Genomic DNA, 111,895 nt, shown 5'->3' with positions numbered 1-111,895 from the left:
GGCGACGCGAACCGGATCCTGTCGGACGATTACGACGACCACCCGAAGGACTGAGCGCGCCCCGCATCGACATCCCTGCATCCGCCCGTTTGGGGCCGGTTACGGCCCGAATGTCTCGCAGGCCAGGTGTCGGGCCGACAACCGGGCGCAGGCGCGCGCGGCCTGATCCTCGGTCATGCCGGCAAACCGGGCCTCGTAGCCGCCTGAGCGTTGCACCACGCGGCGCAAGGCGTCGTCGAAGGTGCCAAGCTCGGCCAAGGCGGTGCGCAGCAGGAGGCGCTCGGCTGCGTGATGAGACGGCTGACGCCCCAGCGACACGCCATAAAGGCGGCTGCCGGTCGAGGAGGCGCGCGTGACGACCTCGGGCGCGATCGGTTCGGGGCGGGGCGGCACGATGGCGGTCGCCTGCGGCTCGGGGCGCGGGGTCGGGGGCACGCCGGGCGGGGCGGTTCCCGCCGCCGTTTCGATCTCGGTCAATGCTTCTCCCACGGCCTCTCCAATCGCCGCGAGCAATTCCGGCGAGGGTTCGGGGGCCGGGGCGACAGGGGCAGGCCGGGGAATTGGCCGCAGGCTGCGCGCGACGGCGCCCGAGGCGCGAACGCCGCCGCTGCTTGGCGCATCGGGATAGCTGGGGAGGGGGGGCACGCGCACCGTGGCACGGCTGGGCGCCCGCTCGAACCCCATGTCGAGAAGCTCCATGATCCGCTGGTTGCGCCATGCGGCCGAGCGACCGCCGAACACCGTCGCGATGATCCGTTCCTGCCCGCGCTGCGCCGATGCCACGAGGTTGAAGCCCGCCGCGCGCGTGTAGCCGGTCTTGATCCCGTCCGCGCCGGCATAGGCGTTGAGCACAGCGCGGTTGGTGTTGCGCACGGTGGCGATCCCGGCGTCATCCTCGCGGCGGGAGAAGATATTGTAATACTGCGGATAGTCGTAAACCAGCCGCCGCCCCAGAATCGTCATGTCCCGCGCGGTCGACAGGTGGCCGTCGCTGGTCAGGCCGTGGGCGTTTCGAAACGTGGTGCGCGTCATGCCCAGGGCCCGGGCGGTGCGGTTCATGCGGCGTGCGAAGGCGGCCTCGGACCCTTCCAACGCTTCCGCGATGGCGGTCGCGGCATCGTTGGCGGAACGGATGGCTGCCGCGCGGATCAGGTAGCGAAACCGGATCGTCGTGCCTGCGCGCAGGCCAAGATGCGAGGGCGGTTCGGCATCGGCATTGGCCGAAATCAACACCTCGGTATCAAGGCCGATCTCGCCCAGGCGCACCGCTTCGAACGCGATGTAGAGCGTCATCATCTTGGTCAGAGAGGCGGGGTGCAGGCGCGTGTCGGCATTGCGGGAATGCAGCACCTCGCCGGTGCGGGCATCCATCACCATGGCGGCATAAGGCGCGGCGCGTGCGGGCGCGGTCAGCCCCAGCACGACACAAAGGATCAGCCCCATGAGGGCGGTCGCTAATCTAACAGTTTTCACGAAGCCTGCTCATTCTGCCTCGGGGTGCCGTCTGATGCGGCGTTTCGTTGATCCTACGCCAAGATCGCCCGGAAATCCATGATGAAATAGGCCGCGAAGCCTGCGTGTTCCGGGAATGCGGTTTGCCGGATGACAGGGGCTTGGCCTGAGTGCTAAGCAGGCCGGACGGATTTCAGACCATCCGGGGAGGGCACCAGATGAAAGACACGTTCGACGACCGCAAGACCCGCGCATCGGAGTGGTTCCGCGCGCTGCGCGACGAGATCGTGGCCGCCTTCGAGGCGTTGGAGGATGCGCAAGGGGGCGATCAGCCTGCCGGACGGTTCGAAGTGACCCAGACCAAGCGTCAGTCCGAAGACGGATCGGACGCGGGCGGCGGTTTGATGAGCGTCATGCGCGGCGGACGAGTATTCGAGAAAGTCGGCGTGAACGTGTCGACCGTGCATGGCCAGCTGGGCGACCGGGCCGTGGCCGCGATGGCCGCGCGCAAGGACCTGTCGGGGCTGAAGGACGATCCGACCTTCTGGGCCTCGGGGATAAGCCTTGTGGCGCATATGCAGAACCCGCATGTGCCGGCCGTTCACATGAACACGCGCATGTTCTGGACGCCGGTGGCGTGGTGGTTCGGCGGCGGATCGGACCTGAACCCGGCGATCGAGTATCCCGAGGATACCGAGCATTTCCACACCGTGTTGAAGGAACATTGCGACCCGCATGGTGCGGAGCTTTATCCGCGGTTCAAGGCTTGGGCCGACGAATATTTCTACGTCCCGCACCGCCATCGTGCGCGGGGCGTCGGGGGCATCTTCTACGACGATCTGAATACCGGCGACTGGGAGGCCGATTTCGCCTTCACGCAGGATGTCGGCCGCGCGTTCCTGCCTGCGTTCCTGGGATGTGTCGAACGGCGCAAGCACATGCCCTTCACCAAAGAAGACCGCGAGAAGCAGTTGGTGCATCGCGGGCTTTATGCCGAATACAACCTCGTCTACGACCGGGGCACGAAATTCGGGCTGGAGACGGGGCATGACGCGAACGCCGTGCTGATGAGCCTGCCGCCCATCGCCAAGTGGACGTGATCCTTCAGACGAACACCGCCTTGAAATCGGTCTCGTAGCCTTCGCCGGACAGGTCTCCGCCGGTGGCCGTGATCGCGCCGAGGCGCCCGATCTCGTCGCAGGATTTGGCGGCGGCGCCATTGCCGCCCGTCAGGATGGTCAGCCGGTCGGTCAGCCGCTCGATATAGGGATAGCCGGTTTCGGTGAAGCTGACGACGCAGGTGGCCCGGTGCAGGCTGGTGGCGCGCAACTCGGGCATCAGCGCGCGCAGGTGGCGGGTCAGCATCTCACCCGCCTCGGCGCTGCCGTCGGACTGGAACCACGCGGTCATCTCGGCATCCGTCTCGAGGCTGGCCGAGAACGGTTCGCCGCCGATCTTGATGTAGGTCTTGCCATCCGGGTAGCGGATCGGGGGCAGGAGGTAGAGGTCCTCGTCCATCCTCCCGCCTTCGGGCATGGCGATAAGCGAGGGCATACCGCTCAGCCGCGCGGCCTCTGCCGAGTCGACCTCGGCCAGCACCACGGTGCGGGCATAGACGCCCATCGCCGGGCAACCGGGCAGAAGGCCCGAGGTGCGGGCGTAGCCGCCCGTTGCCATGACGACATGGCCTGCGGTGACGATGTCGCCACTGCCAAGGGTGAGTGCAGCACCGGCCAGCCCGACGGCGGTGTCGCGGATCACGGTTGCGCCCGCGCGGGTGGCGCAGACCTCTTCCGCGCGGCGCAGGGCGCGCGGGTCGATCCAGCCGCCCATCGCCTCCCATGCGGCGACAGTATCGGCGGGAAAGCGGAAATAGGGGAAACGGTCGTTCAGCGCGTCGCCTTCGATCCGCTCGTGCGGCAGGGCGAGGCGCTTGGCCGCCCCGAGGAAACCGTGTGTGAACTCGGCCCCCGGTCCGTCCAGCGGACCGGCCATCATGACGCCGCAGGGGGTGTAGAAGGACTCGCCCAGTGCCTCTTCCAGCATCGCGTAACGGTCGATTGACCGAAGGGCGAGGCGCGACCAATCCGCCTTTTCGGCAAGTCCGCGCGTGATGCGGCCTGCATCGTGATGGCTGGCGAAGGGGCCGTCGAACCGGGACGGACCCTCCGGTTCGTCGGGGCCGATCAGTGCGACGGTATGCCCGGCCTCGACCAGGTGCCGGGCGCAGGCGGTGCCCATCAGGCCCCGCCCCACGACCGCGAAGTCTGGCCGCCCGGTCACGTCACCCTAGCCGCGAATGGCGTCGAGCAGGACATGCACGTTTTCCGGGTCGGCATCCGGCGTGATGCCGTGACCCAGATTGAAGATATGCGGCCCGCCCTTCAGCGCGTCGACGATATGTCGCGCCTCGTCCACCAGGCGCTGGCCGCCTTCGACCATGAGCTTGGGGTCGAGGTTGCCTTGCACGCAACTGTCGGGTTGCAGATGTTCGGCGGCCCATTCGGGTGCGACCTTGGTATCGATGGCGACGCAATCGGCACCGACGGCCTTGGCGAAGCCGATGTATTTCTCGCCCGCCTCGCGCGGGAAGGCGATGACCGGCAGGCCAGGGTTGCGGCGTTTCATCTCGGCGGTGATGCGTTTGGCGGGTTCGAGCGCGAACTTGTCGAACGCCTCGCCCTTCAGCGACCCGGCCCAGCTGTCGAAGATCTTGACCACTTCGGCCCCGGCTTTGACCTGCATGTCGAGATATTCGATGGTCGCATCGGTCAGCAGGTCGATCAGCGCGCCGAAGGTCTCGGGGTCACTTTCGCGCAGCGCATGGGCCGGCCCCTGATCGGGCGTGCCACGCCCGGCGATCATGTAGGTTGCCACCGTCCAGGGCGCGCCGGCAAAGCCGATCAGCGTGGTTTCCTTGGGCAATTCCCGCGACAGGATGCGCACTGTCTCGTAGACGGGGGCAAGGTGGTCGTGGATGTCGTCCTTGCCCTTGAGCGGCTTCAGCCCCTCGGGCCCGGTGATGGTGGACAGCCGCGGCCCCTCGCCGGTGACGAACCACAGATCGGCCCCCAGCGCGTCGGGGATCAGCAGGATGTCGGCGAACAGAATCGCCGCGTCGAACCCGTAGCGGCGGATCGGTTGCAGCGTGACCTCGGCCGCGAGCTCCGAATTGTAGCACAGCGACAAGAAGTCCCCCGCCTGCGCGCGCGTTTCGCGATATTCGGGCAGGTATCGCCCCGCCTGGCGCATCAGCCATACTGGCGGCACATCCATCGCCTCGCCCGCGAGGCTGCGCAGGAGTTTCTTCTTGTCTGTCATCGGGTAATCCTCGGGTCGTTAGGGGGCACCGTTTCGCCCCGCGCCAAAACTGTCAAGCCGAACCCGATTGTCAAGCAAAGTTGACACATATACAACCCGCGCTGACACTAGTAGAGAAGTGACATGACGACCGACCTGCCCACCCCCGCTTCGCCCCTGAAAATCGGAACCCGCGGCTCGCTGCTTGCCTTGGCGCAGGCCTACGAGACACGCTCGCGCCTGATGGCTGCCTTCGACCTGCCGGAAGAGGCATTCGAGATCGTGGTCATCAAGACGACCGGCGACGACCGCAGCCTGATCGACGCCGACAAGCCGTTGAAGGAACTGGGCGGCAAGGGCCTCTTCACCAAGGAAATCGAAGAGGACATGCTGACCGGCAAGATCGACATCGCGGTCCATTCGATGAAGGACATGCCGGTGGAACAGCCGCCCGGGCTGGTCCTCGACACCTACCTGCCGCGCGAGGATGTGCGCGACGCCTTCGTGTCGCTGAACCACGACTCGCTGGCCTCGCTGCCCGAGGGCGCGCGTGTCGGGTCCTCGTCGCTGCGCCGCCGGGCGCAGCTCAAGGCGCGCCGGCCGGACCTGCAAGTGGTCGAATTCCGGGGCAACGTGCAGACGCGGATGAAAAAGCTGGGCGACGGGGTGGCGGATGCGACCTTCCTGGCCATGGCGGGTCTGCGCCGGTTGGGCATGACCGAAGTCGTGAAATCCGCCATTGAAGTCGAAGATGTGCTGCCCGCCGTCGCGCAGGGCGCCATCGGGATCGAACGGCGTAGCGATGACAGCCGCGCGGCCGAGATGCTGGCGGCGATTCACGATGTGCAGACGGGCCAGCGCCTGGCGGCTGAACGCGCGTTTCTTGCCGGTCTCGACGGGTCCTGCGAGACGCCGATCGCGGGGCTGGCCGAACTGGACGGCACCATGCTGCGTCTGCGCGGCGAGATCCTGCGCCCCGACGGCTCCGAGGTTCTGACCGCCGACCGCACCGCGCCGATCGAGGATGGCGCCAAGCTGGGCGCCGAGATGGCCGCCGATTTGCGCGCCGAGGCGGGCGAAGGGTTCTTCGACTGGATCACCGGCTAGGGGCAGCGGAAAACTCGAGTTTTCCGGGTCGGAAAAGCTGGCGTTTCCGACCTGCGCATGTCGGTTCCGGGCTTTCTCGATCCCGAGGGGGCAGGCTAGGGTTTCGCCGACCAGCGGAGGCCTGACATGCACGACGATCCCCTATTGCAGCCCTTTCAACTCAAGCACCTGACGTTGAAAAACCGGCTCATGTCCACCGCGCATGAGCCGAACTACTCGGACGGCGGGCTGCCGTTGGAACAGTATCGGCTGTACCATGTCGAGAAGGCCAAGGGGGGCATCGCGCTGACCATGACGGCGGGGTCAGCCGTCGTGTCGGCCGACAGCCCCGAGGCTTTCGGCAACCTCCATGCCTACCGCGACGAGATCGTGCAGCCCCTGCGCGACCTGACGGATAGCTGCCATGACCATGGCTGCGCGGTGATGATCCAGTTGACCCATCTCGGGTGGCGGACGAACTGGAACAAGGGCGATTGGCTGCCCGTCGTGGCCCCCTCATCGGTGCGGGAACCTGCGCATCGCGCATTTCCGAAAGAAATGGAACAGTGGGACATCGACCGTATCGTGGCCGATTACGCCGCCGCGGCACAGCGGATGCAGGCCGCGGGCCTCGACGGGATCGAGATCGAGGCTTACGGGCATCTTCTCGATGCGTTCTGGTCGCCCTACCAGAACCGGCGCGAGGATGAGTATGGCGGCAGCCTCGACAACCGGATGTTGTTCGCATGGCGCGTGATCGACGCGATCCGCGACGCTGTCGGCCCCGACTTCATCATGGGCCTGCGCCTGGTGGCCGATGAGCAGTTCGAGCACGGTCTCAGCCGGGAAGAGGGCGTCGAGATCGCCCGTCGGTTCGCGCAGTCAGGCAAGGTCGATTTCCTCAACCTGATCCGGGGGCGTGTGGCCTCGGATGCCGCCCTGACCAATGTCATCCCGATCCAGGGCATGGCGTCCTCCCCGCATCTCGATTTCGCAGGCGAGGTGCGGGAGGCTGTGAAGTTCCCCATCTTCCACGCCGCCAAGATCGCCGATGTGGCCACGGCCCGGCATGCGGTGGCCAGTGGCAAGCTGGACATGGTGGGCATGACGCGTGCCCATATCGCCGATCCCCATATCGTCGAAAAGATCGCGCGGGGCGAGGAAGACCGTATTCGGCCTTGCGTCGGGGCCACCTACTGCCTCGATCGGATTTACGAGGGCGGGCAGGCGCTGTGCATCCACAACGCCGCGACCGGACGCGAGGCGCGCATCCCGCACGATATTCCATTGGTTTCCGTGGAGCGGAAGGTGGTGGTGGTCGGGGCCGGTCCCGCCGGGCTGGAGGCCGCGCGGGTCGCGGCGGAACGCGGACATGCCGTGACGGTCCTTGAGGCCTCGGACCGGGCGGGCGGTCAGATCAACCTGTTGGTCGCCAACCCGCGGCGGCGCGACCTTGTCGGGATCACGGATTGGCGCTTGTCCGAGTTGGAGCGTCTCGGCGTCGAGATCCGCTACAACACCTTCGCCGAGGTGGAGGATGTCACCGCCCTGTCACCCGACATCGTGGTCGTCGCGACGGGCGGCCTGCCGCAAGCCCCCGAGATGGCGGGGGATGACCTGACGGTGTCGAGTTGGGACATCCTGTCGGGCGAGGTGAAGCCCGCCGCCGAGGTTCTGGTTTATGACGACAATGGCGGGCACCAGGGCATGAGTGCCGCCGAGGTGATCGCGCGCGCAGGGTCGCGCCTCGAACTGGTCAGCCCCGAGCGGTTCTTCGCGCCCGAGATGGGGGGCATGAACCACGTGCCTTACATGCAGGCCTTCCACGAGACAGGCACGCGCGTAACGATCAACACGCGGGTGTCCTCGGTCGTGAAAGAGGGCAACCGGCTGCGCGTGACGTTGGGCTCGGACTATGCGCCGGGGTGGGCCGAGGACCGGGTGGTCGACCAGGTGGTGGTCGAGCACGGCACCCTGGCCAATGACGAGCTTTACCATGCGCTCAAACCGCTTTCGAAAAACGCGGGTGCGGTGGATTACGGGGCCTTGATCGCGGGTGACGATGACCCGTTTGCGGCGGAGCAGGATGGGCAGTTCATCCTCTACAGGATCGGTGATGCTGTGGCCTCACGCAACATCCATGCCGGGATCTATGACGCGCTTCGGATGGGCCTTCGGCATTGAACCTGTCCCAGGGCGTTACAAACCGGCCAAGGGCGTTCTTGGTAGGGGCTGGCCACTTGTGGTCATAGGTTGCGGCTGGCATGGTCCGTCCCTATGTCGATGGCCTTGATCGACATGGTTCTGGTGTCGATGGCGAAACACATGCACGTAGAAGAAACCGGCATTCCCGATCTGCTTGTTCTGATCCCGCCGCGCTTCGGTGATGCGCGGGGCTTCTTTTGCGAGACGTACAATCGCGACCGGCTGGCCGAACACGGCATCACGGTCGACTTCGTGCAGGACAATCATTCGCTCTCGGCGCAGTTCGGCACGGTGCGTGGCCTTCATTTCCAGGCACCGCCGCACGCGCAGGCCAAGCTGGTGCGCTGCGGGCGCGGTGCGCTGTTCGACGTGGCCGTGGATCTCCGGCGCGGCTCTCCGAGCTATGGGCGCTGGTTTGGGGTCGAATTGAGTTTCGAGAATGGCAAGCAACTGCTGATCCCGGCCGGGTTCGCGCATGGCTTTGTCACCCGCGTGCCGGATACCGAGATCATCTACAAGTGCTCGGATTTCTATGCCCCGCAAACCGAGGGCGCGCTGCGTTTTGACGACCCCGATATCGGGATCGATTGGCAGATGGAGGGGGTTGATCCGATCCTGTCGGACAAGGATGCGGCAGCCGGGGCCTTTGCCGGCTTTGAAAGCCCGTTCATTTACGAGGAGCGCCGCTGATGAAACTCCTCGTGACCGGCGGGGCCGGGTTCATCGGCTCTGCGGTGGTTCGCCTTGCGATTTCTCGCGGACATCACGTGGTCAATGTGGATGCGCTGACCTACGCGGCCTGCCTCGACAACGTGGCCAGCGTCGCGGAGTCGCCGCTCTATACCTTCGAGAAGGCGGATATCCGGGACCGCGCCGCCATGGACCGGATCCTTGCCGCCCACGAGCCCGATGCCATCATGCATCTTGCGGCCGAAAGCCACGTGGATCGGTCGATCGACGGCCCGGGCACTTTCATCGACACCAACGTGACGGGCACCTACACGCTGCTTGAGGCGGCGCGCAGCTACTGGGTGGGCAAAGGCCGCCCCGCTGGCTTCCGCTTCCACCATATCTCGACCGACGAGGTCTATGGCACGCTGGGCGAAACGGGCCTTTTCACCGAAGAGACACCTTATGCCCCGAACAGCCCCTATTCGGCCTCCAAGGCGGCGTCGGACCATCTGGTGCGCGCTTGGCACGAAACCTACGGGCTGCCGGTTGTCCTGACCAATTGTTCTAACAACTACGGGCCTTTTCATTTTCCCGAGAAGCTGATCCCGGTCGTGATCCTGAACGCCTTGGCGGGGCGGCCCATCCCGGTCTACGGCAAGGGCGAAAACGTGCGCGATTGGCTGTTCGTCGAGGATCACGCCGATGCGCTTCTTCTGGTCTGCGAGAAGGGCGAACTGGGCCGGAGCTACAACATCGGCGGCAACAACGAGCGGCGAAACATCGACCTGGTGCGCACGATCTGCGCCCTGCTGGATGAGCGCCGCCCCGATGGTGCGCCGCATGACCGTCTGATCGAGTTCGTCACGGATCGCCCCGGTCATGACCTGCGCTATGCCATCGACGCGACCCGCATCACCGAAGAACTGGGCTGGTCGCCCTCCGTCACTGTCGAGGAGGGGCTGGCCAAGACCGTCGACTGGTATCTCGAAAACGAGGACTGGTGGCGCGCCCTTCAGGCCCGCGACGGGGTGGGCGAGCGGTTGGGCAAGGCAGGATAAGGCGATGCCGGTTGCGCAGGGTGCGGGAAAGCTCGGGCCGTTCGTTCATGTGCCGGGCACTGGGGGCGGTGTCGTGCGGGAATTCCTGTTCGCGTGGTTCGGGCCCCTTACCGATCCGGAAAAGGAGGGCGGGCGCCCATGACGCTTCTGGTCTTTGGAACAACGGGCCAGGTGGCGACAGAACTCCGAGCGCGGGCGCAGGGCGCCATTTTCCTGGGCCGCGACGCCGCCGACCTCGGCGATCCCGCAGGCTGTGCGGCAGCGATCCGGGCACATGCGCCCACCGCCGTCATCAACGCGGCCGCCTACACCGCCGTCGACAAGGCGGAGGAGGAAGAGGCCCTCGCCACATTGGTCAATGGGGCCGCGCCGACCGCGATGGCCGAGGCCTGTGCCGATCTGGGCATCCCCTTCGTCCATATCTCGACCGACTACGTCTTCGCGGGCGATGGAGACGCACCGTGGTCTCCGGACGATCCGACAGGGCCGCTTGGCGCCTACGGGCGATCCAAGCTGATCGGAGAAGAGGGCGTTCGGTCAGCTGGCGGGACCCACGCGATCTTGCGCACCTCCTGGGTGTTTTCCCCGCATGGCGCGAATTTCGTGAAGACCATGCTGAGACTCGGGGCAGAGCGTGAGAAGCTGACGATCATCGCGGACCAGATCGGTGGACCGACTGCCGCCGGCAGGATTGCCGTCGCCTGCCTCGCGATCGCCGAGCAATTGACGCAGGATCCGGACAAGAGGGGCACCTACCATTTCTCGGGCGCGCCGGATGCCAGTTGGGCGGATTTCGCGCGAGAGATCTTTGCCCAGGCGGGGTTGCCCTGTGTGGTCGAGGACATTCCGACCTCGGCCTATCCGACGCCGGCCAAGCGGCCTTCCAATTCGCGTCTGGATTGTGCCGCCACGCAGGCCACGTTCGGGATAGACCGTCCGGATTGGAAATCCGATCTCACCGAGACCCTCCAGATTCTCTCACGGAACAAGGGAATTGATCGATGACCACGCGCAAAGGTATCATCCTGGCCGGGGGGTCCGGCACGCGGCTCTACCCGATCACACTCGGCGTGTCGAAACAGCTTTTGCCGATCTACGACAAGCCGATGATCTACTATCCGATCAGCACCTTGATGCTGGCCGGTATCCGCGACATCGCGATCATCACCACGCCGGAAGACCAGTCGCAATTCCAGCGCACCCTTGGCGATGGCAGCCAATGGGGCCTCAACCTGACCTACGTCGTGCAGGAGAGCCCCGATGGCCTGGCGCAGGCTTATCTCCTGACGCGCGAGTTTCTGGCCGGCAGCCCCTCGGCGATGGTTCTCGGCGACAACATCTTTTTCGGGCACGGCCTGCCGAACCTGCTGATTGCTGCGGATGAGCGCAAGACGGGCGGCACCGTCTTTGGCTATCGCGTGGCGGACCCGGAACGCTACGGGGTGGTCGATTTCGACGATGACGGCAGCGTGAAATCCATCATCGAAAAGCCCGCCGTTCCGCCGTCGAATTTCGCTGTCACCGGGCTCTATTTCCTGGACGGGTCCGCGCCCGACCGCGCGGCGGAGGTCAAACCGTCAGCCCGCGGTGAACTCGAGATCACGACACTTCTGGAAAGCTACCTGGCAGACGCGGCCCTGCACGTGGAACGGATGGGGCGCGGGTTTGCCTGGCTCGACACGGGGACCCATACAAGCCTGATCGACGCCGGGAATTTCGTTCGCACCCTCGAACAGCGGCAGGGGATGCAAACCGGTTCACCGGATGAAATCGCCTATGTCCGAGGCTGGATCAGCGCAGATCAGCTTGAGGAACGGATCGAACTGTTCGCCAAGAACGCCTATGGACGCTATTTGCAGTCCTTGCTCTAAGGCATTTCCGTCTGGCCGCCTGAGGCGTGTTTGGCGTTTGCATCTTTTGGGATAGCTGCACGTTATGCTCTATCGGCTCTATGCCTTGTACCTCCGCTATGCTGCGCATCACGCAGACCGCCTTGCAGGGTTTTCGCTGCTACGCGACGGGCGGCGGCCCCTTGGGCATGTCGAACGGGTTTTCCGGGCCAATGGGCAGTTCTTCATCGTTGGTTGGACCGCCGCGTCCGAGCTTTCGGTCGTCTGGCCCGATGGCAGCGTCACGGTCAGCCCCTCGATCCAGAGGGCGGACGTGGCCCGCAAAACCGGGTTGCCGCTTGAAAGCGGTTTCGAAATCGCGGTGCCCGAAACTGCGCGGCCTCTGACGCTGGAGGTGAAATGCCTGTCTGGCGCCGTGCGCCGGTTCCCGGTCAGGCATCCGTCGGACCCGCCGTCTGCCGCGGCGAAACGCCGGATGCGGCGTGCCTTCCTGCGTGATCTGGCGCGGGCGCTGCCCGCGGGGATGAGGTGGATCATGCGCCGCGACCACGCCAGTCGGACCGCCGTGAAGCGCGCGCTCGGCCTCGAGGCCGTCCATCCGAGCCTCCCGCTCGATCGCCGCTATCTGGGATTGCCCCCGGCGGGCCTTCTGCGCGATGCAGCCAATTCTGCGAGGGGCGATTTCAAGCCCCAACGCTTGGCGCCACCGCCCCCCACGACACCGATCACGATCATCCTGCCGGTTCACAACGCGTTCGATCTTTTGCCCGAGGCCCTGTCGCGGGTTGCACGGAACACCGATCTCGACTGGCATCTTATCCTGATCGACGACGCGTCGACGGATGCGCGTGTTCGGCCTTTCTTGCGAAGCTGGGCGTCCGAACAGCCAGACGAACGGGTGACGCTGTTCGAACTCGACACGAATCTCGGCTTTGTCGGGGCGGTCAACAAGGGCTTCGCCGAAGCCGAACACCGGGCGGGCCACGTGGTGATCCTGAACTCGGATGCCATGGTGCCGGACGGTTGGGCGTCGCGGCTGATCGCGCCCTTCGCTGCGGATTCACGCATTGCGTCCGTCACGCCGATGTCGAATGACGCCGAGATCTTTTCCGTTCCGGTGATCGTGCGGTCGCAGGATCTGCCGCCGGGTATGGTTGATCGGCTCGACGCGGTCGCGCGCACGCTGACACATGGGCAACGGTTGCCCTCCGCGCCGACCGGCGTGGGATTTTGCATGGCTCTGTCATCCCACTGGTTCGGACGACACCCCCGGTTCGACCCGGCCTTCGGACGCGGCTATGGCGAGGAAGTGGATTGGTGCCAGAAGGTCCGCGCAATGGGTGCGCGCCACGTCGCCATCCCCAACCTGTTCGTGGAGCATCGGGGCGGACAGAGCTTTGGTTCGGATGCGAAGCTGGAACTGGTGTTGCGGGCCAACGCCATGATCGCGCGCCGCTATCCCGGCTACGATCTGGAAGTGCAGAGCTATATTGCCAGCGATCCCCTGAGGACGCCGCGCTTGGCGCTGGCTGCGGCCTTGGCGGGGTTCTCGGCGTCCGGGCCGCTGTCTCTCTTCGTGGCGCATTCCCTGGGCGGCGGGGCAGAGCACGCCCTGCAAGACGAAATCGAGGGTCTCATCGCCGAGGGCCAATCTGCGATGGTCCTTCGGGTTGGCGGTGCGCACCCTTTCCAACTCGAGGTGCATGGCGCCAGCGGTGTCGTGGCCGGCACGACGGATGCGCTCGATGTCGTGCAGAGCATTCTCGCGCCCGTGCCGGCCCTGCGGATCGTCTATTCCTGCGGTGTCGGGTACCCGGATCCGGCAAGCCTGCCCGATGTGATGCTGTCTCTGAAACGTCACGGGCACGATGATCGTGTCGCGGCGCGTGTGCATGACTTCTTCATGCTGTCGCCCTCGTACAACCTGCTGAATTCCGATGGCAGCTACCGCGGATTGCCGGAAACGGACAGCACGGACCCGATACATGTCGCTGTTTCAAAGACGGGTGAGGCCACGTCATTGGCCGAATGGCGCAGGCGCTGGGGCAGGTTCCTGGCCCAATGTGACGAAGTCAGGGCGTTCTCGGAAAGCAGCGCCGACTTGGTCCGACAAGTGTATCCTGAATTGCGCGGCGATACGCTGCGTGTGCGCCCTCACAGGCTGTCGGCGGACTTGCGCAACGTTGCGCCCCCGGTCCACGGGTCCAGCCATGTGATCGGCATCCTGGGCAACATCAACCGGGCCAAGGGCGGTCAATTGCTGTGCGACCTAGCCGAGCGGATTGAAATGAACGGGGCAGGCTACCGCATGGTCGTGATCGGAAATGTCGATCCGGCGTTCTCGATGCGGCCCTCGGTGACGCTGCATGGCAGCTACGAACGCGACGAGATTGCGCATCTGGCCGAACGCTACCACGTCGCGACATGGCTTGTGCCATCCGTCTGGCCGGAAACGTTTTCCTATGTCACCCACGAGGTCCTGCAAACGGGATTGCCCGTGATCGGGTTCGACATCGGCGCGCAGGGAGAGGCGCTGCGTCAGTCTGCCCATGGCATCCCGTTGCGGTTCGACCCCGATGCGGATTTGGCTGGCATGGTTCTGTCGGCGCTGGATTCCCTGCAACGCCCCAGCGCGGCGTAGATCGAGCCCGATCTTCAGATATCCTGAAGCTGGTCGAGCATGTATCGCCGCTCGTCATCCACGTCTTTCAGGAAAGCGGCACGCTCTGCCCGGAACCGCTCGGCATATTCCGCGTTCTGCGGGGTGCCTAGCTTGGCGTGTTTCAGTTCCAGATCGGGCCAATCCGCATCACGGACGCGCGCCACGTTCGCCAGCAAGCTGCGTGTGCGTTCGGACCCGGCCTCCATCATGTCCTCGTAACAGAAGCGATAGGGTTCGATACCATAGAGGTCGAACAGGTATTCGCTGCGCCGTTCGGCACTGAGGATGTGCTTGAGCCACCGTTCGATGTTCTCGGCGTCATAGGGAAAGGACGCCTCCGCCCGCGCGCGATCTTCCGGCGTTGCATGCGGGGTGTGGGCGACCTTCGTGCGCACCATTTTCGCGAGGCTCACGGCCTGCGCCACGATATCTTTCCGGATCAGCCACATGGCCCTGCAATCGGGCTGATTGAAATGGGTCATGAAGGTATCCGGATCTGGAAACAGGCGATCCAGTTGATGGGCCGTGATCTCGAAGCTGAACACCCCGTTCGGGCTGCTGAACCTTTTCTGGGCTTGCATGATGTAATCTTCACGCCCGAGCGCCTGAATGCCGTTGGCAATGTTCGGCACGAAATTCGGGTTGAACAGCTCGTTACCGGCCCCGAGGCGATGGCTTTGGGCGATCAGGTCTGTCAGCCACGAACTGCCGGAGCGGGGTGTGAAATAGATGACGAGGCGGCGACGGGGCAACGGCTTTGCCTCCAGTTTCGCGCGCCGGTCCGGGTTCTCGGAACTCCGGGTGAAATATTCGTCGATGACGTCTTCCATGCCTGCCTCTCGGCGTCTTTTGCGCTTTGCAATGGATATTCCATATCGGCGCCTCAGATGCCAGATACCGTCGTTACATCAGCCCTTGACCCTCCAGTTACTGGAACGTCTAAGTGAGCTGTGTCAGTCGAGGAAGACCAATGTCAGACACAGCCCAAGCACTCACATTGCGGTATTCAGTCGCCAACCTGAACTGCGGATCCTGCGCGGCCCGCGCCGAAGCGGCGCTTGCCAAGCTGCCCGGCGTCAGGGAGGCGCGTGTGAACCTTGCCACGCGACGCGCGGAACTCAGCACCGAAGATGGGTTCGATGCGCGATCCGTGGAGCCGGCGATGGAAACGGCGGGCTACCCGGTGACCCCGCTGGCGACGCCGCGCCTGCATCGTTTCGAGGTCGGGAACCTGTCCTGTGCGGGATGCGTCGCGCGGGCCGAGGCCGCCCTGGCCGAGGTCGATGGTGTCGAGCAGGCCCACGTGAACCTCGCAACGCGGCGTGCAGAGGTGCAGGGCGCCCCCGATCTCGATATCGGCGCGCTGCGCGACCGACTTGACCGGGCCGGTTACCCCTTAATCCCGATCGCCGAGGATACCGCCCCCGAAAACGATCCGCACAAGGACGAAAGCCGTCAATACAAGACGGCGTTCCTCATGGCGCTTGCGCTGACCTTGCCCGTTTTCCTTCTCGAGATGGGCGGTCACGTCATCCCCGGATTTCGCGGCTGGCAGATCGAGACCTTTGGCGAAAGCGCGCTGCGCCTGTTCCAGTTCGCCCTGACCAGCCTTGTCCTTGCCGGTCCGGGGCGCGTGTTTTTCCGCCTTGGCGTCCCGGCCTTGCTGCGCGGCGCGCCCGAGATGAACAGCCTCGTTGTGCTGGGCGCGGGCGCGGCCTGGGCCTGGTCGACCGTGGTCACATTCGCGCCGCAGCTTATCCCGGAAACCGGCCGGTTCGTGTATTTCGAGGCCGCTGCCGTGATCGTGACCCTGATCCTGCTGGGCCGGTGGCTGGAGGCGCGGGCGCGGGGATCGGCCGGGGCCGCGATCGAAGGGTTGCTGGACCTGTCGCCGGACACCGCCCTGAAAGTGCAGCCCGACGGGTCAGAAACCGAGGTTGCGCTGGCCGATATCCATCTGGGCGACGTGGTGCGCCTGCGCCCCGGCGCGCGCGTAGCCGTCGATGGCGTGATCCTGACCGGGGCGACCCATGTCGACGAGTCCATGCTGACCGGGGAGCCGGTTCCGGTGGAGAAGGGGCCGGGCGATCCGGTCTCGGCGGGAACGGTGAACGCGAACGGCACCGTCGATTTCCGAGCCACCGCCATCAGCAATGACACGGTCCTCGCCCGGATCGTGACCATGGTCGAAAACGCGCAGGCCGCGCGGTTGCCGATCCAGTCGCTGATCAATCGCGTGACGGCGGTCTTCGTACCCGTCGTGCTGGCGATTGCCGTTCTGTCGGCGGCGGCCTGGGCGTTCCTGAGCAGTGATCCGGCGCAGGCGCTGGTTGTCGCGGTGTCGGTCCTGATCATCGCCTGCCCCTGCGCCATGGGCCTGGCCACGCCGATCTCGGTCCTGGTCGGCACGGGGCGCGCGGCCGAGCTTGGCGTCCTGTTCCGGCGTGGGGATGCCCTGCAGGCCCTGTCCAGCGTCGACCTTGTCGCGTTCGACAAGACCGGCACGCTGACCCGAGGGGCCCCTGCGGTCACCGGCATCCACGCGGCAGAGGCAACCTCGGAAGAAACCTTGCTGGCCCTCGCCGCCGCAGTCGAGCAAGCCTCCGAGCATCCCTTGGCGCGCGCCATCCTTGCCGAGGCCGAAGCGCGCAGCCTGACCCTGCCCGTGGTCGATGGTTTCCAGAACCACCCGGGCGCGGGCGTCACCGCGCAGGTCGAGGGCGACACGGTGCGCATCGGGTCGCGGGCGTTTCTTGCCAAGGAAGGCGTCGCGCTGCCCGATCGGGAACCGGGCAGCAGCACCGAGGTGCATGTCGCCCGCGGCGCCCTCTACCTTGGTCATCTCGACCTCAGCGATCCGGTCAAGGATGACGCAGCCGACGCCATCGCAGCGCTGACGCGGCGCGGTCTGCAGGTGGCCGTCCTGTCCGGCGACTCCGCCGGCCCGGTCGATGCGGTCGCCCGACACCTCGGGATTGGCCTTGCGCGGGCCGGCCTGTCGCCCGAGGGCAAGCAAAAGGCGCTCGAGGATTGGCAGGCCCAGGGGTTGAAGGTCGCCTTTGTCGGGGACGGGATCAATGACGCACCGGTTCTGGCGGCGGCGGATGTCGGCATCGCGCTGGGCACGGGAACCGATATCGCCATCGAGGCCGCCGACGTGGTTCTGGTCTCCGGCTCGCCGGTTGGCGTGACCTCCGCCGTCGAGGTCAGCCGCCGCACGCTCCGCAACATCGCGCAGAACCTTTTCTGGGCCTTCGGCTACAATGTCGCCCTCATCCCCGTGGCCGCCGGGGCGCTGGCCCTGTTCGGTGGCCCGTTCTTGAACCCGATGCTGGCGGCGGGCGCCATGGCGGCCAGTTCCGTTCTGGTCGTGACGAACGCCCTGCGCCTGCGTCGTCTGAAGGTGAAATGACATGAATATCGGAGATGTCGCCGCCCGCGCCGGGCTGCCGGCCAAAACGATCCGCTACTACGAAGAGATCGGCCTGATCGCGCCGGACCGGTCCAGCAATGGCTACCGCAAGTTTTCCGAGGCGCATGTTCACCAACTCGCCTTTCTCGGTCGGGCGCGCAGCCTCGGCTTTTCCATCGAGGATTGTCGGATCCTCCTCGGCCTCTGGGGCGACCGGGACCGCGCCAGCGCGGATGTGAAGGCCGTCGCGCGCAAGCACCTGGCCGAGATCGACGCCAAGATGGAGGAACTCGCCCAGATGCGCCGCACGCTGGCAGATCTGGTGGACCGCTGCGCGGGGGATCAGCGGCCAGACTGCCCTATCCTGAACGATCTTGCGGCAGAAGGCGGGCCTGTCACCTCTTGATCCATCACCGTTCTGCCCAACCTGAATGGGGCATGCTATGGAATGGATGAGATGAGCGCAGAAAGCAGATATGCCGACTGGATCGCGGTGCACGCGGGCCAAAGTGACCTCAGGGCCTGGGCGCTGGCCGCCGATGGTTCCGTCCGGGCGGAGCTGACGCTTCCGTCGGATAGCGCGATGCCCGAGGCGCCCGCGTTCGAGGCCAAGCTTCTTGATACGATCGCGCCATGGCTGGGCCAGGGCAGCACATCCGTTCTGGCGTGCGGTTTGACGGGCTTGGCCGACCTGCCCGAAGCAATCACCCCGGTTCCGGCAAAACCGGCCGAACGGCTGCCCATTCGGGTGTCTGCCAACGACCCGCGCCTGGATCTTCTTGCCTTGCCGGGGCTGAGCCAAGCCAACCCACCCGACCTGTTGCTGGGCGAGGAAACCGAGGTGGCGGGTTTTCTGGCCGGGAACCCGGGGTTTGACGGCGTGCTTTGCCTTGTCGGGCCGCGCACGGTCTGGGTGCAGATCTCGGCCGAGGAGATCGTGAGTTTCCAGACCGCGATGACGGGTGAGTTCTTCGACCTCCTCGCCGGGCACAGCACGATCAGCGCGGCTGTCGCGTCCACCGGCATGGATGCCGAGGCCTTCGTCGACGCCGTGTCCGACACCCTGTCGCGGCCCGAGCGGTTGAGCCAGCGTCTGGCCGCGCTTCGGGGGCAGCACGTGTTGCAGCAGCTCGACCCGTCCGTGGCCCGGTCGCGCCTCTTCGGCGCGTTGATCGGGGCGGAACTGGCGGCCATGCGGCCCTATTGGCTGGGCCAGCAAGTGGCCCTCGCCGGCCCGTCAGACATGGTTGATCTCTACGCTCGCGCGCTCGACACGCAGGGCGTCTCCGCCCCCCGTCACGCGTCGGACGGTCTGGCCCTTGCCGGTCTGGCCCGTGCGTGGTTCGCAATGCAGGAGCACGCGAAATGAGCCGTCCGATCATCGCCATTCTTCGCGGCATCACCCCGACCGAGGCCGTCCCGGTCGCCGAGGCGCTGGTCGAGGCCGGGATCGACCGGATCGAAGTGCCGCTGAATTCATCGCACCCGTTGCACAGCATGTCCGCCATCGCCACGGCGCTGGGTGACCACGCGCTGATCGGGGCCGGCACGGTGACCGCCCCCGACGAGGTGCGCGAAGTGGCCGATGCGGGCGGCAAGCTGATCCTGTCGCCCAATTTCGACCCGGACGTGGTCGTGGAAACCAAGCGGCTGCTTTTGCAAAGCTGGCCCGGCGTTTTCACCCCGACCGAAGCTTTCGCGGCGCTCAAATCCGGCGTGGATGGGCTCAAGCTGTTCCCTGCCGATCGCGTCGGGTTCGAGGGGTTGGCGGCGTTACGCGCGGTGCTTCCGCAAGACGCAAAGGTGTTCGCCTTCGGCGGTGCCCGCCCCGAAAACTTCGCAGACTGGCTGGCCGCCGGGGCCGACGGGTTCGGGCTGGGAACCGCGCTCTATGCTCCGGGTATCTCCGCAGCCGAGGTCGGCAAACGGGCGCGCCGGGTGGTCGAGGTTTTCGACACGGCGACCAAGGGGGCGCTGGTCTGACGCGGAGCGCGCCGCGCGTTAAGCGGCGTAAGTCGCATCCAGCCTTTGACGCAGATATTCGGCCCCCGTCACCGTCGGGTATTTCGGCGCTCCGGTGCCGGGCAGGGCGGCGATAATCGCGTCCGGGTTCGGGTCGAGGAAAAAGGCCACCGATTGGCGCGGCTTTGCCGGGGGCAGCACCCTGTGCGGGTTCGACACGTAGATATCGTTCGACCAGCGCATCAGGCAGTCGCCGATATTGACCACGAAGGCCCCCGGCACATGGGGCACGTCGATCCAGTCGCCGCCGCGCGGTTTGACTTGCAGCCCCGCCACCCCGTCGGTCAGCAGAAGCGTCAGCGCCCCGTAATCCGTATGCGCCCCGGCCCCGATCCCGCCTGGGTCGCTCGCCGGGTAGGACAGCAGGCGCAGCGTCGCCATCGGTTCGTCGAAATCGCGCTGGAACCGCGTCTCGGACAGGCCGAGATCCATCGCCACGGCCCGCATCAGGCCGACACCAAGCGCCTGCACCGTCGCGAAATAATCCAGTATCGTCTCGCGAAAGCCGGGCACCTCCGGCCACAGGTTCACCCCGCGAAACGGCTCGGACGCGATCACGCGCGGGTCATCGGCAGCCAGGTCGTAGCCGATGTTGAAGGCTTCCTTCTGATCCACCTGTCCTGAATGTTCGTCCAGGCTTTCGGTTCCGGTCGCGGCCCATCCCCTGTTATGCGGGTTGGTCGAGATCGACAGCGGCGCTTTCACCTCGGACGGCAGCGCGAAGAATGCGGCCGCCTGGTCGAACACCCGCGCGATCAGGCCCTCGTCCACGCCATGCCCCGAGACCAGGAAGAACCCGGGCCCGCGCGCCGCCGCGCCAAGATCGGACACGAACCCAGCCCGGTCGGCCCCGCTGGAAAATCGCGCGAAATCGAGGACCGGGATCATGCCGTCGCCTCCGTATCGCTGGCCTCGTTTTTCTGGGCCCGCCCGCCGCTGAGCAGGCGATTCATCTTCGCCGCCACGCGCTTCAGATGCTTGTCGCGGCTTGCAGCGGTCGACCTGTCCATCAGGTAATGCGCTGCGAAGGCCACCTTGCGATGCCGTGCGCACAGGTGCCCGACCCCGCGCAGCAATGTCCGCCGCCCGGGCGCGCCCACGTAGCGCGTCAGCGCCCAGCTGGCCCCGCAGGTGGTGAAGACGCCCAAGCGCGTGATGTGCCGCAGGCCCGGGCGGATATTCGGGTTCTCGTCATCGGGCATCAGAAAGGCCACGCCGGGCACCATCGTCCGGTCCAGCCAGCCTTTCAGCATCGCGGGCAGGCCATACCACCAGGTCGGATAGACGAAGATCAGCGTGTCGCACCACATCAGGTCATCCACGTCGCGCGCCACCGCCGCCTTGTTGCGGCTTTCATCCTCGTAGAGCTCAAGCTCGGTGGCGGTCAGGGCCGGGGCGAATCCCTCTGCATACAGGTCGCGCAGCCGGATCTCGGCGCCCGCCTTGCGCAGCTTTTCCAGAACAAGATCACGGATGGCGGCGGTGAAACTCTCCGCCCGTGGGTGACAATAAACAACCAGCGCCCGCATCAGAAACTCTCCATCTCTCGGCCTACTCGTGACAGGAAATTCGCGCGTTTTGCGTCGCTGGCCCGGTTCATGTCGTAGAGCGCAAGGTACCGCATCTTCTCGGGCCGGCAGACATGCCAGACCGCCCGCGTCACGCATTTCCGGGGCGGGTCGCCGACCAAGAGCGCCCGCGTCCGCGCGCCGCCATAGGTCGTCACCGCCGCCAGCTTGCGGATATGGGTGAGGTTCGGTTTCACCTTGCCATCGACCAGCTTGAAGGACACGCCGGGCAGGAACACCCGGTCGAGAAAGCCTTTCAGGATCGCCGGGTAGCCGAAATTCCAGACCGGGAAGACCATGACCATCGCGTCCGCGGCCCGCAGGCGTTCGACATACTCGGCCACCGGTCCAAGATTGTCCGGCTCGTCATGGTAGCCGCGCCGCTCGGCCTCGGTCAGGACGGGGTTGAACCCCTCGGCATTCAGGTCGCAATCATCGACCTCCCAGCCGCTTGCCGCCAGTTTCTCCACGACCGTGCCGTGCAGCGCGGCCGAGAAACTCTCGGGGCAGGGGTGTGCGAACAATACAAGCGCCCTGCTCACCCGGTTTCCCCTTCATCTTGGCAATTAAAACTCCGGGGGGTGCGGGGGGCAGCGCCCCCCGCCGGGTCGGCGCCGAAGGCGTCGATCCAGACCAGGAAATGGTCGGCTCCCGACAGCGCAGAGATCTCTCTCACTCCGCGGCCTCCGGTTTCGGGGTCATCGCCGGATAGTCATACATCGTCGCATAGTCGAAATCGGGATCGTCCCAGGCGATCATCTTGCCGGGGTTCAGCAATCCCTTCGGATCCGCCTCGCGCTTGAAGTTCAACTGCCGCGCGTCGGTCGATTGCCGCCCGCCTTCCTCCAGCGTGTAGCGATGCGGGTTGAAGATCATGCACCCCATCTCTTCGTGGATGCGGATGATCTCTTCCAGCCGCTCCGGCGTGGAAAAGGCCACGATGGGCAGGCCCGCGAACATCACCTTGCCGTTCTCGCGCATCACTTCGAGGTGCTGGAGAACCTCGGCCCCGAATTCGGCGCGCACCTTTTCCACCAGCTCCATGTGGTCGGGATAGCGGTAGCGCACCTGCAAATAGGTGATCGACGGATCGACCTTCAGGGCGCGCAGCGTGGTATGGTTCCACGTGTATTCCGCCAGCGCGCCGGGCGTCCTTGGCCAGTCATTGTCGGTGGAGTCGTAGATGATCGCGCCCGGCACCTCTTCGGCCTCCATGAAGGTCTTGAGCCCTTCGACCGAATGCGGCGCGACCAGCAGGATCACGAGATTGGTGCCCTCCTCGACATGCGGCGCGATGCGCTGGAAATAACTTTTTCCGATGGGCGCCTCGATCACGGTGGCCAGCTTGATCAGGATGCCGTCCTGGTTGGCCACGCCCTCGGCGAATTTCGCGGCGTCGGGGAAATCGTCGAAGGCCACCAGCAGTTCCGTCCAGTCATAGGCCGGGGCCAGCGGCATCTCGATTTCCGTGATGATGCCGTTGGTGCCGAAGGCATGGCTCACACGCGGGAGTTCATCGCCCGTCAGTTCGACCACGCGCGGCTCTTCCTCCATCGTGACCACGCGCAGCCGGATAATGTTGCCGAAATCGCGCAGCGCGCCCCAGGTGCAGGAGCCGATCCCGCCCGATCCGCCCGCAACGAACCCGCCGATCGTCGCCGTCGCGAAGGTCGAGGGCATCATGCGCAATTCCTGCCCCGAATGGGCACGGGTTTGCGCGTCGAGCTCTTTCACCACGATACCGGGTTCTGTCACCACGCGGCCCGGCGCGATTTCCTTCACGCTGGCCATGTTCTTCATATGCATGACGCAGCCGCCACGCATCGGCATGGCCTGTCCGTAATTGCCGGTGCCCGCGCCGCGCGTCGTCACCGGCACGTCATGGGCGTAGCAGACCCGCAGGATCTCGATCACCTCCTCCTCGGATTTCGGGTTCACCACGAAATCCGCCTCGAGGTGGTCCATCTTTTCCTTCAGCACCGGCGAGTACCAGAAGAAGTCCCGGCTTTTCGACCGGATGGTCGCGGGGTTCTCGTCCTGCTCGATATGGGACAGGGCGGCCTTGGCTGCGGCGATGTTCGGCGTGCTCATGCGGACTCCATCAAATCATCCAACTCGGAATAGTCGGGAAGCGTGCGGTCGATCTGGCGCCCCTCGCGCAGGACGATGCGGTCGGCCTGCGGGCGGGCGAAAAGCTCGGTCCAGCTGCGGGCGCGGCAGATCACCAGGTCGGCGGGGGCGCCCACCTCCAGCGATGGCGCGTCGAAGCCGCAGGTGGCCGCCGGGTCGGTCAGGAAGCTGGTGACCCAATCGGCGCGGGAGTGGTCGAGATGGCCAATGCGGGTCGCCTCGCGCATCACCTCGATCATGTCCATGTCGCCATAGGCGTAGAAGGGATCGCGCGTGTTGTCGCTGGAGAAACTGACCCGGATGCCGCGCGCCCGCATTTCGTGGACGAGGGTAACCCCCCGGCGGCGCGGCGTGCGAACCGTGCCCTCGGGCGTGCGGTCCTGCAAATACAGGTTGCACATCGGCAGGCTGACCACGTCGATACCGGCCTTGGCGACCAGGTCCAGCGTGTCCATGGCGCGGGCCTCGTCCTGCACGCTCAGCGAGCAGCAATGGCCGACGACGACCCCGCCCTGGAACCCCGTTTCGATCACCACCTCGGCGATGGTGCGCAGGGTCTCGACGCTGGCATCCATCGTCTCGTCGACGTGGAAATCGGTCGGCACGCCGTGTTTCTCGGCCAGCGAGAAGAAGTCGCGCAGCACATCCGCCAGGTCATCCGACGGGTTGGTGACAAGGCCGAGGACACCGCCACGGGTCTTGCCCACCTCTGCGGCGATCTCGGGCAGGGGGCCGTCCAGCCCGCCCAGACCCGAATGGATCAGGTTCGCCGCCTGCAACTCGATCCGCCCGGCCCAATCCGCCTGCAACTCGCGGAAGATGGGGAAGCTGATGGAATATTGCGGTGGGCTCGAGTCGAGATGCGTGCGGATCGCCCGCGTGCCATGCGCATGGGCGCAGCGCAGCGAAAACTCCATCCGACGGCGCACATCCTCGGCCGACCAGTTGGCGGCGCGGTCCGCGCCCACGGTTTCCAGCGCCCCCATGAAAGACCCGTCCGGGTTCGGCGCGCGCCCCCAGATATGGCCCTTGTCCAGATGGGTGTGCATGTCGACGAAGGCCGGGAACACCATCGCGCCTTTCATGTCCACGGCGATGGCGCCGGGCGCTGCGATCATCCCGTCCTTCACGCCCAGATCGGTGCGCAGAAGATCGCCCTCCTGCCCGATCAGGCAGGCAGGGACCGTGACATTGGCCAGCGTGAAATCGCCCTTGGGAAGTGCCGTGAAATCCACCTAATGCTCCCGTGTCAGCGCGCTTTCGTGCCATTTCCTGAGCAGCAGATGCGACAGGATCGACAGCGCGGCAAAGATGAAGACGCCCATCGCGGCCACCATGGCGAGGGCCGCGAACATGCGCGCGATATTGAGGCGGTAGCCCGCCTCCTGGATGCGGAAGGCAAGGCCCGACCCGATCCCGCCGGTGCCTGCGACCAGTTCGGCCACCACCGCCCCGATCAGAGACAGGCCGCCGGCGATCTTCAGACCGCCGAGGAAATAGGGCAGGGCCGAAGGCAGTTGCAGGTAGCGCAGCTTTTGCCAGCGCGTGGCGCCGTAGATCCGGAACAGGTCGCGCAGGTTGTGATCGACGCTGTTCAGACCCAGCGTGGTCGAGCTTAGCACCGGGAAGAACGCCACGATCCATGCGCAGAGCAGCATTCCCGCCACCTTGCTGTCGACATAGATGAAGATCAGCGGCGCGATCGAGACAACGGGCGTGACCTGCAGGATCACGGCATAGGGGTAAAAGCTGAGTTCCAGCATCTTCGACTGGTTGAACAGGATGGCAAGGCCCGCCCCCCCGATCACGGCCAGGATCAGCGCCAGCAGCGTGATCCACCCTGTCAGGTAGGCGGCTTCGATCAGCATGCCCCAGTCACCCGTCAGGCTGGCCCAGACACGGTCCGGCCCCGGCAGGATGTAATGCGGGATCTCGTTGGCGGTGACGACCCAGCCCCATCCGAAGATGGACAACGCCATGATGATGACCGGCAGGGTCCATTTCGCGATGCGCTCGATCCGGGCAGCGCGCTGGCGCCGCGCCTCGTCGGCATCCACCGTTTCGGGCGTGGCCGTGGCCCGCGCCGGGCTGTTCTCGGCAAGGCTCATGCGGGTTCTCCCATCGCTTCCTTCAACGCGGCCGAGGCTTCGCGGGCATGGGCCGCGTATTCCGGCGATGTGCGGAAATCCTCGCCGCGCGGGTAGGGGGTGTCGACCTCCAACTCGGCCATGACCCGCCCCGGGCGCGCGGCCATCACGACGATCCGGTCCGACAGGAAGACGGACTCGAAGACCGAGTGCGTGACGAAGATGACGGTGCAGCCGATCTTGGCCTTCAACTCCAGCAGATCGTTGTTCAGCTTGTGGCGCGTGATCTCGTCCAGCGCGGCAAAGGGTTCGTCCATCAGGATCAGGCGCGGGTTCGTCACGATGGCCCGCGCGATCGAGACGCGCATCTTCATCCCGCCCGACAATTCGCGCGGATAGGAATTGAGGAATTTCTCAAGGCCGACGAGGCGCAGCACCTCCAGCACGTCGTCCTTCACCTCGGCATAGCTTTTCCCGGCAAGGCGGAAGGGCAGCCAGACATTCTGCGCCACGGTCGCCCAGGGCATGAGCGTGGGTTCCTGGAACACCACGCCAAGGTCCCCGCGCCCGTGATCGCCTTCCCACTCCACCTTGCCGCGCGTGGGGTGCATCAGGTCCGAGATGATGCGCAGGGCCGTCGATTTTCCGCAGCCCGAGGGACCAAGCAGCGAGATGAAATCGCCCTGGTTCACCGTCAGGTTCATGTCCTTCAGCGCCACAACATCGCCGCTGAACACCTTGTCCACATGGCTCAGGCGCAGCAGCGGCGGACGCTGCCCAAGCGGCAGGGTGTCGGAATGTCGGACGGCCATCGCGGTTTCCTGTACAAGACGTGACCCGGACCGCAGAACGGTCCGGGCGCTGGTTTTTCAGATCACTGCGGACGCAGGTCGAGGCCGAGACCCTGGTTCACGAATTGCGTGGTGTAGGAGGCCTGCCAATCGACGCCTTCATCCAGCACGCCGGCTTCGACCATGTCCTCGTAGAAGCCGCCGATCACCTCGTCCGTCATCGCGCCGATGCCCAACTCCAGCGTGTCGCCCGAGTCGACGATGCCGTTATCGATCATCGCCGCGATGGCGTAATCGATCTTGTCCTGCGTCATGTCGGGGTTGTCGGCCAGGATCAGTTCGTTGGCCGCGGCATTGTCGCCGTAAAGGTAGTTGTACCAACCCAGGATCGAGCCGTTGACGAAGCAAGCCACGACCTCGGGGCTTTCATCGATCGTCTGTTGCATGGTTTCGATCGTGGTCGCGTAGCTGGCATAACCCGCGTCCGCGATCAGGAAGATCTCGGGCGTGAAGCCGGCCTCGCGTTCCACCAGATACGGCTCAGAAGACAGGTAGCCCTGCATGCCCACGGTGTCGTCGGCAAGGAAGGGGGCCGGGTTGAACGTGTAGGGCACACGCTGCTCGGCGGTGAAGCCGTAAGCCGCGATCATCCACTGGTAGTAGCTGGCAAACCCGTTATCCCCGATCAGCAGGGTCAGGTCACGCAGGTCTTCGAAGCTTTCGGCCGCGCCGGGGTGCGCGATGATGACCTGCGGGTGTTTCTGGAAAATGGCGGCCACGGCGACGACCGGGATGTCTTCGCTCACGGCGTTGAAGGCCTGCAGCATGTCGCCGCCCATGTGGAATTGCAGGCGGCCGGCAAGCATCAGCGCGCGGTTGTTTACCTGTGGGCCGCCCGGCACGATCTCGACCTCGAGGCCGCATTCCGCGTAGGTGCCATCGGCCACGGCCTGGTAGAACCCGCCATGCTCGGCTTGCGCCAGCCAGTTGGTCCCGAAGGTGACCTGGGTCAGGTCCTGCGCGACGGCGGTGCTTGCCATAAGCCCGGCGGTCAGCGCGAAAAGAGAAGTGCGAAGCATGATCAAGATCTCCCCGAGGTGGTTATGGGTCTGGTGGAACCGGCCCGAGCCTATGATCGCCGCGCGGGCAGGGAAGCCCGACACACAGGGCGACCCGAAGAACTTCCGCCGTGCTGCATGTTTTTCCGGCGGCGCCATTTGGAATGCCTCTAAATTGTGCATCGTGACGAGGCGTATTGCAACGAATCTGGAAGATCGCGGTCGGGACGGGAACGGTCGGCCCCGAACAGCCCTACACGTGAAGACAGGAAAGATGACCGACATGCCCCTGCGCGCCCTGACCCCATCCGCCATCCGCCCGCCCTTTGCCGCCTACGCGCATGGAACGTATGTGCCGAAGGATGCCGAGTGGGTCTTCACCTCGGGTCAGTTGGGCATCTCGCCCGATGACGTGATCCCCGAAAGCCCCGAGGCGCAGGCCGAGCTTTGCTTCGCGGCGATCGACGCGATCCTGTCCGAGGCCGGGTTCGCCCGGTCCGACACGGTTCGCATCAATGCCTTCGTCACCGACCGGGCGTTCATGGCGGGCTACATGTCGGTGCGGGATCGCTGGTGCGCCGGTCTGTCCCGCCTGCCGGCCTCGACGCTGGTAATCGTCTCGGGCTTTACCCGCCCCGAGTTCAAGGTCGAGGTCGAGGTCACGGCGGCCCGTGTTTCGACCCGCTGAGACGTGCGATTTTGCGGTTGACGGGCGGAAGAGGTTGGCATACCTCCCTCCCCGGCTTCGGCGGAGTAGCTCAGTTGGTTAGAGCAGCGGAATCATAATCCGCGTGTCGGGGGTTCAAGTCCCTCCTCCGCTACCAAACCTTCCCTCAGTGTAATGCAATCGCAGCCGAGCCAATGGCCGGGTCGATGTTGGATCAGTCCGGGACAGGGCCCGAAAAGGCCCAGTAGAAAAACAGGTCGAGGTTGCGGTCCGGCATGAAGTTTTCCGCCTGGAACTCCGCGCGCGACTGGGACACGTATTCGACCCCGGGCAGGCAGATGGCTGGGGCGACAGGGGCCGCGCATACGGCACGAAAAGAACAGGGTGACGGCAAGATGACGTTTGATCTTTTGATCCGCGGGGCAAACCTGCCGGACGGGCGGGTGAACCAGGATATCGCGATCCGCGGCGCGCGGATCGAAGCGGTCGAACCGGGAATCACCGCCGAGGCCCGCGAGGTCATCGAGGCAGAGGGCCATCTCCTCTCCCCGCCTTTCGTCGATCCGCATTTCCACATGGATGCGACCCTGTCGCTGGGCCTGCCGCGCATGAATGTCTCGGGCACCTTGCTGGAAGGCATCGCGCTGTGGGGCGAGTTGCGCCCGACCCTGACGCGCGAGGCGGTCGTCGAGCGCGCGCTGCGGTATTGCGACCTTGCCGTCAGCAAGGGCCTTTTGGCGGTGCGCAGCCATGTCGACGTGTCCGACCCGAAACTGGTCACCGTCGAGGCGTTGCTCGAAGTACGCGAGCGCGTGGCAGACTACCTCGACCTGCAACTGGTCGCCTTTCCGCAGGACGGGTTTTATCGCTGCCCCGAGGCCGAAGAGGCGTTGGTGCGCGCGCTCGACATGGGCGTCGAAGTCGTGGGCGGCATTCCCCATTTCGAGCGCACCATGGAGGATGGGCGTGCCTCGGTCGAGGCGCTGTGTCGGATCGCCGCCGACCGTGGGCTGCGCGTCGACATGCATTGCGACGAGACGGACGACCCGATGTCGCGCCATGTCGAAACGCTGGCCGCGCAGACGGTGCGCTTCGGCTTGCAGGGGCGGGTGGCGGGCTCGCACCTGACCTCGATGCATTCGATGGACAATTACTATGTGTCCAAGCTGCTGCCGCTGATGGCCGAGGCCGAGATGGCGGCCATCCCGAACCCGCTGATCAACATGATGCTGCAAGGGCGGCACGACACCTACCCCAAGCGCCGGGGCCTGACCCGCATCCCCGAGATGCTGGCCCATGGCATCCCCGTCGCCCTCGGGCAGGATTGCGTGCTCGATCCCTGGTATTCCATGGGCACGGGCGACCTTCTGGACGTGGCGCATATGGCCGTGCACGCCACGCAGATGGGATCGGCGGTCGACAAGACGGTTCTGTTCGACGCCGTGACCGAGGTACCCGCCCGCGTGATGGGGCTGGAGGGCTACGGGCTTGCGCCGGGCTGTCATGCCGACATGGTCTTGTTGCAGGGCCGCGACCCGGCCGAGGCGATCCGCCTGCGGCCCAACCGGTTGAAGGTCATTCGCCGCGGCAAGGTCATCGCCGAGACCGCGCCGGAACGCTCCCGCCTGGGGCTGGCGGGGCGGCCCGACACGGTCGACCCGGCCAGCTATGCGCCGAACGCTGCGTCCTGAGCGCCAGATTTGGTCATGCTTTGAGCAGAAGGCCCTTTCTTGCACATGAATTGTGCGGGTAGTCTGGTAAAATGCGCTTCGCCGCTCGACGGCGCCCGCAATTCTGAGAAGGGTTGGGCACCAACAGAAAACCGCTTCTGCGCGGTCTGCCAACAAGGAGACGTACCTTGAGTCGCTTTCACATCAATCGCCGCCATCTGCTGACCACCGGTGCCGCCATCGGCGCCGCCACCCTCGCCGCGCCCTCGATCCTTCGTGCCCAGACCGCCGTGAAGGTGGCCGGCATCCATGCCTCCCCGGTCGAGAATGCGTGGAACTCCGTCCTGCATGCCGCCATGGTCGCGGCCGATGCCGAAGGCGTCATCGACTATACCTTCTCCGAAGGCGTCTCGGGCACCGACTATCCCCGCGCCATGCGCGAATATGCCGAGGCCGGCAATGTCCTGATCGTAGGCGAATCCTACGCCGTCGAACGCGAGGCGCGCGAGGTTGCGGGCGACTATCCCGACACGGCCTTCCTCATGGGGTCGTCGGGCGAGGCAGCGGGCGACAATTTCGGCGTCTTCGGCACCTGGAACTGGGAAGCGGCCTATCTGGCCGGCATGCTCGCCGGTCGCATGACCCAAAGCGGCATCGTCGGCTCGGTCGGGGCGATCCCGATCCCCGAGGTCAACATGCTGATCAACGGCTTTGCCGACGGTGTGGCGCGCACCAACCCCGACGCCACGCATCTGGTCAGCTTCATCGGCACCTTCTTCGATCCGCCGCGCGCCCGCGAAGCCGGGCTCGCCCAGATCGACGCGGGCGCCGACATCCTGTTCGGCGAACGCATTGGCACGGCGGATGCCGCGCAGGAACGGGGCATCCCGGCCATCGGCTCGCTCATCGACTACACGCCGCGCTACCCGGGCACCGTCTTTGCGAACGCGCTGTGGTCGTTCCGCCCGCTGCTGGACACGGCGCTGGCCGATGCCGTCGCGGGCAGCCCGGTCGGCAAGAATTACACGCCGCTCAGCCTGATGGCGGATGGCGGTAACGACATCTCCTACGTGGCCGACATGGTTCCCGCCGACGCCGCCGCCGAGATGGAAGAGGTGCGCGCCGCCATCATGGCCGGGGAATTCGAAGTGCCGCGCAACTTCGACGAACCCGCCTGACATGTCGCACGGCTGTCTGAATAGGTCCGTCCCCTGCGGGGGGCGGACGTGACGCGCGTTCTCGAACTCGACGGCATCACCAAGCGGTTCGGCACGACATTGGCCAATGACGATGTCTCGCTGCACCTCGAAAAGGGCGAGGTGGTCGCGCTTCTGGGGGAAAACGGCGCGGGCAAGACGACGCTGATGTCGATCCTCTTCGGCCATTACACCGCCGATGAGGGGTCGGTCCGCGTGAACGGGGAAACCCTGCCGCCCGGCAAGTCCCGCGCCGCGATCGACGCGGGCGTGGGCATGGTGCATCAGCATTTCGCGCTCGCGGCCAACCTGACCGTGCTCGATAACGTGATGACCGGGACGGAACCGCTCTGGCGGCTGCGCTCGGACAGGGCGGCGGCGCGGGCGCGCCTGACGCGGCTGTCCGAGCGTTTCGGCCTGCCGGTCGATCCCGACGCCCATGTGTCCGACCTGTCCGTCGGCGAACGCCAGCGGGTCGAGATTCTCAAGGCGCTCTACAACGACGCGCGCATCCTGATCCTCGACGAACCCACCGCCGTTCTGACGACGCAGCAATCCGAACGCCTGTTCGCGACCTTGCGCGAGATGACGGCGCAAGGCCTGTCGATCATCTTCATTTCCCACAAGCTGAACGAGGTCATGGCCGCGTCTGACCGGGTCGTCGTGCTGCGCGGCGGGCGGGTCGTGGCCGAACGCGCCACGCGTGAGACGACGAAAGAAGAACTGGCCGAACTGATGGTCGGCCGCGCCGTCGAACGCCCGAAACGCCCCCCTGCACAGCCCGGCGCGGTGCGGCTGGAGGTGTCGGACCTGCACCTGTCCGGCAAGGGCGGCGCGGCGCTCAACGGGGTCAGCCTGATGCTGCGCGGCGGTGAGACGCTGGGCATCATCGGCGTGTCGGGCAACGGGCAGACGACGCTGGCCGGGGTGGTCTCGGGCCTCTACCCGCCGGATCGCGGGACGGTGAAGATCGACGGCGCCGCGCTGCGCCGCCATGACGTGCCCCATGCCATTGCCGCCGGGATCGGGCGCATCCCCGAGGATCGCCATGCCGAGGGCGTGCTGGGCGACATGACCACATGGGAGAACGTGGCGCTCGAACGCCTCTGGGCGCCCGAGTTCTCGCGTCGCGGCATCGTGCGGCGCAGCGCGGCCCGTGCGGCGGCGCGCCATATCCTCGCCACCTATGACGTGCGCGGGGCGCATCTGGACGGCCGCGTGGGCCTTCTGTCGGGTGGCAACATGCAAAAGCTCATCCTCGGACGCGTGCTCGAAGCCGACCCCTCGATCATCGTCGCCGCTCAACCCAGTCGCGGCCTCGACGAAGGCGCGATCGCGGGCGTTCATCGCCGCCTGATCGCCGCGCGCGACCGGGGGGCAGGGGTGCTGCTGATTTCCGAGGATCTCGACGAAGTGATCGCGCTGTCCGACCGCATCCGCGCCATCGTGAATGGCCGGGTTTCGCCCGCCATTCCTGCCGAGCGTGCCGATGCGCGCCTTCTGGGGTTGATGATGGCCGGCGATTGGGACGCCGCCCGCGAGATCGAAGCCGCCGCCGACAAGATGCCGGAGGCCCAGGATGCGCTTTGAACGCCGCGAACAGACGCCCGCCGCGCTGACCGTTCTTGCGCCGCTGGCCGCGATCCTGACGGCGCTGCTCATGGCGGGCATCTTGATCGCCATCGCGGGCGCGAACCCGGTCCAGGCCTATTGGCTGATCCTTGACGGGGCCTTCGGGTCCCGGCTCGGCATCACCGAAACGCTTACGCGTGCAACACCCCTGATCCTGACCGGCCTCGCCGCCGCCGTCGCGTTCCGGGCGAAGCTGTGGAACATTGGCGGCGAGGGGCAATTCTATCTGGGCGCGCTGGCCGTCAGCGCCTTCGGCCTGATCCCGGCCATAGCCGGGGCGCCCGCCATTGTCACGATTATCGCCTGTCTCATCGCCGGGGCCGTGGCGGGGGCCATGCTGCTGCTGGTGCCCGTGGCGCTCAAGCTGCGCTTCGGCGTGGACGAGGTCGTCACCACGCTTCTGCTGAACTTCATCGTGATCCTGTTTGTCTCGATGATGATCGAAGGCCCGTTGCGCGACCCGCTCGCCTTTGGCTGGCCGCAATCGGTCCCGATCCCCGACAGCGCCAGCCTGCCCCGGCTGCTGGAGCGGTCGCGCCTGCATGCGGGCCTGCTGATCGCCGTGGCGCTGGCCGTGGCCATCTGGTGGATCCAGACGCGCACCGTCTTCGGCCTGCGCGCACGGGCGACCGGTCTCAACGCCCGCGCCGCGGCTTTCGCCGGGGTGCCGCTGGGCCGGACCCTGATGCTGGTGGCTGCCATGTCCGGCGGTCTGGCGGGGCTGGCCGGCGCGATCGAGGTTATGGGGGTCAAGGGCTACGTCACAACCGACCTGTCCCCGAATTACGGCTATTCGGGCATCGTGATCGCCATGCTCGCCAATCGCCACCCCATCGGCGTGATCGCCGCCGCGCTGTTTACTGCCGTCATGTTCGTCGGCGCGGATTCGATGAGCCGCGCACTCGGCATCCCGTCCTACATCGCCGATGTCACCGTCGCGCTGTCGCTCCTGACGATGCTGGTCGCGATTTTCCTGACACAATACCGGGTGCGGCCATGAGCGTGGTTCTCGATATCCTCAGTTCCGTCGGCATGTGGGAGGCCATCCTGCGCATCGCCACGCCCTTCATCCTTGGTACTTTGGGCGTCCTGCTATGCGAGCGGGTGGGCGTGCTGAACCTCGGGATCGAGGGGATCATGACCTTCGGCGCGATGATCGGCTGGCTGACTGTCTACATGGGTGCGGGGCTGTGGGCGGGCTTGCTTGTCGCGGCGCTGTGCGGGGCGATGTTCGGGCTGCTACATGCGCTGTTGACCGTGCCCCTTGGTCTCAACCAGCACGTCACCGGGCTTGGCATCACCCTCTTCGCCTCCAGTTTTTCCTACTACATCTTCCGCCTCGCCGTGCCGACGGCGACCTCTCCGCCGACGGTCGAGCCGTTTCGCGCGCTTGAAGTCCCCGTTCTGTCCGACATCCCCTTCCTCGGCCCGGTCCTCTTCAACCAGACCGCACCCACCTACCTCGCGCTCGGGCTGGTGCTTGTCATCGCCTGGGTGCTCTACCGGACGCCGCTGGGCCTCGCGATCCGGATGACGGGCGAAAACCCGCACGCGGTGGATGCACAGGGCATCGACCCGATCTGGCTGCGCATCGGCACCATCATGGCAGGCTCGGCGATGATGGGGCTGGCCGGGGCATTCCTGACGCTGGCCGCCTTCAACTCCTTCTTCCCGACCATGGTGCAGGGCCGCGGCTGGATCTGTATCGCGCTTGTCGTCTTCGCGCTCTGGCGGCCGGGGCGGGCGCTTCTGGGGGCGGTCCTCTTCGCGTTCTTCGACGCGTTCCAGCTGCGCTTGCAGACGATCGTCGATGGCGTGCCCTACCAGTTGTTCCTGATGCTGCCCTACGTCCTGTCCATCCTCGCGCTGGTCGTCATGGCCCGCCGGGCAAGGGTGCCGCAGGCCCTCATGGTCCCCTATCGCAGGGGAGAGCGCTAGGTTCGACAAGTCCCGCGCGGCGGTGTAAGCCACGCCCCAGCCGACCGACCCCCGCAGCAGAGTGAGCGCGCGCCCGTGATCTACCTCTCCGATCCCAAGATCCTGTTCCTCAAGCCGCGCAAGGTGGCCGGCACATCCTTCGAGATCGCCCTGTCGCGCTTTGCCGGGTCGAACGACATCATCACGCCGATCACCCGCACGGATGAGGCCGCCCGGCGCGAACGTGGATTTCGCGGGGCCCAGAACTTCAAAGGCGGGCTGTCCGAGTTCCTGAACGACCGGAAGTCCCGCCGCCGGTTCGCGAAAAAACTGGAATGGCCGCGGCGCTACCGTAACCACATTCCCGCCGCCGATGTCCGCCGCCACCTCGGCGCCGAGGCGTTTGACGCCGCGTTCAAGATTTCCATCGTCCGAAACCCGTTCGATACCGTCGTGTCCAAGTTTTATTGGTCCAACCGCAACAAGCCCGAGGGTGCCGATTTCTCGGCGTGGATTTCCGGCCCCGAGATTTTCCGGGTGCTGGAACATAACGAGGAACAATATTTCATCGACGGGCGCGACATCATCGATTTCTACATCCGTTACGAGCATTTCGCCGAGGATATCGCGGCGCTTGAAGCCGCCCGCCCCGAGCTGTCAGGGCTGGCCGAGACCTTCGCCGGCACGCGCGCCAAGGGTGGCCATCGCCCGAAAAAGGCCAGCCCCGCCGAGATGTTCGCCCCCCATCCCGACCGCGTCGCCGCGATCCGCGACCGCTTCGCCTGGATGTTCGAAAAATTCGGCTATCCCGACACGCCCTGACCGACGGTGTCACGGCCCCTTGCGGTGCCCGAGGCTCCGGGGCAGGGTGCGCGCGACAAGGCAGACGAGGGGATATCGGCCATGACCATCCGGGTGGCGATCAACGGATTTGGGCGTATCGGGCGGTCTGTTCTGCGCGCCTGGGCCGGCGCGCGCGCGACCTGGCCCGAGATCGAGATCGTCGCGATCAACGATATCGCGCCGCTCGACACCTGCGCCTACCTCTTTGAATACGACAGCGTTTTCGGCCCCTGGCGCGGCAGTGTCGAGACCCGCGACGGCGCGCTCGTCGTCGATGGTCATGCCTTGCCGCTCAGCGGCGAACGTGACCCGGCGCGGCTGGACCTGTCCGGGATCGACATCCTGATGGATTGCACCGGGCGCGCCAGCGACCGCGCCTTCGCCGAGGCCGGGCTTGCCGCCGGGGCCGGGCGCGTCCTCGTGTCCGGGCCGTCGCCGCAGGCCGACCTGACCGTGGTGCTGGGCGCCAATGACGAGCGTCTCGCACCCGCGCACCGGATCGTGTCCAACGCGTCCTGCACGACGAACGCGATCGCCCCGCTGATCCGCCTGATCGACGAGGCTTGGGGCCTCGACTCGGCCCTGATGACGACGGTGCATTGCTACACCGGCAGCCAGCCCACCGTGGACATGCCCATGGCCAACGCCGCGCGGTCCCGCGCCGCCGCACTCTCCATGGTGCCCACCACCACCAGCGCCGAGAAGCTGGTCGATGTGGTGCTGCCGCATCTGGCGGGCCGCGTCACCGGATCGGCCGTGCGGGTGCCGACGGCCAGCGTGTCCTGCGTCGATCTGGCCGTCATGACGCGCGACCGCCCCTCGGTCGAGGAGGCCCGCGCCCATCTCGGGGAACAGGCGGGCCCGGTCATCGGTTGGACGGACAAGCCGCTGGTCAGCAGCGACCTGCGCGCCCGGTCCGAAAGCCTCGTCATCGCGGGGCCCGAGATCAAGCGGTCGAAAGGCGGCATGCTCCGCGTCTTCGGCTGGTATGACAACGAATGGGGATTTTCCTGCCGCATGCTCGACGTGGCGACACGCATGGGCCGGCAGATGACAGGGGAGGGAACGATATGAGCGACTGGACAACATGGATGCGCGAGGCGAATTTCGTCGGCGGCGCGTGGATCGGCGCCGATAGCGGCGAGACGATCGAGGTCACCAACCCCGCCACCGAGGAGGTGATCGGCACCGTCCCCGCGTCGGGCGAGGCCGAGACGATGCGCGCCATCGATGCCGCCGCCGCCGCCTTCCCCGGTTTCGCCGCGATGGACCTGATGAGCCGCGTGGGCCTGTTGTGGAAACTCCACGATGCGCTGATGGACAACCAGCAGGCCCTGGCCGAGTTGCTGACCATCGAGATGGGCAAACCCATCACCGAGGCCAAGGGCGAGATCGCCATCGGCGCGCAATATGTGCGCTGGTTCGCCGAAGAAGCCCGCCGCGCCAAGGGCGAGATCGTCCCCGCCGGGGTCAATGGCCGCCGCATCCTGGTCACGAAACACCCCGTGGGCGTCGTCGGCATGATCACGCCATGGAACTTCCCGTCCTCGATGCTCGCGCGCAAACTCGCGCCCGCGCTGGCCGTGGGCTGCCCCATCGTCGCCAAGCCCGCCACCGCCACCCCTTATTCGGGCCTCGCCTGGGCCGCGCTGGCCGAAGAGGTGGGCTATCCCAAGGGCACGGTGAACGTCGTGACCGGCTCGGCCCGTAAGATCGCGGGCGCCATGATGGCGCGCGAGGAAGTGCGCAAGATCACCTTCACCGGCTCGACCGAAGTCGGCAAGGAGCTGATCCGGCAATCCGCCGACACGGTCAAGAAAGTCTCGATGGAACTGGGCGGCAACGCGCCCTTCATCGTTTTCGACGATGCCGATCTCGACAAGGCCGCCGAGGGTGCCATCGTCTCGAAATACCGCAATTCCGGCCAGACCTGCGTCTGCGCCAACCGCATCTACGTGCAGGCCGGGGTCTATGATGCCTTCGTCGAAAAACTGGTCGAAAAGACCCGCGAGTTGAAGGTCGGCGATGGCCGGAACGAGGACGTGGCGCAAGGCCCGCTGATCGACAAGGACGCCGTGAAGAAGGTCGAGGACCTGCTCGACGACGCCAAGGGCAAGGGGGCCGAGGTCGCGCTCGGCGGCGCGCGCCACCAACTTGGTGGCACCTTCTTCCAGCCCACCGTTCTGACCGGCGCGACGCAGGACATGGCCTTCGCGAAGGAGGAAATCTTCGGCCCGCTCGCCCCCGTCTTCAGGTTCGAAACCGAGGAAGAGGCCGTGCGCATGGCCAATGACACCGTGTTCGGCCTGGCCTCCTACGTCTACACGCAGGACCTCTCCCGCGCCTTCCGCCTGAACGAGGCGCTGAATTACGGCATGATCGGCATCAATTCGGGCCTGATCACCACGGTCGAGGCGCCCTTCGGCGGCGTCAAGGAATCCGGCCTCGGGAAAGAGGGCGGCAGCCAGGGGCTCGAAGATTACCTCGACACCAAATACGTGTGCATCGACGGGATCTGAACGCGCCGGGCGGGGCCATGACGGACCCGCCCCCATCTTTATCCCTCAAATATGTAGCTGCGACAGCAGCCGCTTTGACGGGGGCTCGATGCCCCCGGCAAAGCCCCGCCGGGCGACGGCAAAGCCGGCGCAACCCCTCGGGCTCTCACCCTCCCGGCCGGTATTCGAGGTCCGGATCGGCCACGCGCAACACCTGACGCCCGATCACGGCCCCGTCGGCCCCGCGCGCGACGCGGGTCAGGACCAGCAAGGGCGTATAGCGGTCGCAGGACAGCGTCACCGACTCGCCCATCGTCGTGATCGAGGCGCAAAGCGTATCCTCCAGCGTGACGGGCGACAGCCCGTGTGCTGACAGGAAATCATGCAGATCGACCGGCGCGTCCTCGTCCAGCGCCGGGGCCAGCGCCTCGGGCACCGCGATCTCGTCCAGCGCCGCGCGCACGCCGCCCAGTTTCAACACCCGTTCCGAAACCGACAGGCGCCCGGACCCGAACAGGGCGGCCTGGTCCCCATCCGCCCCGCGGGTCAGGGCCTTGGCGCGATGGATCTCGAATTGCGGGGCGTCGCCCTCCGGTGTCACCAGCCCGCCCGCACCGCCGCCGCCGGTCGTCATGACCGGGGCAGGCGCGGCCACGAGGGTCCCGCGCCCCGGCTTGCGGCTCAACAGGCCCATCGCTTCCAGCGTCATCAGCGCGCGCCGCATCGTTCCCTGGCTCACGCCGAACTCCTCGGCCAGCTGGAACTCGTTGCCCAGCCGCATGCCCACGGGCCAGTCGCCCGCCTCGATCCGGCGGATCATCTCGGTCTCGGCGGCCTTGTAAAGCGGCGTGCGGGGCATGGAAGTCATCCTTTCTTGTAGAAGGGTCCGCCCTCGCGGGCCGCGCGTCAATTCAGATGTTCGATCAGCCGCTTGTGCCGGTCGAAAGCGGTGATCAGTGCCCCCAGATTGGGCAGGTCTGCCGCTTCCAGCATCGGGATCATCTTGCGAAACGCCTCGCCGGTGCCGATGGCGTCCCCGATGGCTGTGTGGCGGTCCGCCTCGGGGATGGCGATGCCAAGCCGGTCGCACAGCGCATCCAGCGTATGCTCGGCCGACTGGCCGTAGAGGATCGCGGAACACAGCACCGTGTCGAGGATCGGCTGATCGAAGCGCTTGCCGATCTCACGCTCGCGGCGGCGCAGGAAACTCATGTCGAAGGGCGCGTTATGGGCGACCAGCACCGCGCCATCGGCAAAGGCATGGAACCGCCTGAGCGCCTCGGGCACGTCCACGGCATCGGCCACCATCTCGTTCGTGATTTGGTGCACGGCGGTCGAGGCGGCGGGAATGGCCTGCCCCGGGTTGACCAGCATGTCGAAGCGTTCGCCCTCGACGATCCGGCCATTGACCACGCGCACCGCCGCGATCTGGCAGATCTCGTCCACCTGCGGGTTCAGGCCCGTCGTCTCGGTGTCGAAGATCACATAGGCCAGGTCGCGCAAGCCTGCGGCGGCCAGATCCTCGGGCAGGGCGGCGTTGAGCAGTTCGAAATCGTAGAGCACGCTGCGCGTCGGCCCGGCGGGTCGTGCCTCGGCCAGCGGCAGGCGCAGGCGCAACGCGGCCCGGCCCGGCCCCGCGGGTTCGGCCGTGATCCCGGTGCCGTGGCAGGTCAGCACGTCCCGCCCCGCGAACCCGGTCAGGCCCGGCGACAGCGGCGTCTCCAGCCAGCCCGAGACCGCCTCCTCCTCCGGAACGTCGCCGCGCGCTTCAAGGCTCAGCACCACGTGGTCGGAGGCCTCGGCCACGATCCGCAGATCGGCCTGCGGCACGCCCCAATCCAGCGCCAGCCGCTCCAGCAGCCGCGTGATGGCGAACCCGTCGCAGCGCAGGCCCGTCTCGCCCAAGTCGCTTTCCAGCGAGACGCCCTTGCGCCGCAGCCGTTCGGTCAGCGCCGCGCCCAGGTCGCGAGCGGCCAGCGCCTCCATCGGCCACCATTCCGTGTCGGTCGGGGCCTTGCGCGCCCGCGTCTCGGCCACCAGCACCGCAAGGCGGTCGGCCTCCTGCGCAGGCATGCTGGCGGCGGCAGCCTCGACCTCCCGCAACAGCTCCTCGAACAGGTGCGCCCGCTCGGCATGCACCCGCAGCCCCTCGGTCAGATCGCGCAGGGTCAGGACATAGCCGGGCGTCTCGGTTTCCTGCCCTTCCAGCCACAAGAGCCGCATCCGCGCCTCCAACAGGCGCGCGCCCGTCCGTGTCGTCACCAGAAGGTCGGTGCCTTCCTCCGCCTCGCCTTCCACCAGTCGCGCATACGCCTGTTCGATCGGCCCCATGCGCAGCAGCGCCCTGATCGGGCGGCCAAGGCCAACCGCCTCGCTTTCGCCAAGGATTTCGCGACAATGCCCGTTGTAAAGCGCGATCCGGTGATCCGGCGTGCAGAACATCACCCCGTCCGGCATCTCGGCCAAAAGGGTTTCCAGCCGCGTCTTCTCGGTGGTCAGCCGCGCGGTCTCGCGCCCCACGGCCAGCGCCATCGCGTTGCGCGTCTCGGTCAGGTTCGAGGCGACGGCGGCGGCGGCCGAGCCCAGATCGCCCAGGAACTTCGCCTTGCCATGGTCGATCTCGCCATCCACGTCGGCATGGGCGCGGGCGCGCATCTCGGCGGCCAGACGCTCCACCGGTTTGGCCACGTTCTCGTCGAACAGGACCCAGACCCATGTCGTCAGGGCAAAGATCGCGAAGACGGCGATCACGCCCGCGATCACGAAGGCCGACAGCGCATGCGCTTCGCCCAATCGCGAATAGCCAAGCGCCAGCCCCGCGATCGCCAGGGCAGAGCTGGCCAGGGCGAGTAAGGCGAATAACAGGAATATGCGCAAACGCAGGGACAATCTGGTCAACATCTCTTGGGGGCCTCCTCCTTGCCCCGTTTTCGGTCCCGGCGCGTCGGGGCGGTCGCGCATCGCCCCGTCACCCGGATTTAGCTGCCGGTCGCGGCCTCCCCGCCGCAGACGGCATTCAGGATCGGGTCGTCTCCCGCGACCGTCAGCCACTCGGCGCCAGTGATGGTGCCATCCTCGGCGAACTCCACCTCTTCGGTGATCTCGGCCCGCGCGCCTGCCCCGCAATCGACCAGCACGGGCAGCACGATGGCGGGTTGCCAGCGCTCCATCACCTGAATCTGGACAACCGACACGCCCGAGCCTTCGCCGATCTCGACCGTCTCCGACGGGTCATAGGCCACGAAGCCGCGGGTGAAGGGGCGCAGGTAGGTCCAGGGCTGCCACCAGGCCTGCTGCTCGCGGGTCTGGATGACGGTCACGTCACCCAGCGTGGCGCGGGCATTGTCGTACCAGCCGTATTCCTGCCCGATGGTCGCGGCCAGCATGAAGCCCCCCGCGAAGATCGGCGTGATCCATTTCGGCAGGCGGCGGCCCGTCGCGCGGTTGAGCAGCATCGCGATGCCGGCCCCGGCAAGGCCGGCAAGAAGGGTTGCGATCAGCGACCAGAACATGGGTCGTCGGTTCCTTTCAGCTCAGGATGCCGCGGCCCGAGCCGGCGGCGTTCTGCATGGTTTTGATCACGACGAAGGCGTCGCGCAAATGGCTGCGTTCGAAATCGCTCAGGTCGGTGGGCGCCATGAAATTGTCCGGCGCCTCGCCCTTGCGGATCTGCGCGGCCTGGTGCGCCAGCCGGGTTTCCGCGATCATGTCATAGGCGTCGAGCAGGTCGCGCCCGCCGGTTGTCGACACGGCCCCGCCCTCGATCGCGGCTTGCAGGCGGGCGCGGGTGTTCACCTCGCTCAGGCCGCCTTGCAGCGCGTAGATGCGGCCCAGATCGACCACCGGAACGACGCCGTTCATCTTCAGGTCGATCTGGTTCTTGTGCTCGCCCGACCGCACGGTCGCAAAGCCCCGGAACAGCCCCAGCGGCGGGTGATGCTTCAGCGAATTGGCGACCATATGCGCCACGAAGATCGAGTTCTTGCCCGCCGCCTCCAGCGTCTCGGCCTGCAGGTCGGAGAACAGGCTGAAATTGCCGCCGATGGGCCGCAGGTCGAACATGACACTGGCCAGCATCTGCGCCTCGGGGTTGGGCGTGTTGATCCAGCCGCGGAAATAGTCGCGCCAGACGCGCAGGGGTTGGCGCCACTTGATGTTGGTCGCCATCATGTCGCCGGGGCAGTAGAAATACCCCGCCTCATTCAGCCCGTCCGAGACGAATTTCGCCAGTTCCGCGAAATAGGCGTCGTCGGGCGGTGTCACCGCATCGTCGAGGATCAGGCAGTTGTCCTGGTCGCTGACGCCGGTCTGTTCCTGCCGCCCCTGGCTGCCGCAGGCGAGCCACAGGTACGGCACCGGCGGCGGGCCCAGTTTTTCCTCGGCCAGCACCAGCAACCGGCGCGTCGCGGCGTCGGCGATATCGGTGATCAGCCGCGTGACGACCTGGTGCGCGTTCTGCTGCGCGACCAGTTGCACCAGCAACTCCGGGATGCGCTTCACGTAGCCTGCCAGCGCCGCGCTGTCGGGGGCGCGCGCGATATCCTGGATCAGCGCCGCGGAGGAGGTCGCCTGGAACCGGATCAGGTCGGTCTGCGTCAGGATGCCGGTCAGCTTCCCGGCATCGACCACCGGCATATGGGTGATCCCGCGCTCCATCATCGTGTTCAGCACATCGGCCACCAGCGCGCTGGAGGGCAGGGTGACCGGCCCGCGGGTCATCACCTCGTGCACCGGGGTTTCGTAGGCGATGCCCTCGGCCAGGACCCGGTTCGTCAGGTCGCGCGCGGTCAGGATGCCCGCGACCGCCCCCGCCTCGGTCACGATGATGCAGGAGACCTTCAGGTCGCGCATCTTGCGCGCGGCCTCGATCAGCGGTGTGTCGGGCGGGCAGGTCAGCGGCCCCGGCGTCATCAACTCGGCCAGCGCCATGGTCGTCACGTCCTTGCGGCGCGGACGGGTGGGGCGGGTGCGGTCGAAGAAGCGGTTGATCTCGGGATGCTCTTTCACCAGCCGGTGAAAGGTGGCGGCCGGGATGGTCAGCAGGCGGCTGTCCTCGGCGGCCTTGGCGGTGACGGCGGCGATGCCGTCGCGCATCAGCCCCCGTTCGCCGAAGGAATTGCGCGGCCCGAGGATCGACAGGACCTCGCCGCCCGCATCGGTGATATCGACGCGGCCCGACAGGATCAGGAAAAGCTCGGTCTGGGGGGCGCCCTGTTCGTAGATCGTCTGCCCGGCGGCGATCTCTTCCAGCCCGACCTCATCGGTCAGCGCGGCGCGCTCGGCCGGGGTCAGCACGTCATACGGGTGCGTATGGGCAAGAAGGCTCTCGATATCCAGTGCCATGGCGGCAACCCCCGAAAGTGAAACGGCGCACCCCGAAGGTGTCGGGATGCGCCGGTGTCATGAACAGGGCCTGCAATGTCGCAGGCCCTGTCTTTGCCAGGTCTCAGTGACCGGTGGCGGCACCGGCGCCGCGCGGGACGCGGATCGATTCCACCAGTTCCTGGATTTCCTGCGGCGGTTCGGCGGTCATCTTCGACACGATGTAGGCGACGGCGAAGTTGGCCAGCGCGCCGATCGGGCCGAAGGATGCCGGCGGGATGCCGAACAGGTAGTTCGAGGCGGTGTTCTCCAGCATGTTGGTGCCGGGGATGAAGAACCAGCCAAGGTAGATGAAGAGATACAGGCAGGTCGTCAACAGACCGGCCAACATCCCCCAGGTCGCCCCGGCCGAGTTCATCCGCTTCGAGAAGATGCCCATCATCAGCGTCGGGAAGAGCGAGGCCGCCGCAAGGCCAAAGGCCAGTGCCACGGTCTGCGCCGCGAAGCCCGGCGGGTTCAGACCCAGCCAGGTCGCCACCGCGATGGCCCCGATCATCGAGATCCGGGCGGCCAGAAGTTCGCCCTTTTCCGAGATGTTGGGGTTCAGCGTCGACTTGATGAGGTCGTGGCTGATGGCCGACGAGATGGCCAGCAACAGGCCCGCCGCGGTAGACAAGGCCGCCGCGATACCACCGGCTGCGATCAGCGCGATCACCCAGCCCGGAAGCTGTGCAATCTCGGGGTTGGCCAGAACGAGGATGTCACGGTTGAAGGTGACAAGCTCGTTGCCTTCCCAGCCACGCTCGGCGGCCAGGGCCTGCATCTCTTCCGAGTTCTCGTTGTAGTACTGGATGCGGCCGTCGCCGTTCTTGTCCTCGACCGCCAGAAGGCCGGTCACGGACCAGGTTTCGAACCAGTCGGGCAGGTCTTCCTGTGCCACGGCTTCGCCTTCCACGCCCTGGGGCCACATCGTCGTCATGATGTTCAGACGGGCCATGGCGCCCACGGCGGGGGCCGTGAGGTAGAGCAGCGCGATGAAGACCAGCGCCCAACCGGCGGACCAGCGTGCGTCGGCCACTTTCGGCACGGTGAAGAAGCGGATGATCACGTGCGGCAGACCGGCGGTACCGATCATCAGCGACAGCGTGAACAGCGCCATGTTCACCGGGCTGGTGCCCTCGGTGTACTGGTTGAAGCCCAGGTCGGTCAGCAGGCCGTCCAGCGTCACCAGCAGCGGCTGGCCAGCGCCGGCGGTGCCTTCGGACATGTTCGAGAACAGGCCCAGGCCCGGGATCGGGTTGCCGGTCAGTTGCAGCGAGATGAAGATCGCCGGGATGGTGTAGGCCACGATCAGGACGCAGTACTGCGCCACCTGCGTGTAGGTGATGCCCTTCATGCCGCCCAGCACCGCGTAGACCAGCACGACGCCGGCAGCGATGTAGAGGCCGAGGTCCCGGTCCACTTCGAGAAAGCGGGCGAACGCCACGCCTGCGCCCGACATCTGGCCGATCACGTAGGTGATCGAGATGACGATCAGGCAGACGACCGCCACGATGCGCGCGGTGGTCGAATAGTAGCGATCCCCGATGAACTCGGGCACCGTGAACTTGCCGAACTTCCGCAGGTAGGGGGCAAGCAGCAGCGCCATCAGCACGTAGCCGCCGGTCCAGCCCATCAGGAAGGACGAGTTGTTGTAGCCGACAAAGGCAATCAGGCCCGCCATCGAGATGAACGAGGCTGCCGACATCCAGTCGGCCGCCGTGGCCATGCCGTTGACGACAGGGTTCACGCCGCGACCGGCGGCGTAGAATTCACTGGTCGAGCCTGCGCGCGCCCAGATCGCGATACCGAAGTAGAGCGCAAACGACAGCCCCACGACGATGATATTGAGTGTTGTCTGATCCATTTCCGATGGTCCCCTCTTACTCGTCCACGCCGTGTTCGCGGTCGATCTTGTTCATGCGCCAGGCGTAGAAAAAGATCAGGACCAGGAAGACGAGGATCGACCCTTGCTGGGCAAACCAGAAGCCCAGGTCGGTGCCGCCGACCGAAATGCCCGAAAGCATCGGCCGCAGCAGGATCGCAAAGCCGTACGAAACAAGCGCCCAGATCACCAGACAGTAGGTGACGAGGCGGATGTTCGCAGACCAATACGCGTTGTTGTTCGGCTGTTCTGCCATTTGCTTCTCCCTTCGAAAGGCCCGGCCCGGTGTGTTCACCGCCGGGAATGACCCGCCGCCGCCCGATCCCTCCGAACGGACGGCGGCGAATTTCGTGTCACGCGTCCGTCGTCTGACCCGTCTGCGCGCCGACAATGGCGGCAAGCTGGGTGGCGATCTGGCCGATCTCGCCCATGGCGGGCACCTCGGTCAGGGCGCCCCGGGCGCGGTAGTAATCGATCAGCGGCGCGGTTTGCGCGTGGTAGGCCTCCAGCCGCGTGCGCACTGTCTCGGCGTTGTCGTCGGGGCGGCGCTTCATCTCGGTGCCGCCGCACTTGTCGCAAACGCCCTCGGCCTTCGGTTGCTTGAACTGGTCGTGATACCCCTCGCCGCAGGCCGCGCAGGTATAGCGGCCCGAGACGCGGGCGATCATGGCGTCGTCCTCGACCTCGAGGCTGATGGCGGCGTCGATCGTCTGCCCCCGCTCGGCCAGCAGCGCGTCCAGCGCCTCGGCCTGCGCGGCGGTGCGCGGGAACCCGTCAAGGATGGTGCCCGCGGCCACGTCCGGCGCGTCCAGCCGATCCTTCAGCACGGCCAGCACGATCTCGTCCGAGACCAGCTCCCCCGCTTCCATCACGGCCTTGGCGGCCTTCCCGGCTTCGGTGCCCGCGGCCACCGCGCCGCGCAGCAGGTCGCCCGTGGACAGCTGGACGAGGCCAAAGCGCTCTTCCAGCATGCGGGCCTGCGTGCCCTTGCCGGCCCCCGGAGGGCCCAGCAGGATCAGGTTCACGGCGCGTGTCTCGGTCATGTCCTTCACGGCCCCGCTCACTTGTTCGCGCGGTTGGCGATGAGGTCATCGACGACCGAGGGATCGGCCAGCGTCGAGGTGTCGCCGAGGCTGCCGAAATCGTTCTCGGCGATCTTGCGCAGGATGCGGCGCATGATCTTGCCGGACCGCGTCTTGGGCAGGCCGGGGGCGAACTGGATGACATCGGGCTTGGCGATCGGGCCGATCTCCTTGCGGACCCAGGTCTGAAGCTCTTTCACCAGCTCGTCCGAGGGCGTCTCGTCCGACATCAGCGTGACGTAGCAGTAGATGCCCTGGCCCTTCAGCTCGTGCGGGTAGCCGACCACGGCGGCCTCGGAAACCGCATCATGCGCGACCAGCGCGGATTCGACTTCCGCCGTGCCCATCCGGTGACCGGAGACGTTGATCACGTCATCGACGCGGCCGGTGATCCAGTAATACCCATCGGCATCGCGGCGGCAGCCGTCACCGGTGAAGTAATAGCCCTTGTAATCGCTGAAATAGGCCTGGACGAAGCGGTCCGGGTCGCCCCAGAGCGTGCGCATCTGGCCCGGCCAGCTGTCCTTCATGCACAGCACGCCCTCGGCCTCGGTCTCGTGGATTTCCTCGCCGCTGGTCGCATCCAGCAGAACCGGCTGCACGCCGAAGAAGGGCTTGGTGGCCGAGCCGGGTTTCAGGGCGGTCGCACCGGGCAGCGGCGTGATCAGGTGGCCGCCGGTTTCCGTCTGCCACCACGTGTCGACGATCGGGCATTTCCCCTTGCCGACAACCTCGTTGTACCAGTTCCAGGCCTCGGGGTTAATCGGCTCGCCGACCGAGCCCAGCAGTTTCAGGCTGGAGAGGTCATACTTGGTCACGAACTCGTCCGACTGGCCCATCAACAGGCGAATGGCGGTCGGTGCGGTGTAAAACTGGGTGACCTTGTGCTTTTCGCAGACGGCCCAGAACCGGCCCGCATCGGGGTAGGTCGGCACGCCTTCGAACATCAGCGTGGTCGCGCCATTGGCCAGCGGGCCATAGACGATGTAGCTGTGGCCGGTGACCCAGCCCACGTCCGCCGTGCACCAGAACACGTCGCCGTCGTGATAGTCGAACGTGTACTGATGGGTCATCGCGGCATAGGCGAGGTAGCCGCCCGAGCTGTGCACCACGCCCTTCGGCTTCCCGGTCGAGCCCGAGGTGTAAAGGATGAACAGCGGGTCTTCCGCGCCCACTTCCGCCGCGTGGCAGAAGGTCGACACGTTCGCGGCGATGTCGTCATACCACACATCGCGGTCCGCAACCCAGGCGACCTGCTGGCCGGTACGCTTCACGACAAGGCACTTCACGTGGTCGTCGCAATGCAGCAGCGCCTTGTTCACGTTGTCCTTCAACTCGGTGATGCGGCCGCCGCGCGGCGCGCCGTCCGAGGTCACGACGACCTTGGCCTGCGAATCGTTCACCCGGCTGGCCAGCGCGTCGGGGCTGAAACCCGCGAAGACGACCGAGTGGATCGCGCCAAGCCGGGCACAGGCCAGCATCGCGTAGGCCGCCTCGGGGATCATCGGCAGGTACAGAACGACGCGGTCGCCCTTTTGAACGCCCAGTTCCTTCAGGACGTTGGCAAAGCGGCCCACTTCCTCGTGCAGCTGCTTGTAGGTGATGTGCTGCGCCTCTTCCTCGGGGCTGTCGGGCTCGAAGATGATCGCGGTCTGGTCGGCCTTGGTGGCAAGATGGCGGTCGATGCAGTTCTCGGCCACGTTCAGCGTGCCGTCCTCGAACCAGCGCACATGCACGTCGTCATGGGCAAAGGACGTGTCCTTGACCTTGGTGAAGGGCTTGATCCAGTCGATGCGCTTGCCGTGCTCGGCCCAGAACGCCTCGGGGTTCTCGATCGACTCGGCATACATCCGGTCGTAGGCGGCCGCGTCCACATGCGCGCCGGCCAGAAGATCGGGGTGGTTCGTGGTGTCCTTGGGCAAGTTCTTCCCTCCGCGTGGGACGGCCCTGATGCCATCGGCCTGGACGCACCGAGCCGTCCGTGGGGCCACGATAGCCCCGCGCGTCCTGCCTGAACTGAACCCTCGCGCGCGGTCGTTCACCCGCTTGGGCCGTCGAGTCGCCCCGAAGGGGCGTATGATGTCGGGTCAGCCTCCCCCAACCTTGGGCCGCTCGCCTCTGGCGTGTGTGACGGGGTGCACTCCTGTTCCCTTCGCATCCCGATCCGCCAGCGGCATGGCCGCATGGTGTGCGCACGGTGTTTTGACGATTCACGCAACACCCCGCACGCCATGGCAAGATGACAGGAATATTCAAGACTCAGAACATTTTCCGCTTGCCGTACCGTCATTCTGTAACGGGTTTTCTAAACATCGCCGCCGTGCAGTAAAAAAGTTTACCAACCACAGTTAGGATCATGATAATGCGAAAGAAAAAATTGAGATATTCGTGTCAATTCCCGCCGGGTCGGGTGCCGCGCCTGCAAAGTCCGGCGCTAACGGTCCGTCGGGGGGCGATCTCAGGCGCCGCCAAGGATTGCAAATCGCGTTCCCAGCCACGGCATGCGCTCGGCGGCGGGTGCAACGAAATGGGTCTCGATCAACTCCCGCGCGAGTGCCGCGATCTGGCCCGGAATCTCGTCGGACCAATCGCCGTTGACCATCAGGACGATCTCGCGCGCGATTTCCTCGCCGGGCAGGGGGTGGGCGTCGATTTCTCCGGCGAAGCGTCCGGCCCGCAGCAGGCTCAGCGGCGTGGTGATGGTCCAGCCGGTGCCGCTGGCCACCAGCGCGCTGATCGACTGGTTCGAGTCCATCTCGAAGCGCTGCGGCAGGTCGAGGCCCGCGCGCCGCAGATACGCCTCGATCTGGCGCCCCATCACCTGGTCGAGGTCGCGGCGCAGGAAGGCCAGTTCGGACAGGCTCGCCAGCCCGCCGCCGATATCGGTGCCACGCGGCACGGCCAGGATGTAGGGATCGGACAGGATCGGGTAGCGTCGCGCCTCCGCCGGGCCGCTGCCCGTGTCGGCGCAGATCGCCATGTCCAGCTCGCGCGCGGCGATGCGCGCCACCAGGCGGTGACTGGCCCCGGTGCGCAGGCGAAAGGCGCATTGGCTCATCCCCTCGGCCAGCCGGGCGGCCAGGCTGGGGGTGACCTCGTTCTCGAAATCCTCGATCACGCCCAGCGACAGGGCGCTCAGCCCGCTCAGGTCCAGCGCCGTCAGGTCGCGCTGCCCGCTGCGCAACGCGGCCAGCGCAGCCTCGGCGCGGGGCAGGAACAGGCGCCCGGCGGGGGTCAGGACCATGGGGCGGCGCGAATGGTCCACCAGGTCCACGCCCAGCACCTGCGCAAGGTTCTTCATCTGCTGCGACACGGCGGGGGCGGACATGCCCAGTTCATGGGCCGTCGCGGCGACGGAGCCGGTGCGGGCGAGGGTCTCGAACACCTCCAGCCCGCGCAGGGTCAGGCCTTTGAGCATGGGCGCGGGCATGGCGCGGCGGCGTCCTCAGCTGGTCACGATCTGGGCGAGAAGGTCGGTCGGCAACGCCACCCGGCGCGCGGGCGGCTCAAGGCTGTCGGTCGGCAAGTCGCCCACCAACTCCATCAGCCCGGTACAGAGCGGATCGGCGGCGAGGATCCAGCCGCGATGGGCGACCGGTGCGCCAAGGGGGCTGTCGGCGGGGTCGTCCTCGTCCTCGACGACGCCCAGCAGGGCCGCCAGCGCCGGACGGGCCGGCGTCAGCAGCGGGCGCGGCATGGGATGGTCCGGGCTGGCCATGCGGGCCGCGCCTTTGCCGGTGATGGTCAGGGCGACAAGACCGGCTTCGGCCAGGGTCACCAGGGCCCCGAACAGGCCCGCCGGGTCGCTGGCGCGGTCAAGCCGCAGCACGGCCAGCCCTTTCTGGCGCGCCATGTCGATCAGCCCGGGCAAAGCGGCGTCGACGGCGACAGCGGCAAACCCGTGCCCGGCATCGACCTGCAACACCGCCGCCTTGGCCGTGGCGATCTCGGGCCGCGCGCCGGCGTGCAGCCGGCCATAGCGGATCAGGCGCAGGTCACGCAGCAGCGCATCCAGACCGTTGGCCCGGTCGCCCCGCGCCTCGGCGGCGACGGTGTCACGGGCCACGGTCAGCGCCCGCGCGCGCGACACGCCGGCACGCGTCAGGCAATCGCCGGCCAGCGCTTCGAGGTCTTCAAGGCTCAGGGCTTCGGTCATGCACGCCAGTTTTGACAGGCGTCACGCAGGCGTCAATGCGCAAAGGGCCGGCGCGACACGCCCATCAGCCCTCGATCACCAGTTCGGGAAAGCGCCGGGCGGTCGACCGGATGGCCTCGGCCAGCCGGTCATAGGCCGGACCCGCGCCCGAACTGGCCCGCCACACCAGCCCGATCGAGCGGGAAAAGCGCCGCCCCCGGAACGGTCGGACGACAACGTCGCGCGCGCGGCCCTCGATCTCGGACCGCACGTAGAGCGCGGGCAGAAAGGTCAGCCCCATGTCCATCGCCACCATCTGCCGCAACGCATCGAGCGACGTGCCCTCGTAATCGCGCGAGACATCGGCCCCCATGTTGCTGCACATCGCGGCGATCTGGTCGTGCAGCGCGTAGGCGGGCGACAGCGACAGGATGGTTTGCTGCGCAAGGTCCGGCGCGTCGAGTTCGGTTTTCGCGATCAGATCATGATCGGCAGGCAGCGCCACGGCCAGCGGTTCGCGGAACAGCCGCGCCACCGACAGCGTCGCGCCCGGCACCGGCAGTTGCGTCAGGATCAGGTCATGCACGCCGTCCTGCAGCTCGCGCATCAGGTCGCGCGGGGCGGCCTCGCGGATATAGAGGCGCAGATCGGGATGGGTGCGGTGCAGGTCGCCCACCACATGCGGCATCAGGTAGGGCCCCAGCGTGGCCGAGGTGCCCAGCCGGATCGTGCCGCCCAGGCCCGATTTCAGCGTCACGGACAGATCGAGGATGCCTTGCGCGGCATCCAGCATCTCGCGCCCGCGCCGCGCCACCTCGCGTCCGGCGACGGTCAGTTGCACCGGTCCGCGCCCGCGTTCGACCAGCGTCAGGCCAAGCGCCTCTTCCAGCGTCTTGATCTGTACCGACAGCGAGGGTTGCGAAATGCCGCAGCTTTCCGCAGCCTCGCGGAAATGGGCGGTTTCCTCAAGCGCGACGAGATAGCGGAGCTGGCGCAGCGTGAAGGGCGGAATGGCGTTGTGCATGGGACGGTCCAGATATTGCCTCGGCTGCATGATAGTTTCTTCCAATGGATAATTAAAGAGGTTTACCATTTATCCTATGGTGGTGCCGCCCTACCTCCTGTCGTGACCGAGGGCAAAAGTATCGGCGCTCCGTGGGCACGCATGGAGCTCGATGGAGGTCTTGCCGCGCCGGGTACAGTCCCTTCCGGCGCTCACGGACCGGCAAGACTTTCCTCCCGGGCGGTGTCGTGGCGGCCTCAGCCGTCAACCGCGACGGCATCGTCCGGGCCCTCGGTCATTTTCTGTGCGCAGCCCATCCCGTCGTGCCCAGTGAAAGCTGGACCTTCGGCTTGGCTGCCGCAGGTCGAAGAAATAACACGGGCGAAACGCCCGAGTGGCGCCGGGCGAAGCCGCCGGTGCGAAGGACGAAGGGTGATGGAGCGTGGCGAGTAACACGGCAAAGGTTCCGCGCAAGGCGGGTGGTCCGGCAGGTTGGATATCGGTCGCGGTGCCCGCGGCCTTGTTCGCGTGGTTCCTGCAATATGTCGGCCCGGTCTCGGAGGGGGAGCAAATCCTTCTCGGCATCGACTGGGTGCCGTCGATGGATATTCGCCTGTCTGTCATGATCGACGGGCTGTCGCTGACCTTTGCCCTGCTTATCGCCGGGATCGGCACGCTGGTGACGCTGTTTTCCACTGCTTACCTGGGCAAGCACCCCGATTACCCGCGTTTCGTCCTGTTCCTCATGGCCTTCATGGTGGGGATGCTGGGCCTTGTGCTGTCCGACAACCTGATCGCGCTGTTCGTCTTCTGGGAGGTCACGACGATTTCCTCCTACCTGCTGATCGGCTTCGACAATGCCAGTGCCAAGTCGCGGCGCTCGGCGCTTCAGGCGCTGTTGCTGACGGGCGCGGGGGGGCTTGCCCTGCTGGCCGGGATGATCCTGCTGGGGCATGTCGCGGGCACGTTCGAGCTGTCCGAGATCCTGACGCAGGGCGAGGCGATCCGCGCCCATCCGCTTTACGTGCCCATCGTCATCCTGTTCCTGCTGGGCGCCTTCACCAAGTCGGCGCAGTTTCCGTTCCATTTCTGGCTGCCCAACGCGATGGCCGCCCCCACGCCGGTTTCGGCCTACCTGCATTCGGCGACGATGGTGAAGGGCGGCGTCTACCTGCTGGCGCGGGTCAACCCGGCGCTGGGCGACAGCGAGCTGTGGTTCTGGACGCTGATCCTTGCGGGCGGGTTCACCACCGTTTTCGCCAGCCTGCTGGCGATCCGGCAGACCGACATCAAGCAGGTGCTGGCCTATACCACGCTGATGGCGCTGGGCGCGCTGACGCTGTTCATCGGCACAGGCTCGCCCGACGCGATCAAGGGCATGATGGTGTTCCTGGTCGTCCATTCGCTCTACAAGGCGGCGCTGTTCCTGATGATCGGCATTGTCGATCACGAGACCGGCACGCGCGAGGTGGACCGCCTGCGCGGGCTGGGCCGCAAGATGCCCCTGACCTTCCTCGGCGGGGCGCTGGCCGCGATCTCGATGGCGGGCATCCCGCCCTTCGTGGGCTTCATCGGGAAAGAGTTCCTCTACAAGGCGGGCCTCGGGCACGAGCAGGCGACCGTCTGGATCACCGGCACGATCTTCGCGGCCTCCGCGCTGATGTTCGTGGCCGCGGGCATCGCCGTTCTGCGCCCCTTCACCGGCAAGCTGTCCGACACGCCGCGCCCCGCCCATGAGGGGCCGTGGGTGATGTGGATCGGGCCGCTGATCCTGGGCGCGCTGTCGCTGGGCTTTGGCCTGTTCCCCGACACGGTGGAGCGGTTCCTCGTCGCGCCGGGCACCTGGGCCGTCTATGGTGATTATGATTACACGGTGGACCTCTACCTGTTCCGCGAGGTGAATGCCGCCTTCCTGCTGTCGCTGGCAACCTTCGCCACGGGCATCGTGCTCTACCTCGTGCACGCCCGCCTGCGCGCGGCGCTGGCGCGGATCATCGCCGCCAACCCGATCAAGTTCGACCCGGGCTGGGATCGGCTGATCGACGGGATCAAGGCGCTGGCCGCCTGGCAGACGCGGCACCTGCAATCGGGCGTGCTGCAACGCTACATGCTGATCGTGTTCGCGACGCTGACCGTGGCGCTGGGGGGCACGATCTGGGCGCAGGGCGCGCTGGATTTCCGCATCGACTTCGCGGCCGAGTTCGACGGCCTGCTGTTCAAGCATTGGGCGGTCCTGATCTTCATCACCGCCGGCGCGCTTCTGACCGCCTATAGCGGCAGCCGCATGACCGCCATCGCGGCGCTAGGGGTCGTGGGCATCGGGGTCGCGCTGATCTTCATCATGTTCAGCGCGCCGGACGTGGCGATCACGCAGCTTCTGGTGGAAACGCTGGTCGTCGTGCTGGTGGCCGTGGCGATGCTGAAGCTGCCGAACCTGAACCTCGGGGACGAGCCGCGCCGCCCGGGCCATGCGGTCCTGTCCATTGCGACGGGGGCCGTGGTCAGCGCGGTCCTGATCGCCGTCCTTCAGGGCGACCTCGACCGGCGCATCACCGGTTACTTCGAGGCGGCCAGCTGGCCCGACGCCTACGGCCGCAACATCGTCAACGTGATCCTCGTGGATTTCCGCGCGCTGGATACCTTCGGCGAGATCGCGGTGGTCGTGATCGCGGCGCTGGCGGCCTACGCGCTGTTGCGCGGCACGCGCTACAGCGGCGATGCCGCCGACAAGGACGGGGGGCGCTGAGATGGTGAATTCGATCATCCTGAACGCGGCGACGCGGCTTCTGGTGGCGCTGCTCCTTCTGTTCTCGGTCTTCATGCTGCTGCGCGGGCACAACCTGCCGGGCGGCGGGTTCATCGGCGGGCTGATCGGGGCGACCGGCTTCATCCTCTACGCCATTGCCCAGGGGGCCGAGGCGACGCGCGCCGCGCTCAGGGTCGAGCCGCAGAACATCGCCATGGTGGGCCTTGGCATCGCCCTTTGCGCCGGGGGCTTCGCGGCGTTTTTCGGCGAGGCGTTCTTCACCGGGCAGTGGTTGTTCATCGGCGAAACCGAGGAGGAGAAGGGCCTGCCGATCAGCAGCGTCTTGGTCTTCGACATCGGCGTTTACCTCGTCGTGTTCGGGTCGATCCTGACCCTTGTTCTGGCCCTCGAGGAGGAAGTCTGAATGGAGTTGATGGTGGCCATCATGGTCGGCGTTCTCGTGGCGGCAGCGGTGCACCTGATGCTGGCCCGCAACGTGCTGCGCTTCATCTTCGGGCTGATCCTGATCTCGAACGCGGCCAACCTGACGATCTTCGTCTCGGGCCGTCTGACCGCGCAAAGCCCGCCGCTGATCCCCGAGGGGGCGGATGCGCCGCTGGGTGACGTGGCCAATGCCCTGCCGCAGGCGCTGGTGCTGACGGCCATCGTGATCGGCTTCGGCCTCTTCGCCTTTGCGCTGACACTGGTCTATCGCACCTACCAGAACCTCGGCACGCTCGATTCCGACGAGATGCGCCTCGCCGAGCCGCGCGAAGGGGAGGACCACGCATGAGCTGGGTTCTCGCCCTTCCCATCATCATCCCTTTTGCGACGGCGGTTCTGTCCTTCCTGTTCCGCAAGGGCCCCGAGGGGCGCTGGCTGTCGGTCGTGGGCTCGGCCGGCCTGCTGATCGCATCGGGCGTCCTGATGGCCGAGGTGCTGGCCGAGGGTGTCATCGCCGCGCAGATGGGCCAGTGGGCGGCGCCTTTCGGCATCACGCTGGTGGCCGACCTTTTGAGTGCCGTGATGGTCGTCATCACCGGCATCACCGGGCTGGCCGTGTCGGTCTATGCGCTGGCCGATATCGACGAGCGGAAAGAGGCCTTGGGCTATCACGCCCTGTTCCAGGTGCTGCTGGCGGGTGTCGTGGGGGCGTTCCTGACGGGCGACCTGTTCAACCTCTATGTCTGGTTCGAGGTCATGCTGATCTCCAGCTTCGGCCTGCTGATCCTCGGCGGGCAGCGGGTGCAACTGGATGGCGGTATCAAATACGTGACGCTGAACCTCGTCTCGACGATCCTGTTCCTGGCGGGCGTCGGCCTGCTCTATGGCATGACCGGCACGCTGAACATGGCCGACCTGCACGGCGCGGTGCAGCAGGTGGAAAACCAGGGCCTTCTGGTCGTCGTGGCGATGATGTTCATGGTGGCCTTCGGGGTGAAGGCCGCGGTCTTTCCGCTGTTTTTCTGGCTGCCGGCCAGCTACCACACGCCCGCCTTCAGCGTCTCGGCCATCTTTGCGGGGCTGCTGACCAAGGTGGGGGTCTATGCCCTGATCCGGACCTTCACGCTGATCTTCACCAGCGACATTGCGTTCACGCACACGATCCTGCTGTGGGTGGCCGGGTTCACCATGGTGACGGGTGTTCTGGGGGCTGCGGCGATGAACGATTTCCGGCGCATCCTGTCGTTCCACATCGTCAGCCAGATCGGCTACATGATCCTTGGCCTCGCGCTGTTCACGCCCTTGGCGATTGTCGGCGCGGTGTTCTACCTCGTGCACCATATCATCGTGAAGGCGAACCTGTTCCTCGTGGCAGGCGTGGCCCGGCGCATCGCGGGCTCGACCGAGCTGTCGTCGATTGGCGGGCTCTACAAATCAGCGCCGGTCCTGGCGGTGCTGTTCCTTGTCCCGGCCTTTTCGCTGGCGGGCTTTCCGCCGCTCTCGGGGTTCTGGGCGAAATACGTGCTGGTCAAGGCCTCTCTCGATACCGAGGCCTACTGGATCGCGGGTATCGCGCTGGCCGTGGGGCTGATGACGATCTTCTCGATGACCAAGATCTGGGGCGCGGCCTTCTGGACGCCGCATCCTTCGGGGCTTGAGCCGTCGCTGAGCACCCTGCCATCCCGCGACCGGGCGGCCCTGCTGTTGCCCATCGCGTCGCTGGCGGTGCTGACCTGCATCATCGGGTTCTTCCCCGAACCGTTCGTGGCCTTTGCCGAACGCTCGGCCGAGCAGTTGCTGGACCCGACGGCCTATGTGGCGGCCGTGCTGGGTGACGTGCCGATGGAGGCGACCGGGCTGGCGCAGGCGGAGGTGCTGCCATGAATATCTTCATCCTCAACATCGCCCTGGCCGTGGCCTGGGCCGCGCTGACCGGGGATATCACGCTGACCGGGCTGGCCGTGGGCTTCGCGCTGGGATCGGCGGCGCTTTTCGTGACCAAGCCGCTCTTTCCCGGCTGCGACCGCTATTTCAAACGCGTCTGGCGTTGGGTGAAGCTGGGGGTCCTGTTCCTGTATGAACTGGTCGTCAGCTCCGTGCAGGTGGTCTGGGACGTGCTGACGCCCGCGCACAAGGCGCGGCCGGGCATCATCTCGGTCCCGCTGGAGGCCGATGACGAGATGGAGATCCTGCTGGTCACCAACCTGATCTCGCTGACGCCCGGCACGCTCAGCCTCGATGTGACCGAGGACCGCAAGACGCTGTATATTCACGCGATGTTCGCCGACGACCCGGATGCGATCCGGGCGCAGATCCGCACCGGCATGGCCCGCTGGGTCCGCGAAGCGATGGAGTGACAGGGATGGATATTCTTTCAATCGCCGTGGACGTGGCTTTTGTCATGGTGATGCTGGGCGTGGCGCTGGCCTTCATCCGGCTCATCAAGGGGCCGAGCCTGCCCGACCGGATCGTGGCGCTGGACATGATGACGGTTCAGATCGTCAGCTTCTGCGGCCTTTACGCGATCCTGTCGGGGGACACGGCCTTCGTCGACGTGGCCATCGTTCTGGCGCTGGTCGGCTTTCTCGCCACCGTGGCGCTGGCGCGGTTCGTGGACCGCCGCCGCGCCGGGATCGGAGAGGCGGGCCCGACCATGACCCAACCGCACAGGGAGCAGCGCAAATGATCCTCGACTGGATAATGGCCATCATGATCCTGCTGGGCGGATTTTTCTGCCTCGTTGCGGGGTTGGGCGTGTTGCGCCTGCCCGACGTTCTGATCCGCATGCATGCCTCGACCAAGGCGGGCACGCTGGGCGCGGGCCTGATCCTTGGCGCGGTGGCGATCTATTTCGCCGAAACCGGTGTCGTGACACGGGCGCTGGCGACGATCCTGTTCTTGCTGATCACGGCCCCCGTGGCGGCCCACATGATCGGGCGCGCGGCGTTCCGCTCGCGCGTTGCGCTCTGGAAGACGAAGATCGAGGACGGGGCCGAGGAGCGGTTGCACCGCTAGGACGCCCGGCTCAGGTTTGCAGGAAATCGTGCCGCCCGTCGGGGCGGATCGCGCAGGCGGTCAGGCGGCCCGTGGACCACGCCGCGGTGTCGGTCGCGATGCGCCCGTCGCCCGCGAAGGGCAGCTCCGCTTCGATATGACCATGCGCGATCCAGAGGCCATCGCCGCGCGGCTCGCTCTCGAATTCCGGATGCCCCCAGAGCAGGACGCGCCCGGTCTGATCCTCCATCCGGTGGGCGGGGTCGGCGCCCGCATGCACGACCCAGAGATTGCCGGAATGCCACGAGAGCGGCAGGCCCGTCATCCAGCCCTCAAGCCCGTCGGGCATGGCCGATTTCAGATGGCGCGCGACCTCGCGGAAGGCGTCGGGGGAGGCGGGCGACGCAAGCGGCTCGGGGTCGATCCCGAAACTGGACAGCGTCGCGTTGCCGCCCGCGCGCATCCAGCGGGGGCCGCGCGTCGCCGGGTCGGCCAGGAAATCGAGCATCATGCGTTCATGGTTGCCCATGAGGCAGGTGACGTTGTCGGGAAAGTCGCGGGTCAGCTCGCGCAGGCGGGCCAGGACCTCGGCGCTGCCACGGCCCCGGTCGACATAGTCGCCCACGAAGACCAGCCGGGGATCGCTGGCCTCGGTCCCGCCGATATGGGCGTCGATCAGTTCCAGCATCAGTTCCAACAGATCGGCGCGCCCGTGGATATCGCCCACGACATAGGTCGCTTGCGCGGGGCGCGGCATGTCTTCGGGGCGGGCCTCGGCCCCGGCGCGGGGGGCGGTGTCGGGGCGGTCCTTGCGGCCCAGAAGCGTGCGGACGGAACGAAGCATGAGAGTCAGGTGCGCGCTGCGGCGGCGCTTGGCAAGGGGCAAGGGGGCATTGCGGTGCGCGTCACCGACGGCGCGAGGCGTTTCTGCCTCATTCGCGGGCGCGCAGCACGCGCGCGGGGCGCGTGGCGAGCGGACGCCACGCAAAAGCCAGCCCGGCCAGCAGCGTCGTCACCGCGCCGCCGATGACGATGGCCAGCGCCGAGACGGGTTCGAACCGGTAGCTGCCATCCATCACGAAGGTCATCACGGCCCACCCGCCCAGCACGCCCGCCAGAAGCGCAACACCGCCCGCCGCCGCGCCAAGCAGCGCCGAGCGCAGGGCGAAACTGACAAGGATCGTTCGCCGCGACGCGCCCACGGTCTTCAGGACGGCGGCTTCGTAGACGCGGCCGCGTTCACCCGCCGCCGCGGCCCCGATCAGGACGACGAAGCCCGTCACCAGTGTGGCCGCCGCCCCGTAGGAGGTCGCGGCGGCAAGGCTGCGCAGTGCGTCGGCCACGCGGTCGAGCGCATCGCGCACCCGGATCGCGGTGATATTGGGCGCATCGCCCGCCACGTCGCGCAGGATCGCCGCCTCGGCCTCGGGCGCGGCATAGACGGTGGCGATATGGGTATGCGGGGCACCGCGCAGGGCGTTGGGCGACATGGTCAGGACAAAGCCGATGCCCGCATTCTCGAACTCCACCTGCCGAAAGGCCGTGACCTCGGCGGTCACGTCGCGGCCAAGGATGCTGACGGTGATCGTGTCGCCGAGGCTCAGGCCGATTTCCAGCGCCTCTTCGGTGGCGAAGGCGACTTGCGGCGGGCCGTCATAGCCTTCGGGCCACCATTCGCCTGCCGTGATCTCGCCCTCGGGCGGTGCGGTGTCGAGATAGGTCACGCCCCGGTCGCCGCGGATGACCCAGTGATCGCCCGCGACCTCGGCGGCGGGGCGGTCGTTGATGCGGGTGATGACGCCGCGCAGCATGGGCGCGGTGTCGACCCGGCTGACGGCGGGATCGTTCTGCACCCGATCGAGAAAGGGCTGGAGCTGGTCCGGCTGGATATCGACGAAGAAATAGGTTGGCGCGACCTCGGGCAGGTCACGCTGGATCGCGGCGCGCAGGTTGGCGTCGATCTGGCCCACGGCGGCCAGAACGGCAAGGCCGAGGCCGAGGGAAAGCACCACGCTTGTCGCCTCGGACCCCGGACCGCCGACCGAGCCGAGCGCGGTGCGCAGCGCGGTGCGCCCGCGCAGCGCGCGGGACCGGGCGATGCGGCGCGACAGGGCGCGGATGCCCAGGGCCGCCAGCGCCAGAAGGCCGAGCGCGCCAAGGATGCCCGCCGCCGTGCCAAGGGCCATGCGCGGGATGCCCGACAACCAGACGGCGGTCGCGATCAGCGCCCCGACAAGGCCCGCGATCACGATCAGGTAGCGCAGGCGCGGCGAGGCGCGCGGCCCGCCGGCGTCGCGGAACAGCGATGCCGCGCGGACCTGTTCGGTGCGCGCCAAGGGCCAAAGGGTGAAGATCACGGCGGTCAGCAATCCATAGGCCGCGGCCTCGGCCAGTGGGCCGGGATAGACCGAGATGGCCACCGGCACAGGCAGTTGCGCCTGGATCAGCGGGGCGAAGGCCAGCGGCAGAAGCGCACCGAGGACCAGCCCGAGCGCGAGGCCCAACAGGGTCAGCGCCCCCACCTGAGCGAAATAGGCGGTAAAGATCGTGCGGCTTTCGGCGCCGAGCGTCTTGAGCGTCGCAATCGTGGCGACCTTGCCCTCGAGATAGGCGCGCACGGCGGCAGAGACGCCGACGCCGCCCACGGCAAGCCCCGCCAGTCCAACCAGCACCAGGAACGCGCCGATCCGCTCGACGAAGGTCTGCACGCCGGGCGCGCCGTTGCGCGCATCGCGCCAGCGCATGCCCTGTTCGGCGAACAGCGCCTCGGCCTCGGCCTCGAGCGCGGCAAGGTCCGCGCCCTCGGGCAGGGCAAGGCGGAAATCGCTGTCGTAGAGCGTGCCGGGCTGCACGAGGCCGGACCCGGACAGCCCCTCAAGCGAGACGATGGTGCGCGGCCCGAGGTTGAAGCCGCCGCCCGCGCCATCGGGTTCCAGCGTCAGTTCGGCGCGCAACTCGAAGTCCTGTGTGCCGAGGCGGAAGGTGTCGCCGATCTCCAGCGCCAGCCGGTCGATCAGGAGGCGCTGCATCACCGCGCCGGGCAGGTCGCGGGTTTCCAGCGCCTCGGCAATGGGCATCTCGGGGGACAGGCCGACCGTGCCGTAAAGCGGGTAGGCATCATCGACGCCGCGCACTTGCGTCAGGGCGCGTTCGGTCTCGCCGTCGCGGTCCACCACGACCATGGAGCGGAAATCGACGGTCTCGGACACGCGGGTGGCGGTGTCCGCCATCCAGGCGCGTTCTTCCTCGGACGCGCGGCGGAAGGGAAAGGCCATCTGCGCGTCGCCGCCAAGGATCACCGCGCCTTCGCTCACCAGCCCTTGCTGAATGGACGTGCGCACCGATCCCACGGCTGCGATGGCCGCGACGCCAAGCGCGAGACAGGCGAGGAAGATGCGGAACCCTTTCAGCCCGCCGCGCAACTCGCGCCGGGCGATGCGCAGTGCGACGCTCACTCGGCGGCCTCCCGCGCGGCGGGGGTGTCGAGTTGCCCGTCGCGCAGCCGGATCTCACGGTCGCAGCGATGGGCCAGTTCGGGCGCGTGGGTGACGAGGACCAGGGTCGCGTCGTGCTTGGCCGACAGGTCCATCAGCATGTCCATGATGACCGCGCCGTTGGCCCCGTCGAGATTGCCGGTGGGTTCATCGGCCAACAGGATCTCGGGGCGCGGGGCCAGGGCGCGGGCCAGTGCAACGCGCTGCTGTTCGCCGCCCGACATCTGGCTGGGGTAGTGGCCCGCGCGATGGCCAAGGCCCACGGCGGCAAGTTCCGCCTCGGCCCGGTCGAAGGCGTCGGCATGGCCGGCCAGTTCCAGCGGCGTCGCGACGTTTTCCAGTGCGGTCATCGTCGGGATCAGGTGGAAGGATTGGAACACCACCCCCATATGTTCCCGGCGAAACCGGGCCAGCTGGTCCTCGTTCATCGCGGTCAGGTCGCGGCCAAGCGCCATGACCGAGCCGCCGGTGGCACGCTCCAGCCCGCCCATCAGCATGAGGAGAGACGACTTGCCCGATCCGGACGGACCCGTCAGCGCCACCGCCTCGCCCCGGTTCACGCTTAGCGTGATGCCGTGGAGGATATCGACCGGCCCGGCATTGCCGGACAGCGACAGCCGGGCATCGGACAGGGACAGGACGGGATCGGACATGGCTGAACGCCTCGGTTCACTTTTCTACAGGGCATATGGGGCCATGCGCATGTGGGGCAAGGCCGCCCTGCTGGCGCTTGCGGTCGCAGGGCCGGTGGCGGCGCAGGAGGGCCCCGTCAGCATCGTGGCGCTGGGCGACAGCCTGACGCAAGGGTACGGGCTGATGGATGGCGACGGCTTCGTGCCGCAGTTGCAGGCGTGGCTGACCGAGCGGGGACATGCCGTGCGGATCGAGAACCACGGCGTATCGGGCGACACCACGGCGGGCGGTCTGGCGCGGATCGGCTGGGCGCTGGGCACCGGGGTGGATGCCATGATCGTGGCGCTTGGCGGCAACGACCTGCTGCGTGGCATCCCGCCCGAGGCAAGCCGCGCGAACCTTGCCGGGATCCTCGACGAGGCAGAGGCGCAGGGGATCGAGGTGCTGCTGGTCGGCCTGCGCGCGCCGGGCAATTATGGCCCTGACTACCAGGCCGCGTTCAACGCCATGTATCCCGACCTGGCCGAGGAATACGGCACGCTTTACGCCGAAAGCTTCCTTGCGCCCTTGAGCGCCGCGGCCGCGGCCGACCCCGAGGCGGCGTATTCCACTTACATGCAGTCCGATGGCATGCACCCGAATGCGCAGGGCGTGGCCCTGATCGTCGAGGCGCTGGGGCCGCAGGTCGAGGATCTGATCGCGCGGGTCAGCCCGCAATCGTGATCTCTGTCTCGCTTTCGGCGCAAAGGTCTTGCAACGCCTCGGGGGGCGGGGCGTTGGTTATCCAGCGATCGAAACCGGTGAGGCTGGCGATCTTGACGGGCGCGTTGCGCTCCAGCTTGCTGTCGTCGGCGACAAGGATCGCGCTGCGCGCTTTCGACAGGAAGGCCTTGGTGACGCGGACCTCCTCGGGGTCGAAATCCAGCAGGTCGCCTTCGAGGTCGACGGCCGAGCAGCCGAGAATGGCGAAATCGGCCTTGAACTGATTAATCGTAGCCGTCGCCCGCTCGCCCACCAGGCCGTTATCGGCCCGGCGCAGCCGCCCACCGGTCACCATCACCTCGGCGGAGGGATGGCCCGAAAGGATCTGCGCCACGTTCATGTTGTTGGTCACCACCATCAGGTTCGCCGTATCGCGCAAGACGCGTGCGACCGCCTCGGTCGTGGTGCCGATGTTCAAGAACACCGATGCACCCGGCGGGATCAGCGCGGCCGCGGCCCGTGCAATGACCTCTTTCGCACCGGCCGCTGTGCGGCGACGTTCCTCGTAACCGATATTCGTGACCCCCGACGGCAGGACCGCGCCGCCATGGACGCGGTCGAGCAACCCGGCTTCGCACAGCTCGGTCAGATCGCGGCGGATGGTCTGCACCGTGACATCGAACTGGGCGGCGAGATCATCGACGCCGACCCGCCCGATTTCGCGGGCTACGCGCAGGATATCGTCTTGGCGGGGTGTGATCGGCATGGTTTCGATCTATATCGAAAACAAACGCGTTTGAAAATTGACAAAACGAACATGGAATGAAAAAAAACGACCAAACGGGACCCGGCGCGCGAGGCCACCCATGAACGACCGGACCTACGACATTTTCGTGATCGGCGGCGGCATCAACGGCTGTGGCATCGCCCGCGACGCGGCGGGGCGGGGCCTGTCCGTCTGTCTTGCCGAGATGGGGGATCTGGCGGGCGCGACCAGTTCGGCCTCGACCAAGCTGTTCCATGGCGGGCTGCGTTACCTGGAGTTTTTCGAGTTCAGCCTCGTGCGCCATGCGCTGGCCGAGCGGGAAACGCTGCTGCGCGCGATGCCCCATATCTCGTGGCCGATGCGCTTCGTCCTGCCGCTGTCGAAGGACATGCGGTTCGACTCCGAGACGCCCACCTCGCGCGTGTTGACCGCGGTCATGCCCTGGATGAAGGGGCGGCGGCCCGACTGGCTGATCCGGGCGGGGCTGTTCCTTTATGACCATCTGGGGGGGCGCAAGATCCTGCCCGCGACCAGGACCCTGCGGCTGAAGGGGTCGGTCGAGGGCAAAGGCCTCAAGCCCAAGTTCGAGAAGGCGTTCGAATATTCCGATTGCTGGGTCGAGGATGCGCGGCTTGTGGTGCTGAATGCCCGTGACGCCGAGGCGCGGGGTGCGACGATCCTCACGGGCAGCCGCGTCGTGTCAGCAACGCGCGAGGGCGATCTTTGGCGCGTGACGGTCGAGCGGGACGGTGTGCGGTCCGATCATCTGGCCCGCGCGCTGGTCAATGCCGGGGGGCCGTGGGTCGCCGATATTGTGCAGAACGTGGCGCGGCAGAACTCCAGCGAAAGCGTGCGCCTTGTGCGCGGCAGCCATATCGTGACGCGTCGCCTGTTCGAGCATGACAAATGCTATTTCTTCCAGGGCTCGGACGGGCGCATCATCTTTGCCATTCCCTACGAGACGGATTTCACCCTGATCGGCACCACGGATCAGGAGCATCACGGCGACGCGTCCGAGGCTGTCTGCACGCCAGAGGAACGCGATTACCTGATCCGCTTCGTCAACGGATACCTCGCAGACCCGATCAGCGCCGAGGATGTCGTCTGGACCTATTCCGGGGTGCGGCCCCTCTATGACGACGGGGCCAAAAGCGCCACGGCGGCGACGCGCGACTACGTGCTGTCGCTGGACGATGCGGGCGCGCCGATGCTGAACGTCTTTGGCGGCAAGATCACCACCTATCGCAAGCTGGCCGAGGATGCGCTGGCCAAGATCGCGCCCTTCTTTCCCGAGGCGGGCGGTGTCTGGACGGCGGGTGTGCCGCTGCCCGGCGGGGATTTCCCGGTGGATGGGGTGGCGCGGCTGGTGGCCGATCTGCGCGCGGCGCATCCGTTTCTGACCGAGCGGTGGGCGCTGCGCCTGGTGCGCGCCTATGGGACCGAAGCGGCGCAGATCATGGGCGATGCGCAGAGTGCCGAGGACCTCGGGCGCGATTTCGGTGCGACCCTGACCGAGGCCGAATTGCGCTGGTTGATGACGCGCGAATATGCCGAAGCGTCCGAGGACGTGGTCTGGCGGCGCTCGAAGCTGGGCCTGAGGTTGAGCGCGGAGCAGATCGCGGCCATCGACGACTGGATGCGGGCCGAGCGGCAGGCCCGCGCCGCCGAATGACTTGCAGCCCGGCGCGTGGCCGGTAGGCTTCGACAACAGCGAGACGAGAGGGGAGGCACGGCATGACGCAGGTTCTGGCCATCGACCAGGGAACGACTTCGACGCGGGCCATCGTCTTCGGCGCCGATCACCGGCCCGTCGCCTCGGCGCAGCAGGAATTCACGCAGCATTTCCCGGCCTCGGGTTGGGTCGAACATGACGCGATGGAGATCTGGAACACGGTGCTGGCCACCGTGCGCGGTGCCTTGGAAAAGGCCGGGACGAGCGCCGAAAAGATCGCCGCCATCGGCATCACGAACCAGCGCGAAACGGTCGTCCTGTGGGATCGCGAGACCGGAGAGCCGGTGCACAAGGCCATCGTCTGGCAGGATCGGCGCACGGCGTCGATGACCGCCAAGCTGCGTGAGGGTGGCCATGAACCGATGGTGCAGGAGAAGACCGGGCTGCTGCTCGACCCGTATTTCTCGGGGTCGAAACTGGCGTGGTTGTTGGAAAATGTCGACGGGGCACGCGAAAAGGCCGAAGCCGGGAAGCTTGCCTTCGGCACGATCGACAGCTGGCTGATCTGGCACCTGACGGGCGGTCAGCGGCACGTGACCGACGCGACCAATGCCGCCCGCACGCTCTTGTACAATATCCGCGAGGGGCAGTGGGATGACGACATCCTGCGCCTTTTCAACATCCCGCGCGCCCTGCTGCCCAAGGTTCTCGATTGTGGAGCGGAGTTCGGCACGACCGACCCGGCCCTGTTCGGGGCCGGGATCGCCATTCTCGGGGTGGCGGGTGACCAGCAGGCCGCGACGCTGGGGCAGGCCTGTTTCCAGCCGGGGATGCTGAAATCGACCTATGGCACTGGGTGTTTCGCGCTGCTCAACACGGGCGATACGCTGGTCAGGTCGCAAAACCGGATGCTGGGCACCATCGCCTACCAGTTCGATGGCAAGCCGACCTACGCGCTGGAAGGCTCGATCTTCGTCGCGGGGGCCGTGGTGCAATGGCTGCGCGACGGGTTGCGCTGCATCGACGCCGCCGCCGACAGCCAGGCGCTGGCCGAGGCCGCCGACCCCTCGCAAACGATCTACCTCGTCCCCGCCTTCACCGGGCTGGGCGCGCCCTATTGGGACCCGGATTGCCGCGGCGCGATCTACGGGCTGACCCGCAACACCGGACCGCAGGAAATCGCCCGTGCCGCGCTGGAGTCGGTGGGCTTCCAGACCCGTGATCTGTGGGAGGCGATGGAGGCCGACTGGCAAGGGGCCGGTGGGGCCGAGAACGTGCTGCGTGTTGACGGGGGTATGACCGCCTCGGACTGGACGATGCAATTCCTGGCCGACATCCTTGGCGCCGATGTGGACCGGCCCGAAGTGCTGGAGACGACGGCGCTTGGCGTGGCCTGGGTCGCGGGGATGCAGGCAGGCGTTTATCCCGGTTTCGACGCCTTCGCCGAGGATTGGGCACTGGAACGCACCTTCAAGCCGAAGATGGACGCCGACACGCGCGAGGCGCGCTACGCGGGCTGGAAAGACGCCGTCTCCCGCACGCTCAGCAGCCGTGGCTGAGCGCGCCACCCTGCGCGTTGCGCTGGCGCAGATGTGTTCGGCCGATACCCATGCCGAGAACATCGCGACGGTGGCCGACCTCGCCGCGCGGGCGGCGGGCGAGGGGGCGGAGCTTTTGTGCCTGCCGGAAGTTGCGGGGCTGATGAACCGCAATGCCGAGGTGGCGCGCAAACAGGTGGTCGCCGCCGAGGATGACCCGTTCCTGCTGGCCTGCCGTGACCTTGCCGCCGCGCATGGCATCTGGATCCACGCGGGCTCGACCCCCGTTCTGGGGCCGGACGGGCGGTTCCTGAACCATTCCGCGGTGATCGATGCGACCGGCGCGATCCGGGCGGATTACGACAAGGTGCATCTCTTCGACGTGGCGATCGAGGGGCAAGCGCCCATCGGCGAGTCGAAACGCTTCGCCCCGGGCGAGGCGGCGGTGATGCTGGACACGCCCTGGGGGCCGTGGGGCCTGTCGATCTGCTATGACCTGCGCTTTCCCTATTTCTACCGCCGCTACGGGCAGGAGGGCGCGACGATCATCTTCATCCCCTCGGCCTTTACGGTGCCGACGGGGCAGGCCCATTGGGAGGTCCTGTTGCGCGCCCGCGCGATCGAGACCGGGGCCTTCGTGCTGGCGGCGGCGCAGGCCGGCCACCATGCCGATGGGCGCGAAACATGGGGTCACGCGCTGGCCGTCGATCCGTGGGGCAAGGTGCTGGCCGATCTGGGTCGGGATGCGCCGGGTCTTGCGGTGCTGGATCTTGACCTGTCGCGGGTTCAAGCCGCCCGCGCGCAAATCCCCGCGCTGAAGACGGGCCGCGATGTGCCCTTGCGGCGCGTCTGATCGGGACGGGTGGACATTGTCTGCCTTGCGGTTTTGTCCTGCAGACGGTCCAAAGGCGTAAGCTGGACCCGGCAAACGGGAGGGCCGCCCCCACCGCACGCTTGGCGGCCACCCCCGCGCATCGCAGGAAGCGGTCCATTGGGTATGTGACGTCGCTCTGTGCGCGCAAGATGGTCGCGGCCGCGGGCGTAAAGGTCGATGCCGAGGTGATGCCCCACGGCTGACGGACGCATTGGCGACGGAGGTGGCCGGCCCGCGACCGATGCCCTTCGCGGAAATGGCGGCAGAGCTTTCCCAGGCCACCGGCCGCGAGATCCGGCACATCCCGATCAGCTTCGAGGAGTTTCACGCAAACGTTGCGCAGGCCGGCGGCCCCGTCGTCGCCGATGTCTTCACCGCCATCGCGCGCGAAACGCTGGACGGTCGCAATGCCCATACCACGGGCGGCGTGATGCCTGCGCTTGGCTGCACGCCCCGCGACTTCGCCAATTTTGCCCAAGCCGCCGCCCGTGCCGCCGACCTGGGTCAGGGTGTGAACGACCGGATTGACGCCCAGTTGTTCCTCGTGCCGCGCGGCGACGGCCGTAACGGCCCGGTCGATTTCCCGGGCCATTTCGCGCGTGGCCTCGCGTGTGGCGCCGGGCAGCAAGGCGAAATTCCCCGCGGTCGATCTGCACACCGGGCCGATCATCCGCTTGACGGCGCGCACGGGGGCATTGTCAGGCGTTTCCCCAAGGCTTCGCGCGCGGAAAAACCAACAAGTTGGCGCGAGGACTGGCTGGGGTGGTGGGATGCCGTCCTAAGCGCGACACGAGGCTCGCTGCACGCCTCTCAACCGCGTATCCGGCGGGGAGGAGATCACGGTGACTTTGGAGCGCGAAGGTTTGTCTCTCATGCGAGGCAAGATCATACAAAGAAAATGATTTAAAATCTGGATCATATGGGCTGCGGCTTCTGCTCTCAACCGGCTCAGAAATGCCCAAAAGCGACATCATGGCCTGAAAGCGACATTTGGCATTGCCTTCACCGATTGGTTTGATAGCTAAGGCTTCGTGAGCAGCAGGCTGGACGGGGTGCTGTGCATCGACCTTCGGTGCACCGTTAATCCTCACGGGGTCCGGTCTGCACGACGCGCGAAGCGTCGTATCTGGTCGACATCTGCCCTGCGCGAGAGCGTGGCGCAGGCGATCGGTGTTCCACGCGTAATTGCAATTCTTGCGGGAGCTCTCTGATGAAGAGAACGATGTGTACTGCCCTGTTTGGACTTCTGGCGGCGCCAGCATTTGCACAAGGCAGCTGTGGCGAGGTTTCCATCACCGAGATGAACTGGGCCTCGGCCTCGGTCGTGACCAATGTTGCGACCTTCATCATGGAACAGGGATACGGCTGTGACGTGTCGGTCGTGCCGTCCGACACCACGCCGGCGGTCACTTCGCTGGCCGAGAATAACGAGCCCGACATCGTCACTGAACTGTGGCTGAACTCCACCGGCGAGGTGTATACCCGCCTTGAGGAAGAAGGCCGCGTCCAGCGCCTCGGTGCCGTGCTTGAGCCCGGCGGCGTCGAGGGCTGGTGGGTGCCGTCCTACCTGGTTGACGCGCATCCCGAACTGGCCACCATCGAGGGTGTCCTGGGCAATCCCGACCTTGTTGGCGGGATGTTCCACAACTGCCCCGAGGGCTGGGGCTGCCGGATCGCGAATGACAACCTGATCCCGGCCTTCGGCGTCGAAGAAGCCGGTTTCGAAGTGTTCAACCACGGGTCCGGCGAAACCTTGGCGACCTCGATGGCCTCGGCCTACGAAAACGAGGAGCCGTGGTTCGGCTACTACTGGGCCCCGACGGCGCTGCTGGGTACGTACGACATGGTGCGCATCGACCTGGGCGACTATAACGAAGAAGCACATCTCGCCAATCAGAACCCCGACAATCCCAACCCGCAGCCGTCGGATTTTCCGGCCGCCCCGGTTCTGACCACCGTGACCACCGATTTCGCCGAGCGTGAGCCCGAGGTCGCCGAATTCTTGTCGAACATGACCTTCGAGGTCGACACCATGAGCCAGATCGTGGCCTGGATCGACGAGAACAACGCCTCCTCCGAAGAAGGCGCGGTCTACTTCCTGACGAACTTCCCGGACGCCTGGTCGGGCTGGCTGAACGACGAAGCCCGCGAGAACCTCTCGGCGCTGCTTCAGTAAACGGACCCCATGGGCGGCGGCCCGGCGCCGCCGCCCGCTTTTCCGGGCTTGGCCCGGCGGCGGCATGTGACGGAGATTACGACAAGATGGCGACATACGACTGGCTTTTCGACGGGCTTGGCTTGCGGGACTGGTGCGGCACCGACGGGGGCACGGCCCCGATGTCCATGGCCGACCTTATCAACCAGAGTTCCGGCCAGCAGGCCGATAGCTCGATCTGGGATCTCCCCTTTCCGTCGATGGATGCATTCAACGACGCCTGTCCGTCCTTTCCCCAATCGCGGGAACTTACGCTGGGCCTCGAAAACGGGTTTCTCGCCATCAAGGATTCGCTCAGCCTCGTGTTCGACCCGCTGACCCAACCGCTCAGCTGGTTCCTGGAAGCCGCGCAATACCTGTTTACCGAATCGCCCTGGTGGATCGTGATCCCGGTTATCCTATTGGTGGTGCAGGTCGTCTCGCGCTCGCTCAAGCTGACGGGGTTCGTCGCCCTGTGCCTGGGGTTCCTCGCGTTCATCGACTATTACGAATACACAATGCAGACGCTGGCGATCATCTTTGTCTGCGCGTCACTTTGTGTTCTGCTCGGGGTGCCGATCGGCATCGGCATGTCGCGCAGCGACCGGTTCCAGAACGGCATGATCCCCGTGCTGGACATGCTGCAAACGCTCCCGCCTTTCGTCTACCTGATCCCGCTGATCTTCCTCTTCTCGGTGACCGAGCCCAAACTCTACGGGATCGCCATCATCCTCTACGCCATCGTGCCGGTGATCCGCCTGACGAACCTGGGCATCCGGCTGGTCGACCGCGAGGTGATCGAGGCCGCGGATGCCTTCGGCATGACCGACCGTCAGAAGCTGTTCGACGTGCAGATCCCGCTTGCCCTGCCCAACATCATGGCCGGCGTGAACCAGACCATCATGATGAGCCTTGCCATGGTCGTCATCGCCTCGCTGGTTTCGGCGCCGGGGCTTGGGGTGCTTGTCCTGCGCGGCATCCGCAATCTCGAACTGGGCGTGGGCCTCATGTCGGGGCTGGGCATCGTGCTGCTGGCGGTCATCCTGGACCGCACCACCAAGGCAGCGCTCGCGCGTGTCAACGCATCGCAACCGAACTGAGGGCACCATGAGCGACGATATCAAGATTTCGATCCGAAACCTCTACAAGATTTTCGGCGCCCGCCCCGAGGATGTGCTTTCCATCGCGCAAGGCGGGATGCACAAATCCGAACTGCTCGAAACCCACCAACACGTGCTGGGGCTGCGCGACATCAACGTGGACATGCGGGCCGGGCACATCACCGTGGTGATGGGCCTGTCCGGGTCGGGGAAATCGACCCTGATCCGGCATATCAACCGATTGATCGAGCCCACCGCGGGCGAGATCATCGTCAATGGCGAAAATGTCATGGACTACGACGCCGAGCGCCTGCGCCAGGTCCGGCGCGAGAACATGTCCATGGTGTTCCAGAAATTCGCCTTGCTGCCGCACCGCACCGTGCTGGAAAACGCGGCGACGCCGCTCGACGTGCGCGGTGTGGCGCGACGCGAGTACGAGGCCGAGGCGCGCAAGTGGCTGAACCGCGTTGGGCTGGAAGGGCAAGACGGCCAGTATCCGCACCAGCTTTCAGGCGGCATGCAGCAGCGCGTCGGCATCGCCCGTGCGCTGACCTCGAATGCCGACATCATGCTGATGGATGAGGCGTTCTCGGCGCTGGATCCGCTGATCCGCACGGACATGCAGGACCTGCTGCTGGAACTTCAGGCAGAACTGCGAAAGACGGTGGTCTTCATTACCCATGATCTGGACGAGGCGTTGAAGCTGGCCGATCACCTCGTCATTCTCAAGGACGGAGAGATCATCCAGCAGGGCGAGCCTCAGCAAATACTGATCAAGCCCAACGATCCGTACATCGTGGATTTCATCTCGGACATCAATCGCGCGCGGGTTCTGCGCGCCCGCACCGTCATGCGGCCGGTGGGGGATGCCCCGGGCGCTCAGGTCGCCGGCACGGTGGACGTGGACGATACGCTGGAAAGCGTGATCGCCCGCGCCCAAGGCGACGTCAGCCTGACCTTCGCGGTGATGCGCAAGGGAGAGACCGTCGGCTTTCTGTCGATGGAGGATCTCGTGCTTGCGTTGGTCCCCACTGCGGCATCGGAACAGGGCGGTTTGCGGTCCGCCAGCTGACGGGCGGCACCGAAGGGTGACAGGTCCAGTGGCGTGCATGTCGAGCGTTTCGCATCGCAGGGGGCGTTGCTCCGAAACTGGCTCGCAGCGCAAGACGCCCGGTTCCGAAACAAGATATAAGGCGCTGACGGCCCCGCTCACGCCTTTGATCTGGTGAGGTCAGGTGCGCTCGGCAAGGTCAATCAGGGCCGCAGCGACCTCCGAAGGCGTCTCGATGCAAGGCAGATGTCCTGCGCCCGATATTTCGGTAAGCGTGGCCCGCGGGAGGGTGTTGGCGAAATCGGCGACCAGCTCCGGGGGCGTGGCCTGATCGTCGGACCCGGAGATACAGATCACGGGCACATCGATGCGGTTCGACTTGTCCCGGAGATCGGTATCCCGGATGGCCCGGCAAGCAGCGGCATATCCCTCGGCAGGAGTTCGGGCCAGCATCGCACGATACCCCTGAGTGTCGTCCGGGCGGCCTGACCGGAAGCCCTCGGAGAACCATCTTTCGAGAACGCCGTCGGCCATTGCGTCGAGGCCGACCTTGTTCAGCAGGTCGAGCCGGGCCTGCCAGCTCTCTGCATCACCGATTTTCGCCGCGGTGTTTGACAGAAGCAGAGATCGCACGAGGTCCGGCCGCATGTGAAAGAGCCGCTGGGCGATCATGCCACCGATGGAGACACCGCAAACAAGGGCCGGGCCGATACCGTAGTGATCCATCAGGCCGGCAACATCGGACGCATAGACATCCATGCACGCGTCAGCCTCCTGCGATAGACCGTGACCCCGGTTGTCCATCTGCAGGATCGTCCAGTCATCCGGAAGCTCGGACACCACGTCGTCCCAGATGCGGAGATCTGTCCCGAGAGAGTTGAGCAAGACCACGGCGAAATCGCCTCGGCGTCGAATGCGGTGATGGATGACGGCGCCGTTTACGTTCAGAAAGGTCATGCGGCCTCCTTGAGCCCGAGGATTTGGCGCGCCTGCATCGCAGTGGCGACCGGACGCTCGTGGGCGTGGCACATGTCTACGGCGCGTGCGACGAGGGCGGCGTTTGACGGCGCGAGAGTGTTCCGGTCGAGACGGATGTTGTCCTCGAGGCCGGTGCGCAGATGGCCGCCCGCTTCGGCTGCCCAGGCATTAAGCTCGATCTGGTGCCGTCCGATGCCCGCGGCGCACCACGGGATGTCGCCGAAGAGGCGCTTCACGGTATGCACGTAGTAGTCGAAGACGTCCCGGTCCGCAGGCATGGCGTTCTTCACGCCCATGACGAACTGGATGTAGGGCGGCGAGACCAGTTCGCCGCGATCGACCATCGCCTTGGCTTGCAGGATGTGGCTGAGATCGAATGCTTCGATCTCCGGTTTGACGCCGTAGTTGCGCATTTCCCCGGCAAGCCAAGACACGAGATCCGGCGGGTTTTCGTAGACGCGGGTCGGAAAGTTGTTCGAACCCACGGACAGGGATGCCATGTCCGGCGCGAGCGGTAGCATGCCGCCGCGGGCGCGACCGGCACCGGACCGGCCGCCGGTCGAGAACTGGATAATCATGCCTGGACAGTGTTTTTCCAATCCGTCCTTGAGGCGTGCGAAGAGATCCGGATCGGACGACGGGGTCTCGTCGTAGTTCCTGACGTGGGCGTGACAGATGGAGGCCCCCGCTTCGAAGGCGGCATGTGTGCTTTCGACCTGTTCCTCGATCGAAACGGGGACGGCAGGGTTGTCGCTTTTCCGTGGCAGGGATCCGGTGATGGCAACGCAGATGATTGCAGGTTGGCTGCTGGGCATGGAATGCCTCCTCAGAGCGTCGCGATGGGCGTGACGGGGGATCCCAGTGCACCGGGAAGTCGAAGGGGCGGGGCCGTAAGCAGGAACTCGCGCCGCCCGAGGGCATCGAGAGATGTCGCGAGATCCTTGAGATACCAGAGCTCGGCGAGGGGGAGGCCAAGCTTGAACAGGCAGTGGTGATGCAAGGGGAGCTTCAAGGTCGCCCCAGCCGGCGGGTGAGGATTCTCGACGGCGTAGTTGTCGGCGCAGAGGGCGGCGATGCCGCTGTCGGTGATCCACTGGAGCAGCTTCGGATCATGGCCATCGAGCACGGCGCCCGTCTTGTCGAGCTGGTCGACATCCGGTTTTCCGTTCATCTCCATGACGCGCTCGGAGAACCCCGTTCGCAGAACCACCATGTCGCCCCGTTCGATGCGCACGCCAGTGGTCTCGAGGGCCTTCTGCAGTTTGTCGTATCCGACTAGGGTGCGCTCCATCCCGAAAACCGACGCGAGGTCGACGAGAACGGCCCGACCCTGGACGCCGTGAGATGCCAGGGTCTCGATGCCGAGACGATTTGCCTTCGAAGCTTCGCCTTCACGCCCGGGTCCCTGGACATCCGTCTCGGCGCGATGACCATTGTAATAGACCTTTTCGGGCGTGCCATCTCCGTCGGCGTCGAAAAGCGCGCCCACATGCGCCAGGGAATCCCACTGGGTCGAATACTGGGTGTAGAGGATCACACGGTCATCGCTGATGACATCGCGGAGGTCGGGATCGAGGTTGGCCAGCGGAAAGTTCACGTATTGGCTGCCGTCAAGCTCCGTCGGCGCCAGCTTCGGCGGGTATCTGCGTGGATTGAGGAGATTGCCACCGGGAAGATCGAGCGGCAGCGAGAGGCATAGTGTTTGCCCTTCCGTCACGGTCGCAATGCCGGCCCGGACCTGCTCCGGCCCGACGAGGTTCATGCGACCAAGTTCGTCATCCTCGCCGAAATCTCCCCAGTTCGAGCCTTCCGGCCTTTGTGTCCAGCGTTTCATGTCTCGCTCTCCCCTGCATAGGCCTCGACCGCCGCGAGCACTGCACGCAGCGCGTTTTCATCCGCCTTTTCACCTTGGCCATCGGGCCAGTCGTAGAAGCCGTGTCCGGATCGCCTACCCAGCCGACCCTCCTCCACCAAGCGTACGAGGACCGGGGACGGCGAAGTGCCCGATGCCAAGTCCGGGTAGAGGTAGCGTGATATTTTCAGATGCGTATCGAGGCCATTGAGGTCGCGCTGCCGGAACGGACCCGACGCCGCCATCCGGACCCCGATCGACCATCTGACGATTTCATCGATATCGGCGGGCTCTGCCACGCCGGTTTCCACGAGGTGAAAGCATTCGCGCATGATGGCATGCTGGATGCGATTGGCGATAAATCCGGGAACCTCCCGGGACAGGCGCGCAGGCCTCTTGCCCAGAGACCGCAGCAGGCTCATGACCGTTTCGGTGAAGTCTTCCGTGGCTTCCGGCGCAGTGACGACCTCGACCGCGGGAATCACGTCTCCGGGATTGAAGAAGTGAGCGATCGCCGCGCGGATCGGGGCGGACATCTCGGACGATATGTCCGAAAGTGACAGGCCCGAGGTGTTCGACAAGACGGGGGCGTCCCGGGCAACCTTGTCTTCGATTTGCCGAAGGACCCGGCGCTTCAAGGCCGCCTCTTCGGGAACGCATTCCACGGCAACATCCGCGTCGCATGCCTCTTTGAGGTCAGGCAGGATCGCTACGCCCCGGAGATTTTCCCGCAGCTTCGCGCCGTGGTCCGCATTCGGCTCAATCAGCTGAACAGACCAATTTTTCGATGCGAACAGTCGAGCAATTGACGCCCCCATCGTGCCGCCCCCGACGATGATGACCTTAGACATCTCAACTCTCCCCAACATTTCGTATTTGATTATCACACAGACCCGGTGATAAGCAAACGGCAAGTTTTGGATTCAAGGGAGGATCACGATGAACGGACTTGCCAACTTCTTCACACGGCTTGTCGGGCGCTATCTGCCGGACCCGCTTGTGATTGCCGTAGGCCTCACATTCCTCACCATCGGGCTTGCGATGGCGGTTGAGGGCACCGGCTTCATGGAGACAACCGTTTACTGGGGCGAGAGCTTCTGGAACCTGCTCGCCTTCTCCATGCAGATGACGGTCATTCTTCTGGCCGGGTATCTTCTTGCAAAGTCGCCGCCAGTTAATGCGGTTCTTGTGAAGCTGGTCTCGAAGGTCGAGAAACCGGCAACGGCCGTGATTGTCGCGACGCTTGTCGGCGCGATCGGCAGTTGGCTCAACTGGGGCTTCGGCCTGGTGATCGGCACTCTGGTCGCCCGAGAACTCGGTCAGCGTGTCAAAGGTCTTCACTACCCGCTGGTCATTGCGGCCGCTTATTCCGGCTTTGCGCTTTACGGCATTGGCCTGTCCGGATCGGTTCCCCTTCTGATCGCGACCGAAGGACATTTCCTTCAGGATGAAATCGGCATCGTGCCGATCAGCGAGACCATTCTGTCGCCGGTTCTTCTGATCACCAGTCTGATCATTGTCGTGACACTGCCATTCTTCAATGCCTGGCTGCATCCCAAGGATGCCTCCGAGGTAATCGAGGCAAAGCGCGATACGACCTCGGAGGCAGCAAAGGCGGCTGGTGAGGCTGTGCGCTCGGTGGCGGATCGCATGAATGCGAGCCCGGTCGTGGGTGTCGCCATCGGCGCCCTCGGGCTTCTGTATGCGGCGAACCACTTTTTCGCCGGCGGCTCGCTGAACCTCAACATCATCAATACCGTCTTCGTCTTCCTGGGGATTCTGCTCTTCGCGTCGCCCGCCAAGTATCTGACGGCGCTGAGCGAAGGTGTGACGATCGTGGCAGGGATCATCATCCAGTATCCGTTCTACGCCGGCATTCTTGGTGTTCTGACCGGATCTGGCCTGCTCGTGACCTTCGCGCAGATGTTCGTCAGCATCTCCACGCCGGAAACTCTGCCGATCTGGTCGTTCCTGTCGGGTGGCCTGATCAATCTCCTTGCGCCGTCGGGTGGTGGCCAGTGGGCCATTCAGGGACCGGTCATGATGGGAGCCGCTCAGGAAATCGGCGCCTCGATCCCGGCCACAGCGCTCGCGGTTCAGATCGGCGACCAGTGGACGAACATGGTTCAGCCGTTCTGGATCTTGCCGGTTCTGGCGATCTCGGGCCTGCGCCTGCGCGACGTGATGGGGTACCTGGTCCTGATCCTGATCTATCTCGGCCTCATTTTCGGAGCGGCGGTGATGCTCTGGGGCTTGCTCGGCGCCTAAGCGAAAGGGGGGGCATCTCATGCCATACATGATCGAAACCTGGGACAAGGATGGTCACCACGACCTTCGCCTGGAGGTGAGAGATCGCCACCTCGCCTACCTCGACGCTCATGAGCAGAGCTTGCTGGCCTGTGGCGCCAAGCTTTCCGATGACGGGTCGTTCGCGTCCGGCGGACTCTACCTGCTCGACGTCGATGACAGGGATGAAGCCCAATCTTTCATCCAGAACGATCCGTTTCATGAAGCGGGTCTCTTTCAGCGGGTCGAGGTGACCCGCTGGCGCAAAGCCTATCTGGCGGGAAAACGGGAGATCTAAGGTCCATGCTGTTTCAAGTGGAAATGACCGTGAACTTGCCGGTCGACATGCCGGAGCGCGCGGCGGCGGACATCAAGGCAAAGGAAAAGGCCTACGCGCAGGAGATCCAGAATGCGGGTGAGTGGCGCCATATCTGGCGCGTCGCCGGGACGTATTCCAACCTCTCCATATTCGACGTGAAGGACATCGACAGACTGCACGAGATCCTTTCCGGCTTGCCGCTATTTCCTTACATGGCTATCGCGGTGAAACCGCTTGTGCGCCATCCATCGTCGGTTCGCGCTGATGACAGCTGAGCGGAGCGCGATCGTCACCGGGGGCGCCCGGAATATCGGTCTGGGGATTTCCAAGCGACTGATGGCGGATGGATGGCGGGTGCATGTGCTCGACATCGAAGATCCCCACGACAGTGATCTGGCGGCAGATGCAAGACGGGTCGATCTGGGCGACGCGTCTGCGACGCGTGCGGCTGTCGACGAGATTGCCGCCAAGACCCCGGTGACATGTCTGGTCAACAACGTTGGTATCGTGCGTCCGGCCTCCATCGAGAACCTCGACATCGAGGAGTTCGACGAGGTCATGCACGTCAACGTGCGAAGCGCGCTTGCCGCAGCGCGCGGCGCCATCGATGGGATGAAGCGCGCCGGCCGTGGCCGGATCATCATGAACACCAGTCGCGTGACCAAGGGAAAGATCGACCGGTCGCTTTACTCGGCCAGCAAGGGTGCGCTGCAATCCATGGCCAGAACATGGGCACTCGAGCTTGCAGGACACGGGATTACCGTGAACTGCGTGGCGCCCGGTCCCATCGCCACCTCTGCTTTCTGGAAGAACAATCCCGAAGGCGCACCAGAGACCCGGCGTATAATCGATGCGATCCCGGTTGGCCGGATGGGCGCACCGGATGATGTCGCTCAGGCGGTATCGTTCTTCGCCGACGATCGCAGCGATTTCATTACCGGTCAGACAGTGTTCGTTTGCGGCGGTACGACCGTCGGCTGATCAATCGGGCACCGTTTCGAGAAACCGCTTCAAGGCTGGGTTGGTCGGCTTGTCGAGATAGGCCAGGCCAATCCGGCTTTTGATTTTCGCATCCGAAATGTGGACGAAGTTCACCCCTGTGTCGTTCATGAGGGCGGCGGACGCAGGAACAAAGGCGACACCGAGGCCGGCGGATACGAAGCTGATGATGGCCGTGAATTGCCGCGCATGATGCACGATATTCGGGGCAAATCCGGCATCCGCACAGAGCTTGTAAGCACATGCCGCGAAGCCAATGTCGGGTCCGAGATGCGTGAATATGAATCTCTCGTCAGAAAGGTCCGACATTTTGACCGCCTTACGGCTGGCAAGCTTGTGCGACGAGGGAACAGCAAGAAGGATCTCTTCTTCGAGAACAGACACAGTTCTGACGTCATCCGGCGTGTCCGGAACCGGCAGGCGCACGAACCCGGTATCCATGCGGCCCGCCTGGATCTCCTGGATCTGAAGGTCCATGTCGAGTTCCTGAAGCACCAGATCGACATCGGGCGCACCTTCCCTGAAGGTTCTGAGGATGCGGCTCAATATGCCTGCGTAGGAGGCGGATCCGATGTAGCCGATTTTCAGGCGCCCTCCCCGCCCTTCCGCCATCAATCGAGCGACGCTTTCGACACGGCTCGCCTGCCGAAGTAGGGCGCGCGCTTCAGGCAAGATGGCAGATCCGAACTCGGTAAGAAGAACCCTTCGCCTGTTCCGATCGAAGAGCAACTCGCCTCCAAACACCTCCTCGAGAAGCTTGAGTTGCTGTGTCAGCGCTGGCTGGGCCACTCCAAGGCGTTCAGCGGCGCGCCCGAAATGAAGTTCGTCCGCGATGGCAACGAAGAATTCGTATTGGCGGAGTGTGGGGCGCTGTTTTTGTGGAGTATCAGCCATTATCAGTGTCGGACGCTTTGAACATTGAGTAATAAATATCGCGGATTTTCGGTGATAAACAATACTTATTACCGGGCGACGATTTGCTTGGCGATAGGTGGTTCACGGCGCCGTTTTCGCTTTCGCTGAAATAACCGGCGCCGAGTCGGCGGTTCTTTCCATTCAGCGCGGCAACGCGCCCATCTCCTTCGTAAATTCGGATAGCTCGATCATCAGCCCGAAGGGGTATGGGAAAGGGGCGCTCCAAGGACTGCGCGACGTGCTTGGCAGCCAGGATCGCGCACAGGTCCACATGTGATGCGGTTCGAATAATACCTTCGTGCAGGTTTTCCACGCAATGGAACTGATTGAGGCGTCCGCAGGCCCTGGCCACGCCATCGTCGTGTGTTTCGTGCCGAACGGCTTTGATGCTGTAGCCATCCCCCCCGCCGGCGGCATCAGACTCTGAAGAACCGGATCCTTCTCGAGAACGCCTACCTGCCCGGTGCGCTGGAGGATGCCATCGCCGGCTTCGTCGAGCACTACAATCACCGGCGCTACCACGAGAGCCCCGGAAACCTCACACCGGCCGACGTCTGGTTCGGCAGGGCCGAGACAACCCTCAGGAAGCGAAAGGAGATCAAAGCACAGACCATCGAAAAGCGCCGCTCGCTGCATCGTCAGTCCCCGGCACAGGCTGCAACAGCAAAGGGCCAGAGCCTCCGCTCATCATGTGGCCCGCATGTTCCAGTTCATCTGACTATGGACAGTCCGTGCGTCCTGGTTCTGCTGCACTAGCTCGCGCTTCGCCGCATCAACCGCGGGGGCAGATCGTTGGCCTCGTCGTTTTCGAGCGAGGCTTCGTAGGCGATGGCGCGCCCGTCCAGCTTGAGGCGGCGCAGCTCCATTTACATCAGCAAAGGCATGCTCTCGCGCCCGAGATTACGCGCACTTTCTCCGCGCAACACCGCGCCTAAGTGGCGGGCCTCAACGGGATCCCGCGTCTTCAGGTTGATCTGAATATCGGGGCTCCAGCGCGCGTTACCACAAGATGCCGGACAAAGCCCTGCTCTTGGATCCTGTCGAAGACATCGAAGCTCGGCTGCGCACCCGGTTGCCAGACCCGCCCAATCTCGACGGAGCAGGTCACGGGCGTGGATGGAAAGACAGGCAGGTCGACGTCGCATATACGCCGGTTCTGGATCTCATCGAAAGTACGGTGGGCAATCTCCCTGAAACGCTGAAAATCGCCTTGGCGCCGGATGATGCTTGCGCGGTGGGTGTCGCTGCTGATCTCCCAAATCGAGGCGTCGGTTTCGACCGTCACATGGCGGAGACCCGTCAGGCGATACCAAACCCTGTCCGCGCCCCGTTTTCCAAAGCCACGGATGCCGAATGGAGTGCGGCTTGCCTGGTTCGGACAGCGTCCGCACGTGCATCGCCAAGGATCACCGCCCCGTCCCTGAGGGTCGAGCGGCCCTGAGCATCACAGGGGCACCAGCCGCTCGCATCCGCAAGTCCGCCGATCAGGGCGATGTGTCCAGCAGAGCGGGGGGGGACGAAATTGACGACATCGGCCTGCAACACGCCACCCGAGGTCTCGATCATCCCGTTGGGCGCATCCAGGTGCAGCACGCGGCCCCCGGTTCTGGCCGTGTGCCAATCCACCCTTGCGCGGATGCCTTGCGAGGCGGCGCGGGCTTCGTAGGCCTCTGCTAGGCTGGCCTGTGCGCTTTCCAACACGCTCAACCGTGCCGAGGGGCGGTGGTGGTCGATCCAAGCGGCAAGCTCCAGCGCGCGGCCAAGGGCGGCCTCGGGGTGGCTGAGATCGGCGGGCAGGCGCAGCACGACATGGCCGGCATCTGGCAGGGCGCCAAGCGCGGCCGACAGGCGCGCCGACTCGCGCGGGCTGCCCCATGCGGCGGGCCAACGATGCTGCGCGGCGGCATCGAGGCCGGGAATGTCCTCGGGAACCGGGGCCGTGCCGGGGGCCAGCATCAGCGTGTCGAAGGCCAGCGAGCGGCCGCTGAACAGCGCCAGCCGCGCGGCGCGCCAGTCGATTTCGGTGGCCTCGTCGAGCATCACCTCGACCCCGGCGTCGCGCAGCGTGTCGAGCGTGATGCCCGCGCGGGGCGCGGTAAACGCCGACCGGGGCGCGGTAAACGCCGACCGGGGCGCGGGGGCCAGCCGGGTCGGGTCGCGTTCGACCAATACCACCGCGTCGCCGGGCCGCGCGCGCTTCAGGGCCAATGCGCAGGCCCCCCCGGCGGGGCCACCGCCCAGAACCAGCGTGCGATGCGGGCCCGCCGTCAAAGTACTGGCATAGCCCGTGGCCGCAGTGGCGGTGGCCCCGGCAAGAAGAGTGCGGGTGAAGTGGCGGCGGCTCAGGGATTGCATGGCGGGACTCCGTCTTGGGGGAGGGGACAGGCGTCAGGATTTCTTTTCCAACAGCTCGGCTTCGGGGTGGATCGGGCGATAGACCTCGACGCGGTCGCCCTCTTTCACCGGCTTGTCGAGCTTGGCGATGGACCCGAAGATGCCGACCTTGTTGCTGGCAAGGTCGATCTCGGGGAATTGGTCGAGCAGGCCTGAGCGCTCGATCACGTCGCGCACGGTCGCGCCCTCGGGCACTTCGAGGTTGCGCCAGACCTGCACGGTGGCCTTGCCATAGGCGATGCCGACATTCATGGTGCGTCTCCGGCCTCGGGGCGCGGGGTCAGCACGCCGGCGGCGGTGAACACCTTTTCGGTGCCGGCCTGGGGCGCGGCAACATCCGTGCGGCGGCGGTCGAGCACCGATTTCAGCGCCAGCAAAAGGCCCATCACGATGAACCCGCCCGGCGGCAGGATCAGCAGCAGAAACCCGTGGTAATCGGGAAACACCGTTATTTCGAGAAAGCCGAAGCCCGGCCCCAGCAGGACCGAAGCATTGGCGAACACTGTGCCCGAGCCGAACAGCTCGCGCAGCGCGCCAAGGGCGACCAGTGCAAGGGTGAACCCCACCCCCATCATCAGCCCGTCAAAGGCGGACGTCAGCGGTGCCTGCCGCGAGGCAAACGCCTCGGCCCGGCCGAGGATGGCGCAATTGGTGACGATCAGCGGGATGAACAGGCCCAGCACGCCATGCAGATCATGCGCCCAGGCGTTCAGGACCATGTCCACCACCGTGACGATGCAGGCGATGATGAGCACGAAGGCCGGAATGCGGATTTCCGGCGTGATTACGCCGCGCAAGACCGACACCGCCAGCCCCGAAGCGACCATCACGGCCGTCGTGGCCAGCCCCATGCCCAACCCGTTCGTTGCCGTGCCGGTCACCGCCAACAGCGGGCACAGCGCCAGCAATTGTGCAAAAACGACGTTCTGATCCCACAGCCCGTTGCGGGCGATCTTCCCATACTCGGTCTGCATCATTCCGTCTCCTCGGATAGGGGGGCAAGCAGGGCCGCGCGGTTGCGCTGAAACAGCATCAACCCGCGATGCACGGTGTCGACAACGGCGCGCGGCGTGATGGTCGCGCCCGAGAACTGGTCGAACACGCCGCCATCGCGGCGCACGCGCCAGCCCTGCTCGGTCGGGTCGGTCAGTGAACGGCCGGTAAAGCTGTCGATCCAGTCGCTCTTGCGCGCCTCGATGCGGTCGCCGAGCCCCGGCGTTTCGCTATGCGACAGCACCCGCACCCCCATCAGCGTGCCGTCGGGCGCGATGCCGATCAGCACCCGGATTGCGCCGGAATAGCCGGTGCCGGTCAATTCAAACGCCACGCCCGTGATCGTGCGCCCCTCGGTCGCGAGGTAGACGGGCACCTCCCCCTCGACCGCGTCGGACAGGGTGCGGAGCTGGGTGGCGGGGTCATTGTCATGGATCTGCGGCGGGATCACCTGCGCCAGCGAGGCCAGCAGATCCTCGGCGGCGCGCGCGGCGATGGGGCCGCGCGTCACCGCGTCCGAGGTCGACAGGATCACCGCGCTGGCCAGCGAGAATGCCGCCAGCAGCAGGCCATGCGCCAGCGGCGATTGGCGGAATGCGGCAAGGCGAGGCGGGGGCGTGTCGCTCATGGCTTGCCCCCCAGCGGCAGCGGTTTGCCCGCACGGGTGCGGCCAAAGACGCGCGGGCGAATATAGGCGTCGATCAGCGGCGTGCAGGCATTCATCAACAGCACCGCAAAGGCCACGCCTTCGGGAAAGGCACCCCAACTGCGGATCACGAAGATCAGCGCGCCGATCCCGATGCCGTAGATTGCCTTGCCCATCGCCGTGACCGGCGAGGTGACGTAATCGGTCGCGATGAAGAAGGCGCAGAACATCGCCGAGCCCGAGGTCAGGTGCAGCATCGGCGGCGGAAACTGTGCAGGATCGATCAGCCATGCCGCGCCCGACAGGGCAAAAAGCGACCCGAGGACCGCGAGCGGCGTGACCACTGTGATGATCCGCAACAGGATCAGCAGCAGACCGCCGCCCAACAGCAGCACCGCGCTGGTTTCGCCAAGGCTGCCGGGGATGTGGCCCATGGCATGCGCGTTCACATCGCCCAGCTCTTGCAGGATCACGTCCATCGGCTGGCCCGCATCCAGCGCGCTTTGCAGATGGCCAAGGGTCGAGGCGCTGCTGACCGCGTCGAAGGGCGCCGTGCCGCCAAAGGTGATCGCCAACGCCTGCGCGATGTCCGGCCCGGCCGCGCCCATCGGGGCGACCCAGAGTGTCATCTGCACCGGCAGCGCCACCAGCAGCATGGCGCGCGCCACCATCGCGGGGTTGAAGAGATTCTGCCCCAACCCGCCGAAGACATGTTTGCCCAAGGTAATCGCGATGCCCGCGCCAAGGACGCCCACCCACCACGGCGCCCAGGGCGGCAGGGTCAGGGCCACGATCCAACCCGACAGCAGCGCCGAGCCGTCGGTGGCAAAACGCAGGATGGGGCGACCCGCCAGCGCAAGGCACAGAACCTCGAATGCCAGCGCCGAGACGATGGTGACCGCGAACAGAAACACCGCCGGCCAGCCGAATTGCACGAGGCCGAAGGCTGTGGCCGGCGACAGGCAGGCCATGACCGCGACCATCGTGCGCGGCACGTTGAACATCGAATGGGTGTGCGGGCCGCTGACAAGGATGCTCATTTCACGGCCTCGTTGGTCGCAGGCGTGGATGTTCGGGCGGTATCTGTCGCCTCGGCCTCGGCCTTGGCGGCAGGTTCACGGGCCTTCTTGGCCGCCATTTCGGCCTTGCGCTTGGCCATGGCGGCGCGCTTGGCGGCGGCGATTGCCGCTTCTCGGGCCTTGCGGGCCTCGGCCAGGCGTTTGGTCTGTTGCTGCTGGTGCTTGCGACTTTCCTTTTCGGCCAGCTTGCCCTTGGCGAACCCAAAGGTCTGCACCAGCGGGATTGTCGAAGGACAATTGTAGGAACAACACCCGCATGAGATGCAATCGAGCAGCCCGACCGCCGCCGCGCCCTCCAGATCGCCGGCCTGGATCTTCTGGTTCATCTCGAACGGTGTCAGACCCATCGGGCAGACCTGCACACAGGATCCGCAGCGGATGCAGGGCATTGGATCTTTCTGGCGCGTCTCGGACCGGGTCAGGGCAAGGATGCCATTGGTGCCCTTGACCACGGGCACCCGCAGGTTCCGGATCGGCTGGCCCATCATCGGCCCGCCCAGCAGCAGGCGGTCGGGCGTGCCGTCGAGCCCGCCGCAATGGGCGAGGATGTCGGCCACCGGCGTACCGATCAGCACCCGGAGATTGGCAGGCCGCCTCACCGCCCGCCCCGAGACGGTGACGACGCGGCTGATCAGCGGCTCGCCATAACGCACGGCCAGATGCACGGCATGGGCGGTGGCAGCGTTGTGCACGACGATGCCCAATTCGGCGGTCAGGGCGCGGGCCGGTGTTTCCTGCCCGGTCACCGCTTTGACCAGATGCTTTTCCGAGCCCATCGGGTATTGCGCCGGCACCACCTTGATCTGCAGGATCCGGTCCATGACGTGGGTGTGGCGTTGCAGGGCGGCCAGCGCCTCGGGCTTGTTGCCCTCGATGGCGAAGAGGATGTGTTCGACGCCGAGGGCCTTGGCCATGATCGCGGCGCCGTCGGCAACCTCGTCGGCGCGTTCGCGCAGCAGGCGGTCGTCGCAGGTCAGGTAGGGCTCGCATTCGGCGGCGTTGATGATCAGCGTGTGCAGCGGGTACTTGTCGCGCAGGCCTAGTTTGACTGCCGCGGGAAAGGTCGCGCCGCCCATGCCGACGATCCCGGCGGCCGCGACTTGCTGCGCGATCTCCTCGGGGCTGGCGTTCTCTGGGCGCAGGCGGGGCAGGCGCTCGCCCCATTCATCCTTGCCGTCGGGGCGGAGGGTGATCGTGGGTACCGGCAGCCCCGAGGGATGCGGCGCGGTGAAATGGCCCACGGCGATCACCCGCCCCGAGGTCGGCGCGTGGATGTTGGCCGAAACCTGCCCGCGTGCCTTGCCGACCAACTGCCCCTTCAGGACATGATCGTCGCGCTGCACGATCGGCTCGGCCTCGACCCCGATATGCTGTTGCAGAGGCACCCGGATCAGCGGCGGCATTGGCATCGTCTCGATTGCGCAATCGGCGCTGAGGAATTTGCGGGTTTCCGGGTGCACCCCGCCGCGCAAGGCAAAGATCTGCGTCGGGTGCAACAGGGATGCGAGCGAGAAACTCATGCCGCCCCCCCCATGCCGGGCCGATCCGCCGCGGTAGCGGGGTTGTCCCAATACCAGTTGCGCAAGGTGCGCGGCTTGCTGCGGTGGATGATCGCCTCGGTCGGGCAGACCTCGATGCAGGCGTTGCAGCCGATGCAGGCGTCCGTCACCACCGTGTGGATCTGCTTGGACGCGCCGATGATCGCGTCGGTCGGGCAACGCTTGAAGCATCTGGTGCAGCCGGTGCAATGATCCTCGAAGATGAAGGCCACCATCGGTTCGACCTCGACCAGCCCGCCCGATCCGGCGGGGGAAAGGTCGACGCCGGTGATCTCGGCCAGTTGCACCGCCAGGTCGCGGCCGCCCGGCGGGCAGAGCGTCACCGGCACCTCGCCCACGGCCAGTGCCTCGGCGGCGCTGCGGCAACCGGGCAACCCGCATTGGCCGCAATTGGTGCCGGGCATCAATTGTTCGATCTCGTCCACGATAGGCGGGGATTCGACATGGAACCGGCGCGCGGCCACCCCAAGCACCAGCCCAAGGCCAAATCCCATGGCCGACATGGATGCGGCGGCAGTCAGCATGTCCGTGCTCCTTTCGCGTCAGTTCGGGACCAACCCGGCGAACCCCATGAAGGCCATCGACAGCAGCCCCGCCGAGATGAAGGCGATGGGTGCCCCGGCAAAGGGCGCAGGCACGTCAAGCTCGGCCAGTTTTTCCCGCATGCCCGCAAAGATCACGAGCACCAGAGTGAACCCCAGTGCCGAGCCGAAGCCGTAGAGCAGGCTTTGCGCAAACCCTTGCCCCTGTTGGATGTTCAACAGCGCAACCCCCAAAACGGCGCAGTTCGTGGTGATCAGCGGCAGGTAGATGCCGAGCGCGCGGAACAGCCCCGGCGACACTTTGCGCATGACGGTTTCGGTGAACTGCACGATGGCCGCGATCACCAGGATGAAGCTGAGGATGCGTAGATAGCCCAGGTCCAGCGGCACGAGGATCAGCGTCTCGACCAGCCAGCCGGCGGCGGCGGCCAAAGTCAGAACAAAGGTGGTGGCAAAGCCCATGCCAATGGCGGCTTCGACCTTGCGCGAGACGCCCATGAACGGGCATAGCCCGAGGAATTTGACCAGCACCACGTTGTTCACCAGCGCGGTGCCCAGAAGGATCATCAGGAATTCATGCATCTTGCGCCTTTCGTTTATGACAGGCGGTCCCCCGGTGCGGGGCTGGGGGCGTCGCAAAGGACGCAGCAAATCACGTGCCAAGCGGGTCCGGGCTGCGCAGGCAGGGGGGAGGGCGGCTGATGTGCGACCATCTCCGACGTGGGATGTGGGGAACCTGACATTTTGTCGGCCCCCCTGTCCGACGGTGCCGTCGCCCGCCCCGGCCGACACGGTGCGCGCAGGCTGGCACGGTTCTTGCTTCACACGTCCTGACGCCCCCGCGACAGGAGTTCCGCGCCGTGCAGCCCCCCGCCACATTGCCCGTTCAATCCGGCTTGGCACCGCTTGGCCCGGTGCCCGTTGCGGACGGGGTGACATGGATCGGCGCGCTCGACCCCGGTTTGCGCAGCTTCGACGTGACCCTGAGCGCGGCCACCGGCACGACCTACAACGCTTATGCCGTGCGCGGCAGCGACGGCGTTGCCGTGATCGACACCGTGAAGGCCGGGTTCACCGAGGCCTTTCTGTCCAACCTCGAACAGGTCGCGCGCTATGGCGAGATCACCACGCTGGTCCTGAACCATCTGGAGCCGGACCACACCGGCGCCGTGCCCGAATTGCTGCGCCGCGCGCCGCATGTCGAGATCTGCGTCTCGCCGCGCGGCCTGCAACTGGTGCGTGCGCTCCTCAAGGATGAGTTCGACCGCTACCGCATCCGCGACGTGTCGACGGGCGACACGGTGTCATTGGGCGACCGCACGTTGCACTTCCTGACCACGCCCTATGTGCATTGGCCCGATACCCAATGCACCTACGTCGAGGACCAGAATCTTCTGTTCACCTGTGACCTGCTGGGCTGTCACCATTGCGATGCGCGGCTGTTCAACGATGAGGTCGGCGATTGCCGGGCCGCCTTCGACTATTACTTCGACCACATCATGCGCCCCTTCCGGCGCCATGTCGCCGAGGCGCTCGACCTGATCGAGCCGCTTGCGCTCGACCTTATCGCCCCGGCGCATGGCCCGATCCTGCGCACGGATCCGCGCGACTACATCCGCCGCTATCGCGATCTTGTCGCCGCGCGTCCGGCTGCGGATGGGGCCGAAAAGACGCTGCTGATCTTTTACGTCAGCGCCTATGGCGCCACCGCCGAGATGGCCCATGCCGTCCATGCCGGGGCCAGCGAGTCCCCCGGTTTACGCGTCTCGCTCTTTGATCTGCATGACGATGCGGGCCGGTCCTTCCTCGATCTGATCGAAGGGGCCCACGGGCTGGCCTTTGGCACGCCCACGATCAACGGCGACGCGGTGCGCCCGATCTGGGATCTGCTGTCGGGCCTGTCCGAGATCGAGACCAAGGGCAAGCTGGGTGCGGCGTTCGGGTCTTACGGCTGGTCGGGCGAAGCCGTGCGCATGGTCGAGGCGCGGATGCAAGGCCTCAAGATGCGCACCCCGGAAGAGGGGCTGCGCCTCAAGTTGCACCCCACCGCGGACGAACTTGAGACCTGCCGTGAGTTCGGCCGCCGGCTGGCGGCGCATCTGATGGACCGCCCCATCGCGCGCGAAATCGACATGAGCGCGTTGCTGGCGCGATGACCCAACACACCGAAAAGGAGCCCGCGATGACCACCGCGAAACTGACCTTCACCGATGTCGCCCTGACGGTGAACGTGCCCTCTGGCACACGGATCATCGAGATCTCGGAAAAGATCGGGTCCGGCATCACCTATGGCTGCCGCGAAGGCGAATGCGGCACCTGCATGACCCATGTAATCGAGGGGGCCGAGTTCCTGTCGGAGGCCTCGGCGCTGGAAACGCGCGTGCTCAAGGAAAACCTCGCCGGTCGCCATGATCGCCTCGCCTGCCAATGCCAAGTGTTGGGCGGCGCGGTGAAGGTGCGGCCGGGCTGAGCCGCTGACCCCTCGCCCCCAAAGCAAACCAACCGAAAAGGATCTTTCCCATGGCCATGCAAATCGTAGCCGATCTCTGCACCTCTTGCGGGGATTGCGAACCGATCTGTCCGACCGGCGCGATCGTGCCGAAGAAAGGCGTTTTCTTCATCAACGCCGGCACCTGCACCGAATGCGAGCCCGACCATGACCTGCCGCAATGCCTGTCGGTCTGCATGGAGGACGGCTGCATCATCGCGGTCGACGAATGAGCGCCACCCAAGACCTCGAGGACCGGCGCGTCTTGCGCCGGACCTTGCGCGTCGCCTCGGTCGAGGGTGGCGTGATCGAGGTCGAGATCGACCGCGCCTCGGGCTGTGCGGCCTGCGCGGCGCGGGCCGGTTGCGCGACCGGGGCGCTGGCCGAGTTGGCGGCAAGCGCGCCGTTGCGCCTTGCGTTGCCGTCGGGGGCCCGCGTGCAGCCCGGTGACGAAGTCGTCGTCGCGATCCCCGCTGGGGGCTTTCTGGGCGCGGTCAGTGCGGCCTATCTGGTGCCGCCTCTTGTGCTGGTTCTGGCGGTCGGGCTGTTCACGGCGCTGGGCCTGCCGGATCTGGCGGTGGCGGGGCTTTCTCTGCCGGTTTTCGCGCTGTCCTTATGGCCGGTGCGCCGGGTCGAACGGCGCGGTCGGGTTCTGGCGGATCTGTCCATCGTCGACATCTTGCCCAAGGCCACGGGGCAGGGGGCATGACCCGGGCCGTGGCACGGCGTCTGGCGATGGGCGGGCTTTTGGTGCTGGCCGTGCTGGTCACCGGTGCGCTGCGTCTGCCCCGAGACCAGCCGCCGTGGCGCGAGACGCTTTATGTTTTCGGCACCCTCGTCGAGATCGAGATCCGGGGCGAAGACCCTGCCGTGGCGCAGGCGGCCACGGCCGAGGTCGGGCGCATGTTGCAGCAGATGCATGACGATTGGCACGCGTGGCGGCCCGGCATGCTGGGCGATCTGAACACGGCCATTGCAGAGGGCCGCACCTTTGACGTCGACCCGGCGCTGGCCGAGGTGCTGCGCCAAGGGCGGGCGTTGTCCTGCGCCAGTGGCGGCCTGTTCGAGCCTGCGATCGGTGGGCTGATCGCCTTGTGGGGGTTTCATGCCGACACCCCGCCCCACGGCGCGCCGCCCACGCCTGCGGACATCGCGGCCCTGCGCGACCGCGCTCCGCGCATGAGTGATCTGGACATCGACGGCACCCGCATCACGTCGTGCAACCCGGCGGTGCAGCTTGACCTTGGCGGCTTTGCCAAGGGGGCGGCGCTGGACATGGCAGCGGCGGCGCTGGCGGCGCAGGGTATCCAGAACGCGGTGCTGAACGCGGGCGGCGACGTGAACGTGATGGGTGCCCACGGCGCGCGGCCTTGGCGCGTGGCGATCCGCGATCCCTTTGCCTGGGGTGCTGTGGCCGCCGTGTCGCTGCAACCGGGCGAGGTGCTTTTTACTTCGGGCAACTACGAGCGCTATTTCGACCATGACGGCCAGCGCTTTGCCCATATCCTCGACCCGCGAAGCGGCGCGCCGGTGTCCGATATCGTGTCGGTCTCGGTGCTGGATACCAATGGTGCGCGGGCGGATGCGGCGGCCACGGCGCTCAGCGTGGCAGGTCGGGACGACTGGCCAAGGGTCGCGCGCGACATGGGCGTCGTCTCGGTCATGATGATCGCGGATGACGGCGAGATCATGCTGTCGCCCGCCATGGCGGCACGGCTGGACCGGCTGGGCGATACGCGCCCGGTTCGGGTCGTGGCGCTGCCCGACCCGCGTCCGCTGGATTGCGCGGCGCCCTAAGCCCTGCGCCTGTCCCGACCGCATCCTTGGCATGGCCCTTGCTTCGACCGTCATGCGGGCCCCACGCGCCCCGCATCCCGATTTCACGAACTGGTCCGAAAGGGATCTCACATCATGGCAAACATCACCTTCCAATCCCCGATCATGCAAAAGGCGAAAACGGTCTACGCCGTCGCCGGGAACACCAAGACGATCCTCGCGTTGGCCGAGGAACACAAGATCCCGATCCCGTTCGAATGCGGCGATGGTGATTGCGGGTCGTGCCTGATCGAGGTCAGCACGCTGGATGACAAGCCCAAGATGGGCATGGCCCTGACCGAAAAGGAAAAGGCCCGCCTGAAAGAGCTGCAAAAGATCACCCCCCAAGAGATCGAGAATGCCGAGACCAGCGATATCCCGCCGCGCTATCGGTTGGCCTGCCAATACATCGCCCGCGACGAAGACGTGATCGTGCGCTTTTCCGGAACGCCCGGCGGCTCGTCCTGAGCCCCGCGCGATCCGGCGACACAGACCCACAGGAGAGACCGATGAAAGCCAACACCCGCCTGCCCGACGTGACCTTCCGGACCCGCGTCCGGGATGACAGCATCGAAGGCCCCAATCCCTTCCGCTGGCAGGACAGGACCACCGCCGACTACTTTGCCGGCAAGCGCGTGATCCTGTTTTCGCTGCCGGGCGCGTTCACGCCCACCTGCTCGACCTACCAGCTGCCGGGGTTCGAAGAAAACTTCGCCACCTTCCGCGCGCAGGGCATCGAAGCGATCTATTGCCTGTCGGTCAACGACGCCTTCGTCATGAATCAATGGGCCAAGGCGCAGGGGATCGACAAGGTCAAGGTCATTCCCGACGGCTCGGGCGTGTTCACGCGGCGGATGGGCATGCTGGTGCACAAGGACAACCTTGGCTTTGGCATGCGATCCTGGCGCTATGCGGCGATCGTGAATGACGGTGTGATCGAGGCTTGGTTCCAGGAACCGGGCCTGATGGATGACTGTCCCGACGACCCCTACGGCGAGACCAGCCCCGAGGCGATCTTGCATTGCCTTGGCAAGGCCGTCGCCGCCGAGTGACGCCATCGCCCACCGGCCAAGCGCCCTTGAAACCCCGCCAGATCGCCTCTGGCGGGGTTTCTTCTTTGCAGCGGCGGCCCGGCGGGTTTGCGACATTCGACACGCTTTCGCCGTGTTGCACAGCTTTGTCGGAAATGCTCCAAACGGGGGATCCGATCAGGGCCTTGATAATAATAGCAAATAAAGGAAATCGGAGTTTGGCACGCTCCCTGCTGAACAGTCCGTGAGCGCGGTCGTGCACCGTCTCGACCCAGACTGAAGCAATGAGCAAAGGACCCCGACATGAGCGCACTCCGTCAGATTGCCTTTTACGGCAAAGGTGGCATCGGCAAGTCGACGACCTCGCAAAACACCCTCGCGGCCCTCGTTGAAATGGGCCAGAAAATCCTGATCGTCGGCTGCGATCCCAAGGCGGATTCCACCCGCCTGATCCTCAACACCAAGATGCAGGACACCGTGCTGCACCTCGCCGCCGAGATGGGCTCGGTCGAGGATCTCGAACTCGAAGACGTGATGAAGGTCGGCTACAAGGGCATCAAGTGCACCGAGGCCGGCGGCCCCGAGCCGGGGGTCGGCTGCGCCGGTCGCGGCGTGATCACTGCCATCAACTTTCTCGAGGAAAACGGCGCCTACGAGGATGTCGATTACGTGTCTTACGACGTGCTGGGCGATGTGGTCTGTGGCGGCTTTGCCATGCCGATCCGCGAGAACAAGGCGCAGGAAATCTACATCGTCATGTCCGGCGAGATGATGGCGCTCTATGCCGCCAACAACATCGCCAAGGGCATCCTGAAATATGCCAACTCGGGCGGTGTGCGTCTGGGCGGGCTGATCTGCAACGAGCGGCAGACCGACCGCGAGCTGGAATTGGCCGAGGCGCTGGCCGCCAAGCTGGGCTGCAAGATGATCCATTTCGTGCCGCGCGACAACATTGTGCAGCATGCCGAACTGCGCCGCGAAACGGTCATCCAGTATGCCCCCGACAGCAAGCAGGCTGACGAATACCGCGAGTTGGCCCGCAAGATCCATGAAAACTCCGGCAAGGGCGTGATCCCCACCCCGATCACAATGGAAGAGTTGGAACAGATGCTGCTCGATTTCGGCATCATGCAATCCGAGGAAGAACGCCTCGCGGCCATCGCGAAGACCGAAGAAGCGGTCTGAGCCGTCCCGGGCCGCGCCCCTCGGGCCTGGCCCGTCCCATCCCTCGAACCAGTGAGAAGGAGCCAAAAGGATGGCCAAAGATCACGCAGCCGGGCCGGAAGACTTTGAAAGCCTTATCGAGGAAGTCCTCGACGCTTATCCCGCCAAGGCCCGCAAACGCCGCGCCAAGCACCTGACGGTGTCCACCGCCAGTGACGAAGCGCCCGATCCCACGACGGGCATCGCCTCGAAATGCGACACGCAGAAATCCAACATCAAGTCGGTTCCCGGCGTGATGACGGTGCGCGGCTGTTCCTATGCCGGGTCCAAGGGCGTGGTCTGGGGGCCGGTCAAGGACATGGTCCATATCAGCCACGGCCCCGTGGGTTGCGGTCAGTATTCGTGGTCGCAGCGGCGCAACTACTACACCGGCACGACCGGCGTGGACAGTTTCGTCACCATGCAGTTCACCACCGATTTCCAGGAAAAGGATATCGTGTTCGGCGGCGACAAGAAGCTGGCCAAGACGATCGACGAGATCGAGGAATTGTTCCCGCTGTCCAAGGGCACCACGATCCAGTCGGAATGCCCGATCGGCCTGATCGGCGACGACATCGAGGCGGTTGCCCGCGAAAAGCACAAGGAACACGGCAAGACCATGGTCCCGGTGCGCTGCGAGGGCTTCCGCGGCGTGTCGCAAAGCCTCGGTCACCACATCGCAAACGATGCCGTGCGCGACTGGGTGTTCGAAAAGGGCGAAGGTGCCGCCAAGGATTACGAGGCCGGCCCCTATGATGTGAATGTCATCGGCGACTACAACATCGGTGGTGACGCCTGGGCCAGCCGCATCCTGCTGGAAGAGATCGGCCTGAACGTTGTCGGCAACTGGTCCGGCGACGCGACCTTGGCCGAGATCGAGCGTGCCCCCAAGGCCAAGCTGAACCTCATCCACTGCTACCGGTCGATGACCTACATCTGCCGTTACATGGAAGAGAAGTACGGCATCGGCTGGATGGAGTACAACTTCTTCGGTCCGACCCAGATCGCGGCGTCGCTGCGCGCCATCGCGGCGCAATTCGACGAGACGATCCAGGAGAACGCCGAAAAGGTGATCGCCAAGTATCAGCCGCTCGTCGACGAGGTGCTGGCCAAGTACAAGCCCCGCCTCGAGGGCAAGTCGGTGATGCTCTATGTCGGCGGCCTGCGCCCGCGCCACGTCGTCACCGCCTATGACGATCTGGGCATGGTCATCGCCGGCACCGGCTACGAGTTCGCCCATAGCGACGACTACAAGCGCACCGGCCACTACGTGAAGGAAGGCACGCTGATCTACGATGACGTCACCGGCTATGAGCTGGAGAAGTTCATCGAAAAAATCCGCCCCGATCTGGTCGGCTCGGGCATCAAGGAAAAGTACCCGGTGCAAAAGATGGGCATCCCGTTCCGCCAGATGCACAGCTGGGACTATTCCGGCCCCTATCACGGCTATGACGGGTTCGCGATCTTTGCCCGCGACATGGATCTGGCGATCAACAACCCCGTCTGGGGCATGTTTGACGCCCCCTGGGACAAACCGGCCATCGCCGCCGAATGAGACAGGCCGGCGGGGGGGCTGACCCCCTCCGCCCCGATCAAGACACGACTTCCTCGACACCGGCGCGTCCCGGAACGCGGACGGCCAAAAGCAAGGATCAAAGCCATGCCTCAATCGGCAGACAAGGTGCTGGATCACGCACCCCTCTTTCAGCAGCCCGAATACAAGGAGATGCTGGAAAACAAGAAGGTCAAATTCGAATGCGGCCATCCCGACGCGATGGTGCAGGCGATCGGCGATTGGACGAAATCCTGGGAATACCGGGAAAAGAACCTCGCCCGCACGGCCCTGACGATCAACCCGGCCAAGGCCTGCCAGCCGCTGGGCGCGGTCTTTGCCAGCGCGGGCTACGAGCGGACCATGAGCTTTGTGCACGGCTCGCAGGGCTGTGTGGCCTATTACCGCTCGCATCTCAGCCGTCACTTCAAGGAACCGGCCTCGGTCGTGTCGTCCTCGATGACCGAGGATGCGGCCGTGTTCGGCGGGCTGGTCAACATGGTCGACGGTCTGGCGAACACCAAGGCGCTTTATGACCCCAAGATGATCGCGGTCAGCACCACCTGCATGGCCGAGGTGATCGGCGATGACCTGAACTCCTTCATCCTGCAAGCCAAGGAGAAGGGCTCGGTCGATGCGGATTTCGACGTGCCCTTCGCCCATACGCCCGCCTTTGTCGGCAGCCACGTGGATGGCTACGACAACATGCAAAAAGGCATCTTGTCCCATTTCTGGGAGAAGGAGGAGCGCGTCGCCACAGACAAGATCAACATCATCCCCGGTTTCGACGGGTTCGCCGTGGCCAACAACCGCGAGATCGCGCGCGTGCTGGGCGAGATGGGCGTCGACTACACCATGCTCGGCGATGTGTCCGACGTGTACGACACGCCGTCGGATGGCGAGTTCCGGATGTATGACGGTGGCACCAAGCTTTACGATGCCAAGGCCGCGCTCAATGCCAAGGCGACCCTGTCGATGCAGGAATACTGTACGCCCAAGACCCTGGCCTATGCCGCCTCGAAAGGGCAGGAGGTCGCAAGCCTGCACTACCCGATGGGCGTTCAGGCCACGGACGAATTCCTGATGAAGGTCAGCGAGTTGACCGGCAAGGCGATCCCCGACAGCCTCAGGAAAGAACGGGGCCGCCTGGTCGATGCGATGGCCGACAGCCAAGCCTACCTGCATGGCAAGACTTTCGCGATCTTCGGTGACCCCGATTTTGTCTATGGCATGGCGCGTTTTGTCATGGAACTGGGCGGCGAGCCGACCCATTGCCTGGCCACCAACGGGTCCAAGGAATGGGCCGCCCAGATGAAAGAGCTGCTGGCCTCGTCGCCCTTTGGCAAGCAGGGTCAGGTCTGGCCGGGCAAGGATTTGTGGCACATGCGCTCGCTGCTGGATACCGAACCGGCGGATCTGCTGATCGGCAGCTCCTACGGAAAGTATCTGGAACGCGACACAGGCACGCCGCTAATCCGGCTGACCTTTCCGATCTTCGACCGTCACCACCACCACCGCTTCCCGACCTGGGGTTACCAGGGGGCGCTGACGGTGCTGGTCAAACTGCTGGATACGATCTTTGACAAGCTCGACGATGACACCAAGTCGATCGGCGACACGGATTACAGCTTTGATCTGACGCGCTGATCAGCGCGTGACACGATAGCGACCGGCGGGCCTTGGCCCGCCGGTTTGCCTTTGGCGGGGCATGCGACACCGCCATTGTCGGGAAGGTGACACAGCCGCCGCGCCCTTCGCTTGCGAAGGCCCTGCTTTCAGGGGCGGCGGGGCTTGGCACACTCCTTGCTGCACTCCCCATGAACCAAGGGGGCCGTGCCATGAACGACGCCGTGAAGAACAAGATTACCGATGTCTTCAATGAACCGGCCTGCGCCACCAATGCCGGCAAATCCGACCAGCAGCGCAAAAAGGGTTGCGCCAAGCCGCTGGTGCCCGGGGCTGCGGCGGGGGGCTGTGCCTTTGACGGGGCCAAGATCGCGTTGCAGCCCATCGTCGACGTGGCGCATCTGGTCCATGCCCCGCTGGCCTGCGAGGGCAATGGCTGGGACAATCGCGGCGCGGCGTCCAGCGGATCGGAGCTTTATCGCACGGGCTTTACCACCGACATGACGGAACTCGATATCGTCATGGGGTTCGGTGAGAAAAAGCTCTATCGCGCGATACGCGAAGTGGTCGAGAAACACCATCCCCCCGCCGTCTTTGTCTACTCCACCTGCGTTCCGGCACTGATCGGTGATGATATCCACGCCGTCTGCAAGGCCGCGACGCAGACCTTCGCCACGCCCTGCATCCCCATCGACGTACCGGGCTATGTCGGGTCGAAAAACCTCGGCAACAAGCTGGCGGGCGAGGCGATGCTCGATCACGTTATCGGCACGGTGGAACCGCAAGAGGTCACGCCCTACGACATCAACATCGTCGGCGATTACAATCTCAGCGGCGAGTTGTGGCAGGTCAAGCCGCTGCTTGACCGCCTCGGCATCCGCATCCTCGGCTCGCTCGCCGCCGACGCGCGCTATCGGCAGGTGGCGATGATGCACCGCGCCCGCGTGACGATGATGGTCTGCTCCAAGGCGTTGATCAACGTCGCCCGCAAGCTGGAGGAACGCTACGGCATCCCCTATTTCGAGGGGTCGTTCTACGGCATCTCCGACACATCGCAGGCGCTGCGCACCATGTGCGCCATGCTGGTCGATCGGGGCGCGGCGCCTGACCTGATCGACCGCTGCGAGGCCCTGATCACCGAGCAAGAGGCCGCCATTCGCGCGGAACTGGAACCGCTCCGCCCCCGCGTCGCCGGAAAGCGCGTGCTGCTTTACACCGGCGGGCACAAATCCTGGTCGGTGGTCGCCGCGCTTCAGGAGCTGGGGATGGAGGTGGTCGGCACCTCGGTGCGCAAGGCCACCGAGGAAGACAAGGATCGCGTTATTGACGTCATGGGCGATGACAAACACATGTTCGAGAACATGGCCCCCAAGGACATGTATCGCCTGCTGCGCGAGGCCGGGGCCGATGTGCTGATGTCGGGCGGGCGCAGCCAGTTCGTCGCCCTAAAGGCCAAGGTGCCCTGGGTCGATGTGAACCAGGAAAAGCACGAACCCTACGCGGGCTACATGGGCATGGTCGATCTGGTGCGCGCCATCGACCGCTCGATCAACAATCCGATGTGGGACGAACTGCGCGGCCCCGCCCCCTGGGACGCGCCCCTGACCGGGGGGCGGGTTCTGCCGCCGCATGCCGGCACCTGCCCCGCGACGGGCATCGCCGCCGGGGCCGCGCGGCCCGTGGCCTATGTGCCGCCCGCGCCCGCGCCCGCCGATCCCCCTGGCTGCCCTGTGCACCTCGGCGGGTTCGAGTCCTCCGCCACCGATTTCGAGGATTGCTGACATGGCCCGATTGACCCACCCCAAGCGCGCGCTGTCGACCAACCCGCTGAAATCCTCGGCGCCGCTGGGGGCTGCCTTGGCCTATCTGGGGATCGAGAAATCCATCCCGCTGTTTCACGGCAGCCAAGGCTGCACCGCCTTTGCGATGGTGCATCTGGTGCGCCATTTCAAGGAAGCGGTGCCGTTGCAGACCACGGCGATGAACGAGGTCTCGACCATCCTTGGCGGGTCCGACCAGATCGAAGAGGCGATCGAGAACCTGCGCCGCAAATCCGCGCCACGCTTCATCGGCATCGCCTCGACCGCGCTGACCGAAACGCGGGGCGAAGACGTGCCGGGCGAGTTGGCCGACATCCTGTCGCGCCGCAGCGATTTCGCCGACACCAAGGTCGTCTATGCCTCGACGCCGGATTTCGACGGCGCGATGCAGGATGGCTGGGCCAAGGCGGTCGAGGCGATCATCGAGATGCTGGTACCCGAGGTCGATCCGGTCTGGCGCGACCCGATCCTTCGCCAGGTGAACCTGTTGTGCGGATCGCACCTGACCCCCGCCGATATCGAGGAACTCGTACGCCTGATCCGGTCTTTCGGCCTGACCCCCATTGTCTTGCCGGACATCTCGACCTCGCTTGATGGGCATGTGTCGGAGGATTGGCAGGGCACCTCGTTGGGTGGCACCGCGCTTGCGGATATCGCGGCGATGTCGCGCAGCGGCTTCACGCTGGCGGTGGGCGAGTCGATGCGCAAGGCCGCGCAGCTACTGGAGGAACGGACCTATGTGCCGCACGGCGTCTTCCCCTCTGTCACCGGGCTGACCTCGGTCGATGCCTTCGTGCGCACGCTGATGTCGCTGTCGGGCCAGCAGGACCCGCCCGCCCCGATCAAGCGGGATCGCGCGCGACTGCTTGACGCCGCGCTGGATGCGCATTTCCACACCGGTGGCCTGAAGGTCGCCATCGGTGCCGACCCCGATCTGCTGTTTTCCCTGTCGGGGGCGCTGACCAGCATGGGGGCCGAGATCGTGACCTCCGTCACCACCTCGCAGCATTCGCCGCTGATCGAACACCTGCCCATCCCCGAAGTGATCCTCGGCGATCTGGGCGATTTCGAGCGTAGCGCGGGCGAGGCTGGCGCGCAGATCCTGCTGACCCACAGCCATGGCCGCCACGCCGCCCACGCCCTGCACCGGCCACTGCTGCGCGTGGGCTTTCCGATTTTCGATCAGCTCGGCGCGCAGGACATCTGCCGCGTCGGATACCGTGGCACCCGCGCCTTCTTGTACGAGATCGCCAATACCGTTCTCGCCCAACATCACCGCTCGCGTCCTGAAGATTTCGGCGCGGCCCCCATCCCGGAGGAATTCGACCATGTCTCGCACACTGCGCGTCATTGAGACGTCAGGGCCGGCACCGGGTGAGACGCCCCTGCGTGTCGCCATTGCCACCAACGATCTGGTCCACCTTGATGCGCATTTCGGCTCGGCCCGGAAATTCGCGATCTTCGAGGTCTGGAAAACCGGAAACCGCTTTGTCGCGGCGCATGAGTTCGGCGATGTGACGGCGCAAAAGGGCAAGCACGACGATCAGGATGACAAGATCACCCCCAAGGTCGAGGCGCTGGACGGCTGCGCGCTGCTGTTCGCGCTGGCCATCGGCGGGCCGTCGGCGGCCAAGGTTGTCAAGGCCGGCATCCACCCGATCAAGCGCAAGTCACCCGAGCCGATTTCGGACCTCCTGGACCAGGTGCAAGAGATGTTGAACGGCACGCCGCCACCCTTCTTGCGCAAGATCCTCGGCACGCATCAGAAGCGCGATTTCACGGATGAACGGGAGTGGGCGCAATGACCACCGATGCTCTCGAGGCGCGCGGCGGCCAGATGATCGACAGCGATTTCCTAACCCAGTTGGCCGCCGTGATCCGGGCCGAGGACAGCTATGGCCAGTGGGATGGCAAGGACGACGCCGAGTTGATGGCCGAGTTCATCGTCACCCGCGAGGAGCGCCGCGACATCCCCATCATCGGCGACCCCGACCCCGATGTCTTGTGGCGCATCACCAAGTTCTACGATGCCATCGGCCTGATGATCGAAAAGCGTTCGGGCTGCATGGCCAGCCAGATGCAAAAGATGAGCCACGAGGGCTTTGGCCGGATCGTGCTGATCGCGGGCAAGCTGGTGGTCGTGTCGAAACATCTGCGCGACGTGCATCGGTTCGGCTTTGAAAGCTGGGCCAAGCTGGCCGAGGCCGGTGACGCACTGATCGACAGCGCCGTCGCGGTCATCGACGCCTATCCCGACGCAGCGCGTGCCTGACCGCGCCGCCCCAAGAAAAGGAGCCACCAGATGTGTCTTGAAGACCTGGAAAAGCGGGTGCGGAAACTGTCCATGCGCGCGACGGAGGCCAAGATGAACCTGCATGATCTTGCAGAAGAACTTCCGACCGATTGGGAAAAGATACCCGAGGTCGCCGCCGCCACATTCGACCTGTTCAAGGATCTCAGCGCCGCGCGCAAGGATCTGAAAGCCGCCAGGAAAGCAGAGGCCTAAGCCATGCCGAAACTTGCCTATACCCGTGGCGGGGGCGCTTATGTGCCCGAGTTCCTGATGGCCATCGATCCCGATAAATGCATCGGCTGCGGCCGCTGCTTCAAGGTCTGTGGTCGCGGGGTGATGACGCTGTGCGGCCTGATTGAAGATGGCGGCATCGTGCGCCCCTGCACCGACGAATATGACGATGTCGAGGATGAGATCGTCAAATCCGTGATGAGCTTGGTCGCGGCGGAGGAGTGCATCGGCTGCGGGGCCTGCGCGCGGGTCTGCCCGTCGGGCTGCCAAAGTCATGCGCCCCTCGAGTGAGGGGGCAACGCCTGACCTGCCGACCCTGCTGGCCGGGGCCGCCGCCGCGCGCAGCCGCCCCGCTGAAAGTGCCGCCGCCATCGCCCGCGCGTTGGCGGTTGCCCCGCATGAGCCCGAGGTGCGGCTTGCGGCCTATCGCTTCTATTTTCATGCGCATGACTACCCCGCCGCCCGTGCCCAGGCCGAGGCGCTGCTGGCGCATTACGCGCGCCGCCTGAACGTGGCCGCCGATTGGGCCGATGTCTCGCCAGACGACGCGCCATTCACCACCCATGCCTTCGCCCCCGGCCTCTACCTTCAGACGCAGATCGGCCTTGGCTATTGCGCGGCGCGCAGCGGAGATCTGGCAACCGCGCGCGCGGCCCTGTCCAAGGCGGCGGCGCTGGACCCGACCGACCGTTTCGGCGGTGCGTGGCTGCGCGACAAGATCGACCGCGCAGACGAAGACGCCGACGGTTAAGCGCTCCATTGTGGCTGTCGCGTTCCTGTCATTGTTGCGTCGCCAATGCCCGTGATCCAGCGCAAACCTTTGATCTGCAATCCACATCCGACTTGGCACGCAACTTGCTACAGCAAGCTTGAATGCCAACACACCCGACAGGAGACACGCAGATGATCGAGATCACCGAACCCGCCCGCACGGCGATCAAAACGGCCATCGACGGGGCCGGTCGGCCCGTGGCCGGGCTGCGCCTGATGGTTCAGGACGGCGGCTGCGCCGGTCTCAAATACGGCATGGCCTTGGAGTTGGAACGCCAGTCCGACGATGTTCTGATCGAGGCGGGCGAGGTGACCGTGCTGATCGACCCCGAAAGCCAAATGCACCTGGCCGGCACCACCATCGATTTCATCACCAGCCTCGAAGGCTCCGGTTTCGTGTTCGAGAACCCCAATGCCAACAGCTCGTGCAGCTGCGGTAAGTCGTTCTGCTGAGGGGGCGCCGCGATGTGGGACTATAGCGAAAAGGTCAAGGACCACTTCTTTAACCCGCGCAACGCCGGTGTGCTGGCCGAGGCCAACGCGGTGGGCGAGGTCGGCAGCCTGTCTTGCGGCGATGCGCTGAAACTGATGCTCAAGGTCGACCCCGAGACCGACATCATCCAGGACGCGCGCTTTCAGACCTTTGGCTGCGGCTCGGCGATTGCCTCGTCCTCGGCTTTGACCGAACTGGTCATCGGACGCACCATCGCCGAGGCACGGCGGCTGACCAACCAGGACATCGCCGATTTCCTCGACGGTCTGCCGCCCGAGAAAATGCATTGTTCCGTCATGGGGCAAGAGGCGCTGTGCGCCGCCGTCGCCGCCTATACCGGCGAGGATCTGGCCGAGGATGACCATGAAGAGGGTGCGCTGATCTGCAAGTGTTTCGGCATCGATGCCGGCCTGATCGAACGCACGATCCGCACCAACAAGCTGACGACGCTGGAAATGGTCAGCTTCTACACCAAGGCGGGGGCCGGGTGCAGTTCGTGCCGCGAGCCGTTGGAAGAACTGTTGGCAGAGACCAACGCCGCCATGGTCGCCGAGGGCGCGATTGCAGCCGCCGATGCCTATGTCTTTGGCGTCGCGCCTGCGCCGCAAAAGGCGCAGGGCTTTGTCATACCCGACACGCCGCCCGCCCCGAAGCCGCCCACTCCTGTGCAGATCGCCATGCCCGCGCCGGATGTGGCCGAGGCCGCGCCCGCGCCTGCCCTCAGCCCCGCGAAAGAGGCCATTCTGGTGGCAAAAATCATTGAAGAGATGCGCCCGAGCTTTCAGGCCGATGGCGGCGACGTGGAACTGGTCGATATCGAAGGCGCGCGCGTCCTCGTGCGTCTGTCCGGGGCCTGCGCGGCCTGCCAGCTGGTCGGCCATACCCTTGGCGGCCTTCAGGAAAAGATCATCGAGACGCTGGGCCGCCCCGTCCGCGTCATGCCCGCGACCAAGGTGTGAGGAGCACCCGGATGGCCCCGATCTACCTTGATAACAACGCCACAACCCGCGTCTTGCCGCAGGTCGTCGAGGCCATGCTGCCCTATTTCACCGAGCAGTTCGGCAATGCCTCGTCGATCCATGCCTTCGGGGCCGAGGTTGGCGGCGCGCTGCGCACGGCGCGGCAAAGCGTGCAGGCGCTGATCGGGGCGGAGTTCGATCACGAGATCATCTTCACCTCGGGCGGGACGGAATCGAACACCACCGCCATCCGTTCGGCGCTGCAGGTGCAGCCGGGCCGGTCCGAGATCATCACCTCGGCCGTGGAACATCCCGCGATCCTGTCGCTCTGCGATTGGCTGGAAAAGCACGAGGGCGTCACTGTGCACCACATCCCCGTCGACACGATGGGGCGGCTGGATCTGGATGCCTACCGCGCCGCGCTCAGCGAACGCGTTGCCGTCGTCAGCCTGATGTGGGCCAATAACGAGACGGGCACCGTGTTTCCCGTCGATGGTCTGGCCGAACTGGCCCATGGCGTCGGTGCGCTGTTTCATACCGATGCGGTGCAAGCGGCGGGCAAGCTGCCCATAGACGTGAAGACCACCGATATCGACATGCTGTCGTTGTCTGGTCACAAGTTTCATGGCCCCAAGGGCGTCGGTGCACTGTACCTGCGCAAGGGCACGCGGTTTCGCCCGCTGTTGCGCGGCGGGCATCAGGAACGCGGCCGCCGTGCCGGCACCGAGAATGCGCCCGCCATCATCGGCATGGGCAAAGCCGCTGAAATCGCGATGGCGACGCTGGCCGAGGATGGCGCGCGCATGGCCGCCCTGCGCGACCGTCTGGAACAGGGCCTTGTGCAACGGGTCGGGCATTGCTTCGTCACCGGCGATCCGCGCGATCGGTTGCCCAACACCGCCACCGTCGCGTTCGAGTTCATCGAGGGCGAGGCGATCTTGCTCAAGCTCAACCAGGCGGGCATCGCCGCGTCCTCTGGCTCGGCCTGCACCTCGGGCTCGCTCGAGCCGTCGCATGTGCTGCGCGCGATGGACATTCCCTTTACCGCCGCGCACGGCGCGATCCGCTTTTCGCTGAGCCATGAGAGCACGGCCGAGGAGATCGACCGCGTCCTCGACGTCATGCCGGGCATCATCGCGGGCCTGCGCGCGATGTCGCCTTTCTGGTCGGGCGATGGGGCCGCGCCCGTCGCCTTCAACCCTGACTATACCTGAATGAAAGGAGACGCCCATGACCCGGATGGCCATCTGCGACACCACCCTGCGCGACGGAGAGCAGACCGCAGGCGTGGCGTTCTCCTCGCGTGAAAAACGCGCCATCGCGCGGGCGCTGGACCGGGTCGGCGTGGCCGAGATCGAGCTGGGCGTCGCGGCCATGGGTTATGACGAAGTCGCCGAGATCCGTGCGCTGGCCGCGCAACTGACCCGTGCCGTGCCGGTGGTGTGGTGCCGGTTGCGGCTGGCCGATCTGGATATGGCGGAGAAAACCGGGGTGCGGCGGGTGCATTTCGCCGTGCCCACCTCGGACCGGCAGCTTGCGGGCAAGCTGCGCGCCGACCGCGACTGGGCGCTGCGTGAAACCGCCGCGCTGGTCTATTGCGCCGCCAGCCGGGGACTCGAGGTCTCCGTCGGGGCCGAGGATGCCAGCCGCACCGACCCAGACTTTCTGGTGCAATTGGCCGAGGTTGCGGCAGCGGCGGGCGCGATCTGCTTCCGCATCGCCGATACGCTGGGCATCCTTGATCCGATGGCCACTTATCGGCTGGTGTCGGATCTGGCGGCCCGTGTGCCCCTGCCCATCGAGATGCACGCCCATAACGATTTCGGCATGGCCACGGCCAACACGATCATGGCCGCCCATGCCGGGGCCACGCATCTGTCGGTCACGGTCAACGGCCTGGGCGAACGCGCTGGCAACGCTGCGCTGGAAGAGGTCGGCGCGGCGCTTGCGGCCAATGATATCGAAACCGGGCTGGACCTGCGCGCCTTTCCCGCGCTGTCTGCGGTGGTGGCCGAGGCCTCGGGGCGTGCCCTGCCGCCCGCCAAGCCGATCACCGGGGCCATGGCCTTTGCCCATGAATGCGGCATCCATGTCGATGCGATCCTGAAACAGGCCGACACCTACGAAGACCCGCGCTGCGCGCCGGGCCGCTTTGGGCGCGAACGTCAGATCGTCATCGGCAAGCATTCGGGCATCGCCGGTCTGCGCGCCGCGCTGGCCGAGGCCGGTCTGCCCGCGACCGAAGAGATGGCGCAATGCCTGCGCCCGCTGCTGCGCCGCCACGCGGTCAAGGCCAAGCGTCTGGCCACGCCCGAGGATCTGCGCCGCATGGTCGCCCGGATCATCGCCAAGACTCCCCCGGCCGTCTCGCTGGCCCCGCCCGCCCTGTCGCCCAATAACCCCGACGTGCCGCACTGATCCGTCCCACTGCCCCGCGAGGAGACTACAAAATGTCCATGGAAGACCGCGAAGCCGACGTGCTGGCGCATATCGCCTGCCTGTCTTCGGCCGAAGAGATCTTTACCTACCTTTTGCTGCCGTTCGATCAGGCGGTGGTGAATGTCTCGCGGCTGCACATTATGAAACGCTTTGGCACCTACCTGCGCGAGGCCGATTTCGACGGGCAGGACCAACAGCAGATCTTTCTGGCCTGCCGCAGGATTCTCAAGCGCGCGCATGGCGATTTCGTCACCAGCACGCCGCATAAGGAAAAGGTCTTCAAGGTGTTCCGCGATGAAGAGGCCAAGCGCAAGGCGCGCTTTGTCGGCCTCGATCAGCTGACCCTGTCGGTGAAATAGGGCGGGGTCGGGGCGATGTATGACACCACGCCAGAGGGGCGCGCGGGGACCGCGCAGGCGCTTTGGGCGCAGGGCGCGCGTGTCTTCCTGCGCCCGCGTGCGACTGATAGCGCCGCGCTGCGGGTTCTAACGCGGATCTGTCCGGGCGGGTGTTTCAAGTTCGACGTCGAGGACCGCGTCACCTTCGCGCCTGCCACCTGCACCTATTGCGGCACCTGCCTGAGCGTGTGCCGCCGCACCGGCGAAGTCGTCTGGGAGCATCCAGACGCACCCACACATCCCTGAAGGAGCCCCCAATGTTTCGCCTGCTTGTATCGCTGTTCTTGACGCTGCCCGGCGCGGCACTGGCCGATCCGATGCTGCTGGCTGCCGCCTCGACCGGGCGGGCGCTGGACGCGGCCTTGGCCGAAAGCGGCCTGCCGGCGATCACCAGCTATGCCGCTTCGGGCGTTCTGGCGCGCCAGATCGAACAGGGCGGGTCCACCGATCTGTTTCTGTCGGCCAACCCGCGATGGATGAACCATCTGGTCGAGGCGGGCCTCATCGAGGCCGACAGCGTGTCGGTGCTGATGTCCAACAGCCTAGTGTTGATCGCCCCAGAGGGCGCGGGGGGGCTGACCCCCGAGGGCATCGCCGCGCGGCTGGAGGGCGACAGTTTCGTCATGGCCGATCCGCAAAGCGCGCCGGTGGGCGCCTATGGGCAGGCCGCGCTGGAGAGTTTGGGCCTGTGGCCTGCAATCGAACCGTCCTTTGTGCCGATGCGCAACACGGTCGCGGCCGTCACCGCCGTCGCGCGGGGCGAGGCGGCCTTGGGTCTGGTCTATGCCAGCGACGCGGCGGGCGTTGCGGGTGTCAGCGTGGTTTGGGACATCCCCTCTGACGCACACCCCCCGATCCGCTACCTGATCGCCCCGGTGATGCAGGGCGATGACCCAGAGGGCGCGGCGGCCCTGCTGGACTATCTGCAAAGCCCCGAGGGCGGCGCGGTTCTGGCGGCGCACGGCTTTCTCGCCGTCGCGGGGCGGCCTTGATGCTGGGCCTCAGCGAACCCGAGATGACGGCGCTCAGCCTGTCGCTGACGGCCTCGGCGCAGGCGGTGCTGTGGTCGCTGCCGCTGGCCATCGGCTTGGGCTGGCTTTTGGGCAGCCGGCGGTTTTTTGGCCATGGCCTGCTGAATGCGGTGGTGCATCTGCCGCTGGTGCTGCCGCCCGTGGTGCTGGGCTATCTGCTGCTGGTTCTGCTGGGCCGCAACGGGCCGGTCGGTGCGCTGCTCTACGACTGGTTCGGCATCCGCATCGCCTTCAGCGCACAGGCGGTGGTGATCGCCTGCGCGGTCGTGGGCTTTCCGCTGATGGTGCGCGCCATCCGCCAATCGGCCGAGGCGATCGACCCGCGCTATGCCCGCGCCGCGCGCAGCCTCGGCGCGTCCGAGGCGCGGATCTTCGTCACCGTCACCCTGCCGCTTATGGCGCCCGGCATCCTGACCGGTATCACGCTGGCCTTTGCCCGCGCGGTGGGCGAGTTCGGCGCGACGATCACGCTGGCCGGCAACATCCCCGGCCGCACCCAGACCCTGCCGCTGGCGCTGTTCACCGTCACCCAAAGCCCGGGCGGCGAGGCTGACGCGATGCGCCTGTGCCTGTTGTCGCTGGCGCTGGCTGGGGCGGCGCTGTTGGCCTCCGAGGCGATCGCGCGCAAGATGACCCCGATGGAGGCCCGCGCATGATCGACATCCACCTGCGCCATACCCAGGGCGATTTCAAACTGAGCCTCGACCTGTCGCTGCCCGCGCAGGGGATCAGCGGGCTGATCGGGCGGTCGGGCTCGGGCAAGTCGACGCTGTTTTCGTGCCTTGCGGGGCATGTGCGGCCCACACGCGGCTGCATCTCGCTCAGGGGGCGGGCGCTTTATGACAGTGCGCGGCGCATCCATGTGCCCCCGGCGCAGCGCGGCATCGGCGTGGTGTTCCAGGACGGGCTGCTGTTTCCGCATATGTCGGTCTCGCGCAACCTTGCCTATGGGGCACGCAATGTCGGCACCGAGTTCTGGCACGAGGTCATTGACGCGCTCGATCTGCGCGGCCTGTTGCATGCGCGCCCCGGCCGCCTGTCGGGCGGCGAGCGGCAACGCGCCGCCATCGCCCGCGCGCTGATGGCCGAGCCGGATTTGCTGCTGCTGGATGAACCTGTCTCGGCGCTGGATCCGGGCCTGAAGGCGCGCACGCTTGATCTGATCGCCCGCGTGCAGGAGCGCACGCAGGTGCCGATGATCTATATCAGCCACGCCCCCGAAGAGGTGCGCCGCCTGTGCGATCGGGTCGTCACCTTGCAGGACGGGCGCATCGCCTCGGTTACGGAGGGCAAGACGGGGCACGGACACCCCGCGCCCTCGGTCGCCACGGTCGCAGGGGTTTGCCGTGCATCGTAACCTGGCCCCCCTTTTTCCGAGACACGCATTTCCACGAATGGGAGGCTGACACCCATGGAACTGGTCCAGAGCCTGACACACCGCCAGACGATGCAGATGAGCGGCCAGATGCTGCACTCGCTGGCGATCCTGGGCATGTTGTCGTCCGATCTGTCGGAGTACCTGACTGAAAAGGCGCAATCGAACCCTTTCGTGTGCTACGCGCCGCCCCGCGCCTTTGCCGCGCGCGGTGGGCCGAAATTCGACGCGGTGGCCGCCGTCGCCTCGGACCGGCCCAGCCTGATGGCGCATGTGGTCGAACAGATCGAGCTGGCCTTTGCCGTCGCGCCGGACCGGATGATCGCCCTGCGGTTTGCCGAGGCGCTGGAACCCACGGGTTGGCTGGGTCAACCGGTCGAGGATATCGCGCTGCTGGCCGGTGTGCCGCAGGCCAAGGCCGAGCAGGTGCTGGCCGTCTTGCAAGGCTTCGAGCCTGTGGGCCTGTTCGCGCGCTCGCTGTCAGATTGCCTGCTGATCCAGGCGCGCGACGCGGATATCCTGACATGGGAGGTCGAGATGCTGATCCGCAATCTTGACCTGTTGGCCGAGCGCAAGATGGAAGTCTTGGCCGAGCGTTGCGATTGCGAGCCTGCCGACATTCCCGACATCGTCGCACAGATCCGCGGTTTGAACCCCAAGCCGGGCTTGGCCTTTGATCATGTGCCGCAGCCGGTCTTTCCGCCTGATGTCATCGCCACCCGCGGCCCCGAGGGCTGGACCGTGGAATTGAACCGCGAAACCTCGCCCACGATCACGGTGATGGAGGATCAGACCCCCGAGGGTGAGGTCGATCCCAAAGCGCGCCAGCAGCGCAAGAAAGCTCTGGCCGAGGCGCGCGCACTGGCACAGGCGCTTGAGCGGCGCGGCGATACGCTGTTGCGCACGGCGGCGGTTCTGGTGGCGCGGCAGACGGGGTTCCTCGATCACGGGCCGGTGCATCTGACGCCCCTGACGCTCGAGGATGTGGCCGCCGAACTGGGCCTTCATTCCTCGACCATCAGCCGCGCGGTGTCAGGGCGGATGATCCAGACCCCGACCCGCGCTTTGCCGCTGCGCGCATTTTTCGCCCGCTCGGTCGCGGCGACCGGGGGGGGCGCGGCAGTGTCGCGCGATCATGCCTTGGACTTCGTTCAAAACACGATCCGCGCCGAAGACCCCGCCACGCCGCTCAGCGATGATGCCATCGTGGCGCTCGCCCGCCGCGCCGGCCTCAAGATCGCGCGGCGCACGGTGGCCAAGTACCGCTCGAACCTCGGGATCAAATCCTCGTACCAGCGTCAGCGCAAAGCGGCCTCTGGCTGAGTGGCGGTGCCGGCGAGTGCCCAAGGGGTTCTTAAGCGGTCAATTTCTGGCCGGTTGCGCTCAACTCTGCCAAAGGCTTGTGCAACCGCTGCACGCCACTTGGCTGAACTGTGCCAAGTGGCCGCGTTCCGGGCCGCCCCCCATGCAGACCCATCCGAGATGGGGCACACTGTGCAAGTGCAGCATTGCCGCCCGATGTAGCGGGCGGCGCAGCGATTAACCGCTAAGTGCTCGCTACGCTTGACAGGTTGGAGGGTCCGACAATGGTCGCGTCCACGTTTGACAGCAATTCGACCGAAACGCCCAGGGGCAGCGCGCTCTCGGCCAAGGCGCAACGCAGGCGCGCGGCGCGACAGACCGATCGCCTTGCGCTGGATGCCGTTTACGAGATCGCGCGCAGCTTTTCGGCGGCACCCGACCCGATCGAAGTCTTGCCCGAAATCCTGAATGTGTTGTCGTCCTTCCTTGACCTGCGCCACGGCGTTCTGGCGCTATTGTCCGAACCCGGCCCCGATACGAAGGGCAGGGTGAACCCCTATGTCATCGCCGCGACCGCCTTTGTGCGCACGGAGACGGCACCGCCTGCCGACGTGCTGCCCGATGCGGTGGCGCGTATCGTGTTTCGCTCGGGCGTGCCGTTGGTGGCGTTCGACCTGGCCGAGGAATTCGGCCCCGAGGCCGTGCCGGAACGCCTGCGCGGGCAGGGCCAGACCCTGATCGCGGTGCCAGTGCGCGACCCGGAACAAAGCCATTTTGTCCTTGGCGTTCTGGCGGCCTATCGCAGCCATGACGATTTGCGCGCGGGGTTGTCGGATCTGGATGTGCGGGTGCTGACCATGGTCGCCTCGCTGCTGGAACAGGCGCTGCGCTTTCGCCGTCGCATTGCGCGGGATCGCGAGCGCGCACTCAACGACACGCGGCGCCTGTTGCAAACCGCCAGCGAACAACGTGGCGGCGGCGCGACGCCGGTCAGTGTCGATGGCATCGTCGGCGACAGCGCGGCCATTGGCGATGTCATCGCGCAGGTCAAACGTGTTGCCGTGACCAAGACGCCCGTCTTGCTGCGGGGCGAAAGCGGCACCGGCAAGGAGTTGTTCGCCCGCGCCGTACACACCGGATCGCCGCGCCATGATGGCCCGTTCATCCGGGTCAATTGCGCCGCGCTGAGCGAAACCTTGCTGGAATCCGAGCTGTTCGGCCATGAAAAGGGGGCCTTTACCGGTGCCAATACCCTCAAGAAGGGGCGGTTCGAGATGGCCGACGGGGGCACCTTGTTCCTGGACGAGATCGGTGAGATCAGCCCGTCGTTTCAGACCAAACTGCTGCGTGTCCTGCAAGAGGGCGAGTTCGAGCGGGTCGGCGGATCGCGCACCATGAAGGTCGATGTGCGCATCGTCGCGGCCACCAATCGCGACCTCGAGGATGCCGTGGCCAAGGGCGACTTCCGCGCCGACCTCTATTTCCGCATCTGTGTCGTGCCCATCGTGTTGCCGCCGCTGCGCGACCGGAAAAGCGATATCCGGCCCTTGGCGCAACTGTTTCTTGATCGGTTCAACAAGTCCAACGGCACGCATGTGCGCTTTGCCCCCGACGCGTTCGAAAAGATCTGCAAATGCCAGTTCCCCGGCAATGTGCGCGAGTTGGAAAACTGCGTGAACCGCGCCGCCGCACTGTCGGATGGCGAGATCGTGCTGGGCCGCGAACTGGCTTGCGAGCAGGGCTCATGCTTGTCCTCCGAGTTGTGGCGCCTGCAGGATGGCAGCTCGTTGATCGGCGGCCTGTCGTCGGGCCGGATGGTGGCGCCCATGGCGCGGCAAGCCGCCCCGACAAGCCCCCCGGCCACGCCCGAACCACCGCTGGTGCGCCGCAAGACCGCCAACACCGCCCGCGAGGAACTGATCGCCGCGCTGGAAGAGGCCGGTTGGGTCCAGGCCAAGGCCGCGCGCCTGCTGGGCATGACCCCGCGCCAGATCGCTTACGCGCTGCAAAAGCACGGCATCGAGATCCGCAAGATCTGATCGCCCGTCCGCAGCGGGGAAGGGGGGCAGCGCCGCGCCGGGTGCTGGCCCCTTTCTTGCGGCGTGAAGCATCCATTGTGACCTATCCGACAATCGACACGCCGATGTGATGGCGAAAAGCGCATGGTTTCATTGGGATGCGCGTTTGGCACGCTGTTTGCTCGTAACTTCAGGATTGCCCGCACCAAAGCAGAGGAAACGTCATGCCCGCCGATATCGTCTCACTCCAAGGCTTGTCTGTCGGGTCCAAGGACGCCTTGGCCAAGGCGATGGAGGCCGAGGGCTGCACCTCGGGCGCATGTGGATCGTCCGATGCGCCCGAGGATATGGATCCGGCGACCTGGGCCAAGGTCAAGGATCACCCCTGCTATTCCGAAGAGGCGCACCACTACTTCGCCCGGATGCATGTCGCCGTCGCGCCAGCCTGCAACATCCAGTGCAACTACTGCAATCGCAAATACGACTGCGCCAATGAAAGCCGCCCCGGCGTGGTGTCGGAACGGCTGACCCCCGAACAGGCCGCGCGAAAGGTGATCGCGGTCGCCAACGAGATTCCGCAACTCTCAGTTCTGGGCATCGCGGGGCCGGGCGACAGCGCCTATGACTGGAAGAAGACGCGTGAGACCTTTCGCCTGGTCACCGAACAACTGCCCGACATCAAGCTGTGCCTGTCGTCCAACGGCCTGGCGCTGCCCGATCATATCGACGACCTGACCGAGATGAATGTCGATCACGTCACCCTGACCATCAACATGATCGACCCCGAGATCGGCACCCGGATCTATCCGTGGATCTTCTACGACCACCAGCGCCGCGCGGGCCTCGAGGCCAGCCAGATCCTGCATGAGCGGCAGATGCAATCGCTCGACTTGCTGCACGAACGGGGCATCCTGATCAAGGTGAACTCGGTCATGATCCCCGGCATCAACGATGACCACCTGCTTGAGGTGAACAAGGAGGTGAAGCGGCGCGGTGCCTTCCTGCACAACATCATGCCGCTGATCTCGGCGCCCGAAC

The 111,895-nt window shown here is 65.8% G+C and carries 112 protein-coding genes, 1 tRNA gene and 1 pseudogene (2 of these 114 only partly in view); 72 read left to right on the top strand and 42 right to left on the bottom strand.

Going from position 1 to position 111,895, the window contains the following annotated elements:
- On the top strand, positions 1 to 54 hold the 3' portion of the coding sequence (gene ccoS / locus ABD923_RS14235) for a cbb3-type cytochrome oxidase assembly protein CcoS (protein WP_222191531.1). The gene continues 105 nt to the left of window position 1, outside the view; only the last 54 of its 159 coding nucleotides appear in the window; its start codon lies beyond the left edge, outside the window; its stop codon occupies positions 52 to 54.
- Positions 55 to 99: 45 nt separating this feature from the next.
- Here ccoS and ABD923_RS14230 read toward each other — a convergent pair whose 3' ends face one another.
- A complete protein-coding gene (locus ABD923_RS14230) occupies positions 100 to 1,473 on the bottom strand; it encodes a D-alanyl-D-alanine carboxypeptidase family protein (RefSeq protein WP_425584032.1) in 1,374 nt (457 codons plus the stop codon).
- 197 nt (positions 1,474 to 1,670) lie between these two features.
- Here ABD923_RS14230 and hemF point away from each other — a divergent pair, with 197 nt between their 5' ends.
- On the top strand, positions 1,671 to 2,552 hold the full coding sequence (gene hemF, locus ABD923_RS14225) for an oxygen-dependent coproporphyrinogen oxidase (protein WP_259549551.1): 882 nt from the start codon (positions 1,671 to 1,673) through the stop codon (positions 2,550 to 2,552).
- A gap of 4 nt (positions 2,553 to 2,556) precedes the next feature.
- On the opposite strand, the gene ABD923_RS14220 is transcribed toward hemF, so the two are convergent.
- Both ABD923_RS14220 and hemE read right to left on the bottom strand, forming a co-directional pair.
- Positions 2,557 to 3,735 carry an NAD(P)/FAD-dependent oxidoreductase gene (locus ABD923_RS14220; RefSeq protein WP_259549553.1) on the bottom strand — a complete coding sequence of 393 codons (1,179 nt, stop codon included), beginning with the start codon at positions 3,733 to 3,735 and terminating at the stop codon, positions 2,557 to 2,559.
- A gap of 6 nt (positions 3,736 to 3,741) precedes the next feature.
- The gene (hemE, locus tag ABD923_RS14215; RefSeq protein WP_259549555.1) at positions 3,742 to 4,773 is read right to left on the bottom strand and encodes a uroporphyrinogen decarboxylase; all 1,032 of its coding nucleotides are present in this window, start codon (positions 4,771 to 4,773) and stop codon (positions 3,742 to 3,744) included.
- A gap of 123 nt (positions 4,774 to 4,896) precedes the next feature.
- On the opposite strand from hemE, the gene hemC reads away from it, so the two are divergent.
- The 7 genes from hemC (at position 4,897) to ABD923_RS14180 (ending at position 14,264) form a co-directional block, all read left to right on the top strand.
- Complete coding sequence (gene hemC / locus ABD923_RS14210; RefSeq protein WP_259549562.1) at positions 4,897 to 5,859, top strand: hydroxymethylbilane synthase; 963 nt, start codon at positions 4,897 to 4,899, stop codon at positions 5,857 to 5,859.
- 126 nt (positions 5,860 to 5,985) lie between these two features.
- Complete coding sequence (locus ABD923_RS14205) at positions 5,986 to 8,022, top strand: NADH:flavin oxidoreductase (protein WP_259549564.1); 2,037 nt, start codon at positions 5,986 to 5,988, stop codon at positions 8,020 to 8,022.
- Positions 8,023 to 8,163: 141 nt separating this feature from the next.
- Positions 8,164 to 8,733 carry a dTDP-4-dehydrorhamnose 3,5-epimerase gene (gene rfbC / locus ABD923_RS14200; RefSeq protein WP_259549845.1) on the top strand — a complete coding sequence of 190 codons (570 nt, stop codon included), beginning with the start codon at positions 8,164 to 8,166 and terminating at the stop codon, positions 8,731 to 8,733.
- A complete protein-coding gene (gene rfbB, locus ABD923_RS14195) occupies positions 8,733 to 9,773 on the top strand; it encodes a dTDP-glucose 4,6-dehydratase (RefSeq protein ID WP_259549566.1) in 1,041 nt (346 codons plus the stop codon). Before rfbC ends, rfbB begins: the two co-directional genes overlap by 1 nt.
- Positions 9,774 to 9,911: 138 nt before the next feature.
- Positions 9,912 to 10,778: a dTDP-4-dehydrorhamnose reductase gene (gene rfbD / locus ABD923_RS14190; RefSeq protein ID WP_259549568.1), complete on the top strand. Its 867-nt coding sequence runs from the start codon at positions 9,912 to 9,914 to the stop codon at positions 10,776 to 10,778.
- Positions 10,775 to 11,644, top strand: a complete 870-nt coding sequence (gene rfbA, locus ABD923_RS14185; RefSeq protein WP_259549569.1) for a glucose-1-phosphate thymidylyltransferase RfbA — start codon at positions 10,775 to 10,777, stop codon at positions 11,642 to 11,644. Before rfbD ends, rfbA begins: the two co-directional genes overlap by 4 nt.
- Before the next feature lie 64 nt (positions 11,645 to 11,708).
- A complete protein-coding gene (locus ABD923_RS14180) occupies positions 11,709 to 14,264 on the top strand; it encodes a glycosyltransferase (RefSeq protein ID WP_345229516.1) in 2,556 nt (851 codons plus the stop codon).
- Between the two features lie 14 nt (positions 14,265 to 14,278).
- Here the strand turns inward: ABD923_RS14180 and ABD923_RS14175 are convergent, their stop codons facing one another.
- A complete protein-coding gene (locus ABD923_RS14175) occupies positions 14,279 to 15,115 on the bottom strand; it encodes a Stf0 family sulfotransferase (RefSeq protein WP_259549571.1) in 837 nt (278 codons plus the stop codon).
- A 140-nt stretch (positions 15,116 to 15,255) separates the two neighbouring features.
- Between ABD923_RS14175 and ABD923_RS14170 the strand changes: the two genes are divergently transcribed.
- Genes ABD923_RS14170 through ABD923_RS14155 form a run of 4 tightly spaced genes read left to right on the top strand, consistent with a single transcriptional unit; the run spans position 15,256 to position 19,680 of the window.
- The gene (locus tag ABD923_RS14170) at positions 15,256 to 17,697 is read left to right on the top strand and encodes a heavy metal translocating P-type ATPase (protein WP_259549579.1); all 2,442 of its coding nucleotides are present in this window, start codon (positions 15,256 to 15,258) and stop codon (positions 17,695 to 17,697) included.
- A gap of 1 nt (position 17,698) precedes the next feature.
- Positions 17,699 to 18,103, top strand: coding sequence for a Cu(I)-responsive transcriptional regulator (gene cueR / locus ABD923_RS14165; protein WP_259549584.1), 405 nt, complete (start codon positions 17,699 to 17,701; stop codon positions 18,101 to 18,103).
- 51 nt (positions 18,104 to 18,154) lie between these two features.
- On the top strand, positions 18,155 to 19,066 hold the full coding sequence (locus ABD923_RS14160) for a 2-dehydro-3-deoxygalactonokinase (RefSeq protein WP_259549585.1): 912 nt from the start codon (positions 18,155 to 18,157) through the stop codon (positions 19,064 to 19,066).
- Positions 19,063 to 19,680, top strand: a complete 618-nt coding sequence (locus tag ABD923_RS14155; protein ID WP_259549586.1) for a 2-dehydro-3-deoxy-6-phosphogalactonate aldolase — start codon at positions 19,063 to 19,065, stop codon at positions 19,678 to 19,680. Before ABD923_RS14160 ends, ABD923_RS14155 begins: the two co-directional genes overlap by 4 nt.
- A gap of 18 nt (positions 19,681 to 19,698) precedes the next feature.
- Here the strand turns inward: ABD923_RS14155 and ABD923_RS14150 are convergent, their stop codons facing one another.
- The 8 genes from ABD923_RS14150 to ABD923_RS14115 form a co-directional block, all read right to left on the bottom strand.
- Positions 19,699 to 20,607, bottom strand: a complete 909-nt coding sequence (locus ABD923_RS14150; RefSeq protein ID WP_259549587.1) for an isopenicillin N synthase family dioxygenase — start codon at positions 20,605 to 20,607, stop codon at positions 19,699 to 19,701.
- Entirely contained in the window at positions 20,604 to 21,248 is a 645-nt protein-coding gene (locus ABD923_RS14145; protein WP_259549588.1) for an NAD(P)H-dependent oxidoreductase, read from the bottom strand. Before ABD923_RS14145 ends, ABD923_RS14150 begins: the two co-directional genes overlap by 4 nt.
- Complete coding sequence (locus ABD923_RS14140; RefSeq protein WP_345229515.1) at positions 21,248 to 21,811, bottom strand: NAD(P)H-dependent oxidoreductase; 564 nt, start codon at positions 21,809 to 21,811, stop codon at positions 21,248 to 21,250. Before ABD923_RS14140 ends, ABD923_RS14145 begins: the two co-directional genes overlap by 1 nt.
- Before the next feature lie 148 nt (positions 21,812 to 21,959).
- Positions 21,960 to 23,378, bottom strand: coding sequence for an FAD-binding oxidoreductase (locus tag ABD923_RS14135; RefSeq protein WP_259549590.1), 1,419 nt, complete (start codon positions 23,376 to 23,378; stop codon positions 21,960 to 21,962).
- The gene (locus tag ABD923_RS14130) at positions 23,375 to 24,652 is read right to left on the bottom strand and encodes a cytosine deaminase (RefSeq protein WP_259549591.1); all 1,278 of its coding nucleotides are present in this window, start codon (positions 24,650 to 24,652) and stop codon (positions 23,375 to 23,377) included. The genes ABD923_RS14135 and ABD923_RS14130 overlap by 4 nt, the downstream gene beginning before the upstream one ends.
- On the bottom strand, positions 24,653 to 25,525 hold the full coding sequence (locus tag ABD923_RS14125) for an ABC transporter permease (RefSeq protein WP_222191553.1): 873 nt from the start codon (positions 25,523 to 25,525) through the stop codon (positions 24,653 to 24,655).
- A complete protein-coding gene (locus ABD923_RS14120) occupies positions 25,522 to 26,316 on the bottom strand; it encodes an ABC transporter ATP-binding protein (RefSeq protein ID WP_259549592.1) in 795 nt (264 codons plus the stop codon). The genes ABD923_RS14125 and ABD923_RS14120 overlap by 4 nt, the downstream gene beginning before the upstream one ends.
- Before the next feature lie 62 nt (positions 26,317 to 26,378).
- Positions 26,379 to 27,374, bottom strand: a complete 996-nt coding sequence (locus ABD923_RS14115; RefSeq protein WP_259549593.1) for an ABC transporter substrate-binding protein — start codon at positions 27,372 to 27,374, stop codon at positions 26,379 to 26,381.
- A gap of 253 nt (positions 27,375 to 27,627) precedes the next feature.
- Here ABD923_RS14115 and ABD923_RS14110 point away from each other — a divergent pair, with 253 nt between their 5' ends.
- From ABD923_RS14110 to ABD923_RS14065, 10 genes are all read left to right on the top strand, one after another.
- Positions 27,628 to 28,041 carry a RidA family protein gene (locus tag ABD923_RS14110; protein ID WP_259549594.1) on the top strand — a complete coding sequence of 138 codons (414 nt, stop codon included), beginning with the start codon at positions 27,628 to 27,630 and terminating at the stop codon, positions 28,039 to 28,041.
- 59 nt (positions 28,042 to 28,100) lie between these two features.
- Positions 28,101 to 28,177: transfer RNA gene (locus tag ABD923_RS14105), tRNA-Met, on the top strand.
- 238 nt (positions 28,178 to 28,415) lie between these two features.
- Positions 28,416 to 29,711, top strand: coding sequence for an amidohydrolase family protein (locus ABD923_RS14100; protein ID WP_259549595.1), 1,296 nt, complete (start codon positions 28,416 to 28,418; stop codon positions 29,709 to 29,711).
- Positions 29,712 to 29,878: 167 nt separating this feature from the next.
- Positions 29,879 to 30,868: a BMP family protein gene (locus ABD923_RS14095; RefSeq protein WP_222191558.1), complete on the top strand. Its 990-nt coding sequence runs from the start codon at positions 29,879 to 29,881 to the stop codon at positions 30,866 to 30,868.
- Between the two features lie 48 nt (positions 30,869 to 30,916).
- On the top strand, positions 30,917 to 32,476 hold the full coding sequence (locus ABD923_RS14090; RefSeq protein ID WP_259549596.1) for an ABC transporter ATP-binding protein: 1,560 nt from the start codon (positions 30,917 to 30,919) through the stop codon (positions 32,474 to 32,476).
- Positions 32,466 to 33,518 carry an ABC transporter permease gene (locus tag ABD923_RS14085; RefSeq protein ID WP_259549597.1) on the top strand — a complete coding sequence of 351 codons (1,053 nt, stop codon included), beginning with the start codon at positions 32,466 to 32,468 and terminating at the stop codon, positions 33,516 to 33,518. Before ABD923_RS14090 ends, ABD923_RS14085 begins: the two co-directional genes overlap by 11 nt.
- Positions 33,515 to 34,456: an ABC transporter permease gene (locus ABD923_RS14080; protein WP_259549598.1), complete on the top strand. Its 942-nt coding sequence runs from the start codon at positions 33,515 to 33,517 to the stop codon at positions 34,454 to 34,456. The genes ABD923_RS14085 and ABD923_RS14080 overlap by 4 nt, the downstream gene beginning before the upstream one ends.
- A gap of 75 nt (positions 34,457 to 34,531) precedes the next feature.
- Positions 34,532 to 35,257, top strand: coding sequence for a sulfotransferase family protein (locus ABD923_RS14075; RefSeq protein ID WP_259549599.1), 726 nt, complete (start codon positions 34,532 to 34,534; stop codon positions 35,255 to 35,257).
- Between the two features lie 81 nt (positions 35,258 to 35,338).
- Positions 35,339 to 36,352: a type I glyceraldehyde-3-phosphate dehydrogenase gene (locus ABD923_RS14070; protein ID WP_259549600.1), complete on the top strand. Its 1,014-nt coding sequence runs from the start codon at positions 35,339 to 35,341 to the stop codon at positions 36,350 to 36,352.
- Positions 36,349 to 37,797: an NAD-dependent succinate-semialdehyde dehydrogenase gene (locus ABD923_RS14065; protein ID WP_259549601.1), complete on the top strand. Its 1,449-nt coding sequence runs from the start codon at positions 36,349 to 36,351 to the stop codon at positions 37,795 to 37,797. The genes ABD923_RS14070 and ABD923_RS14065 overlap by 4 nt, the downstream gene beginning before the upstream one ends.
- Before the next feature lie 145 nt (positions 37,798 to 37,942).
- On the opposite strand, the gene ABD923_RS14060 is transcribed toward ABD923_RS14065, so the two are convergent.
- The 11 genes from ABD923_RS14060 to ABD923_RS14010 all read right to left on the bottom strand — a co-directional run bounded on the left by ABD923_RS14060 (position 37,943) and on the right by ABD923_RS14010 (position 51,263).
- Entirely contained in the window at positions 37,943 to 38,635 is a 693-nt protein-coding gene (locus ABD923_RS14060; protein WP_259549602.1) for a GntR family transcriptional regulator, read from the bottom strand.
- A 47-nt stretch (positions 38,636 to 38,682) separates the two neighbouring features.
- A complete protein-coding gene (locus ABD923_RS14055; protein WP_259549603.1) occupies positions 38,683 to 40,677 on the bottom strand; it encodes a 3'-5' exonuclease in 1,995 nt (664 codons plus the stop codon).
- Between the two features lie 77 nt (positions 40,678 to 40,754).
- Positions 40,755 to 41,288, bottom strand: a complete 534-nt coding sequence (locus ABD923_RS14050; protein ID WP_259549604.1) for a hypothetical protein — start codon at positions 41,286 to 41,288, stop codon at positions 40,755 to 40,757.
- A gap of 16 nt (positions 41,289 to 41,304) precedes the next feature.
- The gene (locus ABD923_RS14045) at positions 41,305 to 43,119 is read right to left on the bottom strand and encodes a DUF294 nucleotidyltransferase-like domain-containing protein (protein WP_259549605.1); all 1,815 of its coding nucleotides are present in this window, start codon (positions 43,117 to 43,119) and stop codon (positions 41,305 to 41,307) included.
- Between the two features lie 103 nt (positions 43,120 to 43,222).
- A complete protein-coding gene (locus ABD923_RS14040) occupies positions 43,223 to 45,004 on the bottom strand; it encodes a sodium:solute symporter family protein (protein WP_259549606.1) in 1,782 nt (593 codons plus the stop codon).
- A 16-nt stretch (positions 45,005 to 45,020) separates the two neighbouring features.
- Positions 45,021 to 45,278 (bottom strand): DUF4212 domain-containing protein, encoded by a 258-nt coding sequence (locus tag ABD923_RS14035; RefSeq protein ID WP_222191568.1) that lies wholly within the window; start codon positions 45,276 to 45,278, stop codon positions 45,021 to 45,023.
- A 97-nt stretch (positions 45,279 to 45,375) separates the two neighbouring features.
- On the bottom strand, positions 45,376 to 46,065 hold the full coding sequence (locus ABD923_RS14030) for an adenylate kinase (protein WP_259549607.1): 690 nt from the start codon (positions 46,063 to 46,065) through the stop codon (positions 45,376 to 45,378).
- Positions 46,066 to 46,082: 17 nt separating this feature from the next.
- Entirely contained in the window at positions 46,083 to 47,954 is a 1,872-nt protein-coding gene (gene acs / locus ABD923_RS14025; protein WP_405048306.1) for an acetate--CoA ligase, read from the bottom strand.
- Positions 47,955 to 48,562: 608 nt separating this feature from the next.
- Complete coding sequence (locus tag ABD923_RS14020) at positions 48,563 to 49,534, bottom strand: LysR family transcriptional regulator (protein WP_259549610.1); 972 nt, start codon at positions 49,532 to 49,534, stop codon at positions 48,563 to 48,565.
- A 15-nt stretch (positions 49,535 to 49,549) separates the two neighbouring features.
- On the bottom strand, positions 49,550 to 50,260 hold the full coding sequence (locus ABD923_RS14015) for an Ldh family oxidoreductase (protein ID WP_259549612.1): 711 nt from the start codon (positions 50,258 to 50,260) through the stop codon (positions 49,550 to 49,552).
- Positions 50,261 to 50,324: 64 nt separating this feature from the next.
- On the bottom strand, positions 50,325 to 51,263 hold the full coding sequence (locus tag ABD923_RS14010; protein ID WP_345229514.1) for a hydrogen peroxide-inducible genes activator: 939 nt from the start codon (positions 51,261 to 51,263) through the stop codon (positions 50,325 to 50,327).
- A 421-nt stretch (positions 51,264 to 51,684) separates the two neighbouring features.
- Here ABD923_RS14010 and ABD923_RS14005 point away from each other — a divergent pair, with 421 nt between their 5' ends.
- The 7 genes from ABD923_RS14005 to mnhG are packed head-to-tail and all read left to right on the top strand — an operon-like array spanning position 51,685 to position 57,447.
- Positions 51,685 to 53,988, top strand: coding sequence for a putative monovalent cation/H+ antiporter subunit A (locus tag ABD923_RS14005; RefSeq protein WP_259549617.1), 2,304 nt, complete (start codon positions 51,685 to 51,687; stop codon positions 53,986 to 53,988).
- A gap of 1 nt (position 53,989) precedes the next feature.
- Positions 53,990 to 54,412: a Na+/H+ antiporter subunit B gene (locus tag ABD923_RS14000; protein WP_259549619.1), complete on the top strand. Its 423-nt coding sequence runs from the start codon at positions 53,990 to 53,992 to the stop codon at positions 54,410 to 54,412.
- A complete protein-coding gene (locus tag ABD923_RS13995) occupies positions 54,413 to 54,781 on the top strand; it encodes a Na+/H+ antiporter subunit C (RefSeq protein WP_222191575.1) in 369 nt (122 codons plus the stop codon).
- On the top strand, positions 54,778 to 56,316 hold the full coding sequence (locus ABD923_RS13990) for a Na+/H+ antiporter subunit D (protein WP_259549622.1): 1,539 nt from the start codon (positions 54,778 to 54,780) through the stop codon (positions 56,314 to 56,316). The genes ABD923_RS13995 and ABD923_RS13990 overlap by 4 nt, the downstream gene beginning before the upstream one ends.
- On the top strand, positions 56,313 to 56,789 hold the full coding sequence (locus ABD923_RS13985; RefSeq protein WP_259549624.1) for a Na+/H+ antiporter subunit E: 477 nt from the start codon (positions 56,313 to 56,315) through the stop codon (positions 56,787 to 56,789). Before ABD923_RS13990 ends, ABD923_RS13985 begins: the two co-directional genes overlap by 4 nt.
- Positions 56,790 to 56,794: 5 nt before the next feature.
- A complete protein-coding gene (locus tag ABD923_RS13980; RefSeq protein ID WP_259549626.1) occupies positions 56,795 to 57,118 on the top strand; it encodes an MrpF/PhaF family protein in 324 nt (107 codons plus the stop codon).
- A complete protein-coding gene (gene mnhG / locus ABD923_RS13975; RefSeq protein WP_259549629.1) occupies positions 57,115 to 57,447 on the top strand; it encodes a monovalent cation/H(+) antiporter subunit G in 333 nt (110 codons plus the stop codon). Before ABD923_RS13980 ends, mnhG begins: the two co-directional genes overlap by 4 nt.
- 10 nt (positions 57,448 to 57,457) lie before the next feature.
- On the opposite strand, the gene ABD923_RS13970 is transcribed toward mnhG, so the two are convergent.
- From ABD923_RS13970 to ABD923_RS13960, 3 genes are all read right to left on the bottom strand, one after another.
- Positions 57,458 to 58,270: a metallophosphoesterase family protein gene (locus tag ABD923_RS13970; protein ID WP_259549631.1), complete on the bottom strand. Its 813-nt coding sequence runs from the start codon at positions 58,268 to 58,270 to the stop codon at positions 57,458 to 57,460.
- Positions 58,271 to 58,358: 88 nt separating this feature from the next.
- Positions 58,359 to 60,881, bottom strand: coding sequence for an ABC transporter permease (locus ABD923_RS13965; protein WP_259549633.1), 2,523 nt, complete (start codon positions 60,879 to 60,881; stop codon positions 58,359 to 58,361).
- A complete protein-coding gene (locus ABD923_RS13960; RefSeq protein ID WP_259549635.1) occupies positions 60,878 to 61,573 on the bottom strand; it encodes an ABC transporter ATP-binding protein in 696 nt (231 codons plus the stop codon). Before ABD923_RS13960 ends, ABD923_RS13965 begins: the two co-directional genes overlap by 4 nt.
- Between ABD923_RS13960 and ABD923_RS13955 the strand changes: the two genes are divergently transcribed.
- Entirely contained in the window at positions 61,572 to 62,276 is a 705-nt protein-coding gene (locus ABD923_RS13955) for an arylesterase (protein ID WP_259549638.1), read from the top strand. The genes ABD923_RS13960 and ABD923_RS13955 overlap by 2 nt on opposite strands.
- Here the strand turns inward: ABD923_RS13955 and ABD923_RS13950 are convergent.
- On the bottom strand, positions 62,260 to 63,021 hold the full coding sequence (locus ABD923_RS13950; protein ID WP_259549641.1) for a DeoR/GlpR family DNA-binding transcription regulator: 762 nt from the start codon (positions 63,019 to 63,021) through the stop codon (positions 62,260 to 62,262). The genes ABD923_RS13955 and ABD923_RS13950 overlap by 17 nt on opposite strands.
- 100 nt (positions 63,022 to 63,121) lie before the next feature.
- Between ABD923_RS13950 and glpD the strand changes: the two genes are divergently transcribed.
- The 7 genes from glpD (at position 63,122) to ABD923_RS13915 (ending at position 71,471) form a co-directional block, all read left to right on the top strand.
- The gene (gene glpD, locus ABD923_RS13945; RefSeq protein ID WP_259549643.1) at positions 63,122 to 64,693 is read left to right on the top strand and encodes a glycerol-3-phosphate dehydrogenase; all 1,572 of its coding nucleotides are present in this window, start codon (positions 63,122 to 63,124) and stop codon (positions 64,691 to 64,693) included.
- A gap of 62 nt (positions 64,694 to 64,755) precedes the next feature.
- Entirely contained in the window at positions 64,756 to 66,252 is a 1,497-nt protein-coding gene (glpK, locus tag ABD923_RS13940) for a glycerol kinase GlpK (protein ID WP_259549644.1), read from the top strand.
- On the top strand, positions 66,245 to 67,084 hold the full coding sequence (locus ABD923_RS13935) for a carbon-nitrogen hydrolase family protein (protein ID WP_259549645.1): 840 nt from the start codon (positions 66,245 to 66,247) through the stop codon (positions 67,082 to 67,084). Before glpK ends, ABD923_RS13935 begins: the two co-directional genes overlap by 8 nt.
- A gap of 262 nt (positions 67,085 to 67,346) precedes the next feature.
- A complete protein-coding gene (locus ABD923_RS13930; protein WP_345229513.1) occupies positions 67,347 to 68,012 on the top strand; it encodes a Rossmann-fold NAD(P)-binding domain-containing protein in 666 nt (221 codons plus the stop codon).
- A 303-nt stretch (positions 68,013 to 68,315) separates the two neighbouring features.
- Positions 68,316 to 69,281: an ABC transporter substrate-binding protein gene (locus tag ABD923_RS13925; RefSeq protein ID WP_259549649.1), complete on the top strand. Its 966-nt coding sequence runs from the start codon at positions 68,316 to 68,318 to the stop codon at positions 69,279 to 69,281.
- Between the two features lie 86 nt (positions 69,282 to 69,367).
- A complete protein-coding gene (locus tag ABD923_RS13920; protein ID WP_259549650.1) occupies positions 69,368 to 70,399 on the top strand; it encodes an ABC transporter permease in 1,032 nt (343 codons plus the stop codon).
- A gap of 7 nt (positions 70,400 to 70,406) precedes the next feature.
- Positions 70,407 to 71,471 carry a quaternary amine ABC transporter ATP-binding protein gene (locus tag ABD923_RS13915; RefSeq protein WP_259549656.1) on the top strand — a complete coding sequence of 355 codons (1,065 nt, stop codon included), beginning with the start codon at positions 70,407 to 70,409 and terminating at the stop codon, positions 71,469 to 71,471.
- A gap of 159 nt (positions 71,472 to 71,630) precedes the next feature.
- Here the strand turns inward: ABD923_RS13915 and pcaD are convergent, their stop codons facing one another.
- From pcaD to ABD923_RS13895, 4 genes are read right to left on the bottom strand one after another with little or no spacing between them, the layout of a single operon-like run.
- Positions 71,631 to 72,407: a 3-oxoadipate enol-lactonase gene (gene pcaD, locus ABD923_RS13910; RefSeq protein WP_259549658.1), complete on the bottom strand. Its 777-nt coding sequence runs from the start codon at positions 72,405 to 72,407 to the stop codon at positions 71,631 to 71,633.
- Positions 72,404 to 73,243: a 3-oxoadipate:acetyl-CoA acetyltransferase gene (locus tag ABD923_RS13905; RefSeq protein ID WP_259549660.1), complete on the bottom strand. Its 840-nt coding sequence runs from the start codon at positions 73,241 to 73,243 to the stop codon at positions 72,404 to 72,406. Before ABD923_RS13905 ends, pcaD begins: the two co-directional genes overlap by 4 nt.
- An 11-nt stretch (positions 73,244 to 73,254) precedes the next feature.
- The gene (locus ABD923_RS13900) at positions 73,255 to 74,262 is read right to left on the bottom strand and encodes a cyclase family protein (protein ID WP_259549662.1); all 1,008 of its coding nucleotides are present in this window, start codon (positions 74,260 to 74,262) and stop codon (positions 73,255 to 73,257) included.
- A complete protein-coding gene (locus ABD923_RS13895; RefSeq protein WP_259549664.1) occupies positions 74,259 to 75,131 on the bottom strand; it encodes a 3-hydroxyacyl-CoA dehydrogenase NAD-binding domain-containing protein in 873 nt (290 codons plus the stop codon). Before ABD923_RS13895 ends, ABD923_RS13900 begins: the two co-directional genes overlap by 4 nt.
- Positions 75,132 to 75,219: 88 nt before the next feature.
- Between ABD923_RS13895 and ABD923_RS13890 the strand changes: the two genes are divergently transcribed.
- Genes ABD923_RS13890 through ABD923_RS13875 form a run of 4 tightly spaced genes read left to right on the top strand, consistent with a single transcriptional unit; the run spans position 75,220 to position 77,866 of the window.
- Positions 75,220 to 76,548: a short-chain fatty acid transporter gene (locus tag ABD923_RS13890; protein ID WP_259549666.1), complete on the top strand. Its 1,329-nt coding sequence runs from the start codon at positions 75,220 to 75,222 to the stop codon at positions 76,546 to 76,548.
- A 19-nt stretch (positions 76,549 to 76,567) separates the two neighbouring features.
- On the top strand, positions 76,568 to 76,864 hold the full coding sequence (locus ABD923_RS13885) for a YciI family protein (protein ID WP_345229512.1): 297 nt from the start codon (positions 76,568 to 76,570) through the stop codon (positions 76,862 to 76,864).
- 5 nt (positions 76,865 to 76,869) lie between these two features.
- On the top strand, positions 76,870 to 77,160 hold the full coding sequence (gene catC / locus ABD923_RS13880; protein WP_259549684.1) for a muconolactone Delta-isomerase: 291 nt from the start codon (positions 76,870 to 76,872) through the stop codon (positions 77,158 to 77,160).
- A complete protein-coding gene (locus ABD923_RS13875) occupies positions 77,120 to 77,866 on the top strand; it encodes an SDR family NAD(P)-dependent oxidoreductase (RefSeq protein WP_345229511.1) in 747 nt (248 codons plus the stop codon). Before catC ends, ABD923_RS13875 begins: the two co-directional genes overlap by 41 nt.
- On the opposite strand, the gene ABD923_RS13870 is transcribed toward ABD923_RS13875, so the two are convergent.
- Together ABD923_RS13870 and ABD923_RS13865 are read right to left on the bottom strand one after the other, a co-directional pair.
- Complete coding sequence (locus ABD923_RS13870; protein ID WP_259549686.1) at positions 77,867 to 78,778, bottom strand: LysR substrate-binding domain-containing protein; 912 nt, start codon at positions 78,776 to 78,778, stop codon at positions 77,867 to 77,869.
- Entirely contained in the window at positions 78,771 to 79,112 is a 342-nt protein-coding gene (locus ABD923_RS13865) for a hypothetical protein (RefSeq protein WP_259549687.1), read from the bottom strand. The genes ABD923_RS13870 and ABD923_RS13865 overlap by 8 nt, the downstream gene beginning before the upstream one ends.
- Before the next feature lie 95 nt (positions 79,113 to 79,207).
- On the opposite strand from ABD923_RS13865, the pseudogene ABD923_RS13860 reads away from it, so the two are divergent.
- Positions 79,208 to 79,450: pseudogene (locus ABD923_RS13860) on the top strand (integrase core domain-containing protein); the annotation flags it as partial.
- Positions 79,451 to 79,763: 313 nt separating this feature from the next.
- On the opposite strand, the gene ABD923_RS13855 reads toward ABD923_RS13860, so the two are convergent.
- The 9 genes from ABD923_RS13855 to rsxA are packed head-to-tail and all read right to left on the bottom strand — an operon-like array spanning position 79,764 to position 86,594.
- Complete coding sequence (locus ABD923_RS13855; protein ID WP_259549688.1) at positions 79,764 to 80,084, bottom strand: hypothetical protein; 321 nt, start codon at positions 80,082 to 80,084, stop codon at positions 79,764 to 79,766.
- A 14-nt stretch (positions 80,085 to 80,098) separates the two neighbouring features.
- Complete coding sequence (locus tag ABD923_RS13850) at positions 80,099 to 81,154, bottom strand: FAD-dependent oxidoreductase (RefSeq protein WP_259549689.1); 1,056 nt, start codon at positions 81,152 to 81,154, stop codon at positions 80,099 to 80,101.
- 33 nt (positions 81,155 to 81,187) lie between these two features.
- Positions 81,188 to 81,445: an RnfH family protein gene (locus ABD923_RS13845; RefSeq protein ID WP_259549690.1), complete on the bottom strand. Its 258-nt coding sequence runs from the start codon at positions 81,443 to 81,445 to the stop codon at positions 81,188 to 81,190.
- The gene (locus ABD923_RS13840; RefSeq protein WP_259549691.1) at positions 81,442 to 82,170 is read right to left on the bottom strand and encodes an electron transport complex subunit E; all 729 of its coding nucleotides are present in this window, start codon (positions 82,168 to 82,170) and stop codon (positions 81,442 to 81,444) included. Before ABD923_RS13840 ends, ABD923_RS13845 begins: the two co-directional genes overlap by 4 nt.
- Positions 82,167 to 82,814: an electron transport complex subunit RsxG gene (rsxG, locus tag ABD923_RS13835; RefSeq protein ID WP_259549692.1), complete on the bottom strand. Its 648-nt coding sequence runs from the start codon at positions 82,812 to 82,814 to the stop codon at positions 82,167 to 82,169. Before rsxG ends, ABD923_RS13840 begins: the two co-directional genes overlap by 4 nt.
- Positions 82,811 to 83,872, bottom strand: a complete 1,062-nt coding sequence (locus ABD923_RS13830) for an RnfABCDGE type electron transport complex subunit D (protein WP_259549693.1) — start codon at positions 83,870 to 83,872, stop codon at positions 82,811 to 82,813. Before ABD923_RS13830 ends, rsxG begins: the two co-directional genes overlap by 4 nt.
- Positions 83,869 to 85,431 (bottom strand): electron transport complex subunit RsxC, encoded by a 1,563-nt coding sequence (gene rsxC, locus ABD923_RS13825; protein ID WP_259549694.1) that lies wholly within the window; start codon positions 85,429 to 85,431, stop codon positions 83,869 to 83,871. Before rsxC ends, ABD923_RS13830 begins: the two co-directional genes overlap by 4 nt.
- The gene (locus ABD923_RS13820) at positions 85,428 to 85,994 is read right to left on the bottom strand and encodes an RnfABCDGE type electron transport complex subunit B (RefSeq protein WP_259549695.1); all 567 of its coding nucleotides are present in this window, start codon (positions 85,992 to 85,994) and stop codon (positions 85,428 to 85,430) included. The genes rsxC and ABD923_RS13820 overlap by 4 nt, the downstream gene beginning before the upstream one ends.
- Before the next feature lie 18 nt (positions 85,995 to 86,012).
- Complete coding sequence (gene rsxA / locus ABD923_RS13815) at positions 86,013 to 86,594, bottom strand: electron transport complex subunit RsxA (protein ID WP_259549696.1); 582 nt, start codon at positions 86,592 to 86,594, stop codon at positions 86,013 to 86,015.
- 278 nt (positions 86,595 to 86,872) lie between these two features.
- Between rsxA and ABD923_RS13810 the strand changes: the two genes are divergently transcribed.
- The 29 genes from ABD923_RS13810 to nifB form a co-directional block, all read left to right on the top strand.
- Positions 86,873 to 88,168, top strand: a complete 1,296-nt coding sequence (locus ABD923_RS13810) for an FprA family A-type flavoprotein (protein ID WP_259549697.1) — start codon at positions 86,873 to 86,875, stop codon at positions 88,166 to 88,168.
- Between the two features lie 26 nt (positions 88,169 to 88,194).
- Entirely contained in the window at positions 88,195 to 88,482 is a 288-nt protein-coding gene (locus tag ABD923_RS13805) for a 2Fe-2S iron-sulfur cluster-binding protein (protein ID WP_259549698.1), read from the top strand.
- A gap of 50 nt (positions 88,483 to 88,532) precedes the next feature.
- Positions 88,533 to 88,733, top strand: coding sequence for a 4Fe-4S binding protein (locus ABD923_RS13800; RefSeq protein WP_259549699.1), 201 nt, complete (start codon positions 88,533 to 88,535; stop codon positions 88,731 to 88,733).
- On the top strand, positions 88,730 to 89,209 hold the full coding sequence (locus ABD923_RS13795) for a SoxR reducing system RseC family protein (protein WP_259549700.1): 480 nt from the start codon (positions 88,730 to 88,732) through the stop codon (positions 89,207 to 89,209). The genes ABD923_RS13800 and ABD923_RS13795 overlap by 4 nt, the downstream gene beginning before the upstream one ends.
- On the top strand, positions 89,206 to 90,297 hold the full coding sequence (locus ABD923_RS13790; protein WP_259549702.1) for an FAD:protein FMN transferase: 1,092 nt from the start codon (positions 89,206 to 89,208) through the stop codon (positions 90,295 to 90,297). Before ABD923_RS13795 ends, ABD923_RS13790 begins: the two co-directional genes overlap by 4 nt.
- 114 nt (positions 90,298 to 90,411) lie before the next feature.
- Entirely contained in the window at positions 90,412 to 90,783 is a 372-nt protein-coding gene (locus ABD923_RS13785; protein ID WP_259549705.1) for a 2Fe-2S iron-sulfur cluster-binding protein, read from the top strand.
- 41 nt (positions 90,784 to 90,824) lie between these two features.
- Positions 90,825 to 91,367: a peroxiredoxin gene (locus tag ABD923_RS13780; protein ID WP_259549706.1), complete on the top strand. Its 543-nt coding sequence runs from the start codon at positions 90,825 to 90,827 to the stop codon at positions 91,365 to 91,367.
- A gap of 282 nt (positions 91,368 to 91,649) precedes the next feature.
- Positions 91,650 to 92,531 (top strand): nitrogenase iron protein, encoded by an 882-nt coding sequence (gene nifH, locus ABD923_RS13775; RefSeq protein WP_259549707.1) that lies wholly within the window; start codon positions 91,650 to 91,652, stop codon positions 92,529 to 92,531.
- Between the two features lie 70 nt (positions 92,532 to 92,601).
- A complete protein-coding gene (nifD, locus tag ABD923_RS13770) occupies positions 92,602 to 94,104 on the top strand; it encodes a nitrogenase molybdenum-iron protein alpha chain (protein WP_259549708.1) in 1,503 nt (500 codons plus the stop codon).
- A gap of 105 nt (positions 94,105 to 94,209) precedes the next feature.
- Entirely contained in the window at positions 94,210 to 95,748 is a 1,539-nt protein-coding gene (gene nifK / locus ABD923_RS13765) for a nitrogenase molybdenum-iron protein subunit beta (RefSeq protein ID WP_259549709.1), read from the top strand.
- A 191-nt stretch (positions 95,749 to 95,939) separates the two neighbouring features.
- Positions 95,940 to 97,508, top strand: coding sequence for a nitrogenase iron-molybdenum cofactor biosynthesis protein NifE (gene nifE / locus ABD923_RS13760; RefSeq protein ID WP_259549710.1), 1,569 nt, complete (start codon positions 95,940 to 95,942; stop codon positions 97,506 to 97,508).
- 1 nt (position 97,509) lies between these two features.
- Positions 97,510 to 98,901, top strand: a complete 1,392-nt coding sequence (gene nifN / locus ABD923_RS13755) for a nitrogenase iron-molybdenum cofactor biosynthesis protein NifN (protein WP_259549711.1) — start codon at positions 97,510 to 97,512, stop codon at positions 98,899 to 98,901.
- Complete coding sequence (gene nifX, locus ABD923_RS13750; RefSeq protein ID WP_259549712.1) at positions 98,876 to 99,352, top strand: nitrogen fixation protein NifX; 477 nt, start codon at positions 98,876 to 98,878, stop codon at positions 99,350 to 99,352. Before nifN ends, nifX begins: the two co-directional genes overlap by 26 nt.
- Positions 99,349 to 99,819, top strand: a complete 471-nt coding sequence (locus ABD923_RS13745) for a NifX-associated nitrogen fixation protein (protein WP_259549713.1) — start codon at positions 99,349 to 99,351, stop codon at positions 99,817 to 99,819. Before nifX ends, ABD923_RS13745 begins: the two co-directional genes overlap by 4 nt.
- A gap of 30 nt (positions 99,820 to 99,849) precedes the next feature.
- Positions 99,850 to 100,053 carry a CCE_0567 family metalloprotein gene (locus tag ABD923_RS13740; RefSeq protein ID WP_259549714.1) on the top strand — a complete coding sequence of 68 codons (204 nt, stop codon included), beginning with the start codon at positions 99,850 to 99,852 and terminating at the stop codon, positions 100,051 to 100,053.
- A gap of 3 nt (positions 100,054 to 100,056) precedes the next feature.
- Positions 100,057 to 100,362, top strand: coding sequence for a ferredoxin III, nif-specific (gene fdxB, locus ABD923_RS13735; protein ID WP_259549715.1), 306 nt, complete (start codon positions 100,057 to 100,059; stop codon positions 100,360 to 100,362).
- Positions 100,346 to 100,822 (top strand): hypothetical protein, encoded by a 477-nt coding sequence (locus ABD923_RS13730; RefSeq protein WP_259549716.1) that lies wholly within the window; start codon positions 100,346 to 100,348, stop codon positions 100,820 to 100,822. Before fdxB ends, ABD923_RS13730 begins: the two co-directional genes overlap by 17 nt.
- Before the next feature lie 152 nt (positions 100,823 to 100,974).
- The gene (locus ABD923_RS13725; RefSeq protein WP_259549717.1) at positions 100,975 to 101,295 is read left to right on the top strand and encodes an iron-sulfur cluster assembly accessory protein; all 321 of its coding nucleotides are present in this window, start codon (positions 100,975 to 100,977) and stop codon (positions 101,293 to 101,295) included.
- Positions 101,296 to 101,307: 12 nt separating this feature from the next.
- Positions 101,308 to 102,294, top strand: coding sequence for a Fe-S cluster assembly protein NifU (gene nifU / locus ABD923_RS13720; protein WP_259549718.1), 987 nt, complete (start codon positions 101,308 to 101,310; stop codon positions 102,292 to 102,294).
- Between the two features lie 11 nt (positions 102,295 to 102,305).
- Positions 102,306 to 103,508, top strand: a complete 1,203-nt coding sequence (gene nifS, locus ABD923_RS13715) for a cysteine desulfurase NifS (RefSeq protein ID WP_259549719.1) — start codon at positions 102,306 to 102,308, stop codon at positions 103,506 to 103,508.
- A 16-nt stretch (positions 103,509 to 103,524) separates the two neighbouring features.
- A complete protein-coding gene (gene nifV / locus ABD923_RS13710) occupies positions 103,525 to 104,712 on the top strand; it encodes a homocitrate synthase (RefSeq protein WP_259549720.1) in 1,188 nt (395 codons plus the stop codon).
- A gap of 32 nt (positions 104,713 to 104,744) precedes the next feature.
- The gene (nifW, locus tag ABD923_RS13705; protein WP_259549721.1) at positions 104,745 to 105,092 is read left to right on the top strand and encodes a nitrogenase stabilizing/protective protein NifW; all 348 of its coding nucleotides are present in this window, start codon (positions 104,745 to 104,747) and stop codon (positions 105,090 to 105,092) included.
- 15 nt (positions 105,093 to 105,107) lie between these two features.
- Positions 105,108 to 105,377, top strand: coding sequence for a hypothetical protein (locus ABD923_RS13700; RefSeq protein WP_259549722.1), 270 nt, complete (start codon positions 105,108 to 105,110; stop codon positions 105,375 to 105,377).
- Positions 105,378 to 105,388: 11 nt separating this feature from the next.
- Positions 105,389 to 106,123, top strand: a complete 735-nt coding sequence (gene modA, locus ABD923_RS13695) for a molybdate ABC transporter substrate-binding protein (RefSeq protein ID WP_259549723.1) — start codon at positions 105,389 to 105,391, stop codon at positions 106,121 to 106,123.
- A complete protein-coding gene (gene modB, locus ABD923_RS13690; RefSeq protein ID WP_259549724.1) occupies positions 106,123 to 106,818 on the top strand; it encodes a molybdate ABC transporter permease subunit in 696 nt (231 codons plus the stop codon). Before modA ends, modB begins: the two co-directional genes overlap by 1 nt.
- Positions 106,815 to 107,519 carry an ATP-binding cassette domain-containing protein gene (locus ABD923_RS13685; RefSeq protein ID WP_259549725.1) on the top strand — a complete coding sequence of 235 codons (705 nt, stop codon included), beginning with the start codon at positions 106,815 to 106,817 and terminating at the stop codon, positions 107,517 to 107,519. The genes modB and ABD923_RS13685 overlap by 4 nt, the downstream gene beginning before the upstream one ends.
- A gap of 54 nt (positions 107,520 to 107,573) precedes the next feature.
- Positions 107,574 to 108,860 carry an RNA polymerase factor sigma-54 gene (gene rpoN / locus ABD923_RS13680; protein ID WP_259549726.1) on the top strand — a complete coding sequence of 429 codons (1,287 nt, stop codon included), beginning with the start codon at positions 107,574 to 107,576 and terminating at the stop codon, positions 108,858 to 108,860.
- Between the two features lie 263 nt (positions 108,861 to 109,123).
- Entirely contained in the window at positions 109,124 to 110,878 is a 1,755-nt protein-coding gene (nifA, locus tag ABD923_RS13675; RefSeq protein WP_259549727.1) for a nif-specific transcriptional activator NifA, read from the top strand.
- 203 nt (positions 110,879 to 111,081) lie between these two features.
- Positions 111,082 to 111,895 carry the 5' portion of a nitrogenase cofactor biosynthesis protein NifB gene (gene nifB / locus ABD923_RS13670; RefSeq protein WP_259549728.1) on the top strand. It continues 674 nt past the right edge of the window, so 814 of the gene's 1,488 nt are visible here — the first part of the coding sequence; the start codon lies at positions 111,082 to 111,084; its stop codon lies off the right edge, out of view.

It is taken from the genome of [Roseibacterium] beibuensis, assembly GCF_039542305.1.
Taxonomy (GTDB): Bacteria; Pseudomonadota; Alphaproteobacteria; order Rhodobacterales; family Rhodobacteraceae; genus Roseibacterium; species Roseibacterium beibuensis.
Note: the sequence above shows the minus strand (reverse complement) of the source record. Positions and strands in the feature narration are given on the sequence as shown.

Bases quoted from the DNA above. Each gene is read 5' to 3' on its own strand.
- rfbC (WP_259549845.1), top strand. From the start codon at position 8,164: ATGCACGTAGAAGAAACCGGCATTCCCGATCTGCTTGTTCTGATCCCG.
- ABD923_RS14000 (WP_259549619.1), top strand. From the start codon at position 53,990: ATGGTGAATTCGATCATCCTGAACGCGGCGACGCGGCTTCTGGTGGCG.
- glpD (WP_259549643.1), top strand. From the start codon at position 63,122: ATGAACGACCGGACCTACGACATTTTCGTGATCGGCGGCGGCATCAAC.
- rsxG (WP_259549692.1), bottom strand. From the start codon at position 82,814: ATGAGCGACACGCCCCCGCCTCGCCTTGCCGCATTCCGCCAATCGCCG.
- ABD923_RS13925 (WP_259549649.1), top strand. From the start codon at position 68,316: ATGAAGAGAACGATGTGTACTGCCCTGTTTGGACTTCTGGCGGCGCCA.
- rpoN (WP_259549726.1), top strand. From the start codon at position 107,574: ATGGAACTGGTCCAGAGCCTGACACACCGCCAGACGATGCAGATGAGC.
- ABD923_RS13740 (WP_259549714.1), top strand. From the start codon at position 99,850: ATGTGTCTTGAAGACCTGGAAAAGCGGGTGCGGAAACTGTCCATGCGC.
- ABD923_RS13890 (WP_259549666.1), top strand. From the start codon at position 75,220: ATGAACGGACTTGCCAACTTCTTCACACGGCTTGTCGGGCGCTATCTG.
- rfbA (WP_259549569.1), top strand. From the start codon at position 10,775: ATGACCACGCGCAAAGGTATCATCCTGGCCGGGGGGTCCGGCACGCGG.
- ABD923_RS14010 (WP_345229514.1), bottom strand. From the start codon at position 51,263: ATGCACAACGCCATTCCGCCCTTCACGCTGCGCCAGCTCCGCTATCTC.
- nifD (WP_259549708.1), top strand. From the start codon at position 92,602: ATGGCCAAAGATCACGCAGCCGGGCCGGAAGACTTTGAAAGCCTTATC.
- nifW (WP_259549721.1), top strand. From the start codon at position 104,745: ATGTCCATGGAAGACCGCGAAGCCGACGTGCTGGCGCATATCGCCTGC.
- ABD923_RS14160 (WP_259549585.1), top strand. From the start codon at position 18,155: ATGAGCGCAGAAAGCAGATATGCCGACTGGATCGCGGTGCACGCGGGC.
- ABD923_RS14015 (WP_259549612.1), bottom strand. From the start codon at position 50,260: ATGACCGAAGCCCTGAGCCTTGAAGACCTCGAAGCGCTGGCCGGCGAT.
- ABD923_RS14155 (WP_259549586.1), top strand. From the start codon at position 19,063: ATGAGCCGTCCGATCATCGCCATTCTTCGCGGCATCACCCCGACCGAG.
- ABD923_RS14020 (WP_259549610.1), bottom strand. From the start codon at position 49,534: ATGCCCGCGCCCATGCTCAAAGGCCTGACCCTGCGCGGGCTGGAGGTG.
- ABD923_RS13985 (WP_259549624.1), top strand. From the start codon at position 56,313: ATGAATATCTTCATCCTCAACATCGCCCTGGCCGTGGCCTGGGCCGCG.
- nifA (WP_259549727.1), top strand. From the start codon at position 109,124: ATGGTCGCGTCCACGTTTGACAGCAATTCGACCGAAACGCCCAGGGGC.
- ABD923_RS13820 (WP_259549695.1), bottom strand. From the start codon at position 85,994: ATGCTGACTGCCGCCGCATCCATGTCGGCCATGGGATTTGGCCTTGGG.
- ABD923_RS13745 (WP_259549713.1), top strand. From the start codon at position 99,349: ATGACCACCGATGCTCTCGAGGCGCGCGGCGGCCAGATGATCGACAGC.
- modB (WP_259549724.1), top strand. From the start codon at position 106,123: ATGCTGGGCCTCAGCGAACCCGAGATGACGGCGCTCAGCCTGTCGCTG.
- ABD923_RS14085 (WP_259549597.1), top strand. From the start codon at position 32,466: ATGCGCTTTGAACGCCGCGAACAGACGCCCGCCGCGCTGACCGTTCTT.
- ABD923_RS14030 (WP_259549607.1), bottom strand. From the start codon at position 46,065: ATGACCGAGACACGCGCCGTGAACCTGATCCTGCTGGGCCCTCCGGGG.
- rsxA (WP_259549696.1), bottom strand. From the start codon at position 86,594: ATGCATGAATTCCTGATGATCCTTCTGGGCACCGCGCTGGTGAACAAC.
- ABD923_RS14145 (WP_259549588.1), bottom strand. From the start codon at position 21,248: ATGCGGGCGCTGGTTGTTTATTGTCACCCACGGGCGGAGAGTTTCACC.
- ABD923_RS13840 (WP_259549691.1), bottom strand. From the start codon at position 82,170: ATGATGCAGACCGAGTATGGGAAGATCGCCCGCAACGGGCTGTGGGAT.
- ABD923_RS13970 (WP_259549631.1), bottom strand. From the start codon at position 58,270: ATGCTTCGTTCCGTCCGCACGCTTCTGGGCCGCAAGGACCGCCCCGAC.
- ABD923_RS13900 (WP_259549662.1), bottom strand. From the start codon at position 74,262: ATGAAACGCTGGACACAAAGGCCGGAAGGCTCGAACTGGGGAGATTTC.
- ABD923_RS13905 (WP_259549660.1), bottom strand. From the start codon at position 73,243: ATGCCCAGCAGCCAACCTGCAATCATCTGCGTTGCCATCACCGGATCC.
- ABD923_RS13785 (WP_259549705.1), top strand. From the start codon at position 90,412: ATGGCAAACATCACCTTCCAATCCCCGATCATGCAAAAGGCGAAAACG.
- ABD923_RS13685 (WP_259549725.1), top strand. From the start codon at position 106,815: ATGATCGACATCCACCTGCGCCATACCCAGGGCGATTTCAAACTGAGC.
- nifV (WP_259549720.1), top strand. From the start codon at position 103,525: ATGACCCGGATGGCCATCTGCGACACCACCCTGCGCGACGGAGAGCAG.
- rfbB (WP_259549566.1), top strand. From the start codon at position 8,733: ATGAAACTCCTCGTGACCGGCGGGGCCGGGTTCATCGGCTCTGCGGTG.
- ABD923_RS14080 (WP_259549598.1), top strand. From the start codon at position 33,515: ATGAGCGTGGTTCTCGATATCCTCAGTTCCGTCGGCATGTGGGAGGCC.
- nifU (WP_259549718.1), top strand. From the start codon at position 101,308: ATGTGGGACTATAGCGAAAAGGTCAAGGACCACTTCTTTAACCCGCGC.
- ABD923_RS13960 (WP_259549635.1), bottom strand. From the start codon at position 61,573: ATGTCCGATCCCGTCCTGTCCCTGTCCGATGCCCGGCTGTCGCTGTCC.
- ABD923_RS13790 (WP_259549702.1), top strand. From the start codon at position 89,206: ATGACCCGGGCCGTGGCACGGCGTCTGGCGATGGGCGGGCTTTTGGTG.
- ABD923_RS13850 (WP_259549689.1), bottom strand. From the start codon at position 81,154: ATGCAATCCCTGAGCCGCCGCCACTTCACCCGCACTCTTCTTGCCGGG.
- ABD923_RS14050 (WP_259549604.1), bottom strand. From the start codon at position 41,288: ATGTTCTGGTCGCTGATCGCAACCCTTCTTGCCGGCCTTGCCGGGGCC.
- ABD923_RS14070 (WP_259549600.1), top strand. From the start codon at position 35,339: ATGACCATCCGGGTGGCGATCAACGGATTTGGGCGTATCGGGCGGTCT.
- hemC (WP_259549562.1), top strand. From the start codon at position 4,897: ATGACGACCGACCTGCCCACCCCCGCTTCGCCCCTGAAAATCGGAACC.
- ABD923_RS13845 (WP_259549690.1), bottom strand. From the start codon at position 81,445: ATGAATGTCGGCATCGCCTATGGCAAGGCCACCGTGCAGGTCTGGCGC.
- rsxC (WP_259549694.1), bottom strand. From the start codon at position 85,431: ATGAGTTTCTCGCTCGCATCCCTGTTGCACCCGACGCAGATCTTTGCC.
- ABD923_RS14205 (WP_259549564.1), top strand. From the start codon at position 5,986: ATGCACGACGATCCCCTATTGCAGCCCTTTCAACTCAAGCACCTGACG.
- modA (WP_259549723.1), top strand. From the start codon at position 105,389: ATGTTTCGCCTGCTTGTATCGCTGTTCTTGACGCTGCCCGGCGCGGCA.
- ABD923_RS14035 (WP_222191568.1), bottom strand. From the start codon at position 45,278: ATGGCAGAACAGCCGAACAACAACGCGTATTGGTCTGCGAACATCCGC.
- ABD923_RS14115 (WP_259549593.1), bottom strand. From the start codon at position 27,374: ATGCTTCGCACTTCTCTTTTCGCGCTGACCGCCGGGCTTATGGCAAGC.
- nifX (WP_259549712.1), top strand. From the start codon at position 98,876: ATGTCTCGCACACTGCGCGTCATTGAGACGTCAGGGCCGGCACCGGGT.
- ABD923_RS14135 (WP_259549590.1), bottom strand. From the start codon at position 23,378: ATGAGCACGCCGAACATCGCCGCAGCCAAGGCCGCCCTGTCCCATATC.
- ABD923_RS13895 (WP_259549664.1), bottom strand. From the start codon at position 75,131: ATGTCTAAGGTCATCATCGTCGGGGGCGGCACGATGGGGGCGTCAATT.
- hemF (WP_259549551.1), top strand. From the start codon at position 1,671: ATGAAAGACACGTTCGACGACCGCAAGACCCGCGCATCGGAGTGGTTC.
- catC (WP_259549684.1), top strand. From the start codon at position 76,870: ATGCTGTTTCAAGTGGAAATGACCGTGAACTTGCCGGTCGACATGCCG.
- glpK (WP_259549644.1), top strand. From the start codon at position 64,756: ATGACGCAGGTTCTGGCCATCGACCAGGGAACGACTTCGACGCGGGCC.
- ABD923_RS13915 (WP_259549656.1), top strand. From the start codon at position 70,407: ATGAGCGACGATATCAAGATTTCGATCCGAAACCTCTACAAGATTTTC.
- ABD923_RS14170 (WP_259549579.1), top strand. From the start codon at position 15,256: ATGTCAGACACAGCCCAAGCACTCACATTGCGGTATTCAGTCGCCAAC.
- ABD923_RS13990 (WP_259549622.1), top strand. From the start codon at position 54,778: ATGAGCTGGGTTCTCGCCCTTCCCATCATCATCCCTTTTGCGACGGCG.
- ABD923_RS13920 (WP_259549650.1), top strand. From the start codon at position 69,368: ATGGCGACATACGACTGGCTTTTCGACGGGCTTGGCTTGCGGGACTGG.
- pcaD (WP_259549658.1), bottom strand. From the start codon at position 72,407: ATGACCTTTCTGAACGTAAACGGCGCCGTCATCCATCACCGCATTCGA.
- ABD923_RS14110 (WP_259549594.1), top strand. From the start codon at position 27,628: ATGACCGACATGCCCCTGCGCGCCCTGACCCCATCCGCCATCCGCCCG.
- nifK (WP_259549709.1), top strand. From the start codon at position 94,210: ATGCCTCAATCGGCAGACAAGGTGCTGGATCACGCACCCCTCTTTCAG.
- nifS (WP_259549719.1), top strand. From the start codon at position 102,306: ATGGCCCCGATCTACCTTGATAACAACGCCACAACCCGCGTCTTGCCG.
- ABD923_RS13995 (WP_222191575.1), top strand. From the start codon at position 54,413: ATGGAGTTGATGGTGGCCATCATGGTCGGCGTTCTCGTGGCGGCAGCG.
- ABD923_RS14065 (WP_259549601.1), top strand. From the start codon at position 36,349: ATGAGCGACTGGACAACATGGATGCGCGAGGCGAATTTCGTCGGCGGC.
- ABD923_RS13980 (WP_259549626.1), top strand. From the start codon at position 56,795: ATGGATATTCTTTCAATCGCCGTGGACGTGGCTTTTGTCATGGTGATG.
- acs (WP_405048306.1), bottom strand. From the start codon at position 47,954: ATGTATGCCGAGTCGATCGAGAACCCCGAGGCGTTCTGGGCCGAGCAC.
- fdxB (WP_259549715.1), top strand. From the start codon at position 100,057: ATGCCGAAACTTGCCTATACCCGTGGCGGGGGCGCTTATGTGCCCGAG.
- ABD923_RS14120 (WP_259549592.1), bottom strand. From the start codon at position 26,316: ATGGCCGTCCGACATTCCGACACCCTGCCGCTTGGGCAGCGTCCGCCG.
- ABD923_RS14055 (WP_259549603.1), bottom strand. From the start codon at position 40,677: ATGTTGACCAGATTGTCCCTGCGTTTGCGCATATTCCTGTTATTCGCC.
- nifE (WP_259549710.1), top strand. From the start codon at position 95,940: ATGAACGACGCCGTGAAGAACAAGATTACCGATGTCTTCAATGAACCG.
- mnhG (WP_259549629.1), top strand. From the start codon at position 57,115: ATGATCCTCGACTGGATAATGGCCATCATGATCCTGCTGGGCGGATTT.
- ABD923_RS13800 (WP_259549699.1), top strand. From the start codon at position 88,533: ATGGCCATGCAAATCGTAGCCGATCTCTGCACCTCTTGCGGGGATTGC.
- ABD923_RS14175 (WP_259549571.1), bottom strand. From the start codon at position 15,115: ATGGAAGACGTCATCGACGAATATTTCACCCGGAGTTCCGAGAACCCG.
- ABD923_RS13950 (WP_259549641.1), bottom strand. From the start codon at position 63,021: ATGCCGATCACACCCCGCCAAGACGATATCCTGCGCGTAGCCCGCGAA.
- ABD923_RS13955 (WP_259549638.1), top strand. From the start codon at position 61,572: ATGGCTGAACGCCTCGGTTCACTTTTCTACAGGGCATATGGGGCCATG.
- ABD923_RS13725 (WP_259549717.1), top strand. From the start codon at position 100,975: ATGATCGAGATCACCGAACCCGCCCGCACGGCGATCAAAACGGCCATC.
- ABD923_RS13830 (WP_259549693.1), bottom strand. From the start codon at position 83,872: ATGAGCATCCTTGTCAGCGGCCCGCACACCCATTCGATGTTCAACGTG.
- ABD923_RS14060 (WP_259549602.1), bottom strand. From the start codon at position 38,635: ATGCCCCGCACGCCGCTTTACAAGGCCGCCGAGACCGAGATGATCCGC.
- nifH (WP_259549707.1), top strand. From the start codon at position 91,650: ATGAGCGCACTCCGTCAGATTGCCTTTTACGGCAAAGGTGGCATCGGC.
- ABD923_RS14180 (WP_345229516.1), top strand. From the start codon at position 11,709: ATGCTCTATCGGCTCTATGCCTTGTACCTCCGCTATGCTGCGCATCAC.
- cueR (WP_259549584.1), top strand. From the start codon at position 17,699: ATGAATATCGGAGATGTCGCCGCCCGCGCCGGGCTGCCGGCCAAAACG.
- ABD923_RS13700 (WP_259549722.1), top strand. From the start codon at position 105,108: ATGTATGACACCACGCCAGAGGGGCGCGCGGGGACCGCGCAGGCGCTT.
- ABD923_RS13795 (WP_259549700.1), top strand. From the start codon at position 88,730: ATGAGCGCCACCCAAGACCTCGAGGACCGGCGCGTCTTGCGCCGGACC.
- ABD923_RS13930 (WP_345229513.1), top strand. From the start codon at position 67,347: ATGCCCTTCGCGGAAATGGCGGCAGAGCTTTCCCAGGCCACCGGCCGC.
- ABD923_RS13805 (WP_259549698.1), top strand. From the start codon at position 88,195: ATGACCACCGCGAAACTGACCTTCACCGATGTCGCCCTGACGGTGAAC.
- ABD923_RS14100 (WP_259549595.1), top strand. From the start codon at position 28,416: ATGACGTTTGATCTTTTGATCCGCGGGGCAAACCTGCCGGACGGGCGG.
- ABD923_RS13885 (WP_345229512.1), top strand. From the start codon at position 76,568: ATGCCATACATGATCGAAACCTGGGACAAGGATGGTCACCACGACCTT.
- ABD923_RS13730 (WP_259549716.1), top strand. From the start codon at position 100,346: ATGCGCCCCTCGAGTGAGGGGGCAACGCCTGACCTGCCGACCCTGCTG.
- ABD923_RS14125 (WP_222191553.1), bottom strand. From the start codon at position 25,525: ATGAGCCTTGCCGAGAACAGCCCGGCGCGGGCCACGGCCACGCCCGAA.
- ABD923_RS14040 (WP_259549606.1), bottom strand. From the start codon at position 45,004: ATGGATCAGACAACACTCAATATCATCGTCGTGGGGCTGTCGTTTGCG.
- nifN (WP_259549711.1), top strand. From the start codon at position 97,510: ATGGCCCGATTGACCCACCCCAAGCGCGCGCTGTCGACCAACCCGCTG.
- rfbD (WP_259549568.1), top strand. From the start codon at position 9,912: ATGACGCTTCTGGTCTTTGGAACAACGGGCCAGGTGGCGACAGAACTC.
- hemE (WP_259549555.1), bottom strand. From the start codon at position 4,773: ATGACAGACAAGAAGAAACTCCTGCGCAGCCTCGCGGGCGAGGCGATG.
- ABD923_RS13780 (WP_259549706.1), top strand. From the start codon at position 90,825: ATGAAAGCCAACACCCGCCTGCCCGACGTGACCTTCCGGACCCGCGTC.
- ABD923_RS13870 (WP_259549686.1), bottom strand. From the start codon at position 78,778: ATGGCTGATACTCCACAAAAACAGCGCCCCACACTCCGCCAATACGAA.
- ABD923_RS14045 (WP_259549605.1), bottom strand. From the start codon at position 43,119: ATGGCACTGGATATCGAGAGCCTTCTTGCCCATACGCACCCGTATGAC.
- ABD923_RS14150 (WP_259549587.1), bottom strand. From the start codon at position 20,607: ATGATCCCGGTCCTCGATTTCGCGCGATTTTCCAGCGGGGCCGACCGG.